Here is a 115,343-nt window from a genome sequence, read left to right on the forward strand (position 1 = left end):
TGGTACCTATCAGTTCGCATGGACCATTTCCAATGGTCTCTGTTCCCCTTCACAGGATGTGGTACAGATTACCGTGTATGCTGCCACGAATAGCGGCAAACTGGTAGCCGATGCATTTGTTTGCGTGGCCGGAAATAATGGCAAACTGTCTGTTTCCGGTTATACAGGAAATATTATCCGTTGGGAATCATCCACAGATAGTGGTAGTACATGGAATACGCTCAATCAAACTACTGCAGATTTTTCTTATACCAATCTGCAGCTAACTACCCAATACAGGGTACTGATACAGAATGGCATTTGTAACAGCACCTATAGCAATACGGTAACTATTCATGTTTACCAGCTTTCAGTTGGTGGAAAATTACTACCCACCCAGCGCACTGTTTGTGTAACAGCCAATACAGGCAGTCTGCAGCTGGGTGGTTTTACAGGAACCATTCAGCAATGGGAATCATCCACAGACAATGGTAATAGCTGGACCCCGCTGAAATATACAGATACCAGTTATACGTATACCAGCCTTACTGGTACTACCTGGTTCAGGGTACTGATCAAAAACGGAGAATGTTCTGCCGCTTATTCTGATACAGCGAAGATTCAGGTTGATACAGCAACCCGTGCAGGTATTCTTTCCGGAACCAATATTGTTTGCAGTGGCAACAGCAGCGGTATGCTTACCCTAGCTGGCAGAACAGGCAATATCATTCATTGGGAATATTCAACCGACAATGGTGTTAACTGGAATCTCATCATTAATAATTCCGATAGTCTGCTTTACCGTGATCTGACAGCTAATACGCTTTTCAGGGTATTGGTGAAAAACGGAGCCTGTGCCACTGAGTACTCAAACAGTATCTTAATCACGGTTGTTCCGCTGGTAACCATCGCTAATGCAGGGCAGGATCAGACACTGTGTTACGCAAACAGTTCTGTTAGGTTACAAGCCAACGAACCCACATCGGGCGCAGGCAAATGGAGCCAGGCAGCAGGACCAACAAAAATCGCATTTGCCAACGCTTCGTCAGCCGCTACCATGGTAACCGGATTACAAATCGGTACATATCGTTTTGTATGGACCATTTCTAACGGCATCTGTAACAATTCTACTGATACGGTTACCATCAAAGTAGACAAAGTACTTTCTGCCTTTTCGCTGGCCAGTATCAATGATTGTGGTAAAACAACTTTCCGCTTCAACAATACCAGTCAATCTGCTTTTGGCATTAAAAGTTATCAATGGTTATCGAGTACCGGAGACACTATACAACAAACAAATGCCACTCTCAGTTTCACTTCCGATGGTGAAAGAAAAATGGCATTGGCCATTGAAAGCAATACCGGTTGTACGCATACAACAGAAGCTATTTACAAAGTAGTGGTATACGAATTTCCAAAAGCCAATATCAATGCTATTGCAGACGCCTGTAAAAGTCAGTTGTTCCAGGTTTCGTCTGATGTAAACTCAAAAGACTCTATCGCCTTTATCCTCTGGAACCTCGGCAATGGTTCCAGACCAAGGGACTCAATTATATCTGTGCAATATATGTCTGATGGAAACTATACGCTGAAATTAACCGTTGCCACCATTAACCGCTGTTTCGATTCCGCTTACAAACAGATCGCCATACACCCGATACCGGTAGTAAAAATAGATGCAAAACCGATAGTATGCAGAGGCGAAGAAGCCAACCTCACTGCTAACGGTGCCGTAAACTATATATGGACCGACCAGGATAATAAACTTATCTGCGATGGTTGCACCACTGCCAAAGTAAGACCGATGCAGAATAGTTCCTATAAAGTAATCGGGTATAACCAGTACGGTTGCAGTCAGATCACTACCACAGATGTTCGTGTAATACAACCACTGAAAATGATTGCCTCTTTAAACGATACCATTTGTGTTGGTCAGTCGCGCCAGCTGTTTGCCAAAGGTGCCGCCAGTTATAGCTGGTATCCTGAAACGGGATTGAGTAATAAAAACGCAGCTTCACCAGTAGCCAAACCACTTGTTACCACTACTTATCAGGTTGTAGGAAAAGATAATTACAGCTGCTTTACCGATAGTGCGCAGGTAAGGATTACCGTGGGTAACCCAACGCGGATCTATGTCGGTAACGATACCACTGTTACAGCAGGTGGTACTTACCAGTTGAATGCGAGACCCGAAGTACAGGATATCCGCAAATGGTATTGGAGTGGTCCGGTAGATTTTTCCTGCAAAACCTGTCCAACCCCGCAGGTAAAAGTTTCCAACGATGCCAGCATTTTCTGCCTTGCCATCAATGCTTATGGCTGTACCAGTACAGATACGCTGAATATTAAAACTTTCTGTCCAAGCACCGATGTATTTATTCCCAATGCTTTTTCACCGGATGGCGATGGAATCAATGATCTATTGATGGTGCAGGGCAAAGGAATCAAAATGATCAAAAGCTTTAGAATCTTTAACCGCTGGGGTGAAATTGTTTTTGAGAAAACCAATTTCCTGCCGGGCGATCCTGCCTATGCGTGGGATGGTAAAATCAGGGGCAAAGCCGCACCACCGGATGTTTTTGTATACGTATGTGAAGTGATCTGTGAAAAAGGGATTCCTTCTATTTTCAAAGGGAATACCGCTGTGTTAAAATAATTAAATGATACCCCCATGAAACGAATTCTACAAACCATTTTTTTTCTGATCATATTACTGAGTACCCGTTCAGGATATGCGCAAGACTATACTTTCTCCCAGTTTTATGAGCAGCCTTTACTCCGCAATCCGGCACTGGCAGGTTTGTTTACGGGTGATCTGCGTGTTTCCATGTCGTATCGCGACCAGTGGGGCAGCGTAACCGTTCCATTCCGCACGGGTTCGTTAAACATAGAACATAAATTGCCTGTAGGTAAGGCGAATGATCTGATCACCATCGCTTCGCAGATGAGTGTGGATGCTGCAGGTGATATCCGTTTGAAAAGAACACAGATCCTGCCCTCTATCAGCTTTCATAAATCTCTTAGCGATGAGACGGATACTTACCTCACAGCGGCTTTCCAGGGCGGCCCCGTATCCAGCCAGTTCGATGCCACACAGCTCAAAATGGGCGACCAATTCCGCGGTGGTTCATTCGATGCTTCTAACCCAACTGCACAGGTAATTACCAACAACAAATATTCTTACTGGGATGTGAATGCCGGTTTATCCTTCAGTAGTACGCTCAAAAACAAAACTAATTTTTATGTAGCGGTAGGTATGTCGCATATCAATACTCCAACGATTACTTCTGTTACCGGTAGTTCTCCTGATTTTCTCCGGCCTAAATTCATTATGAATGCAGGCATTCATGCACCCTCGGGTGAACGGGGTCATATTACTGCTTTCACAGACCTGATGATGCAGAATGGAAACCGCCAGTTACTCAGTGGTATCATGTATGGCATTAATATCGCAGAATACGATAACGGCGATCCGGATATTCTGTATGTGGGTAGTTTTATGAGATGGGGCGATGCACTGATACCGGTGGTAAAAGTCGGATTTAACCATGTGAGTATCGGACTCAGTTACGATATCAATATCTCCAAACTGAAAGTGGTTTCCAACTGGCGCGGCGGACTCGAACTTTCCATTGTTTACCGTGATTTTCTTAAGATCCGTAACTCTACACTGGATAAATTAAGGTGCACCAGGTTCTGATATCCCTCGGGAATGCTTTATATCTGATTATTGAAAATCAGTACCCCCCTGCTAGCAGAGATGTTGCAGCGCCTATCCCTTTTCATCTCCGTCATTTCTTCACTTTGATGAAATAGATCACTGAATTATGTTCCAGGTCGCTGGATACATTGATCTCGGTGCGCTTACGCTCTCCATCCGTAATAATCATCAGTGCAGAATTCGGTGGCGTTAATCCCAGGTTCTCTGCAAAGAAAATCATTTCATTCCTGCGGATATCTGCGCTCAGCTTTACATAGAAAGTGATGGGCTTATTGGTTTGCAGTAACTGTTTATAGATCACCAGTTCTTTATTATAGATAACGGAAACAGAGTCAGCATCAAACACCCCGTTATCATACAATTCCACTTTTACTGAATCAGAGGTAGTCAGTACTTCAAAAGATCTTTTGGGTGTGCGGCTCGTCATCTGTTCTATCAGTGAAGGTTTTTTTACACGTGGTGTAAAATCCAGCAGAGAGGTTATCTTCATTTTCTGCATACTGTCTTTGCCGGCAGCATACCCATCTGTATTTTGTGTTTTCACGACCTGCGCCATAGGCCTGACTACACTATCCCTGGCGCTTTTACGATTCATCAGTTTTTTGGCAGATGCAAGATCAGCAGCTTTTATGTTTCCTGAGGCCGCTTTTGCATTAGCAGTATTCGTAACTGATTTTCGGTAAGCTGATCCGGTAACCGCATCTTTACTCACAGCATGTTTCATATTACCTGGTACAGCATCAGACTGTTTGGCATTTCCCTGAACAGACGGGGTTAGTTTTTGCGTAACAGTTACATTATTATTCTTCACACCAGACTGTTTCTCCGTAGTGTTATCCGTTTTGTTCTCACCGGGTACAACAGCCAACCCTTGATTAATCGGAGCGAGATCAAGTTCTTTGCCCGTAGGTGTCCACCGTGGATTTTTCTCCGTGGTCACAATCAGATCCGAACGTCGGTTAGCCATCTGTGTGAGCGCATCATAACTACTGCCTTCTTTACACGGTACAATCAGGTGTTTCTCTCCAAAAAAATCAATATTGATCCTGGAAGCTGCAATGCCTTTAGCCACGAGATACGCTTTTACAGCAGCCGATCTTTTACGCGAGAGAATTTCGTTAGCACTTCGGGAACCGATACAATCAGTAAAGGAAGCCACGAGCAGATTCAATGCCGGATTCTTTGAAAGCTGTGCTATAACCTGTGCCAGTTGCGGATAATCCACACGGCGGATACGGGCACTCGCAAAACGGTAATTCACATGCAGTCTGTCTACCGTAACCGCACTAATCGAATCCATCAATTGCTTTTGCATATCTTTTACTGCCACTAATGTATCAGGCCGAACAGGTGCCGCTTTTTTCACCAGTTCAGGGGTAGGCACAGTATCCATTTTGGGCAACACTACTGCTGAAAACAGTTCCATACAACAGGCAGAAGCACGATCGGAACTCAGGTAGGCCGTATCTGAAGTATTATTCTTTCTGTAATACAAATCATCTTTCACAGAATTCACCGGTACTCCCAGATTAACGGCTTCCTTCCACTCGTTACTGCTGATCTCACCACTTACTGCATACACATCCATACCGCCCATACCCACTCTCCCGGCCGAACTTAGAAATAGCTGTTGGGCTACTGCATCATAAAAAGGAGAAGCTTCATCTGCTGATGTATTTACGGCATTACCGAGGTTGCGTGCTTCACCATACGGTTTGCCATCCTGCAAAGCCACCACCCAGATATCATATTTACCATACCCGCCCGGCCTATCGGATGCAAACAACAGAAAACGATCATCCCGTGTAAGAAAAGGTTGTTTGCTGCGATACCCTTTTACATTTATGTTAGCTCCCAATGCAACCGGTTCGCTCCACTTATCCGCAAGAGTGGTTCGGGTAGTAATATACAATTGGTATTGGGGTTGAGGAGAAGCCGGATCTTCCTTCCATCCGGTAAAATACAACCTAAGACCATTGGCCGACATAGAAGAAGCCCCCATATTGATCTTACCCGGGATCTCCGTGTACACAGCTGTGGTTCTCATTCTGAGATCAGCGGTATACAATCTCACCGGATATACTTTCTCTTTTTGCTTTCCCTGTAGCTCATGGCGCGAGCTGGTGAACAGAAAAGAACCATCAGCTACTTTCTCCAATCCAAAGTTGGATCCATCCGTTGACGATAGTGCAGTCAATTTTGTAATAAGCGCAGCAGGTTTTTGCTTTTGCTGGCTGATTACAAATTCACAGTTGGCCAATCCCTGTTTTGCTTTTTGCATCATCTCATCGGCTGTTTTGTATTGCTGTAAAAATGATTTGAATGCAGTGCTGGATTTTTCGGGCTGGTTATTGGCCAATAAAGATTCTGCATACCATAACCTAGCCAAAGGATACCGCGTATCCTGTGAGGCAAGGTATTGTTCATATTGTGGAAGCGCATCGCGGTAATGTCCGTATAAGCGATAGGATTCTGCCAGTTTAAACTGCAATTCGCTTTTTAAAGCAGTGCTTAGTTTCCGGGGACCCGTATGACGGGAGGGTTGAAAAGGATATACCAAACCGGAACTAACTGTTACCAGCGGACTATCATATAACACCGCAGCATACCATTTGGCTGCCCCATAGTAATTCTGTTGCTGAAAAGCAGCATCGCCCCTGCGTTTGAGTTTACGGGTACTTTGGGCAGATGCGGAATCAGCCAGCACAGAGGTCAGCATACCTAACAGAAGGCAGAAACCCCATGTCGTATTTTTCATTTTTACAATCTGGGACATATAAACCGGGTATCAGGTATTTTCTTTTGACTGGTGAAACTGATCGATAATTCATAGCCGCCATTGGAAGCAGCCGCTGTTTTCAGTCCCGAAATATTTACATCATAACTGATGCCGATCGTAAGTCCATTGATATGCAGACCCAGGCTGGGAGCAATCGCATCATCTTTCCGGTACATGGCTCCCATAATAAGATCTTTACCATGTTCCAGCTTGAGATTACATACCATACCACCCGCCAGCTCTGTAGTGCTGCCCTGTTTCATAAAAAGTACATGCGGAGTCAGCGCTGCCGTTCGGCTTACCTGAAAACGTATACCCCCATGTATTGTATACCGTATGGGAATCAGGTTTTCATCACCACCCGACAGAAAACGGTTAACAGGTTGTGTAGGATGATACAGGCTTACACCGATAAAAGCATTGCTCTTTTTGGAAGGATCTCCATCAAAATACATCAGTCCTACACTGCCATCCAAAGATGTGGCTGAACGATAGGTAAAGATCTCATTGGAAGGTAATGACGGATCATATCCAATTATCGGGTTGAACTGATTACCGAACTGCAGTTTGCCGGGATCTACTTTCCGATTGATCACACCCAGCTGAAAACCGCCGCTCAGGATTCCGTACTTAGTCAGGTGTACCCGGTAAGAGAACGATAGATAGGCATTGGAATATTGGTATCCTGCATCTGTTGATCGCATGTTTAAAGCCGTTACACCCAATCCGATATTTTCAGGCAAGGAGAAATCAGCCGTAACAGCCTGCGTAGTCATCGGTGCATACAAACCCGGTAACTGCCGGCGGTAATTCACTGCCACACGCGAACTACCATCTATTACCCCACTCAATGCAGGATTTAACCACAAGGGATATGCATAATACTGGGTAAAATGCGGATCTGTCTGTGCCTGCAGCATAGTGACTGAAAGAACAAATGCAGTTAATATGGTCAATAGTTTTCGCATGGTCATTTGCTTGGTGCTATCTTATCACACTGAAAGTTCCTCCTTTGTTAATGCGGCTTCCATCCTGCATGATCGCTTCCAATGAATACGTATATAAACCCGCAGGTAGTTTTTGTCCGTTATGCGTTCCGTCCCATCCTTTCTTCAGATCAGTAGAAAGAAACAACTGTGCCCCCCACTGGCTGTAAACAATCAGTTTCACAGAACTGATCGCTGTTCCATACACCAGCAACACATCATTCACACCATCCCCATTAGGCGTTATGGCATTGGGCACATAAATACCATTGCCAAAAGGATTGCGTGTAGTGGCGGCTATCTGTGCGGTATCGCTTGTCTGGCATACATAGGGACCAGTCGCTTTTACAGCTAAAGACAGATAGCTATTGGGCAGTAAACCCGTCAGTATATGCACCCTTCCCTGTGCACCGCTGGAAGGGGCGGTAAAGCTGAGGCCTTTATCGGTACTCACCTGGTAGGCGGTAGCACCTGGTACCGGATCCCAGCTGAACTGAAGGGTGCCAGTACCCACAGAATCTACGCGTACTAACGGTTTAGAAAACTGTTTTCGAACCACAATTGCGGCCAGTGCTGTTTTGGTTGAGCAGATAGCAGGGTTGCTGGCTCCGCTGATTGTGTAAGAAGTATTCGCTGTGATAGAAGTGGCATAACTATTACCGGTATTGATCACATTTGTATTACCGGTTACCCGCCAGGAATAAGTAATACCAGTCTGCGGATTGGTGATATACAGAGAATCCCTATCGCCCGCACAAACAGAATCTTTCTGTACCGTTACAGTAAAATCAGCCACAGGTAATGCAAAACTCACTTTACTGCTATCCGTTGCTGCACAAACAGCTTTGGTAACAGCCACCCGGTACGTACCTGTTTGGGTAACAGTAATGGTGCGGGTTGTTTCGCCGGTACTCCATTGGTAAGAGGCAAAACCTGCACCAGCATCTAAGCTCGTACTGTTACCGCATACATTTACAGCAGGTTGCAGACTGGTTTGCATATTGGTTACCGTAATCAATATACTGTCTTTACACACCTGGCTGCCGATGGTACGGGTAACACGATACAAAGTGCTTTGTGAAGGTTTCACTGTAATAGCAGCAGTGGTATCGCCTGTTGACCATAGAATTGATCTGCCCCCCGGTGCTGCCGTGGTTGAATCGGGATAGTAGGCCCAGATACCATCATGCCTGGCCCAGATCATTCGTTTGGCAACAGCATCATAGTATGCATAATTAGCCAGTGCTGTTTTGGCCAAAGCAGGCGGCACTTGTCCCTCGCCCTGTATCTCTACAAAACCAGGATCTATGCCTCTCCTGAAATAAAATGTTTTATTGGTGTTCGCCAGGTTCTGATTGGTTGCATAATTACCTGTGGGCTGAAACCCACCAAACAGGTAAAAACGTGATTGGTCTGTATAATAACTCAATGCTCCTTCATATAAAATAGATGCATTGTTTACCGGTAGAATATTTTGAAATTGATAGGTAGTCAGATCCAGTTCCCACAGATCACGCAGCCAGCAGAACATACCACCCGCAGAAGCCCAGGCACTACCCAAGGCACAGGCACCGGAAAGTTCATTGCCGGAATAACTTCCCTGTCCGGAGAACAAATACAGTTTGGTGCCATTGGCACTGGCAGCAAGCAGGTTGCCTCCTTTGGGCGGAGTGGAATCGATGATGGGATTGGATTTTTTCTGTACCCAGCCAAAACCATCGTTCTCAAAGATCCAGCTTTTCATTTCGTTAAAACCGTAGCCACCATATATACCCACCTGTTTTGTTACGGGGTTCCAGAAAGAAGAAGCACCATATGTTTCCCGATCAATAGTGCCGGCCCCGACGGCTACCCAACTGCCTCCGTTTTCCGGTAATGCGTATACAGAATCACGCCCGCCCCGCCAGCACAACAAACGTTTATTGGTATAATCATAGGTAAACTCCGTATAATCCCCCGGCCAGTTATCGGCAGTGATAGCCGTAACGGTATTGTTTTTCAGATCATACCGGGTAACTCTTTTATGAATGATGGAATAGAGGTACTGGTTCGCCTTATCAAAACCAAAAGCTTTTATATTAAACAGGTTGGAGTCAATGGCCGTTCCGGGAATCAATAATTTCCAAACACCGGGCAACAGAGAATCTCTGGGGGGAGGGTCTTTCAAATCAAGTAGTACAGAAACACCGTTGCAAATGGTTGTGTCGTTCTGACGGATAAAAGAAGTGCAGGCAGTAGATTGACCCGATACAGAAAGACTCTGCAGGGTAAGAATAATGGATACGAAAGAAACAAGATATACTCTTTGATTCTTCACAATTGGATTTTAAAGGATATAGGAGCCACCGAACAGTAATGAAGATACTCAAAACTGCTGTATTGAAAAAATGAATCCGTAGAAAATCAGGAATCATTACATCAAAAAATAGTAGGCAATGCATTGGCAGCTGATACCCACTGCCAGTCCGGCGTACACTTCTGCATTGGTATGGTCGCTAACGAGAAAACGGCTGGTGCAAACAATGCCGGTAAGCAGGGCAGCTACACTCATATACAGGCCAAGGGGCAGCCTGTAATACATGGCAAACAGGATAATGGCCGCCAGTGCGCCACCCACTGCCATCCCGTGCAAACTGATCTTGAAATAATTATTCAGGATCAGGCCTGCTACAGTAGCCATGAAAATACCCATGTAAAAAAACTTCAATACAACCGGCTGGTCGGTAAAGTTGCGGCTGAGAAAATACATCCACCAGTAAAAAAACATGGTGATGATATAAGGAACGATCCTCTCTTTCTGCGTACGAAGAAAAATACTATCACTGAATTTTAAACGCCACAATAAAAACACCGCAAAAGCAGGAAAAAAAGCCGTTAACCAGAAAATGCTGAACAAACGTAATTGTAACTGGTATTCCGTAATACCCGCAAATTCATAAGGCACCTGGTAGATCAGAAAGAGAAAAACGTAAGTAGGAATGAATAAGGGATGAAATACATACGAGATCAGTTTCGCCGGAATGGTCAATAGTGGCGAATGTTTTTCAGTGGTAGCCGTAGTCGTTTCTTCCATGATATATTTTCTAGTTGGTACACCTCACAGGTCATTTTCCCGCCAAGGCGCCAGGGCGTGGTTTTATAGTTCCTTGCGCAAACGTGCTACCGGAACGTTTAACTGCTCACGGTATTTGGCAACGGTTCTACGTGCAATATTATAGCCTTTTTCCTGAAGCATATCGGTGAGCAGTTCATCGCTGAGCGGTTTGCGTTTGTCTTCCGCTTCAATCATATCGCTGAGTATCTTCTTTACCTCGCGGGTGCTCACTTCTTCTCCGCTATCGGTACTCAAAGACTCGCTAAAGAAGAATTTCAGCCGGTAGGTGCCAAATTCAGTCTGTACAAATTTACTGTTGGCCACGCGGCTTACGGTAGAGATATCCAGATCGGTCAGCTCAGCAATATCTTTCAGGATCATGGGCCGCATGGTGGTCTCATCACCCGTCAGAAAGAATTCCTGCTGGTGTTTCATAATGGCGCTCATAGTGCCGATCAGGGTATCCTGCCGCTGTTTGATCATATCAATAAACCACTTGGCCGAATCGATCTTCTGTTTGATAAAAAGTACGGCTTCTTTCTGTCTTTTATCTTTTTTACTGCCTTTCTCGTAATCCTTCAGCATATCCCGGTATCCTTCGCTGATGCGCAGATCAGGAGCGTTTTTAGAGTTCAGTGTCAACTCCAGTTTGCCGGCATTATTCAACACAAAAAAATCGGGTATGATATAACTCTCCGCCTTATTGATCTCCCCGATATTACCACCTGGCTTGGGGTTCAGCTTAATGATCTGGTTGATCACATCCTTGATCTGGTCATCCGTCAGGTTCAGGCTCCGCTGGATTTTTTCGTAATGTTTTTTGGTAAACTCATCAAAATATTTACTCAGGATCTGGATGGCCAGTGTTACACTTTTTCCGTCGTTCAGCTTTCTTTTCAGTTGCAGCAACAAACACTCTTTCAGGTCGCGGGCGCAAATTCCTGGCGGATCAAACTGCTGTATCTGCTGTACCAGTTCCTCAATTTCCTTTTCTTCCACCACCAGGCTCTGCCGGAAAGCAAGATCATCCGAAATAGACGATAGTTCCCTGCGCAGATACCCATCATCATCTAAACTACCTACGATCTGCTCTGCAATTTTATACCGGCGTTCATCCAGCTCCAGCATACCCAACTGGTCAAGCAGCAGATCATGAAAACTGGATTCTACCTTGATCGGGATCACTTTCTGATCGTCCATTTCAGGATAGTTATCATCCTTCATTTTATAGTCTGCGATCTCGCCATCATCATCCACCACATATTCGCTGATATCTACATTGTCATACTCTTCCTCGCTGCCGTCCAGGTCTGCATCATCATCAGATGCATTATCAAACTCATCCTGGATATCATCTCCATACTCATCCTCATGCCCTTCTTCATCCAGTTCCAGTGCCGGGTTCTCTTCCAGTTCTTCCTTAATGCGCTCTTCCAGATTGGCAGTAGGTACCTGCAGCAGTTTCATTAACTGAATCTGCTGGGGCGACAATTTCTGCAGCAACTTCTGCTGTAAGGATTGACCTAAAGACATAATAGATTTACAATACGATTTACAAAGCGTGAACTTATTCAATCCGGCTTTGTTTTAATGCCGTAAATTTACATACAAAAGAAACCAACCCAATAGTGAAAGCAATTTGTTTGTTTGTGAATTTATTGCTAATAAGCGCAGCCACAAGTTTTGCGCAAACGGGTACACCTGTATTCAGCAACAAACAAAAGGATATTGACAGCCTGAAAAATATCCCATTACGTTTATTACCGCAGGATTATTACAATAACCATCTTGGCTTTTTTTGCAAGAAAGAATTACAAATAGAGAAACTAACCAGGATCCCCTTCCGGGTCAGGTTGGGAAGTCTGGATTATGTGAATACACTGGAAGGTAAGGGAAAAGAATTCAGGCCATGGCAGAAACCATCTCCTCGAAATTAATCAGCCGTAGCTGTTTGACAGAAACTATTGAATATAACTCTCTCATAATCTGCAACTTATCCACTGCCGGAAAATCAGTTAAGCGGAGCGTATTACTGAAACTGCTTTGCTGGCTAAACGTAATACTTCCATCATTTTCCTGTTTGATCCAGCGTATATCATCCCATACAACAATTGAAACATAGGCACCCGGTAATTGCGGCAACCATTCAATATATACATCGTTGATCTCAACATAATAATTTCTCTGCAATGCCCTGACTCCTGAAACGCCATTCGAAATGAAGAAAAATGCAAAAACGATATGAGAGATACTGGAGAAACTGTTTTCTTCATCAAAAACCAGATACAGCATTAGCACAACAATACCCAGTATCAATTGCAGTCAGGCCCAATACAGCTTTTTCCGCCGCTTATTTGCATCAATCTGTATGGTGTACCGAGCCATAGAGAGAGATGTATTTATGAATTAGCCTGCAATACTTTTCTAATAGCCGCTACCATTTTCTCGCCTTTGTCGCGGATCTGTTCATCCGTCCATACCAGACTAATCGCCGTAGAAATACAACGGCTCATGATAGCGTCACTGGCAGAGAAATCAGTTTCTTTCAATTTCAGCAAAGCAGCTTTTTGTACATCGCTCAACGAACTCAACGTAGTGGCATTTTTCAAGTGATCCCATTTGCTGATATAGTGCCAGTTATTCACGAACCAGTAAAAATTACCGGCCAGTATACCCTGTTCTTTCATTTCGGCCACCACGGCTTTTGTCAGTGCTTCAGTGGGCAGGAACCAGCTTACAAAACTACAGCTGTCATCTCCCCCTTCCGGCACCACACGGAACCTTACTTCCGGGATCTGTTCCAGATAAGCACGGAGTGCTTTGTTATTTTTCTTCTGCAAGCCAAGGAAAGTTCCCAGTTTACGGATCTGCGCCAGACCCACTGCTGCATGTAATTCACTAATGCGGTAATTGTATCCTATAAAAGGATGCAGATCGGCACCACGGTCTACGCCCAGATGGTCATGCCCATGATCGGTGTACCCATCTGATTTACGATATACTTCCTCACTATTCGTCATCACCACGCCACCTTCGGCGCAGGTAATTGTTTTTACAAAATCAAAAGAGAAGGTACCGGCATGTCCGATGGTACCCAATGATTTTCCTTTATACGATCCCCCGATACTCTGGCAGGCATCTTCGAGCAGGATCAAATTGTGTTCATCACAGATCTGTTTCAGTGCATCCAGGTCTGCCATGCTGCCGCACATATGTACGGGCATTACACATTTGGTTTTGGAGGTAATGGCTGCCCGCACAGCACTGGGTTTCAGCGTAAGCGTTTCATCAATATCTACCAGTACCGGTACGGCACCTACACTCAGCACCGCTTCAAAACTGGCCACAAATGTAAAACTGGGCATGATCACTTCATCACCGGCACCAATGCCCAATGCGGCCATAGCCGTAGTTAAAGCCGCCGTTCCGTTAGCGGTAAGCTGGGCATAGCCGCAACCGAATACTTCTGTAATTGCCTGTTCCAGTTCTTTTGCCTTCCAGATTCCCTGGCGTGGGCCATCAAAACCATAGCGCATCAGGATGCCTGTTTCCAGCACATCATTCACTTCTTTTCTTTCTTCGGCACCAAATAATTCAAAACCGGGCATAGTATAACAGTTTGGAGTTTGTAGTTTGGAGTTAGGAGTTATAATTCCCCTGTTATCCGTTTATAGAAGGGCAAAGCTACAATAATCTGCCACAACAAAACCACCGTCAAACTCCAAACCCCCAACCCCAAACTCCAAACTTCTTTACCTTTGCGCCATGCAACCTATCCTGTTTTATTGCTACGATGCCTACTGTGGCTGGTGTTATGGATTTAGTCCGGTGATGAAAAAACTCGCGGAGCAGTACCCCGCTGTACAGATCGAAGTATTATCGGCTGGAATGATCCTTCCTGAAAAACCGGTACCCATTGCTGCTACCGCGGGATATATACAGAAAGCCTACCCTACGGTAGAGGAACTGACCGGTATCCGCTTTGGGGCAGAATACCTATGGCATATCAACAATCCGGACCTCAGCGACTGGTTTCCGCATTCCGAGAAACCGGCCATTGCTTTGTGTATTTTCAAAGAGATCTATCCCGAAAAACAAGTAGCTTTTGCCGCTGATCTGCAGTATGCCCTGCATTTCGAGGGGCGCGATCTTACCGATGATGAGGCTTACCGTCATCTGCTTGAAAAATACAGTATACAACCAGAACTATTTTACAGCCGGTTGCACGCTGAGGAATACAAAGACCAGGCCTACTACGAGTTTCAGTTATGCAAGCAGTTACAGGTTAGCGGTTATCCCTGTGTACTGTTACAGAATTCCGACACCAAATTTACTTTACTAGCCAGGGGGTATACCGATTATGAAACCCTTTCTGCGAGGCTGGATGCGGCTATAGCTGACATGAGCCAGACTGGTTAATACAAGAAAATGTTAACTTACTACAGCGGTACAGTCTGACTGTGCCATAAACTTAGTTTGCACCAAAATCAGACTGCATGAAAAAAATGATTAGTATTTGTTTTGTTCTGGCCTCTCTGCTATCGCAGGCGCAAAACAAAAAAATGGATTTTGAAAAATATGAACCGGTTTCTACACTGGTGGTTCCGGAACACAAAGTTACCCGCGCTAAGTTTCCTTTCATTGATGTACATAATCACCAGTTCAGTATGCCTACGCAGAATATAGCGGGTTTGCTGAAAGACATGGACAAACTGAATATGCGGGTAATGGTGAACCTGAGTGGCAGATCATATAAATCGGTGGGCGGACAGTTTGGCCTGCAGGATCCAGCTTATCTGGCAGATGCCATCAAACATGTAAAGGAAACAACGCCTAACCGTATCATCCAGTTTACCAATGTTTCATTTATTGGGGTGGGCGAACCCGGCTGGACAGCCAATGCGCTCAAGGAACTGGAGCAGGATGTAAAAGCAGGTGCCAATGGATTAAAAGTGTATAAGAACCTTGGTTTTTCTTTTAAAGATAATACCGGCAAATTGCTGCGAATTGATGACCCAAGATTGGACCCGATCTGGGCCAAATGTGGCGAACTAAAAATCCCCGTATTGATCCATACCGCCGATCCGAAATCATTCTGGGATCCGGAAGACGAGAAGAATGAAAGATGGCTGGAGATTGCCACACACCCTGATCGTAAAAGAGGAAATACAGACCCGGCTCCCTGGGGCGATCTGATACAGCAACAACACAATATCATCCGCAAACACCCCAACACTACTTTTATTGCCGCACATTTTGGCTGGTATGCCAACGACCTGGGTAAGCTGGGTAAACTGCTCGATTCTTTTCCCAATATGAATGTAGAGTTTGGCGCCATTATTGCCGAACTGGGCAGACAGCCACGCATGGCCAAACAGTTTTTTGAGAAATACCAGGACAGGATCCTGTTTGGCAAAGACAGTTGGGTACCCGATGAATACGCCACTTATTTTCGTGTACTGGAAACGGAAGATGAGTATTTCCCTTATCACAAAAAATACCACGCTTTCTGGAAAATGTATGGCATGGGTTTAAGTGATGCTGTTTTGAAGAAGGTCTACTATAAAAATGCGCTGCGGCTGATCCCGAATATTGATAGAACACTTTTCCCGGAATAAACAGATCACATGCATCTGCTTTGAAGAAAACGGATGCATGGGGAATAATACGTCTGTTCTTCTCTATTGTGGTATCGAGTGCAAAGCAATGCGGTTACCTTCCGAATCCAGAAAAACGGCCATATAACCATATTCAGGTGTAATCTCTGTTTTGGGAACCAGGATCTTACCGCCGGCGGCTTCAATCCTGTCGAGTACCAACTGCACATCCGGATTGGCATTCAGGTAAATCAGCGTTCCTTCTGTTGCCGAAGGGATATGATAGCCGCCACTATCTATCAAAGCACCACCAACACCCATCATATTCTCAATAGGGAACATGCACATTTTCAGATTCGGCAGATCCATAGGAATCATTGAAAATTCAAAAATAGTTTCATAAAAAGTTCTGGCACGTGAAAGATCAGCCACAGGTATTTCAAACCAACTGATCGCATTCTGGTGTATCATACATACTTGTTTATAAGCAGCCGAACATACCGGCTACCAGGTTATTGTTATCTTTTTTTCTTTTGTAAAGTACCATGCATACGCACTACTTCCATAAGAGCAGCTGTGGCATACCAGGGGTGATATTCCATGGCAAACAATCCTGCTTTTACGGCAGGATCCGTTAAACTCAACGCTTCCGCTTCTGCAACGGTGGTTACATTAAATACATAAATACCTTCTACCCCTGTATTGGCAGTCATGGGTCCGGCCAGTACCAGTTGGCCCGCTTCGGCAAGCCTCCCAATATTTTGCATATGGCCTTTCAGTAACTCGCTTCGCTGGGTTTTGTCTGTAATATCAGCAGGACCTTTGCGCAGAAATGCCATTACGTATTGTTTCATACCATATTCATCAGCGCCGGTTTTTTTGGCGAGTACAGAATCATAGGTTTGTTGAGCCCCCGCAATACCTGCAATACCCATGAATAACAGCAAACAAAAAATAGCTTGTTTTTTCATATATCTTATTTAATGGATCAATCAGTTACCGCCAGACACCAAGAATAGCCCCCATCAGCGCAAGCGAAACAAGGCTATATCCTCCATTGATCAGAATGAAGGCCCAGCTTTTCAACTCAAAAAGGCTATGAATGGCGATGGCGCAGAATGTCCAGATACCCGCTAATACTCCGGCAGTCAGTCCCCAGGCCAGATCGGTTTTGGCATCATTCAGAAACATAGCCAGGTTGGCAGACATCAGCACAGAAAATATAAAGGTGAATCCGAAAATTTTGCCCCTGTTTCCCTGTCTGATCTGTTCTTCGGTTAAATTGCTGGCTTTCATCCAGGCTTTGCCAAACAGGGCGGGAGAATACCAGATGCCTCCCACCACAAAAGCGGAGATACCGGCCACGAGAACGGCCAGCCAGTTAATGGTTTCCATGTTCATAATAAGCAGTTTTAGTGTGTAGAATGGTTTGTAGTCCTAATCTACACATCTAATTGAATATTTTACAATTTTCAGGGATAAACGGAGATCCGGGATAGCCACCCTGGTAAGCAGTAACAGATACTTAGTAAAATCCTAAATATCCGCGTAAGCCAGATTGTCGGGTTTATTTTCTTCATTTTCCCCTTACTTTGCAGCAATTAATCACTTATTATGGAGTACAGCAAATTGATATCAATAACCGGTTTGAACGGTTTATTTGAACTGGTAGGAAGCAAAACCGATGGAGCCATTGTGAAGTCGCTCGAAGACAAGACCACCAAATTTGTCAGCAGCCGTATACACAACTTTTCACACCTCGAAAGTATTGAAGTGTATACCATCCGCGAAAACGTGAACCTGGTAGATGTTTTCCAGGCCATGGGTAACAGCAAAGAGGCCTTGCCATCCGATAAAGATGCGGCTGCCGTAAAAGCCTATTTTCAGAAAGTATATCCAGATATGGATTTTGACAGGGTATACGCCAGCGATATGAAAAAAATGATCAAATGGTTCGCCATCATCAAAGCCAACAATATCGACCCCAAACTGAGCGAAGAACCGGAAGAAGAAACCGAAGAAGCCTAACTCATACTTTCACAGGAAGGCCGTCACAAGAATCTGTGACGGCCTTTTTTATAACCGGTCTTATTCCGGTTTTGATAGAATCATCATAGCCGTATAATTGCTAACTTGTGCCTCCTCAATTTGCTATATGAAAAGAAACTATTTTATCTCCGCCACATTAACGATCTGTCTGCTCGTAACCACACTGGGCATTTATGCGCAGGATTTTTATCAAACATCCCCTGCCGCAGAACGCTGGGTGAAAAAGAAATTCAGGAAGCTGAGTAAGGACCAACGTATTGCACAGCTCATGATCATTCGCGCGCACAGCAATCTCGGGGCCGAACATATAGCACAGGTAACAGAACTGATCAAAAAATACAATGTGGGCGGACTCTGTTTTTTCCAAGGAGGTCCGCTCAGACAAGCCCTGCTCACCAACGAATACCAGCAGATAGCCAAAACACCGTTATTGATCTCGATTGATGGAGAGTGGGGACTGGGCATGCGTTTAGACAGCGTGATCAACTACCCCAGGCAGCTAATGATGGGCGCCACTACCGATAGTAAATTGATTTATTCATTCGGCAAAGCCGTAGGTGAACAGTGTAAACGCCTCGGTATCCAGGTAAATTTTGCACCGGATGTGGATGTGAATAATAATCCGTTGAATCCGGTTATCAACGACAGAAGTTTTGGAGAAGACAAATACAAGGTAGCCAGCTTCGGGGTGGCCTATATGAAAGGCATGCAGGATGTAGGCGTGATGGCATCGGCCAAACATTTTCCTGGTCATGGAGATGTGTCTGTTGATTCGCACAAAGACCTGCCCGTCATCAACAAAACGCGTGAGCAACTGGATAATCTGGAACTATCCCCTTTCCGCGAACTTATCAAAGCCGGTGTTGGAAGTATCATGACGGCGCATTTATCTATCCCATCCATCGATACTACCGCTAATCTGCCCAGTTCCTTATCCAATAAAAATGTGACAGGCCTGTTACGTAATGAACTAGGTTTCCAGGGTATCACTTTTACGGATGCATTGGAAATGCAGGGCGTTGCCAAGTTTTTTCCGATGGGAGAAGCTTCGGTGATGTCGCTGATAGCCGGTAACGATCTTTTATGTTTACCGGGGGATATACCGGGCAGTATTGCCAAAGTAAAAGAAGCCATCAAAGAAGGCAGGTTAAGCTGGGATGACCTGAATGCACGGGTAAAAAAAGTGTTGCTGGCAAAATACAACCTTGGCCTGCACAAGATCATACCCATTGAAACAGAAGGTTTACTGGCCGATCTGAATGAAAAGACCAACCAGATCAGAACCCAGCTCAGTGCCAATGCCTTAACACTGTTACGCAAGCAGAATGAAAGCATTTTCCCGCTGGCCAAAGGAAAAAAAGTGGCGTATGTATGCATGGGTGCTCCTGCAGAAAATATAATCGCTTCAAGGATTCGTGCAGAATACAATGCAGATGTATATCTTTTTGGCAGTAAAAACAGTGTAGGTAAGGAATTGCAGGATGATAAAAATCCGGTAACCATTATCGAGAAAAGTGATAGTGCGGGTGCTACACAACTGATCAATACCATCCGGTCAAAGAATTACGATGTAGTAATTGTAGGTATGCACAATTTCAGCCGCAGACCTGCCAATAATTTCGGTATCAGTAACGCTTCTGTGTATCTGGCCAATGGTTTACAGCAGTTGAATACCCTTACACTTGTTTTCGGCAACCCTTATGCGATTAAAAATGTGGCTAATGCTCCTAATCTAGTGGCCTGTTATGAAGACGATGATCTTACCCAGGAAGCGGCAGTGTTACTGGTTATGGGCAAAATCGAACCTAAGGGAAAACTACCGGTAACGGTTACAGAGGATCTGAAGTTTGGAGACGGGATCATTTACAACAGTTATTTCCCTAAAACCAGCCCCGAGTCGATTGGTCTATCTTCCTCAGCCCTCAGCAAAATTGACCAGATTGCAACAGAAGCCATCGAAAAAGGAGCCGCGCCCGGTTGTGTGGTTTTGGTAGCCAAAAACGGAAAGATCGCTTATAACAAAGCATTTGGTTATACCAATTTTGATAAAAAAGAACCGGTTACAACTGACATGGTTTTTGACCTGGCTTCTGTAACCAAAATCTCTGCTACTACTGTTTCCGTCATGAAATTATACGAAGAAGGAAAAGTAGATCTTAACAAAACACTGGGCGATTATCTACCCTGGGTGAGGGGCAGTGACAAATCGCCTCTAAAACTGGTAGATATACTGTTACACCAGGCGGGACTCAACCCCTTTATTCCTTTTTACAGGGAAGTGATTGATACCGCTACCGGCAAACCTTTACCACAGTATTTTTCTTCGCAAAAAGATATGGAACACCAGTTCAGGGTGGCAGAAGACCTGTATGTGAGAAACGATTGGCAGGATACTTTGTACAAACGTATCCTTCAAAGCAAGCTGACAGCTTCTGACAAATATGTGTATAGCGATAATGACTTTATTTTTCTCGGAAAGATCGTAGAAGCAGTGAGTGGTAAGCCATTGAACGAATATGCACGCGAAACTATTTATGAGCCATTGCAGATGACTACCACCATGTACCGCCCTAGAGAAAGCATGCCTATCAACCAGATCGTTCCTACCGAAGAAGAGAAACATTTTCGTCAGCAACTGATCCGTGGCGATGTACATGATGAAGGCGCTGCCATGTTTGGCGGTGTGGCCGGCCATGCGGGTTTATTCAGCAATGCCTATGATCTGGCCAAACTGTACCAGCTATTACTGAACGGGGGCGAGTTGAACGGAGTTCGTTTATTTAACAAAAGCACCATCGATAAATTCACGGCCTATAACAGCAGCATCAGTCGCAGGGGCCTGGGTTTTGACAAACCTGAAAAAGATAATGAAACCCGGAAAGAGCCCTATCCATCCAAAAGTGTATCGCCGGCAACTTTCGGACATACCGGTTTTACCGGTACCTGTGTATGGGTAGATCCTAAAGAAGAGCTGGTGTATATTTTTCTGTCTAACAGGGTAACACCTACGCGTAACAACAATAAACTCAGTCAGTTAAACGTACGTCCAAACATTCAGGAAGCCATTTATCAGGCAATTGTGAAGTAAAACATAAAGAAAACCGACATATCGGGGGCTTGGATTACCTTAGTGTTTTACAAAACAACCTGCGTTTTATGAAGCAACTATTGTATTTGCCCATTGTGGCGGTTCTGTTTGCGGTAAGTCTGTCATCTTGCAAGAACGATGTGCCCAAAGAAGCGAAATATATCCCTAAAGAAGCCGGGTTTGTACTCGTACTGGATCCAGGACAGATGAAAGATAAGCTGCAGAAAGGGGGCATCAGTATTGATACCTTATTAAGCCGCATCTTTAAAAGCGATTCACTGGATGTAAAAGACAAAGCCAGAATTGAGGAGCTGAAAAATAATGCAGGCATTAACTGGTCTAACAAGATGTTCGTTTTTGGCCTGCAGAAATCCCATGCAGACAATAGTACCTCCAACACATTCAGCCTGATTGCCGGTTTGGAAGATGCGGACAAATTAGCGGCTTATCTGCAAAAACAGGAAGAACTCAAAGGCAAATCCATCACCAAAGAAAAAGACTACAGTCATATCAGCACCAGCGACGGCAGTATGCTGGCCTGGAACGATCAGCAGGTGATTGTTACCATGTATGCGCATACACTGAAACCTGTGTATGATACAATTGCCATGACTTTCAAAAAGCCACCTCCCGCAGATATAGAAGCAGAGCTGAGACAGGAAGTGGCTCATTACTTTACGCAGTCTATCAAAGAATCACTGGCCGACCTGTCTGTTTTTACGGACATGTTCAAAGAAAAAGCAGATGGTTATGTATTTACCAGTGCCAATAGTTCCCTGGCTGCATTAAGTATGATGTCTTTTCAGTTACCCAAACTGGAAGAGTTGATAAAAGACAATTATGCCACAGCTACCTTGGGTTTTGAAGATGGACGGATACTGGCTAAATCTACCAGTTACACCAACCAATTACTCAGCAGTGTATTAAAACAGTATGCAGGGCCAACGGTAAATCTGTCTATGCTGGAGCATTACCCATCACAGAATATCAACGGTATCATGTTAGCAGCATTTAACCCTGAAATTTTCGGTGGTTTGCTGAAGCAGCTGGAAGTGGAAGGGCTCGTCAATAACTTCCTTGAAAAAAGCGGGCTGAGCAGCCGGGACCTGTACAGATCATTAAAGGGAGATATTGCAGTGATTGTATCAGATATGGGTACCACCACTACAGAACCTGAAGCCAAACAGGATGAGCGTAGTATGTTACGCAAAAAACCTATCGGCAAAATGATACTGAGTGCGCCTGTGGGCGATAAAGTCAGTTTTGCAAAAGTGATGGATAAGGCGGTGGAACAGGGAGTACTGGTAAAACAAAACAATGTATACAAAGCAGGTAACCTATTTACATTTATGGGCCTGTATATTCAGGCCGATGATAAAAACCTCGTGATCGCCAGCGACTCTGTCACTTATGCAGCCTATATGTCACAAACCAGTAAAGTAGCTATCAATAAAGAAGCACTCGACCGCTTTAAAGGAAAATCAACCGTGTTTTATTTTGATATTGCGAATACACTTAATGGCTTTAGTAAAGATGCACCAGCAGGTTTTCAACAATCTTTAACTACTGCTAAGAATACGTTTAAAGATGTGCTGGCCACATCAGATAATTTTGATGGCAAGTCTGTAAAAGCCACGCTGGAAGTCCGGATGCAGAATGAAAAACAAAACAGTCTGGTAACTTTAACCAGCCTGATAACAGATATAGCAGTAGACATGAGACTGCAGGCAAAACGTGAAAAGGAATCGGAAGAAAAATTATTTCCGGGCGGAGTACCTGCCATCATACGAACCAATTAATAACTTTGTTATGTTTAAAATAATAGGGTCCTGCCAGGCAGGACTTTATTATTTCGATTCATTATATCAATGAAAATTCAGCTGGACCATATCATTCCTACTCCTTTAAAAGACCGTTTCTCGCAAAACTGTTCTGATATATGGAATACATCTGTACAGTTTACACAGGGAGAATATATCAAAATCAAAGCCCCCAGTGGAACAGGCAAAACCACACTGGTTCATATTTTATACCAGATCCGTCATGATTATGAAGGTAACATAGTGCTGAATGATCGCCCGGCAACAGAGATTACGGGGGATGCGCTGGCCTTACTCAGACAAAAGCAGGTAAGTATCATTTTCCAGGATCTTCGTTTATTTCCCCAGCTTACTGCCAGAGAAAATATTGAGTTGAAGCGGGTGATGCAGCAACCTTTTTATGAATCATCGGTGATTAATGAAATGGCTTCAGAACTGGGCGTTGAAAAAATCCTGGATCAGGAAGCAGGTCTCTGCAGTTATGGCGAACAGCAGCGGATAGCGATCATAAGGTCTCTGATGCAGCCTTTTGAGTGGCTGATTATGGATGAACCCTTTAGTCATCTGGATATTGAGAACACCCAAAAAGCAGCTGCCCTGATTGCAAGAGAGTGCCGGAAACGAGACGCGGGTTTCATCATCACAGATCTGGATGAAGACAATCATTTTGTGTATAGCAGGCAATTACACTTATAAAGAAACACAGATTATATGCATGGATTGAATGTCTTGCTGAAAAAGATCATCCGCTCCGGCACAGGCCGTAGTCGGTATATGATGGCAATGACTGGATTATCTTTTGCCATCATATTAATGCTCACTGCAGTGCAGCTTCAGGCAGATTACCGTGATCTTTTATACAGTAAGAATAACAAGGATAGTGTGGCTAATTTTCTGGTCATTAATAAAACCATTACTGATCAGAATCTGGGGGCAACCGGATTAACAGAAAGTGAGATCAAGGATTTACAGAATCAATCGTATGTGGAATCCGTAGGATTACTTACGCCCAGTCGTTTCAAGGCATCCATACAGAGTGCCAGTGACAGGTTCCCTTTTTATACAGATATTGCTTTTGAAAGTGTTCCTAAGGAATTCATCGACATTACTGCAAAGGATTGGACTTGGAATGAAAATGCAATGTTCATTCCTATTATAGCGCCAAATATGTTTCTGGATTTTTACAATTTCCAGTTTTCTTTTTCGCAGAATTTGCCGCAGTTAACACAGCAGGTGGTAAAGATGATTGTATTTAAGGTGAATGTATATGGACCTAAAGGTATGGTCACATTTAATGGTCGTGTAGTTGGGTTCAGCGACCGGATCTCATCTCTGTTGGTACCAGAAGAGTTTATGAAATGGGGAAATACTGTTTTTGGGAAGACCCAAAACATGAAACCTTCAAGGGTCATTATTAAAACCAGGGATGCGGGTAATCCACAACTGACTGCTTATCTGAAAGAGAAAAATCTTTCCACAGATGCAGACAAAACAAGATTCAGTAAATACCGCCGTGTAGTGGATATAGTGGTAAGTATTTCTGGGATTACCGGTATCATTCTGTTTTCGTTTGCATTATTGGTATTTACCTTATTCATACAGTTAACAGTTGCCTCTTCGCGCGAAGATATCCGTTTATTAATCACGTTAGGAACCTCTCCTTCACAGCTAAGAGGTTTTCTGTTTTTACGTTTTCTACCAGGCACGCTCGTCATTATTTTATTATCCTTTTGTATGGTAGGAATTATTCAATTCCTGTTGTATAAGCAATTAACGGATCAGGGAATTTTCCTCAGCAGGCTACCAGACATCACTACCACTCTGGCAGCATTACTCATTGCTGGGGTGGTTTGGCTGGTAACCGGTTTTTCAATCAGAAAGTATATGAAAGGGTCATTACAATTGAGGGGGGTATAGACAATTGTCTATGAATTGTGTAGTCCGGATATAATACTTGAATACAAGATCCCATTCCCGCAAATAGTTGCAATTCAGATAACCTAAAGGCCCGGTGTAGAATAAAATGGCCGACAGGAAAGGGCAGGAAAAACGATGAAATACGCAAAAAACGAGGAAAACACCGTTTTTTAGGCGTTGAAAACACCGTTTTTTTATCAATCAAATGCTATTAAACGATTGATTATCATTAATTTAATAGATTTTTTTCATGTTTCTTCATAATAAACACCCTGTTAAAATCAGGGATTTCTTAACTTGCAGTTATATATTATCGGTGTGCTGTTTTAGATAGCCCCCCACCTAAATTAAGACTTATGAAAAAGCTTGTATTCCTTTTTGGAACTATTATGCTTGTAACAGTTCTGTTTAGTTCCTGCCAGAAAGAGCAGGCTGCTGCTACAGAAGATACAACAGCCACATCTGATGAAAGAGTTGTGGGTACTGCAGGAAGTGGTCCTTATGCAGGATCTATTAATGCCGGATATGCTGCAAGTTTAGCTGCCAATTATGCCAAAAAATTTGGCAATGACGATCAAACCCTTAGAGTAGAGTTTAAGGCAAAAGATTTAATTGCTTTCATTAATGGTATGCAGGCTAAATATAAGAGTGATATAGTTTATGTGAACTTTGGTGTGTATGGCAGAGGAGCACAACCTGCTAATCCAAAAGATTATGGAAGATTAACCGTATTTTTTACCGGTAACAGAATTCCTGCACCATCCGCTACTCGTCGTAATGATGGGATTGGTGATCCTTTGGATGAATTTTTAAATCATGGTCAGATTTACCCATAAGAAACAGGAATGTCTTTTTCGATCGATTTGTATTTTCAAGTTTTTAGTTTATTAGCGTCGATTGTATATTATTATAAAAAAAGGAATAAATTACTTCTGTATTTTATTCCTTTTTTATTTACTACTGTTTGTATTGAATTCAGTGGATGGTGGTATTTTTCCAGAGGGGTAAGAAACTATGCAATGTATAATGTATTTACAACATTAGAATTTGTCTTTTACGCACTTCTCTTTTATAGTCAGCTAAGAAAAAAGATCTTTAAAAAGATCGTACTATTATTCATACCCCTCTTTATTACACTTGTAATACTAAACATGCTCTTTGTTCAAGGCCTTAACAAAACATTCAACACTTATACATTCCTCTTCGGATCTTTTTTTGTAGTTATCTTTTGTTGTTTTTTCTTTTATGAATCAGTTTTGCCTGATAAAATTGATTTGCAGCTTTCACGACAACCATTTTTTTGGATTTCGAGTGGATTATTAATTTTTTATCTCGGTTCTGTAATCATAAATGCTTTATTTGAGTACTTAAGAAACAATGATTTACAAGTAGAAGGAATCAGGATATATGGAATTATTAATCATAGTTTAAATGTAATTTTATATAGTGCATTTTGTATATCTTTTTTCTTATGCCCCAACAACAAGAAGACATCCTCATTACCATCGTAGTAGCATCTGTTTTCTTTGTGCTCATTGGTAGTTTTTTATTGTTGATTGTATTTGTATTTCTCAGAAGGCAGCGTAAGAATAAACAGGAAAAAGAGGAGATGCGCAACCGTTTTGAACAGACCCTGCTTAAAACACAATTAGAGATCCAAGAACAGGCTTTTACATATATCAGCCAGGAAATACATGACAATATCGGACAGATTTTGAGTCTTGCCAGGCTAAACCTGAATACTTTCGGGGAGCATGTAACAGAAGATAAAATCAATCAGACAGATGATCTTCTTGGCAAAGCCATCAAAGATCTTAGAGATCTCAGCCATAATCTGCAGAACAACCGTATTCACTCTATTGGTATTATTGAATCGATCAGACAATTACTGATTTCAATAGAAAAAACCGGAAGATTTCACACCTCATTTCGCACATCTGATAACTTTCATATTCTGGATGCCAATACAGATATTATTCTCTACAGAATGATACAGGAAATCATTAATAATATCATCAAACACGCATCTGCCAATAGCATTGATATTGAAATCAGTAATAAAAACAATATCACATCCGTACGTATTACGGATAACGGGATCGGCTTTGATACTACCCTGATTAATCAATCAACCAGACCAGGCATCGGCCTCCAGAATATCATTAACCGGGCAAAAATGATCAATACAACGGTAGATGTAAACAGTTCTCCGGGTAATGGAACTACCATAACTTTACATATCAAACCTAAACAATCCAATATATGACATCAGTTGCTTTGGTAGACGACCATGAATTACTGAGAACAGGGTTAATGGCTATCATTAATTCGTTTGAAGGATTTAAAGTAGTGATGGAAGCCAATAACGGAAAACAATTCACCGAAAAAGTAAAATCAAAAACGCCACCTGATATCGTTTTACTGGATATCACCATGCCGGTAATGGATGGTTACGAAACATCCAGTTGGATCAAGGCCAACCTGCCGCAAACCAAAGTACTCGTGTTGAGTATGCTTGAAAATGATACGGCGATTATCAGGATGCTGAAAAATGGCGCCAGAGGGTATATCCTGAAAGATAGTAAACCGAAGATTTTTAAAGACGCCCTTGACAGCGTCAGAGATAGTGGTTACTACATCAACGAACTGGTAAGTAACAAACTCATGCACTATATCAACCATGAAGAAGTATTTGAAGGCGATGCCTATGCTTTGAACAGCCTGAGTGAAAATGAATCCACCTTTCTGAAATGGATCTGCACCGAAAAAACCTATAAAGAGATCGCAGACGAAATGTGCCTGAGCCCAAGAACAATTGACACCTACAGGGATAACCTGTTTAAAAAACTGGATGTGAAAACCAGGGTTGGACTTGCCATTTTTGCCATCAAAAACGGCATTGTCAATATCTAAACTATCCATAGACAACTTTTTGGGTTTACCGGAAAATAATACATATGCTTATTACTATGAAAGCTATGGGCATCTGTAAAACCTTTATCATTGCACTGGTCAGAAAACTAATACTGATTAGTGCATTTTATTTTCTTAACGCTACTTACCTAACAGCACAGCTTCCAATCCCTCCCATCGGAGAATGGAGGGATCACCTGAATAGTCAACAAACTTCACAGGTACTGAAAGGAGATAAAATTTACTGCGCCGCTACTTCTCATGTTTTTTATATCAATGAAAAAAAAGAAACAGGCCGATACAGTAAAGTTTCCGGTCTTACCGAAGTGGGCATTCAACAAATAGGCTGGGACGCCGCTACCGCTCAACTGGTGATCGCCTATACCAACAGCAATCTTGATATTGTTAAAGACGGTTCGGTCAGAAATATCAGCGATATTAAAAGAAGCCGGATTACAGGAAATAAAACCATTTATTCTGTTTACTGCAAAGACGGATTGGCCTATTTGAGCACCGGTCTTGGCATCATTGTTATAGATCTTCAGAAATATGAGATCAAAGACACATGGGTTATAGGAAATAGTGGTGAGCAGGTGGCAGTGAATGCATTTACCAGTGATGGTAAATTTTTTTACGCCGCTACGGAAGAAGGTCTTAAAACTACTGCGGTTACCACTGACAATCCCGCTAACTTCAAAAATTGGCAGACCGTTTCAGTAACCGGATGGGGGAATAGACCCGTACAAAATATCCTTATCGCAGATAATAAAGTCTTTGCAGTAAAAGGAGATTCGCTTTTTATACAGAACGGAGCAAACTGGCAACTTCTCTATACAGGTGCCAACTGGCCCATTATAAGCGTAAACAGTTCTGCCAACAAACTATTGATCGGACAGCGTGCTGCATCTGGCAACGCCCGGGTCATTGTGGTTAATACCAACGGGCAGATTGAAAAAATATTGACACAACCTAATGTGATCTCATTCCCAAAATCTGCTCTTATTGACAATGACGCCATTTGGGTAGCTGATCAATTTGGTGGCTTGTCTGCATTCAATCCTACTGCTGAACGCTTTATACCCAATGGTCCGCCGGGGACTGCTGATGGCGAAATGATTATTCACCAAAACAATTTCTACGCAGCTGCCGGCAGTGTGAACAGTGCCTGGAACTACCAATATAACCGGAACGGCGTGTATTTTTTTGAACAGGACAACTGGAGCTACCAGGGTTATTACAATCAACCCGTACTGGATTCAGTCTTTGACTTTATCAGCCTGGCGATTGATCCTGCTGATGAAACTGTTTGGGCGGGCAGTTATGGTGGTGGACTGGTTAACTTCAGAAAATCAGGTTCTCCCCTCATCTATAAAAGAAATAACAGTACGTTGCAAGCCGCTATTGGTGATCCTGGCAGTTTTCGTGTAAGTGGATTGGCCTTCGACCAGAATCGGAACTTATGGATCAGTAACTATGGCGCTCCGCAAAACCTGCAGGTGAGAAAAACGGATGGCAGCTGGAAAGCTTTCTCTATTCCCTTTACGCATCTTGAAAATGCAGTTGGTCAGATCCTCATCGATGATTATAACCAGTTATGGATCCAGAGTCCGAAAGACAATGGATTGTTTTGTTTCAACTACGGACAAAGCATCGATAATACCACAGATGATCAATGGAAATTTTACCGGCAGGGAAGTGGTAATGGCAACTTACCCGGAAATAATGTATTAAGTATTGCCAAAGATAAGAATGGATTTATCTGGGTGGGAACAGATAAAGGAATTGGAATTATTCAATGCCCCAATGAGACTTTCCGTGGCAATGGCTGTGATGCTATCTTACCTGTTGTGCAACTCGATCGGTTTGCAGGACTTCTCTTCAAGGATGAAATTGTACAATGCATTGCAGTAGATGGTGCCAACCGGAAATGGATCGGCACTAAAAACGGGCTCTGGCTGATTTCTACAGATGGCGATAAAATCATCTATCGTTTCACAGAAGAAAACAGTCCTTTGCTTAACAATGATGTAAAGAAACTCGCTATAGATCCGGCCACCGGTGAGGTATTTATTGCGACCTTATCCGGGATCTGCAGTTTCAGGAGTACCGCAACAGAAGGTGGCACTACCAACAGTAATGTGCTTGTATTCCCCAATCCGGTTCCACCGGGATACAATGGTACTATCGCTATCCGCGGACTGGTAAACAATGCATTGGTTAAGATCATAGAAATGAACGGACGTCTGGTTTATCAGGCCAGGGCACTGGGCGGCCAGGTTATCTGGAATGGACGCAACTACCGCGGAGAAAAAATCACCAGTGGCATTTATCCCGTAATCGTACGCGATGATTCGGGTGAGGAAACAACTGCCACCAAAATTGTTATTACTTCCGGACGCTGATCAGTCTCTGTCTTTATCTGCTTTTTCACCAGCCTTATAAAAGGCAGCTCTCCTCGGCCCGGGGAAAGGCGTTTTATCACCTTTCAATCCATACCACAATACGGTATTGAATTCCAGATCAGGAACAGCATCTTCTTTAGTGAGGTTAAATTCTTCCGAACGTCTTTGCCACTCATTCATCGCTGTGTTTTTCTCCATGAGGTTGATATTGGCAGGTCTTGCCTTAAAAGGAGTTGCATCCAGTGTAGAAGTGAAAGAACGCCACATCGGTTCCGCGGCAGCATCGTACTGGCTCATTGGCGGAATACCCAGGATCAGTTCAATGGTACGTAGCATGGAGGAAGTAGAATACATCGTATGATCTACAAAACCTCTTTTTACAAAACCACCTGCCAGGTATGCAGGACTGCGGTGTGCATCCACATGATCGGCTCCGTTTTGCGCATCATCTTCCAGAATAAATACGGCTGACTCTTTCCAGATCGGACTTTTACTGAGATGTTCAACAAATAAGCCAACTGCCAGATCATTATCTGCAACGTGTGCATAAGGAGTAGGTCGCCCTTTGCGTAGACCTTCCGTATGATCATTACTGAAACGAAGTGAATTAAAACGAGGTACCGCATTGGCTGCCAGCAAAGAATCAAATTCCCGTTTCCACTGGCGAAAACGGATTGTATCCTGTACTGAATTATTATATCCGGTAAAATAGGGACATAAATGCCCTTTCAGTGCCGGAATATTGGGTTTGTAATCATCTGCAAACTCACCATAGGTTCTATAGCTAATACCGGCCTTCTTACAATGATCCCAGATAAAGCCACCTTTGTTATTGGCTACGGCTCGATTACCTTCTGCATCATAACTACCACCACGGCCTCCGTAACTGGTTACCCAGTTCTTCTCTAAAAAATCAGTTGCATAGGCCCCCGTACTCCAGTTATGGCCGTCGGCACTTACTTCTCCGTCTACATAAAAATTATCAAGTAAAACAAATTCTCTTGCAAGAGCATGCTGATTAGGCGTAACATTCTCTCCAAATAAAACAAGAGATGGATCTCCGTTACCTTCTTTCATATCACCCAAAACCTGGTCGTAGGTCCTGTTTTCTTTAATGATATAAAACACATATTTGATCGGGCTCTGTTCGCCCACCTTGCGTGGAATCGGGTTACCGGCTTCTCCCCTGGCCACCAGTTCTTTCACTTTATTGTAGGGGGTATTCCGGTATACTACCTGCGAATAAACAGACAACTGCTTATCAGTAGGTTCCTCCAAAATGGTCATTGTACCTTTGAACAATCCGGCAATATATTGTACATCAATCGGCTTATTCGGATCTCCCTGCTGGTAAACCACAGACTGTCTGCTCACAAAAGGATTGGGACCGTATGGATTTGCCATGGAAGAAAATCCCTTACCATTAGATACAAAGATTTTTTTACCCACCACCTTCACATTGGTTGGATACCAGCCCACCGGAATAAACCCGCGGCTTTTACTCTGTGCGGGAATAGTTACATCAAATACAGCTACACAGTTATTATCTGCATTGGCGATATAGAGTGTTTTTTCGTTTTCGCTAAGTGCCAGTCCATTGGTGGTAGAACCATTGGGTGCATCGGGATACAGTGCTGCATTCAACACTTCCAGTACATTCCGCTTTGCCACATTAATCACCGAAACACTATTATCATTGGAATTGGCGACATATAAGTATTTCCCGTTTTTGGTAAGACAAAGCTCATTGGGATTATCGCCTACTGGTATCTCTGCTGTAACATTCTTTTTACCTGTATCGAACACATACACTTTATCACAACCCCAGCAACTGATATACAACTCTTTCCTGTCGGGAGATAATACACAGGCATACGCTTCTCCACCTAAAGAAAACTGCTGCTGTACTTTTCTGGTGGCAAGATCTATGATATAAAGTGACTTATCATCTTTTGTAACCACATACATCAACTTTGCCGCATCGTCGATAGCGATTCCTGCCGGTGAGATCTTATTAGGCCATTTCTTTCCGAGTATGATGCTGTCTTTTAATACCAGTTTTTTATTGTCCACTGCATATTCCGTAATCCAGTTATCGTTACCGGCGGAAGCATACAAGGTTTTTTCATCGGCGCTGAATTGCAGTCCATACCAGCTTTTGGGTATAATTACATTATCCAGTACCTTTTCTGTTATGGGATCAATCAGCTGTATACTCTGCACGCCCTGTCCATTGTTGGTAACTGCCATCATTTTTTTAGATCTGCTTACCGCGATATTCAGTGGAAGATCGCCCAACGGTAAACTACGACCCACGGGTGTAAGTCCCCAGCCATTGGGCAGTGTGATTTTATTGGTTTCTACCTGTTGTAAGGTTTGAGAAAACCCGGAGATACCCAGAATGAATCCAAGGGAAAGAGTAAGGAGCTTTTTCATATGCAACCTGTTTAAAGGTTGCTAAAGGTACAAATCGGAGAGCTGAAAAGAGAAGTGCTACAGTAATTTAATACAAGCTTTATTGTTTGGTATACTCATAACTGCGGGAGGCTTTGAACTTGGAACCACCTCTTTCGCCGGGAACCACAATATATTGTATCTGGCGCATCAGTTTCCCGGTAGTGGGTGGTGCCGGAGACCCTTCGGTTGGATACACCGGAAAACGCCTTACCAGCATGCCTTCCATCAGGAAAAATTCATCATTGCCTTTATATCCAACCCTCAACTTGGGATCATCGAAGATATCAGGAAAAATAATCGGGGCTACTGATTCATTCTTTTCTGAACTAATACCAATTACATTTCCTCTTGGGATAGAATCATTGCTCAGCAGGTAAATTACCAGGTCAGGATAACCATCCCGGTTCACATCGTCCACTTCCCCCTTCACTACTTTACCCTTGATATCAAATGTAAATTCGCGCATATTCTTATCAAATCCGATAGGTGCTACCGTAGCTGAATTTTTCTCCAGGTTTTTGTTGTTGCTTGACAGTCGATAGCCCACTTTGCCCACTTTCATGGTGGTATCAAAGCGCTTGGCTGTCTGGGCCTGTAAACCTGTTGCTACAAGAGCGAAACAGCTAAAAAACAGGAAGGATTTGCTGCTAAACATAGTCATAACTCAGTTTGATAATCAGCCGGTAAGATACTGAAAAACCAGTTACATGTTTCTTCTGTACTGACCCCCAACTTCGTATAATGCATGGGTGATCTGCCCCAATGAGCAATATTTAACAGATTCCATCAGTTCTTCAAACAGGTTCCCGTTATTTACAGCCACCTGTTTCAATCGCTGCAATGCCGCTTCACTCTTATCGGCATTCCTTTTCTGGAAGGCTTTCAGGTTTTCGATCTGTTGTTCTTTCTCTTCTGTTGTACTTCTGATTACTTCGCCGGGCAATATCGTCGGACTTCCTTTTTTATTGAGGAAAGTATTCACACCTATCAGCGGAAGTTCGCCGGTATGTTTCAGGGTTTCGTAGTGCAGACTTTCTTCCTGGATCTTGTTACGCTGGTACATCCTTTCCATGGCTCCCAACACGCCTCCGCGATCGGTGATGCGGTCAAATTCTGCCAATACCGCTTCTTCCACCAATTCTGTCAATTCTTCCATAGCAAAACTGCCTTGCATGAAATTCTCTGTTACCGCAGAACCCAGCTCGCGGTTAATGATCAACTGAATAGCCATGGCCCTACGCACACTTTCTTCTGTAGGCGTGGTAATAGCTTCATCATAAGCGTTGGTATGAAGACTGTTACAGTTATCATAGATCGCATACAATGCCTGTAAAGTTGTTCTGATATCGTTGAAATCGATCTCCTGTGCATGCAGGCTGCGTCCGCTTGTCTGGATATGGTATTTCAATTTCTGCGAACGGTCGTTCCCTTTGTATTTATACTTCATCGCTTTGGCCCATATCCTTCTTGCCACCCTGCCAATAACGGTGTATTCAGGATCCATTCCGTTACTGAAGAAGAAAGAAAGATTCGGCGCAAAATCATCAATATGCATTCCCCGGCTGAGATAGTACTCAACGTAGGTAAAACCGTTGGACAAAGTAAAAGCCAGCTGCGTGATCGGGTTGGCCCCTGCTTCTGCAATATGGTAACCGCTGATGCTGACACTATAAAAATTGCGGACTTTCTGACTGATGAAATAAGACTGAACATCTCCCATCAGCTTCAAGGCAAATTCGGTTGAGAAGATGCAGGTATTCTGTGCCTGGTCTTCTTTCAGGATATCTGCTTGCACCGTTCCACGTACCTGCGATAAAGCTTCCGCTTTGATCCTTTCATAAACATCTTTCGGCAATACCTCATCACCGCTCACACCCAGCAATCTCAATCCCAATCCATTGTTCCCTTCCGGTAAACGTTCCGGTGATGAAGGATTATAATAGATCGGCTGTGGGGCATGCTTAAATTTTTGCTGCATATAGGCAGTCACCAGCTCCCACTCACCATTGCCTTCGATCCATTTTTCGCACAACTGGTCGATGGCGGCATTCATGAAAAACGCGAGCAGAATAGGCGCAGGACCATTGATGGTCATACTCACAGATGTTTTCGGATCGCAGAGATCAAAACCACTGTATAGTTTCTTGGCATCGTCCAGCGTGGCTACACTAACACCACTGTTGCCTACTTTACCATAAATATCCGGACGTGGGGCAGGATCTTCGCCATAAAGCGTAACACTATCAAAAGCGGTAGACAAACGAATGGCAGGTTGTCCCAGCGATACGTAGTGAAAACGTTTATTGGTTCTTTCCGGACCACCCTCTCCTGCAAACATGCGGGTAGGATCTTCTCCCTGTCTTTTTAATTCGAACACACCCGCTGTATACGGAAATTCGCCGGGCACATTTTCCTGTAACTGCCAGCGAAGGATATCGCCCCAGTCTTTGTATTTGGGCAATACCACTTTCGGAATCCGTGAACCACTTAACGATTGTACGGTAAGTGGCTGTTTGATCACTTTATCCCGCACTTTATATTCAAAAAAATCTGCCTGGTATTTTTTCTCCAGGGCAGGCCATTGATCTATCAGGTTTTTACATTCAGGGTGCAGTTGTTTTTCAAAATGCGCTTTCATTTCAGCCAGCACAGCAGCGCCGGTTCCGGCAATGCTTTGTACAGTCGTATCCTGAGCCATGGTTGTCATCACCCCCTGCACCTGATACAGTTTGGAAGCTATGGTTGCCTGCTCATTTACCCAGCTATCATATCCACGATTGGTCTCGGCTATCTCAGATAAATAACGTACACGTTTAGGCGGGATGATCTGTGATTTGGTGGTAGTGGATTCGCCCTTACTTTCCTGGTTCTGCAGCGAAGGGAAATGCGCGAACGAAACATTGCATTTTCTCTCGATCGTTTCAAACAGTTTTTCGAACAGCTCATTTACACCGGCATCATTGAACTGTGCAGCGATCGTACCTACAATTGGAAGTTCTTCGTCTTTGGCGGTCCACAGATTGTGGTTGCGTTTAAACTGCTTACGCACATCATGCAAGGCATCCAGTGCACCGGCTTTATCAAATTTGTTGATACAGATCACATCTGCATAGTCCAGCATATTGATCTTCTCCAGCTGCGATGCGGCACCATATTCGGGCGTCATCACATATAAACTCACATCACAGTAATCGAGGATAGAAGCATCACTTTGCCCTACACCCGCCGACTCCAGAATAATAAAATCAAATCCCGCCACTTTACAGATATCGATGGCATCCTGCACATGTGCACTCAGTGCGGTATTGTCATCACGGGTTGCCAGACTGCGCATATACGCACGACCATGCGATATGGCATTCATCCGGATCCTGTCGCCCAGCAGCGCACCACCGGTTTTTTTCTTGGAAGGATCTACCGAGATCACCGCAATGGTCTTATCTGTGAAAGAATGCAGGTATCTTCTCACGATCTCATCCGTAACAGAACTTTTGCCCGCACCACCGGTTCCGGTAATACCGAGTACAGGAATTTTTGGCAGATGGGTTGTTGGTTGAGGCATCTTTTTTTCCTCGTTCCCGTTCTCTGCTATAGTGATTCTTCTCGCTACCAGGCGTACATCTTTCACTTCGCCCAATCCCATGGGTTTGGTGTAATCGCCTTTTTCTTCCACGCTGAAATCGCAGTGACGGATCACATCTTCGATCATGCCTTCGAGGCCCATATGGCGACCATCATCCGGACTATAAATACGGGTAATACCATATGCATGCAGTTCCCTGATCTCTTCCGGCAGAATGGTTCCGCCACCACCACCGAATAATTTGATATGTCCGCAACCATTCTGGTCGAGGAGGTCTTTCATGTATTTGAAGAATTCTACATGCCCACCCTGGTAGCTGGTGATAGCGATACCCTGTGCATCTTCTTCGATAGCACATTCTACTATATCAGCCACACTACGATTATGCCCCAGGTGAATGATCTCGGCTCCCTTGGCCTGTAAAATGCGGCGCATGATATTGATGGCTGCATCATGGCCATCAAATAAACTGGCAGCGGTAACAATCCGGATCTTATGGGTAGGGGTATATGACATGTTCCTGTTTTAAACTCAGCGCAAATTTACAGGTTTAGGCGCAAAGGTTAACAGCTGTTAGCTTTTACTTAGGCAGCTGTTTTTGGCCGCAAACTTTTACCTTTCACCCCGAAATCAGTTTTTATGCGTTTTGAAGTAAGTTCCCATAATAATGCGGGGTTTCCCGTCATTACATTAACCGATAAGGAAAGTGATTGCCAGGCTGAGATCTACGCACTGGGTGGATTGCTCAATGCTTTCCGGATTCCCTTGGCAGATGGGAGTATCCGCAATGTAGTAGATGGATTTGCCAACGAACAAGCAGCGATCCAACAACTCACCAATGGTTTCAGAAGTGCCAAACTCAGCCCGTTTGTATGCCGGATGTTTAAGGGTAGTTACCAGTTAGCCGGTCACAATTATACCACCCAAAAATGGTACCTGGGCGAGCATGCGATTCATGGATTATTGTACGATGCCGTTTTTACCGTTACCGATACTTTTGTCAGTACAGAAAAAGCGGCTGTAACGCTGGAGTACCAGTATCCCGGCTCAGATCCCGGTTATCCTTTTCCGTATACCATGCTCATCAACTGGCAACTGACGGCAGGTAATCGTTTAACGGTTACCACTACAGTCTTCCATCACAATACATCCGCTATTCCGATGGCGGATGGCTGGCACCCGTATTTTACACTGGGCACACCCGTAGATGATTACACCCTGCAATTCGACAGCGATACACAGCTGGAATACAATGCAGACCTGCTTCCTACGGGGAAAAAAATAACAGACACCCGTTTCAGAAACGGTTGTTCTTTAGCGGGCGTTCAACTCGATAATTCTTTTGAGTTGGCAACCGACACTGCAGCTGCCAAATGCATATTACAGAACGGGCAACTGCAGTTGACGATCGAGCCGGGTAAAAATTATCCGATCCTGCAGGTGTATATTCCCCCACACCGCAACAGTATTGCCATTGAGAACCTCAGTGGCGCACCGGATAATTTCAACAACGGGATGGGCCTGATTATGCTGGCGCCGAATGAACAGAAAGTGTTCAGGACAAGCTATAGAATATCGAATATCGAGCAGGGAATGTCGAAATAAAAAAAAGGTAAGTACTATTCGGACTAAGAAATCTCCTGTTGTGCCAGGAGATTTCTTATGTATTTTCTATAGATCCACTACTGCGATCATGCTGATCTCTACGTTTACGCCGCGGGGAAGTCCTTTTACAGCCACAGTTTCACGGGCGGGGTAATCGCCGGTGAAATAAGTGCCATATACTTCGTTTACCTGGGCAAACAAAGCCATATCACTCAGGAAAATACTGGTTTTTACTACATGAGCGAAAGTCAGTTTGGCTTCAGACAATACCGCCTGCAGGTTCTTCATTACCTGATGCGCTTCTTCCTGCACAGAACTGGTAACCAGTTCGCCGGTTTCGGGTACAAAAGCTACCTGGCCACTGATAAAAAGCATCCCGTTCGCTTTCACTGCCTGGTTATAAGGACCGATGGGTGCCGGTGCTTTGTCTGTTTTGATGATCTGTTTTGCCATATAATTCGTTTTACCGGCAGCAAATTGCTGTATTTCTATCAACCTGCCAACCTAAATTTGCGGTCTAATCAATGCAGATGCAGATCATCCTCAAAGCCAGTGAAGCACAAAAACAGGTATTTCTTGCCAAAGGGATACCGGAGGGCGTCCAGATAATAACACCGGAAACAGCCCTTTCCGCAGTGCCTGTGCTGGCTTATTTCGACCTGTTATGGGAAGAAGAGGGCCCTGCTTTTGCCCATGTAACAGATGCGCCGGTTTTTGTCAATGCGGTAACCACCACATCGGAGAATCTGCCTGCCAGCCATATCCGGATCAATGCCTGGAACGGCTTTCTGGAGCGGAATTTACTGGAACTGGCTGTCGGCACAGCTCAGCAGCCGATGATTGAAAGGGCAGAACAGGTTTTACAGACCCTCCACTGGCCATACCAGTGGGCGCCAGACGTACCGGGTATGATTGCGGCCAGGGTGATTGCCATGATCATCAATGAAGCTTATTTTGGACTGGGTGATGAGATCAGCACCAGGGCAGAAATAGATATTGCCATGAAACTGGGCACCAACTATCCCTGCGGTCCGTTTGAGTGGGGAGAGAAAATCGGTCTGAAAAATATTTATGCATTGCTCAGCAAACTGGCCGTAACCAGTAACCGGTATGCAATAGCACCGGCTTTACAAAAAGAGATTAACCTTACCTGATTCTACCATGGCACTACTGCTACATATCGATACCGCTACTGAACAGGCCAGTGTTTGCCTGAGCCGGGATGCAAGCATTCTCGGATTGATCAGCAGCAGCGAGCAGAAAAACCATGCAGGTTTTGTGCAACCCGCCATACAGGAACTGATGCAAACCAACGGCTGCAGCCTGACTGAACTGGATGCAGTATCCGTAACGGCCGGCCCCGGCAGTTACACCGGCCTGCGGGTAGGTTTGGCCACTGCCAAAGGCATCTGTTATGCCCTGCAAAAACCACTGATACTGGTAAATACACTGGAAGTAATGGCCCGGGCCATGCTCACAGAACTGGAGGCCGGGGGCTTACCTGCCCCTGATACCTGGCTCTGTCCTATGATCGATGCCCGGAGAATGGAAGTTTTTACCGCCTGGTACGATCTATCACTGACAGAGATCCAGCCTCCACAGGCCCTGATTCTGGAAACAGGCTGTATTGATGAAATGCTGGGTAAAAGGCCTGTATTTTTTGGCGGATCCGGGCATACCAAGCTAAAAACCCTGCTTAATAGCCCCAATGCGTCGTTTTCACACAGTCTGCATACAGCCGCCAACCTGGCGGTTTTGGCACTGAAATACTTTCGGATTGGAAGATTTGCAAATCTTGCCTACAGTGAACCCCTCTACGTAAAGGAATTCTTTAACCCGGTGAAAAAAGTGTAAACAAAGGGCTAAAAGTATAGATGAAATTTATACTATGAATCCCAAAACAAATTGTTTAACTTTATAATGCGATTAAGTTTTATTAACCCCCCAATTATAACTTTCATTGCCATGAGCCAGACCTTGCAAGCCGTTGTTTTGATCAACGGCAAAAACCAGATTAAGGTTGACTTTCTTCACACCAAGAAAGCATCACTGATTCTCAGATCAATCAACCATAAACTGAGACAACAAATCATCAAATTACTGGACGAGCACCAGAAAATGACGGTTACCGAGATCTATGTTAAACTCCGGTTAGAACAATCTGTTGCTTCCCAACACCTTGCTATCCTGCGTCGCGCAGGTATTGTGAGTACTTCCCGTGATGGTAAATTTATTTACTACTCAGTGAATTATACCCGCTTAGCTGAAGTGGTACAGTTTGTTGAAACACTGGTAGGTTGACAGATCAACTGTCATTTCCACCATTTTTTGATTGTTCTGCCCGTTTGGCCCAAAGCTTGCGATAACTTTGCGTAAACCTGATACTATGTTTGTAAAGCAATTATACACCGGCTGCATCAGCGAAGCGGCTTATTATATTGAAAGTGAGGGAGTAGCGGCCATTGTAGATCCTTTGCGCGATATTGAAGAGTACCTTGACCTTGCCAATGAGCGTAAAGCCACCATCAAATATATTTTTGAAACGCATTTTCATGCAGACTTTGTAAGTGGCCACTTAGACCTTGCTGCCGCTACCGGCGCTACCATTGTATACGGTCCGGATACAGAAACCAAACTCCCGGTACATATTGCCAAAGATGGTGAGTCTTTTCAGATCGGAAAAGTTTCTATTGAAGTGTTACACACACCCGGTCATACATTGGAGAGCAGCTGCTTTTTGCTGAAAGATGAGAACGGGAAAGATCATTCCATTTTTACCGGTGATACTTTGTTTGTTGGTGATGTAGGCCGCCCAGACCTGGCGCAGAAAGCCAACGAAATTACCATGGATGATCTGGCTGGTATGATGTACGAAAGTCTGAAACACAAGATCATGCCACTGGCAGATGAGGTAATCGTATATCCTGCACATGGAGCAGGCAGCAGTTGCGGTAAAAACCTCGGTGCAGAAACCTATAGCACCATTGGTGAGCAGAAGCAGACCAACTATGCTTTACAACCGCAGAGCAAAGAAGCATTCATCAAAGTGGTAACCGAAGGACTCACTGCCCCGCCGCAGTATTTTCCTATCAATGCCATGATCAATAAAGAGGGATATGAGAGCCTGGATGCAGTTTTACAAAAAGGTATGCAGCCTTTATCTGTGGCTGCCTTTAAAGCAAAAGCCGCAGACGACCAGGTAATCATTCTTGATACCAGGGTCTCTTCTGTTTTTACAGAAGGATTTGTACCCGGCTCTATCAGTATCGGGCTGGATGGCCGTTTTGCAGAATGGGCAGGCAGCCTCCTGCCTTTTGATAAAACATTACTACTGGTTACAGAAGCCGGCAAAGAAAAAGAAACCATTGTACGATTAGCGCGTGTGGGTTTTGATAAAATGGAAGGATACCTCGATGGCGGTTTCCCGGCCTGGCAGGCTGCCGGTGAAAAAGTGGATATGGTGATCGATGTGGAAGCAGATGAACTGGCGATGGATATTCCTTTTGATCCCAACCTGGTGATCGTAGATGTTCGCAAACCCGCGGAGTATGGCGATGGTCATGTGAAACAGGCACTGAATATGCCCTTGGTAGACCTTATGGATCCCGGAACAATGGCAGACCTCGAAGACACACACAATATCTATGTGCATTGTGCAGGCGGTTACCGCAGCGTGATTGCTGCCTCCTTATTGAAAAGACAGGGCATTCACAACATCCGGAATGTACTGGGGGGCTGGGGTAAGATCAAAGAATTGACAGACAAGATCGAAGTAACCAAAGAGGCAGAAGTACTGAACTAATCATTTCCTTCAATTACATATTTACTGAATTTTTCAGCATCATATTCAAACTTCCATCTTCTATGGCTCCATAAGTAATTATGGGGCCTTTTTTTAACGCTCTCTTCAATAAAGTTTACGAGTGCTTTGGTGATAAAACCTTTGGGAGTCTCTTTTGGTGTAGTGGTAAGCAGGGTCAGATCCACTCTGTAATACCCTCTCTTCACTTTATAAAGATCGGCCATAATTACCGCGGTATTTTGACTGATGGCTCCTTTTTCAGGGCCTTTTACAAACGGCGTCATCCTACCAAAAAATTTTACCCAATAAGCATTGGTAGGATCAACCGGATTCTGATCGGCTACCAGTCCGAGTGCATAGGGTTTTTCGGTATACTGGTGAAACCGGGTTCTGAACTCTGCCGTAGAGATCAGGATAGTGCCATATCTGCCACGGATCTTTGTAATTAACCGGTTGAAGGTTTTATTACTCAATGCAGTGAAAATACCCAACAAGGGATACCGGCTGTTTTTAGCCACACCGAGATTCATAAACTCCCAGTTAAAAAAATGGCCCGAATGGATCTGCACACTTTGTCCGGTAGCATATAAATCGTTTAACACGTCTGCATTAACCACCAGTCGCTTGTCGAATTCTGCTGACGACATAGACACCAGTTTAATCGTTTCAATAAACGTATCAATAAAATTCCGGTAAAACTCTTTCGCAATCCTGACCCGCTCCGCTTCTGTTTTTTCCGGGAAAGCGATGCTGAGGTTTTTCATCACTACAGGTTTGCGGTAGCCGATGACATAGTATACCAGCAGGTATAAGCCATCGCTGATGAGATACATTAACCACCAGGGTATCAATGACAACAGAAAGAAAAAACCATACAGGAGATAATACATGCGCCAGGCTTTGCGTAACAGAATAAAGATACAGAATTGTCTATACCCCCTCTTACCACTCTTATAATATGATATTCTGCAACAGATCGCTTTTCTGCAAGTGGTCTGTATTATAGTGCAGGCCGCGACTTTCTTTTCGGAACTCAGCACCTTTTACGATCAGGTAGCCCACTGTAATGAGGTTCCTTACTTCGCATAACTGCGGAGACACTTTGGTAGAGCGGTACAAAGCTTCTGTTTCTGTAAACAGCAGGTCTAATCGTTTCATCGCTCTTTCCAGTCGCATATCGGTTCTTACAATACCCACATAATCGCTCATCACCTGCTGCAGTTCTTTCTGGCTTTGGGTAATGAGGATCATTTCGCTGGGCTCGGTTGTGCCGGCTGCGTTCCAGTCGGGGATTTTTTCTTCGAGAGCAATCGTGTCCACTTCTTTTTTGCTATCGAGAAAACAGCGGTGCCCAAATACCATCGCTTCCAGTAAACTGTTACTGGCCAAACGGTTGGCGCCATGTAAACCGGTACTGGCACATTCGCCGCAGGCATATAAATGTTTGATGGAAGTTCTGCCCCATTCATCCGTTTTAATACCGCCACAACTATAATGTGCCGCAGGTGCTACCGGTATCATGTGTTTCATCACATCGATCCCGATGCTCAGACATTTTTCATAAATATTAGGGAAATGATGGATGAATTTTTCTTTGTCCATGTGCCGGCAATCGAGGTACACATGTTCCGTACCGGTGCGTTTCATTTCATTGTCTATGGCGCGGGCCACAATATCGCGTGGGGCCAGATCTCTGCGCGCATCATAACGTTCCATAAAAGCTTCGCCGTTTTTGTTACGCAGGATACCGCCATCGCCCCTTACGGCTTCGGTTACCAGAAAAGAAGGGGATACTCCGGGTTCGAACAATGCCGTTGGGTGAAACTGGATAAACTCCATATTTTCAATCTTACCCTTGGCCCGGTATACCATAGCTATACCATCGCCCGTAGCAATACGCGGGTTAGTGGTAGTGCGGTAAGCCTGTCCGCAGCCGCCAGTGGCCAAAACTGTAATGCGTGCCAGGATCTTTTCGATCTGTTGTGTATGCAGGTTCAGCACATACACACCATAACAGGTAATATCCAGCGTTGATTTGGTAACGAGATACCCGAGATGGTGCTGCGTAATAATATCGAGAACAAAACAATGGTTAATAAGTTCTATGTTGGGCAGGGTCTCCATTTCATCCAGCAGGGCACGCTCCATTTCTTTACCAGTAACATCTTTGTGGTGCAGGATGCGGTTCTCGCTATGTCCGCCTTCTTTGCCCAAACTATATTCGCCCTGTTCATCTTTATCAAATTCGGCCCCGTATTCAATAATCTCCTTGATCCTTTCCGGACCTTCTTTTACCACTATCTCTACTACTTTCTCATTACACAAGCCGTCTCCGGCTATGAGTGTATCTTCAATATGTTTGTGGTAACTGTCTCTTTCTTCATCCCATACACCGGCTACACCACCCTGGGCATATTTGGTATTGGTTTCATCGGCCTGGGTTTTGGTAATGATGGTCACTTTCCTCTCGGGAAATTCCTTCGCTGTTTTTAAAGCGTAGGTCAAGCCTGCTATTCCTGAACCGATAACTAAAAAATCTGTTTGCATATGACGATCCCCGGGGGGCGTTTATGTGTAGAAGAATGAATTAAGCGGGCTCCACCCAGGCATCACTTTCTTTCAATAAATTGATCAGCTCATCTACAGCAATCTCACTTTCAATATTTCTTTTCATGATCTCTTTGCCTTTGTACAAAGTGATTTTACCCGGACCACTGCCCACATAACCAAAATCAGCATCGGCCATTTCGCCCGGACCATTTACAATACAACCCATAATGGCTATCTTAACCCCTTTTAGATGATGTGTTACCTTACGGATCTTAGCGGTGGTTTCCTGCAGGTCAAACAAAGTTCTTCCGCAACTCGGGCAACTGATATATTCTGTTTTGGAAATTCTCGTACGGGTTGCCTGCAGAATCGTAAAGGCAGTGGCATTCACAAATTGCTCTACGGAGGTATTGCTTCCATAGTTTCTTCCGCTGGTATCCTGTTTGCCTTGCGAGAGTTGCCGGTAACTTTCCTTCGTCATACCGAGACAGATACCATCACCAAAACCATCCAGAAAAAGAGCACCGCACTCTGTGGAATAATGAATCAGGTGTTCATCCGTTGTTTGCCAGCTGCTATCGGTGATCAGGATCACCGGATTCTGGATCTTCCGGTTCATCAGCTCCATAAACATACGGCGAACCGCGGGCATAGCGTGGGGGTTGGTGCTGCTTACGCAAAGCACTACCGTTTTATCATTCGCCAGTTCATCCAAATAAGTATAATCGTTGATGGGCGTCTCATCGCTGAAACAATCCACCATTACAAAATTCAACTGACTGCTTTTCTGCTCAGAAGCTACAAAACCAGATGCATCAAAAATCGGGAGATATTTTTCTTTATCCGTTACGTTTACCCAGGTAGCAGGATAGGTGATGACACGTAATGTACCCGGCAGCGCAAAATCCAGTACCTGGTGACCGGTGAAAATATAATCAGTAGCTGCATCACTGATATTCCATTTATCAGACACTGCATCATAGGTATACCCAACACTTTGCAGGTGTTGTGGTGTAATGCTTTCAATCTTACTCAGGTCAGCAATCACCACTGGCACCTGTTTGGCACCAATATTGGCCACCGCAAAACTTTCTCTGCGCTGGTAGGTAAAAGGACTGTAAGGGATCTTTTCAATAGCAGGAATGTTTTTGGCTGATGAGGCCCTGTTCGTATAACGCTTTACCAGGTCACGGCAAACGGGAATTTCAAATTCGGGGTCTTCTGTCAAACTCACTCTGACCGTATCGCCAATTCCATCTTCGAGTAAGGTACCAATACCGGCTGCGCTTTTCACGCGGCCATCTTCGCCATCGCCTGCTTCGGTAACACCGAGGTGCAGGGGATAACATTCGCCAAACTCGGCATCCATCTGCTGTATCAGCAAACGGTAAGCCTGCACCATTACCTGTGGGTTGCTGGCTTTCATGCTCAATACAATATTGTGATAGGTTTCGCTGCGTGCAATGCGCAAAAACTCCATCGCACTTTCTACCATGCCCATGGGTGTATCGCCGTAGCGACTCATGATCCTGTCGCTGAGCGAACCATGGTTGGTACCAATGCGCATAGCGGTACCGTATTCTTTACAGATCTTCACCAGTGGGGTAAAGCGATCGCGGATACGGTCTATCTCTTCGAGGTATTCCGCATCGGTATAATCGATCTGTTCAAATTTTTTCTTGTCTACATAGTTACCCGGGTTCACTCTCACTTTCTCCACAATGCGGGCAGCTATTTCAGCGGCATTGGGTGTGAAATGTATATCGGCCACCAGTGGAGTGCTATAACCTCTCCTGCGTAGCTCGTTTTTGATATTAAGCAGGTTCTCTGCTTCATTTTTGCTGGGGGCGGTAATGCGAACCAGTTCAGCACCTGCTTCAATACAACGGATACTCTGTTCAACAGTAGCGAGGGTGTTCAGCGTATCGGTGGTGGTCATGGTCTGTAACCGGATGGGATGACCGTTACCCAATAACAGGTCGCCGATTTTTACCTCCCTGGTAAGCAGGCGCTGGTACGCTGTGAGTGAATTACAATACAATTGCATATAGAGTCAATGTTCTGCAAAACTAACAGTTATGGGGCAGAAAGGTTGTATTAAAAGCCGGAGAATGGGCCGTTTTAACCTATCGGAATCTTATTTCCAGAGCAACAGGATGGGTGGCTTTCTGATTTGTGTCAGTGTCCTATAGTAGGTATCCACATGTTTATCGTTTCCCTTCCAGAAAACCGTATTGCTTCAGGGCGGCTTTCAGAATAGCGAGGCGGGCAGTTTTCATATCTGTATCCTGTGCGCCTTCTACATTCAGCACAAAAAAGTAAGGGTGCCTGTTCTCTTCTATCCAGCCAACGATCCAACCCAGGGCATTCCCGTTTTCGCGGAAGCCCCAGCCTGATTTGTAGCTGAGCTTGTAGTTGGCATTATCTTCCTGGATCATCATCTTTTTCACAATTTCATGGCTGCGTTTCTGAAAAGGCAATTGGTTGAAATAGAGTTTTTTTACCAGCCCCATTTCTTCATCAGGCGTGATCTTCAGTGAATTATCGAGCCAGAAAGTATCCACTTTTGTTTTAATGGTTTTAGAACCGTATTTCAGACTGTCGAGCCAATGCTGCATAGTGTCTTTACCTATGCGGCGGGCTAGTTCCTGGTAATAGGGAACAGCAGACACTTTAAACGCTTCTTCCATGCTAAGATCTTTGTTCCAGGCTGTAGCTGTATCTCCCCCCGGAAAACTGCGTACCACCCCATCCCATTTGAACACTGTTTTTTCATTAGCCACCTTCCCGGTCTCTATACCTATCAGTGAATTCACAATTTTGAAAGTAGAAGCAGGCAGATAAGCCGAATCTTTAAAACGGGATAAATTATAAATGGTAAACTGCCCGGTACCATTATCATACAGACCAAATGTGCCGGTTACTTTCTGTTCTTCAAACAGTTTGGCAATACTGTTGTCTACTTTTACATTATTCGGAGAGCAGGAGAGAAGTAAAAAATAAAAAGTAAAAAGTAAAAAGCCAAGCATCCGTTTCGGTTTCATCATCTGCGTTATCATTTCTTATATTTTTAATTTTGACTTTTGATTTTTTACTTATCACTTATTTCAACACACCTAATTCTTTCCCCACTTTCGTAAACGCCGCTATCGCTTTATCCAGATGCTCCTGTTTATGGGCGGCACTTAACTGTACGCGGATGCGGGCCAGGCCTTTGGCCACCACGGGGAAGAAGAAACCGATCACATACACACCTTCATCCAACAGTTTGGCGGCAAAATTCTGTGCTACCACCGCATCATACAACATGATGGGAACAATGGGGTGATCGCCGGGTTTAATGTCGAAGCCGGCTTCTGTCATTTTGGTACGGAAATATTTTGTGTTGTATTCGAGGCGGTCGCGCAGTTCAGTAGTTTCGGTGAGCATATCAAGTACGGCAATAGATGCCCCTACAATACTGGGAGCAACGGTATTGGAGAACAGGTACGGACGGCTTCGCTGGCGCAGCATTTCAATAATTTCTTTACGGCCAGAAGTAAAACCGCCGCTGGCGCCACCCAATGCTTTACCGAGTGTACCGGTGATGATATCGATCCGTCCCATCACGTTCCGGTATTCGTGTGTGCCCCTGCCGGTTTTACCGAGAAAGCCGGATGAATGACATTCGTCGATCATCACAATGGCATCGTATTTATCTGCGAGGTCACAAATTTTATCTAATTGAGCAATGGTTCCATCCATGCTGAAAGAACCATCGGTAACAATGATACGGCTGCGGCAGGAAGCCGATTCTTTCAGTTTGGCTTCCAGGTCTTCCATATTGTTATGTTCATACCGAAAACGCTGGGCTTTACACAAACGGATACCATCAATGATGGAAGCGTGGTTCAGTGCATCGCTGATAATGGCATCCTGCTCTCCGAACAATGGTTCAAACACCCCACCGTTGGCATCAAAAGCGGCAGCGTATAAAATAGTGTCTTCAGTGCCGAGAAAATCGGCCAGTTTCTTTTCCAGCTCTTTGTGAATATCCTGTGTGCCGCAGATAAAGCGAACACTACTCATTCCATACCCATGGGTATCAATGGCTTTATGGGCTGCTTCAATCACTTTGGGGTGAGATGAGAGGCCGAGGTAATTATTGGCGCAGAAATTCAAGACTTTTTTACCGTTCACGGTGATCTCGGGTCCCTGTTCACTGGTAATGATGCGTTCTTTCTTCATCAGTCCTGCCGCTTCGATCTCTTTCAGTTCTTCCCGGATCCGGGTTACAAATTGTTCATTCATATGGATGGCTTTTCGAAGGGCAAAGGTAGCAGGAAGCGGGTGAATATGGAACAGCTGGGTCAGGAATATTAGCCATCCGTCAGGACCAAAACCAGCTTCTTCCTGCGCCTTTGCGGCTTTGCGGGCAAATTTTCTCGCTAAGGCGCAAAGGCGCAGTTTATGGACTATAGCACAAAACGGTATCCAACCCCCTTGATGGTGATGATCTCGAGTGAGGGATCTTCTTTGAGGTAACCGCGGATCTTGGTGATGTACACATCCAGGTTGCGGCTGTTGAAAAAAGAGTCGTTACCCCAGATATGGTTCAGCAGATCGCGACGGTCGATTACCTGGTCGCGTTTCTGGTAAAGATATTTGAGGAGTTCACTTTCGCGGTAAGAGAGCTTGCGCTCTTCCTTCCCGAAAATCAGTGCCTGTTTATTCAGGTGAAACTGGTATTTACCAATACTGATCGCATCGCCATTGATGGTTACCGCATCTTCTTTCCTGATCCGCAGGGCATTTTCAATCCGCGCAATCAATTCTTCAATACTAAAGGGTTTGCGGATATAATCATTGGCGCCGATCTTAAAACCCTGCACCACATCTTCGGTCTGTGTTTTGGCAGTCAGAAAAATGATAGGCACATCATCATTCAGTTGGCGGATATCTTCTGCCAGTTCAAAACCACTGCGGTTGGGCAGCATCACATCCAGGATACAGATATCGGGCTGCGCTGCTTCGAATGCTTTCATCACATCGGCACCATCACTTTCCATTACCACTTCAAAACCCCTGAGTTCGAGGGTCTCTTTTACGATCTTGCCCAGAAAGAGTTCATCTTCTACATACAATACTTTTACGCTCATGTAACAGGAAGTTTAACGGTGAAGGTACTGCCTTTGCCGGGTTCGCTGTCTACAGTAATGCTGCCACCATGTTGTTTAATCACATGCGCCACATAACTGAGACCAAGCCCATACCCTTTGATATTATGATGATCGCCACTGGGTACGCGGAAAAATTTATCGAATATTTTAGCCTTGTAATCGGGCGCAATACCAATGCCCTTATCTGACACCGACAACAGAATGCTATCTACCTGATGCACCAGACGGATCCTGATATCCGGGTTATCCTTGCTGTATTTGAGTGCATTATCCAGCAGGTTAAAGATCACACTGGTAATATGAAGCCTGTCGGCCAGAATGGTAAAATAACTGCCCTCTACCTGCAGATCAATCCTGGCGTGGTGAGTGCTGAACTGCAGTTTCATGGTGTTCAACACTTCTTCGGTGAGTTGTTGCAGATCAAACACTTCCTTCTTCAGTTCCAGTTCCCTGTTTTCGAAGAGGGAGAGTTTGAGCACTTTATCTACCAGCAAACTCAGCCTTTGCAATTCTGCCGCAGAAATATCGAGGTATTCTTTGGTACGTTCCGGATTCTGTATGCCGCCAAAATTCCGCAAAGCCTCTACCGCAACGGTTACCGTGGCCAGCGGCGTTTTTAACTCGTGGGTGATATTACTGATGAAATCATTCTTCATCTCTGTCAGCTTCCGTTGTATCACCAGGTTTCGGTACAGGAAAATGAAAGTGACCGTAGTAAAAGCCACGAGGAACAAAGAGAACAGGATCTGCAGCGAAATTTTCTTCAACAGAAAAGTAGCTGGGTTTTCGAATCCCGCCTGGTACCAGTAGGGTTGGATAAAACCCACAATGGCCGGGCTGGTAGCCAGTTTGGCAGTGGTCATGGTATCTTTCCGGTGCAGTGAATCCTCTTTTCCTTTGATGATCTGAAAAGAAATCGGAATGCCCGCTTTGGCCAGTTCTTTTTTATAGATCGAATCCAGTTTGCGGATAGGCAAAGTATCGTCGAGCGCTTTACCAGAAGTAATCATGCGAACAAATGATTTCTCTGAAGGTAAATTGTCGCTTTTGATCGTAAGAGTAGTAGCGGCCCTGGCTGATAGCGGATTGGCTCTGATGATCATACCCGGTACACGCGTAGGTGCCGCCGGTGGTTGAGGGGCTTCTGTTTTTTCATGTGGGGTTCGGTAACCACTATCCGTCAGTTTGCTGTTAAAACTAACCACCACTTTCACGCCCGATTGGGACATACGCCTGATCAATCCCGTATCCATCGTAGGTGGCAATTGTACCCGTCCCATCTGCTGTTTGGCCAGCATCTGCGCAATTTCGGGTGGCAAATCGTTTTTATGTAATTCTATCCGCCTGATATTACCCGGACTCATGCTGTCTGGATTCTTATCAAAAAAGAAAGTCTGGGTAATTTTAGCGGCAGAATCTTTTTTGATACCGTTGCCTGTTTTTTTGAGATCAGCATTCTGCTTGCGCAAAGCATTCACCGCATTGTACACAAACAGATTTTCGCCGCTGGTTTGTTTGTAGATGAGGGTATCTGCTTTAAAACGGTCTACCTGCATTTTATACACCACATCCCTGAAAATTCCATTGGTTTCTTTTTTAAGAGCCTGCCACTCTTCTTTGTACAGTCGGCTAAGCCAATAAGACTGGAAGGCCACGATCAGCAGGATCGCAGCTACCAGTAAGATCCGGGAAATACTGAATTTACTTATCGGCACCATTGCATTACAAATATAATCCGGCTTTGCAGGGAGCGGTGCTTTTATTAACCTTAATTAACTTTTGAGCAAGAATGCTTAACGAACCACCGGGTTAGATTTGAGGTCTAAAACAACCTTCATGAAAAAAATAGCATTCGTAGTTACAGGCTTACTCAGCCTCTCTGCCCTGCAGGCGCAGGTAAAACAGGGAACCATTTTTTACGAGCAGAAAGTGAATATGCACAAAACCATCCAGGACGAGCAGATGAAAGCCATGATTCCGGAATTCAGAACAGCGAAGTTCATGTTGTTCTTCAGCGACAGTATCTCCATGTACAAAACCGTTCCCGAAGATGAGGCACCCGATCCGTTTGCAGGGGGTAGTGGACCACGTATCATTATGCGCGCCGGTGGACCGGGTGGCGGTGGCGACCTGTATAAGAACTTCAGTGAAGCAAAGTCTGTACAGGCTTCTGAAGTGGCCGGTAAATATTTCCTGATCACCGATTCTATCCGCCAGCAGCCCTGGAAGCTCGGTACCGAAACCAAAACCATTCTGGGTTATACCTGCCACAAAGCTACCCGTAAAGTAACACAAACAGCAGGGGTTATGCGCCGGATCGTAATGGGCGGCGGTGCGCCCGATACTACTAACCAACCCCGCCAGCAGGCAAGAGAAGTAGAAGTGGTGGCCTGGTATGCAGATGATATTATCAGCCCCGTAGGCCCCGAAAATTATGGCCAGTTACCCGGTGTAATTTTACAACTGGATGTAGATAACGGCACCACCGTTTTTACTGCCACCGAAGTGAAAAAAACCGTTGACCCCAAAGAACTGAAAGAACCCAAAAAAGGAAAAGTAATGACCCGCCCCGAGTTCAGTAAAATGATGGCGGAAATGATGAGCAGTGGTGGCGGGGGATTCAGGATTGGAGGATAAGCAGATCAGTTATTAGCGTTTAAAAAGCCTGTCCGGTGGGATGGGCTTTTTTTATTACATACACTCTTGGGTTAAATAGTACAAATTATTACCCCTCTGCGGGAACTCTGCAAACTCTGCGGCTCTGCGGTGAATTGAGCTTACATTCACCGCAGAGCCGCAGAGATCAGGGAGTTTTCGCAGAGAAATAATAGACTGTAGTAAATGAAATGCAAAGAAGTTTATTTACAATTTCGCCTTCGGGGTATGGTATTCATTGGCCCTTAATTGATGAAGATCTTGCTGTTGATGCGCTCTTGAAAAATGCCTGAGTTTGTATTAGATCAAAATGCCACTCCCACTTATTGCTTCTTTCCTTTCTGAATCATTATTGTTATATCATGCCCACGAGAATTCCCAATACGTAGGGGTTCGCTAAGAGAAGGACAAGAGTGAAAGAGGGGAAAAGAGCATTGTATCTTAAGAAAGATATCTTAACTCAGTACAAAAAAATCCCACTCCTTCCGGAATGGGATCTATGCACATGAGAACGAGAGAAAGGGTTATTGTCCGCCGCCGCCGCCAAAACTCCGCACCACCATTCTGGGGCCCTGTGCGTTGTTACCGGCTTTGTTGAGGCTGAACGTGAAACTTAACAGGAAGTAACGTTGTAATACATTGTAGCGGGTATCTTCTATATAATTCTGGTTGGCATTTCGGCTTACACCCTGGTTCTGGTTCAGGATATCAAAAGCAGTGAGTTTGATCTCTGCACGTTTGTTCTTGAGAAAACTTTTGGCAATAGAAGCATTCCAGAAAGCCACTTTCGTATTAAAGCCATCGGCCCGGCCGGAGTTGATAGTATAATTCATATTATTGTTTAACACTACACCCCAGGGCAGGTAATTGGTCATGTCCAGTCCGTACACCTGTTGCAGGTAATTGCTGTTCAGCTGCGGCTGCAGCGAGTATTTGGCTTTGCTGAAGTTCAGGCGGCTGGTTGCCTGTATATCTACTTTGCCCTCCAGCGTAAAATTATAGTTCAGGTTAGGACCGATGCCGATATTATCGATCCCATTCTCGGCCCCGTTTACAAAACTAACGTTATGGATCAGATTGGTACCCACCCCCATATCAATGCGTGATTTTATTTTCTTCAGCGGAAAACCCATGTTTACCTGTGCAAATGCAGTATAGTTACCATTCGCATTCACCGGCATAGTTACCCGCGAACCATTGTTCTGGATCTGATCTGAGTTAACGATGGCATTGGCTATTTTAGAAACATTGATAAAGGCAAACAGGTTTCTTTGTGTATAGATATTGGTAGAAAAATAATTCAGGTTTACCGATTGCGTATAACTGCGTTTCAGGTTGGGATTACCGGTATAGGTATTCAACGGATCGCTTACATCGGTTACCGGCTGCAACTGGGTTGTACTGGGTTGCGAGGTAGACGTAGAATAGTTCAGCGTAAGCGTACGGGAACTATGAATACGGTACTGCAGATTCAGGTTAGGTAACAGATCTGTAAACTGCTGCCTGATCACATTTCCATTGGTTTTATTGGTGCTGATCAGTGATGCGCCCTGCAAAGAAGTACCAATCGTATAACTTGTTTTTTTCTGGTTAGCGCGGAAACTCAGGCTACCACCTGCATAACTGTACTCACTTTTAAAATCATTACTCTGCGATACATTTAACTGGTCGTATTTACCACTGCCGGCACTATAATCATACGTAGTTCGTTTGCTGTCGCCAATGCTGGTGTTGTAAAAAGCACTGATCTCGAGCAAGGATCTTTTACCGATGGGTTCTGTATACACCAGGTTACCACCTACACTTCGTACAACTGATTCCCGCCTGTTTTTCTGGTTGGTGATGGAGTCTTTCAAACCAATGCCATTGGCATAAAAAGTGTTGCGGGTATAAAGATCACCGCTTTGTTTGCTGTCGTTATACGCCAGACTCACCGTACTCGATAAAGTTCTTCCCTTTTTCTGGAAACGTTTTCGGAACAAAGCATTACCACCAAAGTTGAAAGCATCCGAATGGGTTTTACTATCGGTACTACCATCGTTCAGTTTCACATTTTTATTGTCGGTAGAGATATAGTTACTTACACTGCGGGTATCAGTTTGCTGCGTGGTAAACTGGGGCGTGAATTTAATGGAATGAAAACTATCGATCTTACTGTCGATGGTCATATTTACCCTTTGCTGTTTGCTGTTGCGGATGCCGGTACTATTAGATTCGTAGTTGAAATTATTTCCGGGTAACAGGTTCTGCCGCACGGTGCTGCGGTCGGTACGCAGATCAATATTACTGCCCATACCACTCACGTTAAAATCCGTTTTTTTATTCCAGAGATCATTATAGTTTACACCACCGGCAAAAGTGGTGGCTACACCCTGCTGGTTTTGTCCCATACCGGTTACAGGCAGTCCGGCACCATCATCGCCCCCACCGGTTCTGATGGTAATACCGCCGCCACTGCGCATACCGCGGGATAACTCTCCCGTAAAATTCAATACATCGGTAATAGAGAAACCCTGGCGGTTGGTATTATTACCCATCCCAATCAACGATAACTGCTGGTCGCCATTGAATTTATTGATATTGGTCTGCCCATCGTACCGTTCGTTGGAGCCAGCACCGGCGCTTACTTTTCCGAACAGAGATTTATTTCGGTCTTTTTTCAGTTTTAAGTTGATGGCTTTTTCACTTTGTCCATCATCTACCCCGGTAAACTCGGCCCGATCGCTTTTTTTATCAAAAACCTGCACTTTATCGATTGCATCAGCATCCAGATTACGGGTAGCCATTTTAGGATCGCCGGTAAAAAATTCTTTTCCATTCACCAATACCCGGTTTACCCGCTGGCCATTTACACGGATGGTGCCGTCGTTATCTACGGTAACACCCGGTAATTTTTTCAGGAGTTCTTCTGCAACGGCGTTGGGTTGTGTTTTAAAATTCTCTGTATTAAATTCTACTGTATCGTTATTAATGGTTACCGGTGCACGGCGGGCGGTAACGGTTACATTACCTGCACTCTGTACATCCATCATTTCTACATTGCCGAGGTTCATTTCCTGGCCTTCTTTGCTGATATCGAGATTTTTCCAGACGGGTACATAACCCACATAAGAGGCAGACAGCAGGTATTTACCCTTACCAATACCCGACAAACGGAATTTTCCGGTAGAATCAGCGCGGGTAAAAGTAACCAGGGTAGAATCTTTGGCATTTACCACCGATACAGTAGCATAAGCCAATCCTTTTTTAGATGCCGTATCAAAAACGGTTCCTTTAACAATGGTGGGTGTTTGTTGCGCCTGAGATAGAAAGGGAAGAAAGAAAACAGAAAGCAGGGTAATGATACGGAACATGGTCATGGTAATTTTAGTAGCACAAAACTAACCGGCTATATGCAGAGAAGCGGTTAATGAACTTTGGGGAAAGGTTAATGAAGGTTAAAGGAATGGTTGTTAGAAGATTATTACCTCTGTGTAACTCCCTGGCTCTGAGTCTCTGTGTTGAAAAACACAACTTATCCTCTATCATCTATTAGCAGCTGTCATTTTCAACTCAGAGGCCACTGAGGTACAGAGTTTCACAGAGAGATTTTAAAACAAAAAGGGAAATACCGGAGTGAACCCTTTACGGCTCCGGTATTTCCCTTATGCAGGAATGAAATGATTGTTTAATTCTCTACGCCCAGCAGTTCTACTTCAAACACCAGGGTAGCACCCGGACCGATGTTGGGCGGACCATTATCGCCATAGGCGAGGTCTGCAGGAATGTACAATTTCCATTTACTGCCAACGGTCATCAGTTGCAGCCCTTCCTGCCAGCCGCGGATCACATTGGCGAGGGCAAAAGTGATGGGTTCGCCCCTGTCTACCGAACTGTCGAATTTGGTTCCGTTCAGCAGGGTACCTGTATAATGACATTTTACTTTGCTGGCCAGTGTGGGGCGGGTATTATCTGTACCGGCTTTCAGCACTTCATATTGTAAACCGCTGGGTAAGGTAACTACACCCGCACGTTTGCCGTTTTTTTCCAGAAAAGCCTTGCCTTCTTTAATGGCACCTGCTGCTTTAATGCTCACCGCATTCTCCTGGAAGCGGGTAAAACATTGCTGGATGGCCGCATCATCTAATAAAACCGTTTTATTGGCACGCTGATCAGCCAGCGCTTTTTGAAAAAGGGTCATATTAATATTATCAAAACCCTGTTGTTTCAGACTTTGCCCGATGCGGATACCCAATGCATAACTGGTACTGTCCACATTATTTTTAAAAGGATTGGCAGCCACGGCTGGTTTAACAGCGGGTTTGGCGGTAGTGACCGGCTTTTTTGCCTGAGAAAAGCCGGCGGTAGCCAGCAGGAACAAAGCGAAAACAAAAAACGATTGTTTCATGTGGTTGATTTTGTGAAGGTCAAAGAAACGATATTTTTTACTTGCTACCCCACCAGTTTTTCGATAGCCGTATTCACTTTCTCAAATCCGAATTGCGATAGGGTCTGTTGCATCATGGCATTTACCTGCTCTGTGCAAAGATTACCGATACTGCCTTCATGTACATGGTTTACCTGGGTGGTATAGGTAAAACGGCCTTCTTCGATGGCCATGCCGATCTCTTTATACGCATCACGGAAAGGCACACCCTGTAATACGCGTTTGTTCACTTCTTCTACGCTGAACACATATTTGTACTTATCGTCTGCCAGGATATTTTCTTTAATGGATATATTCGCCAGCATCAGGCTTACCATGGTTAAACAGTCTTTGAGGGTCTGGAAAGCCGGGAACAGGTGTTCTTTCAGTAACTGCAGATCGCGGTGGTAACCGGAGGGCAGGTTACTGGTCATAAGCAGGATCTCGTTTGGTAAGGCTTTTAAACGGTTGCAGTAAGAACGAACCAGCTCAAACACATCCGGATTTTTTTTATGCGGCATGATACTGGAGCCGGTGGTTAAAGAAGCCGGGAAACTGATAAAATCAAAATTCTGGTTCAGGTATAAACAGGCATCCATGCTTAACCTCGACAAAGTATCGGCCAGATTAGCCAATGCCATGGCAGTGATACGTTCTGCTTTACCTCTGCCCATCTGTGCATATACTACATTATAATTCAGGTCAGCAAAACCCAGTAATTCAGTGGTCAGGGTCCGGTTGATGGGGAAAGAAGAACCATAGCCAGCTGCAGAACCCAGCGGGTTTTTGTTAACCACCTGGTAAGCGCTCTGTAAAGTGATCAGATCATCTACCAGGCTTTCTGCATAGGCACCAAACCACAAACCAAAAGAAGAGGGCATGGCCAGTTGCAAATGTGTGTACCCCGGGAATAGATGACCTTTATATTTTTCGCTTTGTGCCTGTAATAACTGGAAAAAGGGTTGTACTTCTTTCACCAGCGTTTCTATTTCGCTGCGCAGAAACAATTTTACATCCACCAGCACCTGGTCGTTGCGGCTGCGGGCCGAGTGGATCTTTTTACCGGTATCGCCCAGTTGTTGGGTAAGCAGGAGCTCTACCTGCGAGTGAACGTCTTCAATACCATCAGCAATGGTGAATTGTGAATGGTGAATTTGCTGGTAGATTTTTTTTAATGCAGCAATGATAGCAGTGGCTTCTTCCTGCGTAAGCAAACCCACACTGGCCAGCATATGGGCATGTGCGATGGACCCCTGTACATCAAAGGGAGCCAGGAGCAGGTCAAACTCCTTGTCTTTGCCTACGGTAAATTTCTCTACCAGTTTGGATGTGTCGGTATTGTCTTTGCTCCACAGTTTCATGAGAGATCGGTTGCCGGTTACCGGTTGCAGGTTACTAGTTGCAGGTTACTAGTTACTCGTTATTGGTAGCCTGTTTTAAAAATGGTTCCAGTTGGTTTTTACCCACTGAACAAACTTATTTATTTTCTTACTCAATACTTCATATCCTGCATGTAATGATTGATATAATTCTTCTTTGTCAAGTGACCCTGTTTCTTTCAGAAACCCGAGATGTACAATCGTCTCATCACACTCTGCCTGTGCAAATACCAGGTATTTTATAAAATCTGCTTTGTATCTTCTCCTACCGTAACCTTCCACAATCATAGATGTGACAGATTTAGAAGATCGCCTGATCTGGCTAGCTTCTTCAAACATTTCGAATTTGGGAAGAAGAAGCGTCATTTTGTGAACCTGTATGGCCAGTTCTTTTGACTCCTTGTAAATATCAAGATCCTGGTAATTTTTCATGATCTGCCTTTTACCTGCAACCAGTAACCGGGAACTAAAGAATCACTTTTTTTAACAGGTTAATATACAATTCTATTCCCTGATAAATCTCATCTACGTATAAATACTCATCTGCAGTATGACTCCTTGCACTGTCTCCCGGACCCATTTTCAAAGTCTGGAAGGGCATCAGTGCCTTATCGCTGGTAGTAGGTGATCCATAATAGGACCGGCCCAATTGTATTCCGGATTGCACCAGCGGATGATCAAGGCTGATGGAAGTGGAGCGCATGCGCAGGCTTCGTGGAACTACTTCGCTTTTCACATTCGCCTGGATGATAGCCAGCACTTCTTCAAAAGTATACAATTCGTTTACTCTTACATCTACCACAAACCGACAGGAAGAAGGCACCACGTTATGCGCTTTATTTTCTGTTTCGATCACGGTAACCGACATCTTCACTTTGCCGAGCAGCGGTGATACTTTTTCAAAGGCAAAATTCCGGAACCACTCAATATCAGCCAATGCTTTGTACAAAGCATTTTCTCCCTCTTCGCGCGCAGCATGACCCGCTTTGCCGGTGGCGGTTACATCCAGTACCAGTAATCCACGTTCCGCAATGGCCATCTGCATCAAAGTAGGTTCACCCACAATACCGCATTCGATTTTTGGCAGGTGTGCTAACAATACCTCAATCCCGTTTTTGCCTGAGATCTCTTCTTCGGCAGTGGCCGCAAATACCAGGTTATATTTCAGATCAGTTGCTTCATAAAAATGCAGAAATACCATCAGCAAAGAAACCAGGCATCCGCCGGCATCATTACTACCAAGGCCGTATAATTTACCATCTGTGATGGCGGGAGCAAAAGGATCCAGGGTATAGGCTTTGTTCGGTTTAACCGTATCGTGGTGAGAATTTAATAAGAGACACGGTTTTGCTTCATCAAAATGTTTATTCACTGCCCACACATTATTGAGGTAACGCCGGGTTTTAACGCCTTTTTGCTGTAAAAAGGTTTCCAGGATAACAGCTGTTTCCGCTTCTTCCTTACTGAAAGAAGGAGTGGCAATCAATTGTTGCAACAGTGCTACTGCCTGGTTTGCTGGTGTATGTTGTTGATCATTCATGGTGAATGGTTGTACCCGCGCTGCCGGCAATCAGCCCGTGTAGTTCTTCTGCCTTTCCGATGATCACTTTGCTCACGCCTTTGGCCAATGCGGCAAAAGCATTATCGAGCTTGGGGATCATCCCGGCAAATATTAATTGTTGTTGTTTCAGTTCGGTATAATATGCAGGATCCATTTGCAGGATCACTGAATTTTCATCATTTACGTCCAGTAACACCCCACTCTTTTCAAAAGAATAAATCAGTGTTACCTTGTACATACTGGCCAATGCTGTAGCCAGTTCCTGTGCAATAGTATCTGCATTGGTATTCAGCAGATCTCCCTGGGCATTGTGGGTGATGGGCGCTGCCACCAGCGTAATGCCCTTGTTCAGTAAAAGTTGAATCAGCTCTGTGTTCACCAGATCTACATCACCTACAAAACCGTAATCTATCGTGGCATGTGTTCGTTTATGTGCCTGCAGCAGGTTGGCATCGGCACCCGTTAACCCCATAGCATTGCAACCATTTGCCTGCAATTGGGCAACAATATTTTTATTGATATAACCAGCATATACCATGGTTACGATCTTCAGCGTTTCCGCGTCGGTAATACGTCTGCCATCTACCATCTGTTGCTGAACACCCATCTGATCGGCCAGTTTGGTTGCCAGTTTACCACCGCCGTGTACCAAAATCTTTTTTCCTTTCACTGCAGCAAAAGACTGCAGGAACGAAGCCAGTTTGGTTTCATCATCAATGATGTTACCACCGATCTTTATGATATAAACTGTTTCCACGTTTTTTATTTAGCTGCGCTTAATATCTCTGATAATACAGCCTGTGCCGCCCAAACACGGTTACCCGCCTGTTTGGTTACCAGGCTGTGGTCGCTGTCCAATACTTCATCGCTTAACTCCACATTTCTTCTTACCGGCAAACAGTGCATTACTTTAGCATTGTTGGTGGCTTTCAGTTTCTCTTCTGTCAGCATCCAGGCCGGATCATTCTCGTACACTTTTCCGTAATCCGTATACGTGCTCCAGTTCTTTACATACACAAAATCCGCATCCTGTAAAGCCGCATCCTGGTCGTGGGTAATAGTAGCTCCTTTGGTAAACTGTTCGGCCAGTTCGTAATCCTGTGGATGGGTGATCACAAAATCTGCCTCACCCCAGGCATTTACCCATTGCGCAAAACTATTGGCCACACATTGCGGAAGGGGCTTGATATGTGGTGCCCAGGTTAGTACCACTTTTGGTTTTCGGGTACCGCCTGCCGGGTTTTGTTTGAGTGATTCGGTAATGGTGATGATATCTGTTAACGACTGCAAAGGATGCAGCGTAGCACTTTCCAGGCTCACTACCGGTACACCAGCATATTTGATGAACTGGTTAATATACATTTCGCTGTAATCATCTTCCCGGTTCTTTAAAGATGGGAAGGTTCTGATACAGAGTATATCAAAATACTGTCCCAGAATAGGCGCCGCATCTTTTACATGTTCTACCGTATTACCGCTCATAATGGCTCCTTCCTCAAACTCGAGTGCCCAGCCTTCTTTGTCTACGTTAAATACCACGGCTTCCATACCCAGGTTCTTAGCAGCGATCTGTGTGCTTAAACGGGTACGCAGACTGGGGTTTAAAAACAACAGACCAATCCTTTTGTCTGCACCCAGCTCTTTATCCAACAGCGGATGCGCTTTGTATGCCAGGGCTTTTTTTACCATGGCATTGATATCGGTAACATCGGTAACAGAAATAAATTGTTTCATATTGTATGCTTAACGCTTAACGCTTAACGCGGAACGCATGGGTAAATTATTCTCTTATTGATTTTATCAGGTTAATCAGTTTTGCTGTTATTTCATTGATCATTTCTGTCACTTGTTCATACTTGTCTTTATCAATGTATCCCAGATCAAAAGCAAGCAGTGTGCAGTAAGCTACTTCATGAATAGATCCTAAAGAGATATCCAGAAAATGTACAAAATCTTTGTCAGTACTCCTGCCGCAACCCTCAACAATATTCAACGGTACAGAATATACAGCCCGTTTTAGCTGACTACTCAGTTCAAACTGCTCCGACTTCGGAAAATCCGGCATAACAGTCTTATACACAAACAAGGCCAGTGCATGTGCTTTCTGCCAAACTTCCTATTTACGATAATCTCTCAAATCGCTTACATGTAACTACTTAAGCGTTCCGCGTTAAGCTTTTTCCTTCAACTCTTCAATCGCTTCACCCAACGAAAACAAAAACTCATCGATCTGTTTCCTCGATAAAGCCAGCGAAGGCAAGAGCCTGATCACATTGGGCTTGGCTTCTCCGGTAAATACTTTGAAATCGAACAGTAGTTTCTTTTTCAGCTCCTTCAGCTCGTCTGGCAGGTCAAAGCCGATCATCAGTCCGCGGCCGCGAACATTTTTCAATCCCTCCACTGCTTTCAGTTTTTCTATCAGGTATTCGCCATTCGCTTTTGCATTTTCGATCAGCTTCTCTTCTTCCATCACTTCCAATACGGCCAGTGCAGCTGCGCAGGCCAGCTGGTTACCACCAAATGTGGTACCCAGCATGCCATGTTTAGGCTGGATACCGGGTGCAATGAGAATACCCGCAACAGGAAACCCATTACCCATTCCCTTGGCCATGGTATAGATATCGGCATTCACACCTGCAAAATCATGTGCGAAGAATTTACCGCTTCTTCCATAACCACATTGCACACTATCGGCAATATATACAGTACCATGTTCATCGCAAAGTGTTCTGATCAGCTGCAGAAAAGAGTCGTTGGCAATATTGATACCACCCACTCCCTGGATCCCTTCAATGATCACAGAAGAAATTTCTTTGCCTTGTTCTGCAAAACAGGCTTTTAAAGCCGCTTCATCATTAAAAGGAAGGAAGATCACATTATCCGTTTCGTTCACCGGGGCCACTATGGCCGGATTATCTGTTGCCGCTACCGCCAGTGAGGTTCTGCCGTGAAATGATTTTTTAAAAGCGAGGATTTTTTTTCTACCATTTACAAAAGATGCCAGCTTCAACGCATTCTCATTGGCTTCTGCGCCACTGTTACACAGGAACAGCTGGTAATCTTCCTTTCCACTTAAACGGCCCAGTTTAGCAGCCAGTTCCTGCTGGATAGGAATCACTACCGAATTAGAATAAAAAGCGATCTTCTCCAGCTGGTCCTCGATACGTTTTACCCAATGCGGGTGTGTATGGCCAATGCTGATTACTGCATGACCTCCATACATGTCTAAATATTGTACCCCTTCCTGGTCCCATACATAAGAACCTTTGGCACTGGTGATGGCGATATTGTTCAGGGGGTAAACGTCGAATAAAGTCATAAGTTATAAGTTATAAGTTGTAAGTAGTAAGCCAGGAACGCACTTTATTGATCAGTGCGATTAATATGGCTTTTACTTCATTAATCAATTAGTTTCAATCTATGTTTTTATCTGCCACACTCCCCGCTATATTTGCAGGAACCGATGTGGCGGATCTTCGCAACTGGTTTGTAAGACTATATATTTCTTCTTTAGGAAAAGTTTTTGTTTCCAGATACGTCAATAACCTAAAAAAATGCGCTTTCTCCCAAACCTTTAAACCTTTATAATTCTGCATACCTGACTATTCACTTAATACTTAATACTTATTACTTACCACTTAAAACCCGGCCGCTTTCAATTTCAATCCGGCCGTCTCCTCCAATCCAAACAACAGATTCATATTCTGTACCGCCTGGCCACTGGCTCCTTTCAATAAATTATCAATAGCCGAGTGTACCACGATCTTGCTGCCTTGTTTTTCAATATGCAGTAAACACTTGTTGGTGTTTACTACTTGTTTCAGATCGATCATTGTTTCGCTTACATGAGTAAACGCGTGGCCCTGGTAAAATTCTTTGTAGAGTTCTTTGATCGCATCCAGGGGTAATCCGCAATCAATCACGGAACTGATATATATGCCGCGGGTAAAATCACCTCTCCAGGGTACAAAATTCACCTGCATACCATCGTTGCCCTGCAACTGCTGCAGGCTCTGGTGGATCTCATTAATATGCTGGTGCTGCAATGATTTGTATGCCTGGATATTATTGGCGCGCCAGCTGAAATGCGATGTACTGCTCAGGCCCTGTCCGGCACCGGTTGATCCCGTAATACCTGTTGTATATACATCACCCAACACACCTGCTTTGGCCAATGGCAGTAACCCTAATTGTATAGCGGTAGCAAAACAGCCAGGATTAGCAATATTGGCTGCTCCTCTGATCTCGGCTTTATTCAACTCCGGTAAACCGTACACGAAAGTTCTGTCACCAATACTGGCTTTCTCTGCCAGCCGGAAATCCTGCGACAGATCGATCACTTTAATGATAGCAGGAATGGAGTTTTCTGTCAGAAATTTTTTCGCATCACCATGACCCACACAGAGGAACAATACATCAATATCATTTTGTAGTGTATCAGTAAACAGGATCTCTGTTTCACCTATAAGGTCAGCATGTACTTTGCTTACCGCATTTCCTGCATTACTGGTACTGTGCACAAAAGATAATGCCACACCGGGATGGTTGATCAGCAACCTGATCATTTCTCCACCGGTATAACCCGCCCCGCCAACGATGCCTGCTTTTACTTGTTTCATGATTTATACATTGATCCTGTCTGCTGCCGTAGAGGGCTGAGACGATAGAATAAATTCAATAGCTGTTGAAGTAGTATTACTGATGCGATGTTTCCTGCCGGCCTGTATATGAATGCCTTCCTGTTCGTTTACAATGATGGTTTCCCCATCTATTTCAAAAGTAGCTGTTCCTTTCAGGATGAAAAAAAACTGTTGTGCAAACTGATGATAATGCAAAGCCTCAGCCGTTCCGGCAGGCATTCTCTCCTGTTTAACAGAAAGTGCTGCGTTATCTACCAGATTCCATCCTTCGCAGGCATTACCCCATTGGTAATGTTGTAACGGCGTTTCTATGGAAACCTTTCCACTCACTTGTTCGATTCTTTGATATTGTGATAGATGCCCGTCTGGTTACCGAAGATCTTGGAGAAACCTCTTACATCATCGCCTGTCCAGCCACTATTCATTTCGCCATATTTGCCAAACTTGCTGCTCATCAGATCATATTTCGATTCAATACCGATCACCTGGAAACGGTAAGGCAGTAACTGTACAAACACATCACCGGTTACATGTGCCTGCGAACTTTCGAGGTACGCTTCAATATCGCGCATCACAGGATCCATGATCTGTCCTTCATGCAGCCAGTTACCGTAGAACTGCGCCAACTGGTCTTTCCACCCAAGCTGCCATTTGGTTAATACATGTTTCTCCAGTGCATGGTGCGCTTTCAGAATCACCATGGGCGCAGCGGCTTCAAAACCTACGCGGCCCTTGATACCGATAATGGTATCACCCACATGAATATCGCGGCCCAATCCGTAAGGACCCGCCAGTGTCTGTAAATATTGTATCGCTTCTGAAGGATGCTGAAAGGTTTTTTCATTCACCGCCGTAAGCTCCCCTTTTTCAAAATGGAGTTTCACTTCCTCCTCACCGGTTCTGGTAACCTGTGTGGGCCAGGCTTCTTCTGGTAAAATGCCTTTTGAGTTCAGTGTTTCTTTACCACCTACGCTGGTGCCCCATAAACCTTTGTTGATGGAGTAAGCCGCTTTCTCAAAATTCATGGTAACACCTTTCCCCTTCAGGTATTCGATCTCGGCTTCGCGGCTCAGTTTCATATCGCGGATGGGTGTGATGATCTCTACCCCCGGGATCATGATATTAAAGATCATATCAAAACGAACCTGGTCGTTACCAGCGCCGGTACTGCCATGCACCACCGCTTTGGCTTTCAGTTTTTGGGCATGTTCTGCAATATGTAAAGCCTGGCTCAGCCTTTCTGCACTTACACTTAAGGGATAAGTATTGTTCTTCAATACATTTCCGTAAATCAGGTATTTGATAATACTGTCGTAATAACTTTTCACAGCATTTACCGTGGTATGGGTTTTTACGCCCAGCGTATACGCATGTTTTTCTATCTGCGCCAATTCCTCTTCACTAAAGCCGCCGGTATTCACAATTACGCTATGTACCTCGTAGCCTTTGTCTTCTGTCAGGTATTTTACACAAAAGGAAGTATCCAATCCGCCACTAAAGCCCAGTACTACCTGGTCACCTTTTTGTAATGCTGTTGCTGTTTCCGTTTTCATTGCTTGCACGTATTTTCTTTGAAATTCTATAAGATTTCCCTTACGGGAGACTGTTACATGTTAAAAAACTGTTGGAACAAAGATTTGGGCTTCAGGGCAGCGCCGCCACCTGTTTCTTTTTTGCGGAACAAACGCAGCAGTTTACTTTGTTTGATCTTCATAAAACGTTCGTACAGTTTTGAGTTCTGCTTAAAATCTTCCGAGGTTTCAACAGGTTCGTAATGATCTTTGGGATCGTATAACATAGCGGTGCACAAACAGTTTTTCCTGTCTTTGCTCATCAGGATATCATAGTTCACACAGCTTTTACATCCGGCCCAGAACTCTTCATCATCCGTAAGCTCACTGTAGGTAACAGGCTCATAACCCAGGTCGCTGTTGATCTTCATCACAGCCAGACCGGTAGTTAAGCCGAATATTTTAGCAGTGGGATATTTCTGGCGAGAGAGGTTAAAGATGGTCTGTTTGATCCTTTTGGCCGTTCCGCTTTTACGAAAGGCAGGCGCTACAATCAGTCCGCTGTTGGCTACAAACTGCTCATGGCCCCACACTTCAATATAACAGAAGCCCACCCAGGTTCCATCGGGCAGCGTGGCTATCACGGCTTTGCCTTCTTCCATCTTTTTGGCAACATATTCCGGACTGCGTTTGGCAATACCGGTTCCGCGGGCCTTCGCAGAAGACTCCATTTCGTCTGTTATGGTTTGTGCGTAATGGGTGTCGCCACCGTTCGCTACACGAACAATAATATTATCTTCCAACTTGTACTGATTAATAGAGTGAAAAGAAAACACCTGGGTGTTTGTAGATCCAATTCCGGGAGAATTTCCACTGATAGGGGCAAGTGCCAGTTGCTCGTCCTATCAGCAACCACGTCGTGGTCGCGGCAGGGAGTTACACGGAAGTGTTGCCGGGGCCATGGGCTCGGCGTTGGTAACTACCGGGGAGCAACTGATATGTAAGAAAGGCTGTTTCACTGATAAGTGTCTAAGAGACCTTTGAAATTTTTTGTAAAAGTATAACAGTTTGCCAAAACAGGCTGAATTTTTTTATAAAAGTTTGGTTAAGACAACTGCTGGTACTACGAAAAAGGCCCTTCAGCATGCTGAACGGCCCATTCTCAAATCAGATCAGTGCTGATTAGCGAAAATGCTATTAACTGTTAGTTACCACCACCTCCTCCTCTGCGATTACCGCCACCCATCATCATCATACCACCACCGGGGAACATGCCCCGCATCTGGTTCTGCTGTCCACGCTGCTGTTGCTGTGCCCCAAATGAGCGCAGGTTATAGGTGAAAGTGAGCATGAAATAACGGGTCAGGTTATTCGAAATACTGTTAACAATCTGGTTGGCAGATGCAGAAGAAGTAACCGATTTATTCTGTTTCAGGATATCGAAACAACTTAAACGCAATTCTCCTGCTTTATTTTTCAGGAACTGTTTGGCAATGGAAGGTGTGATCAGGAATACGGTTGTGTTATAACCTGCCGGACGATTTCCAAAATGCGAGTAATCAAAATCACTGGCCAGAATCCATCCATTGTTCGAATACAAAGTGAAATCCGCCGCCATACCCTGAACGGTATAATTGGTATTCTGGTTAGCCGACAGCGAATTGCGGATTGGGTTATACTCAAAATACGTACTCAGGTTCATGTCGAAATTATTCTTCAGGTTGGTGGTCCATTTAATGGTCTGCCTGAGTGTAGTGCTCTGTGTGGCATTCAGCACATTATTCAGTAAAGAACGGCTTCTGTTATAATTGATATTGGTCTGTAAGTTCAGGTTCGATTTCGGATTTTTGATTGGGAACCCATACATGAAATAACCAGACAGATTGTAGGTACCACCCAGGTTCACATACGTAGAAGTTCTTCCGCCATTCGGATTCTGCGTAATGGAACTCACAATATCATTGGAAATAATGGTTGCATTAACCGTGGCAAAAATGAGTCGCTGGGTAAACGGATCAAAAGAGTTGAACAGGATCCGCATGCTGTTGGTGAACTGTGGTTTCAGATCAGGGTTACCGATCTGGAAATTAATCGAGTCGGATGTTGTTTTCACCGGCTGCAACTGCATAGTGCTTGGCTGACCGGTTCTTCCGTTATAGAATATACGCAGACTTTTGGTTCTGGTGAAATTGTAAGTGAAGTTCAGGTTTGGTGTCAGGTTGGTGAAATTCCTTTTTACCAGTACGTTTTTGGTAGTATTGTTACTGGTCAGATCAATAAACTGCAGACCCGTTCCGATATTCAGGTTATACTTGGTTTGCTGGATGCGGTAACTCAGGCTGGCTGTATTGGAAGTAGCCGTATAATCGTACGAGTTACTGAACAGACTGTCGAACTTGCTGAATTTCTGCGAAGCATTGTCAAAACTATACGTGCGGTTAACCGTATTGCTGTTGTTATAGTTGTAGGAATAACGCAGTTCAATCATCTGGTTCTTACCCACGGGCTCGGTATAAGAAACCGTTGGACTGAAACTGGTAGAACGCGATGAATCTACATAAAACTGGTTGATGGTGTCAGTTCTTACAAAAGGCCTGGTAAAAGAGTTCACAGAATAATTCTTTCCGTCGCCATTGGTATTACTGGCAGAAAAACCGAGATCGAGTGAAATAGTTCTTCCACGCTTGGCAAACCTGTGACGCAACTGCAGGTTGGTTCCATTGATATTATAACCGCTGTTATAACCGGAAGACTGGCTCACAGACTGGTAAATAGGTGCATTGTTTTTTCCCCCGGTAGTAACCGTACTCGAAGTAGAAGTAGGATTACTGCTCTGTATGGTAAAATTAGGACGGAAGATCAGCGAGTTATTGGAATCGATCCTGTCTTCTATATTGAAATTGAATCGGTGGTTCTCATTTCTTGATACCGAAGAAGATACCACGTTGTTATACGTAGATGTATCGGAGCGCAGGATATTCTCGGTATTGCTGTTGGATTCGGCATTTACCCTGGGTGCATTGTAGAAATAGCTTCCGTAAGCATCTATTTTCGGGCTCCACACATCGCGATAGTTTAAACCACCTGCCAATGTAGTAGTAATACCGCTGGAAGTACCACCGCCGCCAAATCCGCCACCACCCATTCCGCCACCGCCGCCAAATCCACCACGACCACCGCCGATATTATTCTGTGTAAAATTCTGCTTGTTTACGTTATTGGCCTGTCCCTGAAAAGTCAGTTGCCTGTCGCCATTGATACGTGTGAAGTTGAAGCTTTCATCATACGTACCATCCGTACCAATACCGGCCACAGCTTTACCGAACATTCCTTTTTTCTTGTCTTTTTTGGTAGTGATATTGATGGTCTTCACGCGGTTACCATCATCAAAACCACTGAACTTGCTCTGGTCGCTCAGATCATCAAATACCTGGATCTTATCGATCACATCGGGAGGAAGGTTGCGGGTGGCCATTTTAGGATCATCGCCGAAAAAGCGTTTACCATCCACCAATACCCGCTGTACGGCTTCACCCTGCGATTTGATAGAACCGTCTTTGCTCACTTCCATCCCGGGAATTTTTTTCAGCAGGTCTTCTGCTACGGCATTGGGTTTGGTTTTAAAAGCAGAAGCGCTGATCTCCATCGTATCTTTTTTCATCCTTACCACCGATTCGGTTACGGTTACATTACCGAGGTCGTTGGCAGCTGTTCGCAGGTAAATCGTACCCAGGTTCACCGAAAAATTGGTTTTGGAGAAACTGATCTTTTTGGTAAAAGGTTCATAGCCCTGGAACTTTACTTCCAGGATCATATCCCCGAAAGGAATATTCTGCAGTGAGAAAGTTCCATCTTCCTTGGCCAATGTAAATACTTCCAGTGTAGAATCACGGGCATCCAGTATGGTAACAGAAGCGTCTTTGAGGGATTGTTTGTTGAGCGAATCAATCAGTTTTCCTTTCACAGAACCGGAGGTTTGGGCCGATACCGTACAAACCAGGAAAAGACAGGCAATAAAAGCAGCAATTTTGCGCATAAAAGTTGGAATATAATTCAGAAAACAAATATCGTTCTCCTTCATCAGTAATCGGGGACAATCAAGATTAACGGAAAACTACTATGATAGTTGGGTATGACCGCATGAAAATCGGTGAAAACTTACATCGGATAGGTAGGGTAAAATCGGGACCAGCATTCATCCGGAATCAGCACAGATTCACCGAAAACACTGTATTTACAGGGTTTGGCAGAATGCCTGTTATTGATGCAGCAGTACACCTCTAAACATAGTTTTAACATACCCGCCCTGCCCAAAGCTTTCCTTTCACATAAAACTTTACTTATTTTTGCGGGCACCGAATTCTCAACACAAAACATCATCCATGAAACAAGTCAGAAACCTGCTTTCCGGCACCACCTGTATCCTGGCTATCTGCCTGTTTATCAGTGCCTGCCAGTCTGAACCAGCCAAAACAGAAGAAAAACCTTCTACCGACAGTGTAGCAGCCATGCAAACAACCGATAGCACCAGCCATGCACTGGAACATCTGCTGGTTGACAATAAAAAAGATCCCAGCTGCGGTATGCCTGTTACTGCCGGTATCAGCGATACCGCTCACTACAAAGAGAAAGTACTGGGTTTTTGCTCCAAAGAATGTAAAGACGCTTTCCTGAAAGATCCTGAAAGCATGATCGCTGCAGCAGAATTGAAGAAATAAACAATCTCTGTTAGTCAACAGATTCATCACAGATACTACAAAGGGCACATAGTGATATGTGCTCTTTTGTTTGCCGGTATGGTAATACACTTAACTGAAGAGATATTCCACATCTTCTTTTGTAAGCGTTTTCACAAATCCTTCATCGTCTGTGATCAGGTCTTTGGCAAGGTTACGTTTACGTTCCTGGAGTTTTAATATTTTATCTTCAACCGTATCTGTACAGATCATGCGGTACGCAAAAATATTCTTGGTTTGCCCTATGCGGTGGGTACGGTCAATGGCCTGCTGCTCTACCGCAGGGTTCCACCAGGGATCCACAATGTACACATAATCGGCAGCGGTTAAATTCAGACCTACACCTCCCGCTTTCAGCGAGATCAGGAATACGCGGCAATTCTCATCATTCTGGAAACGATAGATCGCTTTCTCCCTTTCTGCTACGGTGCTGCTTCCGTCGAAATATTCATAGTCTACCCCCAGCTCCTTCATCTTCTCTTTGATCAGCGCCAGCATACCGAGGAACTGCGAAAAGATCAATGCCTTATGGTTGCTGATATTCTCCGTGATCTCCCTGCCGATCTCTTCCAGCTTTACTGATACATTCGGAAAACGTTCTTCTTCTTTAACAATAGCCGGACTATCACAGATCTGACGCAGTTTCATCAGACCCTGTAAAATGGTGAGCTGCGATTTCTGGATACCCTGGTTCTCTACCACACCCAGGATCTTATCGCGGTAATCATTCCGGTAAGCATCATAGATCTTACGCTGCTCATCGCCCATTTCGCAGAACAAGACCATTTCCTGTTTTTCGGGAAGATCTTTGGCTACCTGCTCTTTGGTACGCCGCAGGATAAAGGGATATAATAATTTCCGCAGATGGTCTTTCTGCTCTTTTTCTCCAAACTTATCAATGGGCACAGAGAACTCCTGTTTAAAAAATTCCACACTGCCCAGCATGCCGGGATTGAGGAAGTTCATCTGCGCAAATATGTCGAAGGTATTATTCTGCAAAGGCGTTCCGCTTAAACACAAACGGTTTTTGGCTTTCAGCAGTCCTGCCGCTTTGGTTACTTTACTACCGGGATTTTTGATGGCCTGACTTTCATCCAGGATCACATAATCAAAACTTACTTCCACAAACTGTTTGATATCGCTGCGCAGGGTACCATAGGTAGTAATGATCACATCGATCGCAGGATCCGCTAAATTTTCTTTGGACCGGCTGCCGCCATGATGTACAGAGAACGTTAAGTTGGGCGTGAACTTTTTGATCTCGTTCTGCCAGTTAAACATCAGCGTGGTAGGACAAACCACCAGCGCCTTCAAGCTGCCGTTCTCTTCTTTCAGGTGATGAATAAAACTGAGCGCCTGTATGGTTTTACCGAGGCCCATATCATCTGCCAGAATGCCGCCCCACTGCACTTCGCGCAGGTAGTTCAGCCATTGAAAACCGCTTTCCTGGTAAGGGCGCAATACTTCGCGCAAGTGTGCCGGTGCCGGTACTTCTTTGATGGAGTGATTGTCTTTCAGACGCTCATATTTCTCTTCCAGCTGAAAAAATAATTCCTGTTCATCGCGTTGCAGATATAGTTCCTCAATCACACTGAAGTGGTACTTGCTCAGCTTCATGCTGCCTGACTTCCCATCGCCCACACGAAACAGCAGCGAATATTTTTTGATCCACTCTTCCGGCAGGATACCCAGGGTACCATCCTGCAACTGCACAAACTGCTGTTTGTTGGTGAGTGCTTTTTTCACTTCGTCTACCGTTACTTTCTGTTCGCCGAACAGGATCTCCACTTTGGCATCAAACCAATCGGTATTACTGCTGATGAAAATTTTGGTAGAGGGTTTGGCCGTATTGAACCGGAAATTCTTCAGTGCCTCAAATCCGAATACGGGAATATTCATTTCCTTCACTGCATCTACAAACAGGAAAAACCAGTTGTTACGCAATACATCCGTTCCTTTTAAGGCCAGTACATTGCCCTCTACCGGACGGATAAAGGCCGAATGCAGGGATTCTATTTTCTGTACAAATTCTTTTTCCGCTTCCAGGTTACGCTGTATTACCAGCAATTTATCGGCAACGGGCAAGATGATTTTTTCTTTGTCTACCGGCCGCACATCGTAACCACGGTAACTGAATACCGGTTGAAAGAGCAGGTATTCGCCTTTTTCTTTCAGCAATACTTTTACTTCGGGCTTGCAATCTTTGATCTCTTCTTTCTGCACATTGGTAAAATGTACATTGTATTCTTTAGATAAAGGAAGAATGAATTGCTGCAACTGCACGGCCCAGTCTTCTGCCGCAATACTGATCTTACCACTGGGCAAAAATTTCTCTACCAGGTTAATGTCTTCCGAACGCTGCCAGGTAAAAAACTGGTTATGGTATTGGAAGAGCAGCGCTGATTCGCTTTCGTTGTCTGAAATATTCAGATCGGCCAGTGGCAGTTTTACCCGGCAATCTACTTCATACGCACCATTGGCATAGTTTACTTCAAATTCCGGGCTGATGAATAACTGCATCAGTTCTGCCTGCTGCAGGTTGGCGGTGGTAAAGGTTTTGCGGGCCGGCAGGTAAAATACAAAATGACTTTCTGCCAGCTCTGTAAATATTTTTTTAAATTTGGGATGCAGAAATTCATTGATGAGGTGGCGCGTTTCTTCGGGCAACTCATCATTGTGTTGTTGGATAATATTTTCCCAGATACCGCTGAAAGGCGAATTGCGGTTCAAATAACGGCTTACTTCGCCGGGCATCAGTTTGCGCAATTGCTGCAAGAGCATTTTATCCTCTTCGCTGAATACTTCGGTGTTGATGAATTTAGCGAGGTCCAGCTTCACGGTTTTGCTGATGTATTTTGTCATCTCCTCATCCGCTTCGCCCTGCACCGCTTCCAGTTGTACATAAGGATATTGCTGTTCGTTGGCCGTAATTACCACACCCAGTTTCAGGATGGTTTTATCGGCCGCTTCTTCTACCAGTATTTCTGCCGGCGATTTTACGGGCTCTTCTTCAGCAGGCCTTGGGCGTGGTTCTGCACCCGGTATCTGAGACACCCTTTTGATCGTAGTATCCAGCACCCGCAGAAAAGGTTTCCCATCGGTATAGGTAAATTCGAATTTGCCTTTCAGGTCATCCGTTAATGAATAACCATAGAGTGCGAGTAATTTATTTTTCTCTTTGTCCCAGTTGCGGATACTGTCAAAATAATTCGGACCGTAATTATGCAGTAACTGCAGCAGCAGAATATTTTTGTGCACGCAGAGCGGATGCTCCGTATCGCTCTGGCAGGTGCAGCTGGTATCAAAATTTCTTTCTTCGTTTTTCTGGATCAGTACTTTAAATAATTCGCCCTCGTATTCCAGCTCGGCCAGTACCCGTTCATCTTTGGCTTCCAGGATATTACTCCGGCCACTGCGCAGGTAATTCTCGGCCGCCTCGAAATTTTCCTGGGCCGATAACATGCGGATCAGCTTCAGCTCCAGCTGTTTCATTTTTACCACGGTGTGACGCTGGTCGTAAATCGTTTCTTTATCGCCGAGTAAATTTTTATCGAGCAGATCCTGCAGGTGAAACAGGGCACCGGCTTTGTGGCGACAGATCTCTGAGAGGTTATACGGACAACTGCAACGCAGTGATAATGTTTTGGGATCTTTGAACTGGTTGATATGCACTTTGTAAAAAGTAGCATAACCATCATCCTTCACACGGAAGATCACCGATGCCATCAGGTCATCATACTCCACCAGTTCCACATTGCCAAGGGCATGGATTTTTTTACCACGGCGGATCACTTCCTCTGTGCCGCTGTTATAAATATGTTTGATCAGGTACGGTAATGCCATGTTCTGTTGGCCATTTAAATTTGAGCACCTGGCGAATGCAGTACCGCGAAAAGATCTCTATCCAGACCCGGTACACCGAACCGCAGATTCTCAAAAGGGCAATTTGCAAAAGTAAAGGAAAGGAACTGGCTTTGCGAAGAGATTTAAAAGAAATCTGGCTGAATAGCCTTGGGTTTAACAGAAAGGGAAGAAAATATGCTGCTTTTGTGAAGGCATAGCCTCCCTCTTCCACTTATACGGACTGAACAACCAGATCGCCATCCTGATAAATAGGGAGCACATTGGCCACATCGCGGCTTACACAATATTCGAGGTCTTTTTCCAGACCATAAGAAGCCAGTCGATGCCAATGCGTGGTTTTACGGATAAGGCTGTTCATATCATGCCGGTGCATGGCATACATATCTGTTGCCATCAGGCTGCTGTCGCAGTGGATGGTGAAATGATCCTGTATTTCCTGTATTACCGCGCCGGCAAACAGTGTGTCTTCGAGGTTAAACTTGTCTTTCCAGCCAGAACAGCCGAGGTACACATTTTTGTTTTGCGTGGCCAGAAAACGGCAAACGGCTGAAAGATTCGGGAAAGACCCCGTTACCACCTGCGAAGCCCCATTGTTCAAAGCCATATGCAGCAGTTTGGTGCCGTTGGTAGTGGTTAATACGAGTGTTTTGCCCTCGATAAAGGAGCGCGGATATTCGGCAGGTGAATTGCCGTACGACAAACCCGGAATTACTTTACCATCCCGCTCACCGGCCGTAATGCCACCGGTGCTTTCGCCGAGTTCAATGCAACGGTCAACAGAATCTACAGGAATCACCCTGGCGGCTCCATTGTACAAAGCGGTGGCAATGGTAGAAGTGGCTCGGAATACGTCAATGATCACCACAATACTGTTACTGATATCGTAGGTATTCAGTAATCTGGGTGAAAGAACTGTGTGCAGGGTAGGTTTTGCGCTCATAAAGCTGCAAAGATAAACGGAATATTGAATATCGAATATCGAACAGGGAATGTCGAATATCGAAGTGGAGGAGTGTAGCAGATCAAAATCAAACGAAATCTCCGCGCCTCTCTGTTTCTCCTAATCTCCGTGTTGAAAAAAAAATCTGACATACTAAATAATCCCGAATAGTAATAGTTTCTCAGCACAGAGATTAGGAGATCAGGAGTTTCACAGAGAATAACTGCCGGTATATCTGGACCTCAGTGACACCTATTTTTCAGTTGGGGGTAAGAAAGCCTCTATGAGATAATTCTTTCGTCATTCGACATTCCCTGTTCGATATTCCATATTCCCTTAGGCTTTCTTCGTCAGTATCAGTAACTCATTCGCCTGCACTTCGGTTACATACCGTTTCACACCTTGTTTGTCAGTGTAATTACGGTTGATGAGTTTGCCTTCAATGGCCACTTCCGTTCCTTTTACGAGGTATTTTTCTGCTATCTCTGCCAGCTTACCCCAGGCCACTACATTGTGCCATTGCGTTTCGGTTACTTTTTCACCTTTGGCATTTTTGTAGTTTTCGTTGGTGGCCACACTGAGGTGGGCCACTTTTTTTCCTTCGCCAAAGGATTTGATATCGGGCACCTGACCCAGGTGCCCGATCAGTTGTACTTTGTTTTTGATCGCGTTCATACCATTTCATTTTGCAGATGAATAAATCACGGGCAGGAAATCTGGCCCTTATCCATACAAATATGAAAACACAGGAACGCATTAGCCGGTTAACAGGCGTTTACTTACGGATGTAAACGTTTGTAAATGCTTGACTACAACGATCTGTTCCTTTCTGAAAGTCAAGGAAGCACTGACAGATAGAAACTTTTTCTGCTGAACATCCGTATGTAATGAGCTATAAACCGCCAACTGGAATTTGGCGTGATTCTTTTGTAGAATGTAACAACAGCGATTATTTTGTCGTAAAAAAACTACATATTTCACTGTTTATTGATGAATATAGGCTGTAGTACAATAGGATTCCTGCTGAATACTTTATACTTGCATTGTGTCACAGATTTATAATCCCTTACAAAAGTGAACAGCGCATTCAGACATGCCGGTATGTTGACTGAAAAAAGCGGCAACCATATCCCACAACAATCTGTTGCCTGGTGGTACACCTGTATTGTATCGGGTGTATTCCGTTTTCCAAAATTGTTTTTTTGGGTGCTGGGGTTAATGATGAGTGTGCAGGGAATGGCGCAGGTAACGACAATAAATATTGATCTCAGTGCAAGTATAGATACTTCTATTACATTAAACAATACGCCTGATAGAAATGGGGTTACCTGTGGTGTAAGTTCTCAAGGAAATACCAACTGTATTGTGTTCAATGTTAAGTTGAATCCTGCTTCAGATCAGATTAGTTTTGATATAATAGGTGCATCCGGATTAGGTTCTGCTGCTTACCAGGTAAACTGCGGTACACCCACTTCCTTAGCTACCCCTATTTGTCTGAACGGCATCACCACAGCAAGCATCTCTTTTTGCAAAAACGGGAATAACCCTTACACCTATAAAATATCCGTATCATCTCTTGTAAAAGGATCGGCCGATCTTACTCTCAGACAGTTCTGTTCCGGTACCATGAGTATTACAGGATTGCAGTCTGCTTCGGTTAATTGGGAATCCATTTTTCCGGGATCTGTTGGTCAGTACAATAATTACCTGAGCTGCGTGTCTGGTTGCAGTTCCACCACAGTTACACCTCAGGCAGGGTCGCCGGCTTATATCGATTACCGGGTATATGGCTCAAGCACTTCCTGCGGAGCCGCTAAAGCAGATACGATCCGTGTGTACACTACTCCCGCCATGGCCGTATCCATCACACCCGGTAACCCTGCCATCTGTTCGGGTGCAAGTACCCCTTTAACGGCATCGGTTACAGGTGGTAATCCGCCATATGTGTATAGTTGGAGCACAGGTTCGTCTGCTACTTCCATTACCGCCAGTACTATTGGTACGTATTCGGTTACGGTATCAGATAATACCACGGGTTGCGCAGCCATTACACAAACAGCCGAAGTAACTACAGCACCTACCCCGGCTGCGCCTACTGCTGCGGGTACTTCCATTTGCGCCGGCAATAGTGCAACGCTTACAGCTACCGCACCAGGTGGCACGTATGAGTGGTATTCAACTGCATCGGGTGGTACACAGCTTGGTACAGGCGCTACTTATACCACCCCCACACTGAACAGTACCACCACTTACTATGTGCAAACCACTTTGAATGGTTGTACAGGACCAAGAACAGCCGTTACAGTAACGGTTAATGCCATTCCTGTTGCACCCACAGCCAGCGGAGGCAGCGTATGTGTAGGTAATACCATCACCCTTACCGCAACAGCTCCCGGGGGAACCTACAGTTGGCACGATGCTGCCAATGGAGGTAGTTCGTTATTTACCGGCGCATCTTTTACCACGCCCGCATTAAACAGTACCACGAGTTATTATGTACAAACCAATGTATCCGGATGTACCAGCGCAAGAACACCCGTAACCGCTACCGTAATACCGAAACAGGATCCGGCATTTGTATATCCTTCCGGCACATTCTGTGTTACAGGTACCAATCCTGCACCTACCCTTTCGGGAGGTAGTACCGGTACATTCAGCTCCTCACCTGCAGGATTGGTGTTTGTAAACACCAGTACCGGCGAAATAAACCTGGCAGCCAGTGCACTGAATACCTATACTATCCAGTTCATTACCAACGGTACCTGTGCTTATACCAGCACGGCAAATATTACCGTTACCAATGCACCCAATGCATCGTTCACGTATAGTGGCAGTCCGTATTGCCCGCAACAATTATCCGCAGTTCCTACATTCCCTACCGGTGCGAGTGCCGGTATTTTCAGTTCCACCACCGGACTCGTTTTTAAAAATACCAGTACTGGCGAGATAGACCTGAAAGCGAGTACACCCGGTACCTACACAGTAACCAATACCATTGTAGCGGCAGGTGGTTGTGCCCAAACAATCGCAACCGGTAGCATTACCATTACGGCTGAACCCACCGTATCGGCTGGGATCGATCAAACAGTTTGTTCGGGCATTGCCGTAAACCTATCCGGCACTATCGGAGGTACCGCTACCAGTGCCAGCTGGTCGGGTGGCAGCGGCAGTTTCAGTAATGCCTCACAGCTAAACACACAATACACACCGGCAGCTAACGAAACCACCGTGAACCTTTATCTCACCACCAATACACCGGGTTCCTGCGCTGCTGCCAAAGACACGGTTGTATTGTATATCGTTCCTACTCCCGCCGCACCCACACTGGCGGGTACTACTATCTGTGCGGGACAGTCTACCACTTTATCTGCCACCGCACCAGGCGGTAGTTATGGCTGGTACAATACAGCAACAGGAGGTGTTGCTTTTGGATTGGGCAACAGTTATAGTACACCTCCACTGAACAATACCCAGACCTATTACGTACAGACCACCATCGCCGGTTGCAGCAGCAGCCGAACACCGGTAACCGTAACCGTAACACCCTTACCGGCAGCACCAACGGTTGCCAACGCATCTATCTGTACCGGCAACACCGCCTCACTCACGGCCACGGCACCCGGCGGAACCTATCAGTGGTACGATGCTGCTTCGGGAGGTAACCTGTTAACATCAAACAATGTTTATGCAACACCTGCCTTATATGCATCCACTTCTTACTATGTACAAACAACGGTTGCAGGATGTACCGGTAACAGGGCAGTTGTAAACGTATCGGTAAACCCGGCTCCGGCTGCGCCAACTGTATTGGGTACCACTATCTGTGCGGGTAACAGCAGCTTTCTTACGGCTACAGCGCCGGGAGGAAACTACGAATGGTACAATGCCGCCGTTGGCGGAACCCAGGTGGCCAACACCAGCAGTTTTACAACGCCGGTATTGAATACCACCACTACCTATTATGTGCAAACAACCGTAGCCGGCTGTACAGGAAACAGAACCGCTGTTACTGTAAACGTAACGCCGCAGCCTGCCGCCCCTTCGCTACAGGCGGCTTCGGTATGTGCGGGCAACAGTGCCTCATTAACCGCAACAGCACCAGGCGGAACCTATCAGTGGTATGATGCGGTTTCGGGTGGTAATCTGCTTACTACGGGCAGCAGTTACCAAACACCTGTACTTAACAGCAGTGCTACCTACTATGTACAAACTACTGTAAATGGCTGTTCGGGTACAAGAGCAGCAGTAACCGCAACGGTGATAGCTATACCAGCCACTCCAACTGCAACCGGGGGTAGTGTATGTACAGGCAACAGCCTTACCTTAAATGCCACTGCACCCGGAGGCACTTATCAATGGTACGACGCTTTATCTGGCGGCACCCTGCTCGCGTCTGCTACAAGCTATACAACGCCCGCTCTTACCAGCAGCACTCACTATTTTGTGCAGACCACGGTATCCGGTTGTACCAGTACCAGAACCCAGGTTACCGCCACTGTTATTCCCATACAGGATCCGGCATTTACCTACCCTTCCGGTACCTTTTGTGTATCGGGCAGTAATCCTGTTCCTGTAATTGCCGGTACCGGCACATTCAGTGCCTCACCTGCCGGACTTGTTTTTGTAAGCACTATCACCGGTGAAATTAATGTTGCAGCCAGTAAAACAGGATCCTATACCATACAATTTGTTACCAACGGCGTTTGCGTTTATACCAGCTCGGCAACGGTGAACATTACCAACGCACCCAATGCTTCGTTCTCTTATAACAGCCCTTATTGTCCGCAGCAATTAACAGCCATGCCGGATTTTCCGGCCCTGGCCAGTGCGGGTGTCTTTAGTGCTGCCAGCGGACTGGTATTTAAAAGCAACAGTACCGGTGAAATAGACCTGAAAAAAAGTACACCGGGTACCTATACCGTTACCAATAATATTGCTGCTTCCGGTGGTTGTATTGCAGCCAGCGCCAGTAATACGGTAACCATCAATCCCGAACCTACTGTTAATGCCGGTGCGGATCAAACGGTTTGTGCGGGTGCCATTATCAGTCTTACGGGTATTATTGGCGGAACGGCAACCGCCGCCGGCTGGTCTGGCGGTAGCGGCAGTTTCAGTACCACTTCGCAGTTAGCAACCCAATACACACCCGGGGCCAATGAAACCACCATTAAACTTTATCTCACCACAGATGATCCTGCGGGTCCCTGTGCAGCAGCAAAAGACAGTGTCAGCGTTTTTATTATTCCCACACCTGCTGCACCAACAGTAAATACTGCAGCCGTTTGTGTAGGTAACACCGCTTTACTAACCGCTACTGCACCTGGAGGTAATTATGAATGGTACGCTGTTGCAACCGGAGGTACGGCTATCAGCAATGCTGCAGTATATACTACACCGGTCTTGTCTGCCACTGCTACTTATTACGTGCAGAGTACGATTAATAGCTGTACAGGACCAAGAGCAGCAGTAACCGTTACTGTATCGCCCAAACCATCGATCAACAGTACCCCTGCCGGAGAAGTCTGTTCTTCGCAGCCGCTAACCTACCAGATCCTGAGTGATCAGCCGGGAAGCGCTTATACCTGGAGCCGCGCCGTTGTTGCGGGAATCAGCAATCCGCAAAGTGGTGTACAAAATAACAGTAGCATTACAGAAGTGCTTACCAATACCACTGCAACAGGCATACAGGTACCCTATCAGATTGTACCCGTAAACAATGGATGCACAGGTAATGCGTTTATCTATACGGTGCTGGTAAAACCAACCCCTGCAACACCTTCCCTTACCAACAGTACACCTGTTTGTGTAGGTACTATTTTATCTTTATTTGCGGGTTCGGTAACTGGTGCTTCCTATCAATGGTCGGGGCCCAATAATTTTTCCTCTACCCTGCAAAATCCGGTGATCAATGATGTGGTACTTGCCTCGGCAGGAAACTACCGGGTTTCCGTTACCGTGAATGGCTGTACCAGTTTGCCCAGCATCAAAACAATTGCTCCCGTTATTGCAGCGCCTGCTGCCAGCAGCAATTCACCGGTATGTGTGGGCAGTACCATACAACTCAGTACAGCAGGCTTAGCGGGCGCTAATTATCAATGGAGCGGCCCATTGGGATTCAGTTCTCTCTCCCAAAATCCATCACTTCCTTCTGCCGCTACCAGCAAAGCGGGCAAATATTTTGTTACTGCTTTTATCGCAGGTTGCGCGGGTCTTACAGACTCTGTCATCATTACTGTCAATACACCTCCCGATCCGCCCACTATCTTAACCAATTCTCCGGTATGTGTACTGGACTCGATCGTACTACAGGCAACCGGCACTGCCAGTACCCGGTTCAAATGGTCTGGTCCCAATAATTTTTCTTCCGATACCTCTTCGCCTGTTATCCGGAAAGCTTCTACACAGAATGACGGTACCTATAATGTAACTGCCAGCACACCTGGCTGTACCACTACGAGTGCCGCAGCAACCACCGTTTTTGTAAACCTGATTCCCAATATTCAGGTGGTATCCAATAACGGGCCTTTATGCGAAGGCAGTACATTGTCCCTTTCTGCCAACAGCCTGGCAGGTTCCAGCTACCAGTGGGGCAGCAGTTCCGGTTTCCGGTCGGGCGATCAGAACCCCAGACTGGCTAATATCACCGCCGCCAATGGAGAAACCTATTTTGTAACCGCTACCAGAAATGGCTGTAAAGGTGATACGGCATTTACCAAAGTAACCGTAGTAAAACCCGCTGTGGCCAGTGCCGGCAGGGATGTTACGGTTTGCGCCAATAATGCTTCCGTTTTTCTCACTGGCAGTATAAGCGGAGAAGATACACAAACCGGCATCTGGACCAGTAACGGCAAAGGATCATTCATTCCTGATGCCAATACTTTAACTGCCCTGTATGCTCCCGCTCCGGAGGATTCTGTGAAGCGTTCGGTATTACTTACGCTTACCACTACCAATAACAAGGTATGTGCAGTAACCAGTTCTTCCATGCAGATTGCGATTAACCCTGCCCCCTTTGTAAATGCCGGTTCAGATGCTGTTGTTTGTGCCAATGATTCTCTGATCAGCCTGCAGGGACTGGTAGGCAATGCCGGAAGCGGGCGTTGGCAGAGTTCTGGTTCCGGATCGTTCAGCAGGGTAGATGCAGACCCCTTGCATTTTCTGTATACCCCCTCTCGGGCAGATATACAGAAAGGACAGATCAGTTTTTACCTGACCTCAACCGATAATGGCAATTGCCTGGCTGTAAGAGATACCATTCAATACCGTATCCGGCCCATCCCGTATGTAAACGCGGGGGCTGATCTTATTTTATTTGAGAGAGAAACCTATACCCTCAATCCGCAGATCACGGGAACTGATCTGAGCTATCTCTGGACACCCGGAGACTACCTCAGCAGTACTACTATCCGGAATCCGGTGCTCACCGCCACCAATAATCAAACCTATCGGATCAAAGTAACGGGAACGGGAGATTGTGTTGTAGAAGACGAGGTTTTTGTAAGGGTGCTGAAAGCGATCACCATCCCTAATATCTTCTCCCCCAATGGCGATGGTATTTATGATCTATGGTATATCCCGCAGTTAGCCAATTATCCCGGCTCTACCGTAGAGGTTTTTACACGCACCGGGCAGAAGATCTTCAGCTCTGTGGGCTACGACCGCCCCTGGGATGGCACATTTAATGGCAAACCGGTTCCGGTAGCCACGTATTATTATATCGTACGTCCCAATTTCAGGAACCTGGTATTCTCCGGCTCGGTAACGGTGATCCGTTGAGAATTGGCTGGTGCAAACACAGATGTATCCGGGTCTGCGTATCTTTGCAGTAACCATGAGCCTATACCCTTTACTTGATACCGTTTTTGAACCCGAACTATTAGAAGAACTGGAAGCCAAAGCCGAGCACCGTTTTGTACCCGCCGGTACCAAACTGGTGTCTATTGGCCAAACTGTCAGACAGATCCCCATCCTCTTGTCCGGATCTATCAAGATCTCCCGGGTAGATGAGGAAGGCAAAGAATTACTGCTTTATTACCTGAACCCGGCCGAAAGCTGTGCCATGACTTTTACCTGCTGCATGCAGCAGTTCCCCAGCGAAATTGAAGCGGTTACGGAAGAAGATTCTGAGATCCTGTTCCTGCCCATCACCGTGATGGACCAGTGGATTGTTAAATACCCTACCTGGAAAAGTTTTGTAATGCGTACCATCCATTTCCGGTTTCATGAACTGTTGCAGACGGTGGACCAGATCGCTTTTCAGCAGCTGGATGAGCGGCTGGTGCGCTATCTCAAAGAAAAAGTAAAGATCACCGGTTCACCGCTGCTGAACTTATCGCATGAGCAGATAGCTACCGAACTGGCCACTTCACGGGTAGTGATTTCTCGTCTGCTCAAAAAACTGGAAAACCAGAAAAAGCTACTCCTCTACCGTAACCAGGTACGCTTACTGGGCGATATGTAACATTTGTCACAGATAGCCCCGGTCACAGCTAGTAATTTTGTATCGTAAAAGAGATACAACTATGAAGATGAATGTGGGCGTTACAGACAGGGTTATCCGTTTATTACTGGCAGCCATTGTATTTACCATCCTGTATTTTACCGATTCGGTTACCGAAGGACTGGCCATCAGTGCCGTTATTCTGGGTCTGGCAATGATCATTACCAGTATGCTGGGATTCTGTCCTTTGTACCTGCCATTCGGTATTAACACCAACCGATTTTTTACTCCTACCAAAAAAGAAACCAAATGACACACGAAATTGAAACCCAATGGATGGGAAAAATGCAGTTCAACGCATTGGTTAACGGCCATACCATCGTTATGGATGCACCGGAAAGAGTGGGTGGTGAAGACCAGGGACCAATTCCCAAACCTTTTATTCTTTCTGCCTTATCGGGCTGCACAGGAATGGATGTAGTAGCCATGCTGCGAAAAGCGGGTAAGGAAGTAACTGATTTTGATATGAAAGTATCGGGAGAGATCAGCAAACAGGCGCCGATCGAGTATACAGCCATTCACCTGGTATACGATTTCAAAGGTCCTGCCGAAAACCGTGATGCTGCTTTACAGGCCGTTACCGATTCGCAGGAAAAATATTGCGGCGTAAGTAATATGCTCAAGAAAATCATGCCTGTTACCTGGGATGTGAACTATAATGGCGTATCCATCTTCTCCAACAAAAAAGAAACCGTAGCTCAACTAAACTAAATTCCGATACATGTTAGACGCTTTAAAAAGCCTGCTGGGCATGGGTCCGGCAACAGATTATGCCGAACTGATGAAAAAAGGCGCACAGATCATTGACGTAAGAACACCTGCTGAATTTAATGGCGGACATATCAAAGGTTCTGTGAATATTCCATTAGATAACCTGCAAAAACAGTTATCGAAAATCAAAAAGAGCCAGCCGGTGATCACCTGTTGTGCATCGGGTATGCGTAGCGGTGCGGCCAAACAGATGCTGCAGGCCAATGGTTATGCAGAAGTATATAACGGCGGTGGGTGGGCTGGCCTGCAAAACAAACTGAATTAATATGAAAAACAGAATACTCACAGGTTGGTCGTTCAGAAGGGCTTTATACCTGGCCATGGGCCTATATGTGGTGGTGCAGGGTATTATTGACCGTGAATGGTTCTGGTTAATACCGGGTATTTATTTTGCATCCATGGGTTTATTTGCGTTTGGCTGCGCCTCCGGCAACTGTTATGGCGGCCAGTGCGCCATCGAAAAAGAACCTACTAAACAATCCTGATATGACAGCATTTTCAGACATATTGAACAAAGAGAAACTGGTACTGGTAGATTTTTTTGCAGAGTGGTGTGGCCCCTGTAAAATGATGGCCCCCATTTTAAAAGACCTGAAAACCAAAGTAGGCAATGATGCCACCATCCTGAAAATGGATGTAGACAAGAACCCGGCCATGGCTTCCCAGTTTCAGATCCAGGGTGTGCCTACGCTGATCCTTTTCAAAAACGGGCAACCCGTTTGGAGACAATCAGGGGTTGTTGCCGCTAACCAGTTGCAGCAGGTGATACAACAAAATCTCTCCTGATACAAAAAATCCGTCTTACAAAAGATTAAGTAGTTTAGTAACCTGAATTGCTTATCTGCGTATATGAGGACCGGATGTATCTTACTATTGCTGTTGCTGCTCATCAATTGTAAGGGGAAGAAGAACGCTTTTACAAGCGTTCCTGATAAACCGGGCAAAGCAATCAATGATACACAATTTCTTGAGCGTGTAATAGCAGACACTCCCTACCCATTCTACCATGCGGTATATATTGATAGTAACCGGAATGCCGATAACTACAATTTCATTACCGACTTTTCTTTTACCACCTCTGAGAACCTGGATTATTATCTGAATGATTTTAAAAAAAGAAAGATCCGGATGACTCCGATCGCGAGTCCGGACTTGCCAAACGAGTGGATACCATTATACTTATACAAGAACAAATATTATGTGTACGAACCTTCAGAAGCCGGGGCCCTATGTCGGCGTATTCTGAATGATTCGCTACTCGTGTTCTGGTTCATGGATGGTCCAATGCCCTATGTAGTAAGAAGTATCACTAAAACAGGGAAACAGAGCTGGCAGGTACAAACCAAGGATTATATCATACAGGAAGAAGGATATGTCAGGCCAGAGATTCTGCATATTTATATGATTGATCCTGTTAAGAAAATAGCCGTATGGGAATACAAAAGCCAGAATGGAAAACAATATAATTACGAACTGGTAGTGGCTAAAGAATCTGCAAAAGAGTTTGACATCATTATCAATTATTGCGCGACTAATAAAATGCTCGAGTTCGAATTTGACCAGCCCGATTTTGCCCGCTTAGTAAAACAATTCCGTTAAAACGCCCTGATAATTGCGTATAAATACGCTTTTCCTTTTTATGCTGGCATACTACATTAGTGGTCACTTTTCTGTAATCCGCAATACCAGCCAGCAATGACCACAACTGTTACCAATTGCCTTAATTGCCAGAAACTACTGCATGGCAGAACCGACAAAAAATTCTGCAACGATTATTGCCGCAACACCCATCACAATACCTTACATAGTGATGGCAACAACTGCATGCGTAATATCAACCACAGCCTGCGGCGAAACCGGCATATCCTCGAAAATCTGTTACCGGCTACCAAACCCCTTACGAGGATCTCACGCGAGTTATTACAGCGAAAAGGTTTCAGCTTTCAGTATTTCACCCATCAGTTACCTAACCGGAAAGGGCACCCTGTTTTTTTCTGCTATGATTATGGATATCGGGTATTGGGGAAGGAGAGGGTGATGGTGGTGCGGGGAACGGAACAGATGAACAGACGAACAGACGAACAGATGAACAGATGAACAGATGAAATAATCGATTTGGCTACTAGGCCTGTCAGATCAAAACATATACTCCTCTGCGCCCCTCTGTTTCTCCCCGCCTCAGTGTTTAAAAAGAGACAGCTGCCATAGGATGTTGGGGTAATGAGTGGTGTTTTTCAACACAGAGGGACAGAGACTGGGGGTTACACAGAGAACTGTAGCTACTTTCTATAGATAAACATGTTCGTCGGTTCCTTGTTCATCTGTTCGTCGGTTCATCCGTTCAATACCTGATCCTCACCCTCACCACCCCCGCATTCACCATATCAATTTTACGGGCGGCGCTGCGGGTGAGGTCGATGATGCGGCCGGCCACAAAGGGGCCGCGGTCGTTGATGCGTACTTTCACTGATTTACCATTGGAGAGATTGGTCACTTTTACCCTGGTACCGAAGGGAAGTTTTTTATGTGCAGCCGTTAGTTTGGATGAGTTATAAATCTCTCCATTGGCTGTTTTACGGCCATTATAACTTTCTGCATAAAAAGTAGCCATACCGGTTTCTGTGCCGCTCACTTCCTCCGAAGAAGCCGGTACCCGTTTGCGGTGGCAGGAACTGGCCAGTAGTAATACAACCGAAAGCAGGATCAGCATTCTTTTCATCATGTTACAAATCTACCCAGCGGGGTTCTCAGTCAAAAGTTATTATTATCAACAAATACAAAACAGTGTTAATAACAGCCAAAAAAAACGCCAGTTGTGCAAACTGGCGGTAATATACTATGTGTAATGATCGATCTCTTAGGCAAAAGGGGCTTTCACCACTTTGGCTTTTACCAGTGTATTCCGGATATCAATAAAGATCTCACTATCAATGGCTGCATGTGCAATGGCTACATAACCCAGCCCGATGGCTTTACCCAGCGAAGGCGCCTGCGTACCGCTGGTTACTTTACCAATGGTATTACCGGCCGCATCTTTGATCAGGTAATCATGACGCGGAATGCCACGGTCGATCATTTCAAAACCTACCAGTTTACGGGTAACGCCTGCGGCTTTCTGTTGCAGCAGAATTTCTTTGGCGGTAAAGTCTTTGGTGAATTTGGTTACCCAGCCCAGGCCCGCTTCCAGCGGCGAAGTGGTATCGTCGATATCATTACCATAGAGGCAATAACCCATTTCAAGACGCAGGGTATCACGCGCACCCAGGCCTATAGGTTTTAATCCCTGTGGAGTGCCTATTTCAAAAATGGCGTCCCAGATCTTGTCGGCCGCACCGTCTTTGTCTTCAAAATAAATTTCTACCCCGCCCGATCCTGTATAACCGGTGGCACTTACCAGCACATTATCTACGCCGGCAAATTTGCCTTTGGTAAATGTGTAATATTTCAGGTTCATGATATCTGCATCCACCAATGGCTGCAGAATTTTAGTGGCATGCGGACCCTGGATAGCGAGCAAACAGGTTTTCTCGCTCACATTATGCATTTCTACCCCCTTGGTATTGTACTTACTGATCCAGTTCCAGTCTTTTTCAATATTGGAAGCATTCACCACAATCATGTACACTTTATTGAATTCGATACAGTACACAATCAGGTCGTCTACAATGCCACCCTGCTCATTCGGTAAGCAGCCATACTGTGCCTGTCCATCAGTGATCTTGGACACATCGTTGGAAGTAACCCGCTGGATCAGGTCCAGCGCATTTTCTCCTTTCAGGATAAATTCTCCCATATGACTCACATCAAACACGCCCGCATTTTTACGAACAGTGGCGTGTTCATCATTGATACCGCTATAACTGATAGGCATATTATACCCTGCAAATTCAGCCATTTTGGCGCCGAGGGCAATGTGTTTCTGGGTAAAAGGAGTAGACTTCATGGCGTACTGTTTATTAAACAGCCGCAAAAATAGGTGAAGCACTCCTGCCTAAAAAATAAAAAGCAGCGGATGGTTCACCACTTTTCTCAACTGTATGGCTGATCAATGATCATAAGTAATCAGTCTTTTAATCTTCCAGCCCGTTTTTGTCTTCTCCCATACATGCATGAACTTGAATGTGCCTTTTTCCAACTTCCCGTTTTCTACATGGCTGAATGTGTGCAGGCCGGATTGTATGGCTCCGAAATCTTTGATGGAATACACTTCCATACTGCCTTTTACCAATTCGCGGGTAAGTATGTATTCGCGGGAAAATAATCCTTTAAAAGCGTCCATGGCCTGTTCATAATTACGTACACCCACATTGTCCTGGTACAATTCCAGGTCGGTCGAAAAATAGGTTCTCAGCGTGGCCAGGTCTCTGGTGTTAAAAGCTTTAAAAAGCAGACTATCCATGATGTACAACTCGCTGTAAAGCTCTCCTTGTCCGGGTTTCTGTTGAGATGCTTGTGCGGCACCTTTGGCGATCAGGGAAAAAAGCAGGCAGCAGATGAGTAGTATGCGGGTTAAGGAGGGAGGCATGGGGAGGGGAGTTTGGAGTCTGGAGTTGGGAGTTGGGCGGGGATTTAATCTACGGTGAGGCGGCGTTTGATGCCTTCGCCGAGTTGTTTGATGCGGAAATAGGAGTCGTAATCATTTTCCGTTTTGTTGAACTGGATCAGGAGTTTGCCTGGACTGATCTTGATATGAAAATGGGTACGGTCTTCGAGGGTCAGGTCTGCGTCTACCCTTCTTTTGCGGAACAGCTCATTTTTGAGCTCTTTGCGCAGGTACTGGTGTACCCTTTCGGCTTTGTAGCCCGCATAACGCGCATACAAACGATAGGTATCATCCGATTCTTTTACACGCACAGATACACCATTGCGGTTACTGAATCCGTATTGCACCGCCTGTAAAAATCCGACGATACATAACACAGATATAATTACCAGGGCAATCACAAACTTTTTCATAGAACAGGTTTATAGATGAATAGTATGTTTTTCTTTGCGATTTTTTAGCGGAATGCCGGTGCCACACAATACGCATGACTGGAACCACAGACCACAAATACTTTTTCTCCCTTTGCTGTCAGCTCTTTTACAGCGGCCACTAATTGTTTATTACGCAGATCGTTCGAAAAAGCCATCAGGGGTGCCAGAAAACCGGGCAGGGTATGTTCATCAGATACTTCCCGCCAGTCCGGACCCGAGGGAAAATATTTTTTCCAATACCTGTCTACATCTGTTACGGTTTTAATACTGTCCTGCAGGTTCACATAAGCAGCGCGTTTGAGATATTCCTCCACAAAATTGTCAGGTGAAGCGGGTTTGCCAAAACGGAGATTACTGAAATAAGGATTCAGGATCTGTTGTAAAGCGATCTGGTCTTTTGTAAATTTTTCCTGTTCCAGCTGTTGGGCCAGCGCCTCTTTGGAAAGATCCCAGTTATAGATCCTGATCCCATCGCGGTGAGCAAGGTGTTTAACCGCTCCGCCCTCGCCCAGCGTTTTTACCGGATCCATCAATCCCGGAAATAAAAATCCCAATCTCCCCTCAACCAGTGCCACCGTGGGTTGTAAACGTTTCCATTCGGCTTCTATCTGTTTGATCTCTGGTTCTTCGGGATTACGGGTATGGGCGGCTCCGAATATGACCAGCCCGGGTTGGGCCACGATCATCGGGTGGGGATGTTCGCCGGTATAACTGCCGAATAAAACAATACTGTCCGAAGGATTATAGGCTTTTTGCGGAAGATAATACGCCGGGGATTTCCAGGATACGAGGTACACAATGGCTACCAGTATTACCAGTAATAAAAGCAGTCTCGGAAAATATTTTTTCATACGCATACATGCATGAGATCCCGGGCAAGCAGTTACTACGATTGCGGTTCCAGGAATGAATAATACTGTTGAATGAATGCCAGTGGGAAAATTGAAAGGGAGAACCCCATCCTGTGAGCAAGACAGGGTTCTTGAATCCCAACTTCAACCGAGTTTATAAAGCCATCTGCATCAATGCCAGCCTCGACAGTTCAGAAGCTGCGGGCAGGTGCTCATCAGATTCTGGTGCTTTGGGAGCATCGGGTGCTTTATTCGCATTAGGTGCTGTAAGCGAAGCCGCTGTTTTCTGGTAACGGTATTTGGTTGTATCAACCGGTTTGTCCAGTTCCTTTTTCAGCTCTTCTGCTTCTTTTTGTTTCTTTTCGTATTCTTTTTTCAGTTCTTCTTTGCTCTTCTTGTATTTCTCTACAGCGTCATCACTGTTCTCATCGTTATTACTGTCGTCTTCTTTTTTGTCTACGCGCTCCAGTCCACCGGGAGTCATCACATATTCCACATCAGAACTCCACCAGTAGTCATTGTTCCAGTCTTCATCAAAATCCCAGTCATTACGTCCGGCATTGATATGGAAAGAACTCAGTCTGCGCGATACAGATCCCTTGATCACGATCCTTTTACCCACCGGAACCTGCAGGTTCACCGTTACACTCTGGTTACGGAAACGCGTACCACGCTGCAGAGAGAACCCCCGATCGAGGTAAATCAGGCTATCCTGCTGGCTCACACCATAACTGATCTCTTTTACATTACGCAGGGCGGCATTTTCGTCCGGACCGTTGCTGTATTTATAAGAACCTATATGAAATAACGAGTCATTACTTTTTACGATACGCAGGCGAACATTGTTCAGGAACAGGCTGTCATCGCTCATGCTCAGGATCCCGTCCATTCTCCACCAGCGGCCATATACTTTCACTTTACTGTCGGGTACATTCACTATCAGTTTACCGGTGCTGGGTTGTACAATGGTATAATCCTGTTTGTCGCGGGCCCTTGCATCAAAATTGCGGGCAATAGAAGCGGCCAGTATACCACCACAAACCAGGCCTATGAACCAGAGACCACCGAAAGTGAATCCCAGGTATTTATTACCTGATTTTACACCCATGATCCTGCGGATGATCCAGGTAACAAATGCTACTACCGGTATACCGAGGAATAAGAGCAGGGTTGACCATGCGAGGAAGTTCTGCCAGAATCCTTCGAGGAAGAAATTCTTTAAAGGGAACACACCTACACCGGCTACCATCAGAGCTAACAAAGCCACGAGTAAAGCAAAAGCGATAATACCGGCGATAAAGAGGAAGAAAGCTTTGAACATGATACCGATGGCGCGGCCGATACGGCTACCGCCTCTTTTCATGGCAGAACCTGCTTCGGCTCCAAACTGCTGGCCTTTCTGGCCTACGGTACTGCCGAATTCCTGGCCAAACTGTTGGGCTTTGTCTTTAAACTCACCACCCCATTTTTCGGCGCGTGATTTAAAACCTTCGAGGTCTTCCTGGATCGTGTTTTTAATGGTATTCAGGTCTACTTTCTCACCACGCATTTCCAGTTTCTCCGAAGCGCTTTTGGCTTCAGGAATCACGGCCCACAATACGGCATACACAATAAAGAGGGTACCACCGAAAGAACCGAAGAGGATGCTGGGGAAAGGATCCACATCAAACCACATGATACCTCTGAAAATAGAGTTGATGATACCGAGTACCAATGGCAAAGCAAAGATCAAACGGGGTATCCATACGGCGATATCAAAATAAGAAGCGATACCACTGGCAACACCGGCCACCACTTTTTCTTCGGGGTTACGGTACAAACGTTTGGTAGATGTGGTATGAATCAGTGATTTGGATGGCAGGATGATCCATAACAAGAGATACAGAAGGATCCCGGTTCCGGCACCAAAGCTGATCACGGCAAATACCAGACGAACAATAGTAGGGTCTACCCGTAAGTAACTCGCCAGACCACCGCATACACCACCCAGGATCTTGTCGTTCTCATCGCGGTATAAACGGCCGCGTGGAGGAGTTTCTGTTTCGGTTGTGTGATAACTGGTTTTGCTGCTGCTGCTTTCTTCGCCGCCCAACTGCGATTTTACTTTGCCTTCTTCGCCTTCGAAGTCTTCAGGACGACCCATGCTTTCGATGATCTGGTTCACATCTGCATCAGTAATGCAGGTGCTGCCTTTTTTCAGGGTCTCACCAAACAATTCAGCAATACGGCCCTCGATATCATTAATGATCTCATCACGTCCCTCCTCATCTGCAAAGAACCTGCGCAAACTTTCTACATACTGCTTCAGCATGTCGTAGGCAGCTTCCTCGATGGGAATTACCCTGCCCTGAAAGTTTATATTAATTACCTTTTTCATGTCAGTTCAATTTTATGGTTGGTTAAGGTTGGGATTGGTTGTTTTCGGATGATGGGTTTTCTACAGGTTGTGTGAGAGCATGAACAGCATCCGCCAGTTCCTGCCAGGTTCTTTCCAGTTCGCCGTAGAATTCGAGGCCCTTATCGGTCATCACGAAATATTTACGGGGCGGTCCGCTATTGCTTTCTACCCAGCGGTAAGTTAGCAAACCTGCATTTTTTAATCGGGTAAGCAATGGATAGAGGGTGCCCTCCAGGATGTGGAGGTTGGCTGCTTTCATCCGCTCTACCAGGTCGGAAGGATATACCTCGCCCTGGCGAATGATGGATAAAATACAAAACTCCAATACGCCCTTTCGCATCTGACTTTGTGTGTTCTGAATGTCCATAACCGGCGTTTTTGTCCTGCCGCTTTCCTTTGAAAATGGCAGGCGTTGTGATTGAATGATAGGTTTTCGTAAGGGTCTGGTTTATGCCAAATGCCTTCTAACGATTCTTGTTCTGCGGCTACGTTCCAGGTTCCAGAGGTCAACCATACCAAAATTTGATTTGGGGTTTACCAGGGCAACATTGGTAGCTACGGTTTCTTTTACTTCTTTCACTAAGTTATTCAACTGGTTTTCGCCAAGTGTCTGAAAGAAGAAGTTGTTTTGCGTTTTCATGATTTCTTTATTTAGAATGTTTTTTATTTTTCAAGGTTGGGGGAGAATCTCTTTGGGGATTCTCCCGGTTCATTCCCTTTGACAACACAAAGATGTGCATTTATTTGGTACTATGCAACACATAGTACCAGTTTTTTTCAGGTAATAGGTAGCGGACAATAACTGGCTTACTATAAAATGTTGATTTACAGTATTTTGCGAAAACTTAGAAAAAAGTGGAAATGGTGAGTGGTTGTATTTCTTGATGAGCGGCGATTATGTCGCAAAGCACAAGATCAAAAAACGTAACTAATTGATTATCAACTATATTTGCAAATGATCATAACCATACATAAATAAATATGTCAAGGACCGAACTCGAATTTGTGAAGAGCTAACTCACTCCTTTCATAATTGTAATCTACAATGCTCCCGTATCGGGGTCAAATCAAGTCAGCTTCAACTTCAGGCAAGTGCCATCTTTCTGTTATGCCATGTATGTTGGTAGTATTAATGATTATCTAAGAAAACTTGTACTTGTAGTTTTACAGAAGTCAATGCTTCTGCCTGCTTTTCCAAGCTACTAATCATAGAACGCAAAATGCTTTTGGATGGTCTGGATTTTACCACTTTCTCCAGTATCGAATCCGATAAGTAAGTTTCATATCCGTCCACAAGAGCTTTAAAGTATGCACGATACGAAACATTTGAAAAAATGAAATCGTCCCAACAATCGTGTTTATTGGAGTATTCTTCAATTATACTTCGTGTTTCAATAGATGATTTTTGAGCAGCTCTAAATTGAGCGACAAGATGTTCAAATTCTTCGTCAGAAGAAAATGTCTTTTTAAATGTAACCCATGCGATGATTACACCTAATATCCCAGCAATCCAAGAAACTGTTTCCATACATAATTAAGTGAGTGATTTACGTTATTCCATCATCTGAGTATAACCAACAAATATCAAATACTGATTTACCTCTGAAGCTAAGTGCCTTCTTGCACACGGGTTTTAGTATACTGTATACAATTCAGTAAACGTTATTGTATACGATTTTAGTACAGAGAGCCCTCCTTTTGTGTCGAACAGTTAGGTGACGTCACTAATATATATCCCGGATAAACCGGCTTTTAAGAAACAGCATTACTGATTTTTTTCACCTTACCAGATCTTTTGTTCAAAACAGTGACTGCCGTATACTGTAGAGCATAAGGCCTGTTAAACGCCTCCTGTTGCATACAGAATTTTTCTGCCAGGATCCGGATCGTTTCTTTTGACAAACCCTTCCTGTATTTTAAAATATCAGAAACCAGTCCCTCGCTAACCTGCAGCAAACGGGCAAGGTCTACCGCTTTCATACCGTGTTCTTTCATCAAAGAGCGGATCAACTGTACCGGATCTGCAAAACGGCTCCGGTTTTGTTGTTCATCATATTTTTCAATCAGCAAAGTCAGTAAAGCTATCTCGTCTTTTATTTCCGGTGTTGGGGTGGGTAGAAACACCAGTTCTTCCAATACCTTACAATAGCTATCGTATTGCGCATCGGAACTGATGACTTTGTATTTCAGTGTTTCCATCTTTGATTGATTTTCTTCTATGCAAAAAACATTGTTTGCGAAGATCTGTCTAATAGATATTGATACTGTACTGCTCTTCTTCTTTACACAATGTATCATACGCAGCATGTGTACCGATCCAGCAAACAAATACATGCACCTGCGTTTCACCAAATGCATATTTCCCGATCAGCCGGTAACGGTTACCGGCTATATCAAATACAACCCTGGCCGTTCCCCTGCCCAGCAGATCAGCCGCAGGAAAAGTATTTTTGATATCACCGGGTTCTTGCCAGTTGGCCAGTTTCAGTTTGGTAATCCACTCCGCAAACGAGACCCTGCTGCCTGGGTATATTGCCATAAACTGTCTGATCGTTTTCTCTTTAATGAGATGCACTTTCATAGACCCATACAAATATATCAAAAGTTCACAAAAAGTGAAGATTTGACTTGTTAAGAAGGATTCAGCTTATTTTCTATGGGTATTTGCAGACAGGAATGATAAGATAAAACTATTTTTAAAAATATTTATCGTATTTGTACGATTAATCAAAAATTCTTCCTTCCTTTGTCCTATCGTACAAAAACGATAAACCAATGGCATCCGCTAAAACAGACACATTTACACAGGAAGAACAGGATCTGGCCACCATCGCCAAAACACTTTCGCACCCGGCCCGTATCGCTATTCTAAAAATCCTGGCCGCGCAGAACGCCTGCATCTGCGGCGAGATCGTAGACATATTACCACTGGCACAATCCACCGTTTCGCAGCATTTGAAAGAATTAAAGAACGCCGGACTCATCAAAGGAACCATCGACGGACCCAAAAGCTGTTACTGCATCAACCGCGAAGCATTTGAAAATCTGCACGGGGTTTTTGATTCTCTCTTTACATCGCTGAAAACGGAGAACACCACCAACTGTTGTTAACAAACGCGCCTCTGCACTCTTACGAATGAGTTCTGTTGAAGTGCAAAGGCGTTATTACAAACCATAAAAAAAATAATATGCAAACCGAACAGGAATTAAAAGCTTTGGTAAAAGAAAAGTACGGCGAGATCGCCGATCAATCGCGTACGCAGAATCTGTCTTCCTGCTGCGGCTCCGGCTGCTGCAGCGATGAAGTGTATAACCTGATGGCAGATGATTATTCGCAACTGCAGGGTTATAACGCCGACGCCGACCTGGGCCTCGGCTGTGGTTTACCTACGCAGTTTGCGCAGATCAAAAAAGGAGATGTGGTGATCGACCTGGGCAGTGGTGCCGGCAACGATTGTTTTGTAGCCCGTGCCGCTACCGGCGAAACAGGGAAAGTGATCGGTATTGATTTCACAGAAAAAATGATCGAGAAAGCGAGAACCAATGCAGAGAAACTTGGTTTTCACAATGTAGAGTTCCGCTTTGGCGATATCGAACATATGCCCGTATCGGCCAATGTAGCCGATGTGGTAGTCAGCAACTGCGTACTCAACCTCGTTCCCAACAAGTTCAATGTATTAAAAGAAGTATACCGCGTATTAAAACCCGGCGGTCATTTCAGCATTTCTGATATTGTACTCGAAGGAGAACTGCCTGCGCAATTAAAAGAAGCCGCCGAAATGTATGCAGGCTGTGTATCGGGTGCTATTCAGAAACAGGTATACCTGGAGCTGATCAACAGCACTGGGTTTACCAATATCACCGTACAGAAAGAAAAAGGGATCAATATCCCGGATGATATTCTCAGTAACTATATCAGCGAGGAAGAGATCGCCGCTTTCCGTAACAGTAATATGGGCATTTACAGCGTAACCGTATATGCCGAAAAACCTGTAGAGAAAGCAGCTTGTTGTGCACCGGGTTGTTGCAGCTAATTCACTCTCTGCGAAAATCTCCCCGTTCTCTTGTTCTCTGCGGTTGGAAAATGTACCAACCGCAGAGAACAAGAGAGGCAGAGATGGCGCAGAGAATTTAATACCATGCTTATGAATATTACAATGCTGCTTCCCTCTCACTGGGAAGCTGTTAAGACCATTTATGAAGAAGGTATTGCCACCGGTAATGCCACTTTTCAAACCACTGCCCCTTCCTGGGAAGAATGGGATGCGGCGCACAGTAAAAAACCCAGACTGGTAGCTATTGAAAACGATACCATATTAGGCTGGGCCGCCATCACACCCGTTAGTGGCCGATGTGTGTATGCCGGTGTGGGCGAAGTAAGTGTGTATGTAAGTGCCACTGCCCGTGGCAAAGGAGTGGGTAAACAATTGCTGCAGGCACTCATCACCGAAAGTGAAAAAGAAAACCTGTGGACATTGCAGGCAGGTGTGTTTCCGGAGAATGAAGCCAGTCTCGCCATTCACAAAGCCTGCGGTTTCCGCATCGTAGGCACCCGTGAAAAGATTGGTAAAATGAACGGTGTTTGGAGAGATACCGTATTATTGGAAAAAAGAAGTACTCATTTATAATTCCATTACATGTCTGCCAATCATTGCGCCCCGGCTCACGAAAGAAAAAAACTCAGTTTCCTCGACCGCTATCTCACCCTCTGGATCTTTCTGGCTATGGCTATCGGGGTAGGTATCGGTTATTTGTTTCCTTCTTCGGCTGGTTTTATCAACCAGTTTTCAAGTAGTACTACCAATATTCCGCTGGCAGTTGGTTTGATCCTGATGATGTACCCGCCCCTGGCCAAAGTGCGTTATGAAAAAATGCACGAAGTATTTACAAATACCAAAGTGCTGGGTGCCTCGCTGTTACTGAACTGGATCATTGGTCCCATTGTGATGTTTCTGCTGGCCATTGTTTTTTTACAGGGCTACCCTGAATACATGATCGGTCTCATCCTCATCGGTCTCGCGCGTTGTATTGCCATGGTAGTGGTATGGAACGAACTGGCAGAAGGTAACCGCGAATATGCTGCAGGATTAGTAGCATTGAACAGTATTTTCCAGGTTTTATTATATAGTGTGTATGCCTGGCTTTTCATTACCGTATTACCGCCGCTATTTGGCATCAAGGGTCTGGAAGTAAATATCACTATCGGTATGATTGCAGAATCAGTAGCTATTTATCTCGGTATTCCATTTGCAGCGGGTGTGATCAGTCGGTACACACTGATCCGGCTAAAGGGCGAAGAATGGTTTCAGCAGAAATTCGTTCCCTTTATCTCACCTATTACACTGATCGCGCTTTTATTTACGATCCTCGTCATGTTCAGCTTAAAAGGAGAACTCATTGTTCGCATACCGATGGATGTTATCAGAATCGCCATCCCGCTGGTGATCTATTTTATCCTGATGTTTCTCTCCAGCTTTTTTGTAGCCAAAGCACTTGGTGCAGATTATGCCAAAAATGCCGCTGTTTCTTTTACCGCAACCGGAAATAATTTTGAACTGGCCATTGCTGTAGCCATTGGCGTATTCGGTATCAATTCAGGGCAGGCTTTTGCCGGTGTCATCGGTCCGCTGGTAGAAGTACCGGCACTCATCGCTTTGGTGAATGTGGCTTTCTGGCTGCAGAAAAAATATTATACACAACCGCTTACTAACGCATAATCAATCATCATTCATGTTACCCAAAAAGAAAGTATTATTTGTTTGTGTAGAAAACAGTAACCGCAGCCAGATGAGCCAGGCTTTTGCCATCATGCATGGTGGCGATACGGTGGAAGCCTATAGTGCCGGCAGCAAACCCAGTGGCATCGTTAATCCAAAAGCCATTGCAGCCATGAAAGAACTGGGGTATGATCTCAGTACTCACGATAGTAAATCATTACAGGAAGTAGAAAAATATGCCCCTTTTGATGCAGTGGTAACCATGGGCTGCGGAGATGCCTGTCCGTGGATGCCCGCCAAACAGTTCATCGACTGGCAGATCCCCGATCCCAAACACATGGAGCCTGCTGCATTTAATGAAGTACGTGATTATATCAGTGAAAAAGTAAAGGAATTGCTGAAAACCTTATGAGGTTTTGTTCCCGTCGTTGTTAGAACCGATCAGTGCCTCGATCAGTGAAGAAACAAAACTTACCACCAGGCTGAACAGTAAAGCAGATACCCAACCATCCACCGTAAAGCCCGGCACCAGGCTGGCGGCCCATTTAATGATCAGGATATTGATGAATAAGAGGAAGAGTCCGAGGGTAATAATGGTAATGGGAATAGTTAGGATGATCAGGATAGGTTTGATAAAACTATTCAGCAAGCCCAGCACTACGGCCACGAGTAAAGCCGTAACTGTACTATCTACCTGCACCCCTTTCAATATATAAGCGGCGAACAGAACAGCCACTGCTGTAGCGATGGTTTTAGCAAAGAACCTTCCCATATGGATTTATTGAGAGGTTAAGTTACCACTTAAATATCGAATATCGAACAGGGAACGCCGAATATCGATCGGAGAGTTAGTTCGGCGTTCGACATTCCCTGTTCGATATTCGATATTCGCAATGCCTACACCACTACCACTTCATAAAACGAATCCGGCTCCAGATAATGCTGGGCAAGGGCCTGGATCTCTTCGGCGGTGATGGTTTGTACGGTTTTGATGCTGTTGTAGAAATATTCTTCGGTTAAACCGTTCAGGATATAATTCTTCCAGCGGGCAATGATCTGGAACGGACCATCGAGGTCTCCGAGCAGGGAGCCGATCATATAATTACGCACCAGATCCAGTTCTTCCGCTTCTACCGGTTCATTCCGCAGAATGGCTATTTCTTTGTACACTTCTTCAATAGTGGCGGCGCATACATCCCGACCTGCTTCGGTGCTGATCATCCAGGCACTGGTGTGGATATGGTTCTGCATATAACTGTGTATGCCGTAGGTATACCCTTTGTCTTCGCGGATATTACTCATCAGTCTGGATCCAAAAAAACCACCGAAGATATTATTCAGCACCTGTGCCTTTGAAAAATCGGGATGGTGCCTGTTAGGGAAGGGCCTCGCAATACGGATCGCTCCCTGTACACCATTCTCATCATTGATGATATTGTATTTTTTAGTCTCAGCCGGATGGGTATCAAAGTTCACTGCTGGCAGATTTCCCGGCTGAAAAGGCAGGTGCCCGAAATTGCTGTTCAACTGTTGCTGAATATCTGTGGGCAGTTTGCCTGCCACGAACATCAGACATTTGCCCCCTGTATAAAATTTACGGTAAAAAGCCTCCAGCTCATCGCGCTGCAGGTTATCGTAATCCAGTGTAGAGGTATATTTTCCGTAAGGATGATGAAACCCATATACATATTCATCGATCAACCGGTTAGCGATGAAGTCGCATTTCTTCAGGTTCACTTCCAATCTTTGTTTCTGGTTCTGCTTATAAATCGATAGCTCTTCTTCGGGGAAAATACATTCCGTCATCAGTTCGGCTACTACCGGCAACAGTTCAGGTAAATGTTTACTGAGGCAATGCAGGGTAATGGTAGCTGTTTCATTATAGCAACTCCTGTTCAGGTAAGCACCATAAAAATCAAAATGCTCATTAATGGCAAAGGCTTTTTTATGCCGGGTTCCGTTCTTGAGCATGAAATTGGTGGTGGCGGCTACAATGTTTTTTTCTTCGTACCAGTTACCCGCATAAAATACCCATTCTATCAGTATTACTTCCTGTGCCCCCGCATCGATCGTATACACAGGCACACCGTTGTCCAGGGTAAAATGTTCGTAGGGTGGCAACTGCAATTGCATATTAACCGCATCAATGATCTCCGGCGCACTTGTTCTATTGGTCATGCTCTTTACTTAGTGTGATAAAATAAGGTATTGCTGTTATCGTTCCGGAATACTTCTTTACAGTATTGCTGCACATCTGCCGCTGTAATTTCCTGGTAACGCGCCAGTTCGGTATTCATCAGTTCTGCATCGCCCAGCAGCTCATACATGGCCAGGCTGTTAGCACGACTCATCACGCCCATATCTTCAAAAGCAATTACGCTCTCAGTTTTGTTTTTCACTTTCTGCAGTTCGGTATCACTGATAGTTACTGCCTGTATTTTCTCAATCTCTTCTTCAACAGCTTTGGCAGCTGTTCCCATGGCAACCCCTTTCACCAGTTTGCCTTCTACGGCCAGCAAACCTTTGTCAATACTGCCAAAATGATAACAATCGATACTGGAGAACAGCTGTTTCTCTTTTACCAGTGCCTGGTATAAACGCGATGATCCGCCGCCGCCCAGCACTTCTGTGGCAAGGTCCATTACATAATAACCTTTATCCAGCCGCGCATCCATATGCCAGGTTTTGATAAAAGCATCCAATGGCACATCGGCATATACTTCTGCCACACGGGCGGCTGTTTGCCGGGGTTCCTGCGGCAGTGAGCGGTTGTATTTTTCTCCCATCGGAATATCGCCAAACCATTTCTGTGCCAGCTGTTTGATCTTTTCCAGTTCTACATGTCCTGCCACCACCAAAATCGCATTTACCGGCCGGTAATGTTTGAAGAAAAAATTCTTTACATCGTCGATATGTGCATTTTCTACATGACTCAGTTCCTTCCCGATCGTCATCCAGCGATAGGGATGCGTGGTATAAGCCAGCTCCCGCATTTTATGCCACACATCGCCATAAGGTTTATTGATATAATGTTCCTTGAACTCTTCGCACACCACTTTTTTCTGTACATCCAGGCTTTTTTGTCCGAAGGCAAGACTCAACATCCGGTCACTCTCCAGCCAGAAAGCGGTTTCTATGTTTTCTGCCGGTAACTGGCAATAATAATTGGTGAGGTCGTTGGTAGTATAGGCATTGTTCTCACCACCTGCCCGCTGCAGGGGCTCGTCATAATCCGGAATATGGATGCTGCCGCCGAACATCAGGTGTTCAAACAGGTGAGCGAAGCCGGTTTGGGCAGGGTTCTCATCTCTGGCACCCACATCATACATCATATTCACCACCGCCATCGGGGTAGAATGGTCCTCATGAACCAGCACCCGCAGGCCATTATCCAATACAAAACGGTCATATCTTATCATACACACGGTTAAAGAGGGTGCAAAATAGGGGAAAATGAACAGATGAACAGATGAGCAAGGAACCGACGAACAGATGAACGGAGGAGTAGGTTTATTACATTACCTCTGTTCGTCTGTTCATCTGTTCATCTGTTCGATATTCCCCTACCGCCTGATATCTTTGATATCGATCGTGAGCACCAGCGGTTTCTGGTCGCGGAAGATGACTACGCGCATTTTGCCGATGCTGTTCTGGAAAAGATTTTTGTAGGTCTGGATGTTCTTGGAAGCATTGGTTTCTACAGAAAAGATCACATCACCCGGCAGAAAACCGGCTTTGTCTCCGGGCGAGCCCGGCATGATATCAATTACACGGATCTCCCCATCCACCAGGTAAATACCGAGACCGGTATAGGAATAATCGAAGCTTTCGTTGTAATGCGTATTGGGTTTGATATGGATACTCTGCTCCGGATAGTTCAGGATCACATTAAAACGGCGCAGGATATCATTACCGATCAGGCCTCCCAGTAAAGGGTAAGAAGTAACATTGTATTCATCTTCAAAAATATGTATCGGCACCCGTTTGAACTTGTAAGGGCCCAGCTTCACCTCCTTTACCACCGAAACAGACATCTGCCGTTTGCCCCCAAGTCCTTCTGCCTGCGTAGGATAAAACTTGCGGTTCTTTCTGAATACCACACTGTCATCCACAAAATCTTTGGAAAGCAGGATGCTGAGTCCGGCGCCGGTATCAAAGATAAAACGGCTGGCAATGAGCCTGTCGTCCTGGATTACGGCAGACTGCAACGGAAGCGTAGAAAAATTGGGTTTCAGCATATAACCGCCGCGGGGATATTTGAATGAACCCGGCGAATACACTTCGATAAACATGTTATCATAATCCAGTCTTACGATATACCTGCGCAGAAAGCTGTAGCCGATAATACCATCGATACGGACCCCGTATACACTGGTCAGCAATTCATAGTCATTGATATGAAAATCGAGTTTTTCTACTTCCAGTGTTCCCAGTTTCAGGGTATGCCCCATAGTAAAATCCACATTTTTGATACCTGCGATGCCCCGGATGGTCTTTTCTGTTTTTACGGTGGAAAGTTTCAGAAAATCTACCGTAGAAGAATCCAGGGAAATGCCGCCGCTGCCGGTATCAAAAACAAAATTGAGTGTATCAGGATAATTGTCGAGAACGGCCCGAACAATCACAATGCCTCCGCTTAACTGGGTAAAGGAGAATCTGGTTAATAGCCTGGCCTCCGGAGAAACAAATTCCTCCTGCGTTTTGCCGCTGATACAGAGGCAAAACATGGCAAATGCAATTAAGACCGGTTTCATGCAGGTTGAAAATAGGATGATTTCTGATGCAAACGATCATTATCTGTATGAGGTTGCCCGGATAGAAGATAAACGGCCTAAATGAAGGACAGCAAATAATTGGTTTTCGATGCAAGGTCAATCAACCATATCGCAGTACCTTTGTTCTTCTTTTAAAGTGTTGAATATGCAATTAGCCGATCTGTACCAGAAAGCCCTGAAATTTGAGTTCCTCAGTATCGAAGAAGGAATGTTCTTATTTGAACATGCCCCCCTCACAGAACTGATGTATGTAGCCGATGAAATGCGGAAGATACAGGTGCCTTATAACAAAGTAACCTGGCAGATAGACCGGAACGTGAACACCACCAATGTTTGCATTGCCAATTGTAAGTTCTGTAATTTTTACCGGATCCCCGGCCATGCGGATGCCTATATCACCGATATGGACACTTACCGCAAAAAGATCACCGAAACCCTGAAATACGGCGGCGACCAATTGCTGTTGCAGGGCGGGCACCACCCGGAACTGGGACTTGATTTTTACACCAACACTTTCCGCGCCATCAAGCAGGAATTCCCTACCATTAAACTGCATGCACTGGGGCCACCCGAAGTAGCGCATATCAGTAAACTGGAAAAAATGAGTCACCACGATACCCTGAAAGCCTTACAGGAAGCGGGTCTGGACTCATTGCCGGGTGCGGGTGCCGAGATCCTGGTTGACAGGGTGAGACGCCTTATTTCCAAAGGGAAATGCGGGGCAGACGAGTGGCTGGCGGTGATGCACGAAGCACACAAACTCAATATCACCACCAGTGCCACCATGATGTTTGGCCATGTGGAAACCCTGGAAGAACGTTTTATACATTTAGTCAGGATCCGGGAAGTGCAGAGCAGGAAACCGGAGAATGCCAAGGGTTTCCTTGCTTTCATCCCATGGACCTTCCAGGATGTAGACACTTTGCTGGCGCGCATCAGGGGCGTACATAACCTGACCACACCGGATGAGTATATCCGGATGATCGCCATCAGCCGCATTATGCTGCCGAATATCAAGAATATCCAGGCCAGCTGGCTTACCGTGGGTAAACAAACCGCCCAGATCTGCCTGCATGCCGGTGCCAATGATTTTGGCAGTATCATGATCGAGGAAAATGTGGTAAGCGCCGCCGGTGCCCCCCACCGTTTTACCTACAAAACCATGCAGGAAGCCATCCGCGAAGCCGGTTTTGAACCCCAGTTACGTGGCCAGCAATACGAATTCAGGGAGATCCCGGCCGCGATACAGGAGCAGGTGATCGATTATTAGAGGTTGGATTTAACGTTTTGTTGAACCCACAGGTGATGGATTACAGTATTTTCGTATACCAATAACCCCACTTGTATGAGGTCAAAATCAATCCTGCTGCTGGTATTAATTGCCGTATCTGTTACGTTTGTGACCTTTTTACTGCTGGAGAGCCAGTCTGCAACCGTAACCTGCGAAAAAAGCCCGGCCGGTATAAACCCGGATACAGGCGTTCTGGCAAGCCCGGAAAACCACCTGATCGTATCCATCAACTAAATCATACCGATCCTGCGCCAATAACGCAGGATTTTTTTTCTTTGCAGTGTAACATAATACCGGCTGATGCGTATAATATCTGAAACAAGGCAAACAACCAAAGCTATTCCCTGCTGTTTATGACCGAGAAAGCGTACAATGAATGTGTGAACCAATATGCGGATAACGTGTACCGGTTCATTGTGAAGAATCTTCGCCATGAAGAGGATGCACGTGATATTGTACAGACCGCTTTTGAAAAATTATGGCGCAACAGGGAATCGGTGGAGCCCGAGAAATCTAAATCTTACCTGTTTACCGTTGCCTATAACCAGATGATCGACCATATCCGTAAAAATAAACGGATCCAGCTGAAAGAGGATTTTGCGGAAGATGCAAGGGTACAGCAGGCCACCAATACCAACCTAAAAAAAGTATTGATGGAAGCACTGAACCAGCTGAACGAAACACAAAGAAGCCTGGTGATGCTGAAAGATTATGAGGGCTATAGTTACGAAGAAATAGGCGAGATCATGGGACTGAACGAAAGCCAGGTAAAAGTTTACCTGCACCGGGCCCGGTTAACGCTGCGGAATTATTTGGTAAGCGCCGAAAATGTGAGATAAGCCATCAGAGAAACCATACCTGTGAAGAATCAACGAAATCATATATCAGAGAAATCATACAACTAATCAAAATAATCTGTGCTCAATATTAACCAACATAATTACGAGGAATTTTTCCTGCTGTATGTAGACGGGGAACTGTCTGCCACAGACAAACAGGCCGTAGACCGGTTTGTGCAGGAAAATCCACACTTCGCCGTTGAGCTGGAGATGTTGCAGCAAGCACAGTTACCCATAGAAGCATGGAATTTTGATGATAAGACACTGCTTTACCGGAATGGCTCAGCAGAGATCAACACCAGCAACCACGAAGAGCAGTTTCTGTTATATGTAGATGATGAACTGGATGCAGACGGTAAAGAGCAGGTGGAAAGATTTGTATTACAGCACCCCGCCTTGCAGGAATCCTTTACCCGGCTGAAACAGACCCGCCTGGTACCGGAGCAGATCCTTTTCCCCCACAAAACATCGCTGTACCGGGAAGATAAAAAAGAAAGGCCCGTTATTTATATGCGCTGGCAGCGGATGGCTGTGGCGGCGGTACTGACAGGTGTGGCGGTTTTGCTCTGGACCGTTATTCCGCAGCAACCCAATACCGAACCGGTGCTGGCGCAACAAATAAATACACCGGCAGCCAATGGTAACCAGGCAACCAACATAACAGCACCCGGTACCACCCCCGTTACCGGTGATGATAAGGGAACAGCAGTTACTGCCGGTAATACCCAATCGGGCAACACAGCAGGCCCAACGCAGCAGAAAACAGCGGTTGTTAATCCGGCAACCGATCTGCTCGCAGCCAATACTGAACCGGTGAGAACGGTTGATATACCAAGAAGCGATGCAGATGTGATCACCACCGTTTCCGGCAATGGATTTGAAACAGTGGCATCCAATACCAACCGGGTTTCGGGCGATAATGCGGTGCTGGATAATGTGAACATGGTAAAACCCGCCAATGAACAGTTGAACAATATAACCGAGAACACAGACAACAATATACACCCGGCCGTATATCGGGAACTGGATACCGAATCGGCTGATCAGAAAAAAACCTTGCTCCTCGGTTCGCTGGAGATCAATAAAGACAAACTCCGCGGCTTCTTCAGAAAAGCGGGCAGCATTTTCCGCAGTAAAGCTAAAACCGAAGAAGAGAGCAGTTCTTCTTCCATCAGTACAAGACCATCAAAATAAACAGAAAAGAAAAAGATATGAAACGAATCGTTATGGCAGCAGCCTGCCTGCTGGTTACAGGAATCAGCTGGGCGCAGACAGATAGTTCCGCGAAAAATACAGACACCGTAAAAGTGGGTAACTTCATCATCATTAAAAAGAAGAATGCCGGTAACGTTTCTTCTGACGATGATAACAGAAAGCGGCGCGGCTCCATAGAATACAGCATTGAACGCCGCACCCGCAGAAGAAGTAATATCAGCACCAACTGGTGGATCATGGACCTGGGTTTTGCCAATATGCGCGACCAGACAGATTATACCGCTGCAGCAACAGGTGGCTATTTCAAAACTTTCCGCCCAGCGGATGGTGCAGTGAACCAGAACAGTTACAAACTCATCAACGGCAAATCCAGCAACGTGAACATCTGGTTTTTTATGCAGAAAGTAAACCTGATCAAACATGTGGTGAACCTGAAGTATGGCCTGGGGCTGGAAATGTATAATTACCGCTATGATACCAGATTAAGTTACCGCAAAGAACCCGCTCCCTTTGTGTTCAACGACTCTATCAGTTTTACCAAGAACAAGTTGTATGTAGAGTATCTCACCATCCCGGTTATGCTGAACATCAATACCACTCCCGATAGCAGAAGAGGTTTCAGCATCAGTGCCGGTGTTAGTGCGGGTTATTTAACCAATAGCCGCAACAAACAGATCAGCGGCGAGCGTGGCAAACAGAAATACAAAGGTGATTTCAATTTTGAACAATGGCGTGTGGCCCTGATAGGTGAGATGGGGTTAGGTCCGGTACGCGTTTATGGCAGCTATAGCCTGAACCGGTTACAGAAAGATGTTACCCGCGTAGAACAATATCCTTACACAGTTGGTATCCGCTTCAGCAACTGGTAAGATCCAACTTAGTTTTTTTCTCATGTTACACAGCGCGCCCCCTTTTCAGGGGGTGCTTTTTGTGAAGCCAGCGCACCTGTCTGCAGTACGCAGAATCAGTGGTTAGCGTTTTCTTAAATCGCTGCATAGCTTCTCCGGCATTAACTTAATTTTTGGTGAATTAACCAAAACACAACAGGCAGATACGATAGGTTGCTGTTCATAAAACCCAACCCATGAACCTACCTGTCTGCCTCTCAGTATTAGGTGTTATCAGCCTCACCCAAACCTCTTTTAAAAAAATTCCGCCAGATAAACGGTTTGCCACTCCTGGCACTTATTATGTGCGGGTAGAAAAACGTAAATACGTTTTGCATTTGTTTGATTCCAGCGGAGAAAGAATTGTCAGCTATCCCGTTGTATTCGGCAACAAAGACCTTGGTGATAAGATGATGCAGGGCGATCGCAAAACACCCGAAGGCACCTTTCATATCACTGCCAAACGCCGGCACCCCAAATGGAACGCTTTTCTTTTGATCGATTACCCCAATGCAGACAGCTACCAGAAATTCAACGAGCGTAAAGCCAGGGGTTTACTACCCGCCAACGCACAGATCGGCGGCGGTATAGGCATTCACGGCACCTGGCCACGCGAAGATTTTGCCATTGATCAATACCAGAACTGGACCGAAGGTTGCATCAGTACCAAGAACATGTATATCCAGGAAATTTTTAGTTTATTACCGGTGGGAACGAGGGTGGAAATAACACCGTAGGAATGTCGAATATTGAACAAGGAATATCGAATGTCGATCGGATAATACTTCGACATTCGATATTCCTTGTTCGATATTCAATTGTTCCCTAGATTTTCTCCGCACCAAAGTAACTATGCAGCACAGCCGGCAACTGGATACCTGTTGCTGTCTGGTTATTTTCGAGCAGGCAGGCCACAATTCTGGGCAGGGCCAGAGAACTTCCGTTTAGTGAATGGGTGAGCTGCATTTTACCATCGGCATCTTTGTAACGGCATTTCATGCGATTGGTCTGGTAGCTTTCAAAATTGCTGACACTGCTTACTTCCAGCCAGCGTTCCTGGGCGGCACTGAATACTTCAAAGTCGTAGGTTATAGCGCTGGTGAAGCCCATATCGCCGCCACACAAACGCAGGATGCGGTAAGGCAGCTGTAAAGATTGCAGCAGTTTTTCTACATGGTTCACCATTTCATCCAGCACAGTATAACTGGTGGCCGGCTCAACAATCTGGATGATCTCCACTTTCTCAAACTGGTGAACACGGTTCAAGCCACGCACATCTTTTCCAAAACTACCCGCTTCTCTTCTGAAGCAGGGGGAATAAGCCGTCATCTTAACGGGCAGCTCATCCAGTTTCAGAATGGTATCGCGGTAAATATTGGTAACAGGTACTTCCGCCGTAGGGATCAGGTAAAAATTATCGGCCGTAGCATGGTACATCTGTCCTTCTTTATCCGGTAATTGTCCGGTGGCAAATGCACTGGCTTCGTTTACCATAAACGGTGGCAGGTATTCGGTGTAACCGGCTGCTGTGTTAAAGTCGAGGAAATACTGTACCAGGGCGCGTTGTAATTTGGCTCCTTTGCCTTTGTACAACGGGAAACCGCTACCGGTAATTTTGGCGCCGGTTTCAAAATCTACCAGGTCGTATTGCTTAATCAGGTCCCAATGCGGCACGGAGCCTTCGGGTAACACGGGTTTTTGTCCACCCTCTCTCACTACCACATTTTCTTCCGGCGATTTACCCTCAGGTACCTGTTCAGAAGGCAGGTTGGGTAATAATACAATTGTATCCAGCAGTTCTTTTTCAACAGTGGCCATTTGTTCTTTCAGGGGTTCCAGTGTGGCTTTCCAGCTGGCTACATCGGCTTTCAGGGCTTCGGCTCCTTCTTTATTGCCCTGCCCCATCAATTTTCCGATCTCTTTAGATGCGCTGTTCACTTTGGCCTGAGTGCCATCAAAATCGGCCTGCAGTTTTTTTCTTGTATCGTCCAGGGCAATGATCGTATCTACCAGTTCCGGCTGTTTAAAATGTTTCACAGCCAGTCTTTTTTTAACCTCAGCTGTATTGTTGCGCAATACACTCACTTGTAACATAAAGGGTCCAATTTGCCGCAAAGATAACTTTTGCCGGTTGATGATGGCATGCTTCCACGGTTTACCTTTGCAATAATTATGTTTATTTCAGACGATTTACAGCAAAGATGGTGGAACCTGGAAGCCAAACTGGTGGAGCGATTTGGTAAAAAACCCGACCTGGAAGCGGTTTTATTCCTGATCGGTATGCAGGAAACAGGTTTTCTGCAGGAAAAGATCTCCAAAGAACAGAAACAGGACCTGATGCACGTGGCCGTATGCCGGGTGCTCAGTCAGAGTGGTTATTATATACTGGAAGGCAATGATGAAGAAGGCTGGCCCCATTACAAACAGGTAAAAGAATTACCCGTAATGGTTTTACCCGAGCAGGAGAACTTTATCAAAGACCACGTGTTGCTGTATTTTGAGCAGCAGGGGTTTTAGGAGTTAATAGTTAAAAGTCGATAGTTAATAGTGGGAATCAGGTAAAGTGTATGTACTTCAACCCCCTTTTTTCACTTTTAACTATTAACTTTTCACTCCCCAACCTCCATTATTTAATTTCTCTCAACCGTTTTTTATCTAAATATTTGCAATACTAAAACTTACGTTATGAATTTCCCAGCAGATGTTCGCTACACCAAAGACCATGAATGGATTCGCCTGGATGGCAATGTTGCCACTATTGGTATCACTGATTTTGCCCAGCATGAGTTGGGAGATATTGTGTATGTAGACATCAATACCATTGGCCAGACCCTGCCAGCCGAAGGTCTTTTTGGTACCGTAGAAGCGGTAAAAACCGTTAGCGACCTGTTTCTGCCGGTTGAAGGAACCGTTATAGAAAGCAATCCTTTGCTGGAAAAACAGCCGGAACTGGTTAATACAGATCCGTATGGCGATGGCTGGATGATCAAGCTGACTGTCAGCGATCCGGCTTCTGTATCTGCCTTGATGGATAGTGCCGCTTATGCAGCTTTGGTTGGATAAAACCAGGGAGTCCTTTCTTTCGTATATCCCATATCAACCTTAGTAAACCTGCTTTTGGAAGTAGTTAAAAAATACACCGAACCGGAATTGGTACAGCTGCTCCGGCAACGGAGTCAATATGCCTTTGGGTACCTGTATGATAATTATTCAGGCGCTCTGCTTTCCATCATTCTGAATATTGTGAATGAGGAAGAACTGGCCAATGATGTATTGCAGGAGGTTTTTGTAAAGATCTGGAAGCAGATCGATAGCTACGACAGCAGCAAAGGACGCCTGTTTACCTGGATGCTTAATATTGCCCGCAACGCTTCTATAGATACGGTGCGTAGCAAAAGCTTCCAGAACAGCCGGCAAAACCGGGAACTAACAGAAGACGTATATACAACCGGGGGAGTTACCGAAACCCGGACAGACCAGATCGGGTTAAGAAAAATGGTGCACAGCCTGAAGGAAGAATACAGGGTATTGGTGGAACTATCTTATTTCCAGGGTTTTACCCAGGATGAGATTGCCAAAATGCTGGAGATCCCCTTAGGCACAGTAAAAACGCGGTTACGGGCCGCTTTAACACAATTAAGAGAAATTATTAAACCATAAAGTGGATATCAAGGCTTACATAGAAAGTGGCGTGATTGAAAGCTATGTCTTAGGCATGGCCGATGCACAGGAAGCTGCCGAACTGGAACAGCTGAGCCGTCAGCATCCTGAAATCAGGAAGGCGATAGACGAGTTCGAAGCTGCGCTCGAACAGCAGGCCCTGGCCACTGCCGTTGTGCCCGCCTCCCGTGTAAAAGAGCAGCTTTTAGCTGAACTTGATTTTGAGAAAAAGAGTAAAAAAGGGGTGGTGATAGGCTGGAGCCGTTATATGGCGGCCGCCTCTGTGATACTGCTGGTAGTGAGTGCTTCACTCAATGTATATTTCTACAAACAGTTTAGTTCTGCCAATACTGCTTACCAGGCATTACTGGTAGAAAAAACCAGCCTGCTCTCGGATAACCAGCAAACCCAGACCAAACTGCTTGACCTCTACAGCAATATGCAGATGATGAGCGATCCTTCCATGATCAAAGTATCCATGCCCGGTGTAGCCGGAAAGGAGAACAGCCTGGCTACTGTTTTCTGGGACAGCAAATCAAGAGATGTTTACCTTCTGCCCAATAAATTACCTGAAGCCGCCGCCGGCAAACAATACCAGTTATGGGCCATTGTAGATGGCAAACCGGTAGACGCCGGCGTAATAGATGCCTGTGCCGGATTGTGTAAGATGAAAAATATCCCTGCCGCTTCCATGTTTGCCATTACCCTCGAGAACAAAGGTGGTAGTGCCAGTCCTACCCTTGATCAGATGTATGTAGCGGGAAAAGTAGGATAAGAAAACTATTCGATCTTAATGTGAAGCTGCAGTGCGTATGATTTCAAATGAAATCTTCGTACTGCGGCTTCTTCTTTTGTAACTATCGCTGATTAACATTGTATATGTAAAAAAATGGCTTACTTGCCTCCCTAAATATCAGCCTTACTTGAAAATCATCCGTTTCCTTCCTACCATTAGTTGGTTCATACTCAGTATTATTTTGTTAACCTTACCGGGTTCTGCTGTTCCCAGTTATCCCTGGCTGGCTACTATTCACGCAGACAAATGGGTACATATCGGGCTTTTTGGCATGCTTTGCTTTTTAAGTATGCTGCCATTACGTGTAAGCAGCTATAACAATGAACAAAGAAAGAAATGGTTTCTATTCATTACGCTTGGCGGGATTCTCTATGGTATTTTGATGGAATTTGTGCAGGATAACTGGATCATTAACCGCTCTTTTGAATACAGTGATATTCTGGCCGATACAGCGGGCTGCGTACTTGCCTATTATATCAGCCTCCGGAAATTGCTGGTGAAGGGGTAGAAAAAAATTGGTCCCGATAGAAATCGGGACCGCAACCAAAACTAACTGCTTATGAGAAAAATGTAAACTTGTTTCTGTTTTCTATTCTTATTAACGCAAATCCTGTGCCGCCGGTTTTTTTTCTTCTGTTAAACTCTGTTAAACCTTTTCAACCGACCATTTCCTACTTAGATACAGGATTTTTATCGTCTGTTGCCTGAAGCAAAGTTCTATGTAATAGATACAATAAAATGTCAATGGTTTAACAATGAAATGTTAAAGCACTAATGGCAGGAGATACCATCCTGCGAATGATTATGCAGGTAAGGACTTATATAGGGAATATTCAGATTCAGTCCTCTGAGGATCAATAAAATACCCATTGTAAACAAAACATAAGGAACTGCTTTCTTCATGGTATTGCGAGCTGCCATACCAATCATGCTGCCAAAAAAAGACAGTGCAAACATGGCAGGTAATGTGCCAAAACCGAAAGCGGCCATAAAGAGAACGCCCCCTTCTACCGTACCCGCTGCCAAAGCACCGGTGATAGCAAAATACACCATGCCACAGGGCAATAAACCATTGGCGGCTCCTAATACAAACATGCCATACAATTTACGTTGCTGCATATAACGGGCTATAAATCGCTGTAAAGCTTGTGTAAACTTTTCGGCCCAACGTACACGGAATAATTTCTTAGGTAACAAAGATCCCAGTAATGTAAAAAGAATCAAGGCTCCGAGAAAAACAGAAAAACCCTGCTGCATACCTCCCAGGTAAATCTGGCGACCTACAAAACCAAACAGCAGGCCCAGTATAGAATAGGTAAATATCCGGCCCAAATTATAGAGAAAAATACCGAGTGCCTTTTGCGACTTTGGCAGGTAATGAACCGGTAGTGAAAACGCAATAGGTCCACACATACCCACGCAGTGAAAACTACTCACAGCGCCCAGAACAAAACCTGTTATCAGTAATTGCCCGTACATCTGGTTAGTTCACATTTACAATCTGTTCTGTATAATATTTCTGGTCGCCGGCCTGCCAGTTCAGTTTTAATTCATAGGTAGTTTTTCTGGTCAGTTGGTTTTTCAGAATCAACTGTTTACCGCTGGTATCAACTACCAAAGCAATTTTCCGGTCGCGCACCGCATCTGTTTTACAGTAAAACCAGGCTTCGCCTTCTACTTTTACACCCTTCATTTCATCTGGTAACCCGATGGTAAGGGCTTCTGCATCCTGCGTAACAGCTACTTTACCAATCAGCGCAGCATTGTTTCTGCCATCTATTCTGTCCTGGTAACGCAATTCATCTTTATAATAGTCTTTGCTGACCAGCTCAAACTTTGTATTAACCGCCTTATATACCAATGTGGCCATCAATATTGCAAACAGAATAAAAACAACCACCAGTTTATTGCCCCAGTTCATGTATTTGGTTTTAAATGGATTAATTGGCCGGACCCAGAAAATTGGTCTTCAGCGAAGCTACTTTCTTATCAGCGATATACAGTCCCAGTTTCAATTCTGTTTTCCGGTTATTCACGCGGGAATTGGGCAGCACCACAAAAAAAGATCCGGAACCCTGGCCTTCTTTTTCTACAGAAATATAGGGTTTACCAATGATCTCTACTTTGCCGTTACCATCTTCCAGCCTTACATCTACCTGTGCCGGCTCAACGGTTTTGTTCACCATTTTGATATTGTAGAGATTGGAAATACTATCGGCACCCCGCTCCTGGTACAGAATTCCGGGTGTCCGCATAATAGTGGCATCAATATCTACACGGGTTAACAGCAATACAGTAAGAATACACAATACAAAAGCACACAAACCGGTATAGAACTTCATACGGGTAGTATAATGCAGCGGTTCGCCATTGGCGATGGAATTTTCTGAAGCGTAGCGAATCAGTCCGCGTGGCCTGTCCAATTTATCCATGATGCTGTTACAGGCATCTATACAGGCGGTACAGCCTACACACTCCATTTGCACACCGTTCCGGATATCGATACCCGTTGGACATACTTTCACACAGAGATGGCAATCGATACAATCACCCAGGTGCTCATCGTGTGTTTTTTTGGCATTGCCCCTCGGTTCGCCACGTTTATAATCGTAGGCTACGATCATAGAGTTCTTATCGAGCAACACGCTCTGTAAACGACCATAGGGACAAACCACGGTACAGGCCTGCTCTCTGAAAAAGGCATATACCGCATAAAACACGCCGCTGAAAACAAGGATCGAAGAAAAACCTACAATATGCTGGCTAACCGGTTCCGTAATAATCTTCTCCAGTTCTTTTACACCAATGATGTAGGCCAGAAAAAAGTTGGCAATCACAAATGATAACAAATAGAATACTACATGTTTCAATGCCACTTTGGTGATCTTAGCGGATGTCCACGGTGCGTTTTGCAGCATTTTTTGCGCAGGGGCATCACCCAGTATCAGGAACTCCACTTTACGGAACATCATTTCCATAAAATTGGTCTGTGGGCAGGCCCATCCGCAGAACAAACGACCGAATGCAGCGGTGAACAGTATGATGAAGAATACGAATGTGATCATCGTGATCCCGAAGATGAAAAAGTCCTGTGGCCAGAAAATTTTTCCGAACAGGATAAATTTTGCCTCGGGGATATTGAACATAAAAAGAGGCCGCCCATTGATCTGTACAAAGGGCAGCCCGAAGAATACAATAAAATACAGGGCACTTAACCAGCTTCGGATATTGTAGAATTTTCCTTTGGGTTTATGTGCGTATATCCATTTCCGCTTACCACTTTCGTCTACGGTAGCAATTCTGTCGCGGAAATTTTCCGTTAACGGTTCGTTGGTATGTTTGATCTCACTCATCTTATCTGTTAACCGCTGTTATTTTTTGTCAACGGTTGCTTTCGCAGAATCAGCTGCCGCCGGGGCAGGTGCTGCTGCATTCTCTTCATACACGGTACCCTGTGCTTCTTTCGGCTTGGCC

General features: G+C 45.0%; 105 protein-coding genes and 1 pseudogene (1 of these 106 only partly in view). 47 read left to right on the forward strand and 59 right to left on the reverse strand.

Going from position 1 to position 115,343, the window contains the following annotated elements:
- Positions 1 to 2,635 (forward strand): DUF8696 domain-containing protein (locus AC1RNB_RS03985; protein WP_493080901.1); only part of this gene is annotated, 2,635 nt, incomplete at its 5' end.
- Positions 2,636 to 2,650: 15 nt separating this feature from the next.
- Positions 2,651 to 3,679, forward strand: coding sequence for a PorP/SprF family type IX secretion system membrane protein (locus tag AC1RNB_RS03990; protein WP_493080902.1), 1,029 nt, complete (start codon positions 2,651 to 2,653; stop codon positions 3,677 to 3,679).
- A gap of 91 nt (positions 3,680 to 3,770) precedes the next feature.
- Here AC1RNB_RS03990 and AC1RNB_RS03995 read toward each other — a convergent pair whose 3' ends face one another.
- From AC1RNB_RS03995 to rpoN, 5 genes are all read right to left on the reverse strand, one after another.
- The gene (locus AC1RNB_RS03995) at positions 3,771 to 6,476 is read right to left on the reverse strand and encodes an OmpA family protein (protein ID WP_493080904.1); all 2,706 of its coding nucleotides are present in this window, start codon (positions 6,474 to 6,476) and stop codon (positions 3,771 to 3,773) included.
- Positions 6,461 to 7,447 (reverse strand): PorP/SprF family type IX secretion system membrane protein, encoded by a 987-nt coding sequence (locus AC1RNB_RS04000; RefSeq protein ID WP_493080906.1) that lies wholly within the window; start codon positions 7,445 to 7,447, stop codon positions 6,461 to 6,463. The genes AC1RNB_RS03995 and AC1RNB_RS04000 overlap by 16 nt, the downstream gene beginning before the upstream one ends.
- A 16-nt stretch (positions 7,448 to 7,463) precedes the next feature.
- Complete coding sequence (locus AC1RNB_RS04005) at positions 7,464 to 9,782, reverse strand: T9SS type B sorting domain-containing protein (protein WP_493080907.1); 2,319 nt, start codon at positions 9,780 to 9,782, stop codon at positions 7,464 to 7,466.
- A gap of 96 nt (positions 9,783 to 9,878) precedes the next feature.
- Positions 9,879 to 10,538 (reverse strand): hypothetical protein, encoded by a 660-nt coding sequence (locus AC1RNB_RS04010; protein ID WP_493080908.1) that lies wholly within the window; start codon positions 10,536 to 10,538, stop codon positions 9,879 to 9,881.
- Positions 10,539 to 10,601: 63 nt separating this feature from the next.
- Positions 10,602 to 12,092 carry an RNA polymerase factor sigma-54 gene (gene rpoN, locus AC1RNB_RS04015; RefSeq protein WP_493080910.1) on the reverse strand — a complete coding sequence of 497 codons (1,491 nt, stop codon included), beginning with the start codon at positions 12,090 to 12,092 and terminating at the stop codon, positions 10,602 to 10,604.
- 116 nt (positions 12,093 to 12,208) lie between these two features.
- On the opposite strand from rpoN, the gene AC1RNB_RS04020 reads away from it, so the two are divergent.
- On the forward strand, positions 12,209 to 12,496 hold the full coding sequence (locus AC1RNB_RS04020) for a hypothetical protein (protein WP_493080911.1): 288 nt from the start codon (positions 12,209 to 12,211) through the stop codon (positions 12,494 to 12,496).
- On the opposite strand, the gene AC1RNB_RS04025 is transcribed toward AC1RNB_RS04020, so the two are convergent.
- Both AC1RNB_RS04025 and AC1RNB_RS04030 read right to left on the reverse strand, forming a co-directional pair.
- The gene (locus AC1RNB_RS04025; RefSeq protein ID WP_493080913.1) at positions 12,462 to 12,851 is read right to left on the reverse strand and encodes a hypothetical protein; all 390 of its coding nucleotides are present in this window, start codon (positions 12,849 to 12,851) and stop codon (positions 12,462 to 12,464) included. The genes AC1RNB_RS04020 and AC1RNB_RS04025 overlap by 35 nt on opposite strands.
- 107 nt (positions 12,852 to 12,958) lie before the next feature.
- On the reverse strand, positions 12,959 to 14,167 hold the full coding sequence (locus AC1RNB_RS04030) for a DegT/DnrJ/EryC1/StrS family aminotransferase (RefSeq protein WP_493080915.1): 1,209 nt from the start codon (positions 14,165 to 14,167) through the stop codon (positions 12,959 to 12,961).
- Positions 14,168 to 14,324: 157 nt separating this feature from the next.
- Here AC1RNB_RS04030 and AC1RNB_RS04035 point away from each other — a divergent pair, with 157 nt between their 5' ends.
- Both AC1RNB_RS04035 and AC1RNB_RS04040 read left to right on the forward strand, forming a co-directional pair.
- Positions 14,325 to 14,978, forward strand: a complete 654-nt coding sequence (locus tag AC1RNB_RS04035) for a DsbA family protein (RefSeq protein WP_493080917.1) — start codon at positions 14,325 to 14,327, stop codon at positions 14,976 to 14,978.
- Between the two features lie 77 nt (positions 14,979 to 15,055).
- A complete protein-coding gene (locus tag AC1RNB_RS04040; protein ID WP_493080919.1) occupies positions 15,056 to 16,177 on the forward strand; it encodes an amidohydrolase family protein in 1,122 nt (373 codons plus the stop codon).
- A 63-nt stretch (positions 16,178 to 16,240) separates the two neighbouring features.
- Here AC1RNB_RS04040 and AC1RNB_RS04045 read toward each other — a convergent pair whose 3' ends face one another.
- From AC1RNB_RS04045 to AC1RNB_RS04055, 3 genes are read right to left on the reverse strand one after another with little or no spacing between them, the layout of a single operon-like run.
- Entirely contained in the window at positions 16,241 to 16,627 is a 387-nt protein-coding gene (locus AC1RNB_RS04045) for a VOC family protein (protein WP_493080921.1), read from the reverse strand.
- A gap of 47 nt (positions 16,628 to 16,674) precedes the next feature.
- Complete coding sequence (locus tag AC1RNB_RS04050; RefSeq protein ID WP_493080923.1) at positions 16,675 to 17,127, reverse strand: YciI family protein; 453 nt, start codon at positions 17,125 to 17,127, stop codon at positions 16,675 to 16,677.
- A 25-nt stretch (positions 17,128 to 17,152) separates the two neighbouring features.
- Positions 17,153 to 17,557, reverse strand: coding sequence for a DUF1761 domain-containing protein (locus tag AC1RNB_RS04055; protein ID WP_493080925.1), 405 nt, complete (start codon positions 17,555 to 17,557; stop codon positions 17,153 to 17,155).
- A 213-nt stretch (positions 17,558 to 17,770) separates the two neighbouring features.
- Here AC1RNB_RS04055 and AC1RNB_RS04060 point away from each other — a divergent pair, with 213 nt between their 5' ends.
- The 9 genes from AC1RNB_RS04060 to porZ all read left to right on the forward strand — a co-directional run bounded on the left by AC1RNB_RS04060 (position 17,771) and on the right by porZ (position 30,345).
- Positions 17,771 to 18,184, forward strand: coding sequence for a DUF5606 family protein (locus tag AC1RNB_RS04060; RefSeq protein WP_493080927.1), 414 nt, complete (start codon positions 17,771 to 17,773; stop codon positions 18,182 to 18,184).
- Between the two features lie 127 nt (positions 18,185 to 18,311).
- A complete protein-coding gene (locus tag AC1RNB_RS04065; protein WP_493080928.1) occupies positions 18,312 to 21,293 on the forward strand; it encodes a serine hydrolase domain-containing protein in 2,982 nt (993 codons plus the stop codon).
- A gap of 68 nt (positions 21,294 to 21,361) precedes the next feature.
- Positions 21,362 to 23,092, forward strand: coding sequence for a hypothetical protein (locus tag AC1RNB_RS04070; protein WP_493080930.1), 1,731 nt, complete (start codon positions 21,362 to 21,364; stop codon positions 23,090 to 23,092).
- Between the two features lie 69 nt (positions 23,093 to 23,161).
- Positions 23,162 to 23,809, forward strand: coding sequence for an ATP-binding cassette domain-containing protein (locus tag AC1RNB_RS04075; RefSeq protein WP_493080931.1), 648 nt, complete (start codon positions 23,162 to 23,164; stop codon positions 23,807 to 23,809).
- Between the two features lie 15 nt (positions 23,810 to 23,824).
- Complete coding sequence (locus tag AC1RNB_RS04080; RefSeq protein WP_493080933.1) at positions 23,825 to 25,030, forward strand: ABC transporter permease family protein; 1,206 nt, start codon at positions 23,825 to 23,827, stop codon at positions 25,028 to 25,030.
- A gap of 356 nt (positions 25,031 to 25,386) precedes the next feature.
- Entirely contained in the window at positions 25,387 to 25,866 is a 480-nt protein-coding gene (locus AC1RNB_RS04085) for a hypothetical protein (protein ID WP_493080935.1), read from the forward strand.
- Between the two features lie 635 nt (positions 25,867 to 26,501).
- A complete protein-coding gene (locus AC1RNB_RS04090) occupies positions 26,502 to 27,296 on the forward strand; it encodes a sensor histidine kinase (RefSeq protein ID WP_493080936.1) in 795 nt (264 codons plus the stop codon).
- Entirely contained in the window at positions 27,293 to 27,943 is a 651-nt protein-coding gene (locus AC1RNB_RS04095) for a response regulator transcription factor (protein ID WP_493080938.1), read from the forward strand. Before AC1RNB_RS04090 ends, AC1RNB_RS04095 begins: the two co-directional genes overlap by 4 nt.
- 44 nt (positions 27,944 to 27,987) lie before the next feature.
- Positions 27,988 to 30,345 (forward strand): type IX secretion system anionic LPS delivery protein PorZ, encoded by a 2,358-nt coding sequence (gene porZ / locus AC1RNB_RS04100; RefSeq protein ID WP_493080940.1) that lies wholly within the window; start codon positions 27,988 to 27,990, stop codon positions 30,343 to 30,345.
- On the opposite strand, the gene AC1RNB_RS04105 is transcribed toward porZ, so the two are convergent.
- From AC1RNB_RS04105 to AC1RNB_RS04115, 3 genes are all read right to left on the reverse strand, one after another.
- Positions 30,346 to 32,781, reverse strand: coding sequence for a bifunctional YncE family protein/alkaline phosphatase family protein (locus AC1RNB_RS04105; protein WP_493080942.1), 2,436 nt, complete (start codon positions 32,779 to 32,781; stop codon positions 30,346 to 30,348).
- A 79-nt stretch (positions 32,782 to 32,860) separates the two neighbouring features.
- On the reverse strand, positions 32,861 to 33,457 hold the full coding sequence (locus AC1RNB_RS04110; protein WP_493080944.1) for a hypothetical protein: 597 nt from the start codon (positions 33,455 to 33,457) through the stop codon (positions 32,861 to 32,863).
- 48 nt (positions 33,458 to 33,505) lie between these two features.
- On the reverse strand, positions 33,506 to 36,901 hold the full coding sequence (locus AC1RNB_RS04115; protein WP_493080946.1) for a methylmalonyl-CoA mutase family protein: 3,396 nt from the start codon (positions 36,899 to 36,901) through the stop codon (positions 33,506 to 33,508).
- A gap of 123 nt (positions 36,902 to 37,024) precedes the next feature.
- Between AC1RNB_RS04115 and AC1RNB_RS04120 the strand changes: the two genes are divergently transcribed.
- The gene (locus AC1RNB_RS04120; protein ID WP_493080948.1) at positions 37,025 to 37,990 is read left to right on the forward strand and encodes an aldose 1-epimerase; all 966 of its coding nucleotides are present in this window, start codon (positions 37,025 to 37,027) and stop codon (positions 37,988 to 37,990) included.
- Between the two features lie 66 nt (positions 37,991 to 38,056).
- On the opposite strand, the gene AC1RNB_RS04125 is transcribed toward AC1RNB_RS04120, so the two are convergent.
- Entirely contained in the window at positions 38,057 to 38,443 is a 387-nt protein-coding gene (locus AC1RNB_RS04125) for a RidA family protein (RefSeq protein ID WP_493080950.1), read from the reverse strand.
- A gap of 77 nt (positions 38,444 to 38,520) precedes the next feature.
- Here AC1RNB_RS04125 and AC1RNB_RS04130 point away from each other — a divergent pair, with 77 nt between their 5' ends.
- From AC1RNB_RS04130 to AC1RNB_RS04145, 4 genes are all read left to right on the forward strand, one after another.
- Positions 38,521 to 39,144, forward strand: a complete 624-nt coding sequence (locus AC1RNB_RS04130; RefSeq protein ID WP_493080951.1) for a 3-hydroxyacyl-CoA dehydrogenase family protein — start codon at positions 38,521 to 38,523, stop codon at positions 39,142 to 39,144.
- A gap of 7 nt (positions 39,145 to 39,151) precedes the next feature.
- A complete protein-coding gene (gene tsaB, locus AC1RNB_RS04135; protein ID WP_493080953.1) occupies positions 39,152 to 39,844 on the forward strand; it encodes a tRNA (adenosine(37)-N6)-threonylcarbamoyltransferase complex dimerization subunit type 1 TsaB in 693 nt (230 codons plus the stop codon).
- Positions 39,845 to 39,955: 111 nt separating this feature from the next.
- Positions 39,956 to 40,291, forward strand: coding sequence for an ArsR/SmtB family transcription factor (locus tag AC1RNB_RS04140; protein ID WP_490833731.1), 336 nt, complete (start codon positions 39,956 to 39,958; stop codon positions 40,289 to 40,291).
- An 85-nt stretch (positions 40,292 to 40,376) separates the two neighbouring features.
- Positions 40,377 to 41,792, forward strand: coding sequence for an MBL fold metallo-hydrolase (locus AC1RNB_RS04145; RefSeq protein ID WP_493080954.1), 1,416 nt, complete (start codon positions 40,377 to 40,379; stop codon positions 41,790 to 41,792).
- Here AC1RNB_RS04145 and AC1RNB_RS04150 read toward each other — a convergent pair.
- From AC1RNB_RS04150 to AC1RNB_RS04180, 7 genes are all read right to left on the reverse strand, one after another.
- Positions 41,789 to 42,682 (reverse strand): lysophospholipid acyltransferase family protein, encoded by an 894-nt coding sequence (locus AC1RNB_RS04150; protein ID WP_493080955.1) that lies wholly within the window; start codon positions 42,680 to 42,682, stop codon positions 41,789 to 41,791. The two genes, AC1RNB_RS04145 and AC1RNB_RS04150, sit on opposite strands and share 4 nt — an antisense overlap.
- 61 nt (positions 42,683 to 42,743) lie before the next feature.
- Positions 42,744 to 44,339, reverse strand: a complete 1,596-nt coding sequence (gene nadB, locus AC1RNB_RS04155) for an L-aspartate oxidase (RefSeq protein ID WP_493080957.1) — start codon at positions 44,337 to 44,339, stop codon at positions 42,744 to 42,746.
- Between the two features lie 40 nt (positions 44,340 to 44,379).
- Positions 44,380 to 46,389 (reverse strand): (E)-4-hydroxy-3-methylbut-2-enyl-diphosphate synthase, encoded by a 2,010-nt coding sequence (ispG, locus tag AC1RNB_RS04160; RefSeq protein ID WP_493080959.1) that lies wholly within the window; start codon positions 46,387 to 46,389, stop codon positions 44,380 to 44,382.
- Between the two features lie 160 nt (positions 46,390 to 46,549).
- Positions 46,550 to 47,389 carry a class D beta-lactamase gene (blaOXA, locus tag AC1RNB_RS04165; RefSeq protein ID WP_493080960.1) on the reverse strand — a complete coding sequence of 280 codons (840 nt, stop codon included), beginning with the start codon at positions 47,387 to 47,389 and terminating at the stop codon, positions 46,550 to 46,552.
- A 55-nt stretch (positions 47,390 to 47,444) separates the two neighbouring features.
- Positions 47,445 to 48,632 carry a glycine C-acetyltransferase gene (kbl, locus tag AC1RNB_RS04170; RefSeq protein ID WP_493080962.1) on the reverse strand — a complete coding sequence of 396 codons (1,188 nt, stop codon included), beginning with the start codon at positions 48,630 to 48,632 and terminating at the stop codon, positions 47,445 to 47,447.
- Positions 48,633 to 48,796: 164 nt separating this feature from the next.
- A complete protein-coding gene (locus tag AC1RNB_RS04175; protein ID WP_493080964.1) occupies positions 48,797 to 49,480 on the reverse strand; it encodes a response regulator transcription factor in 684 nt (227 codons plus the stop codon).
- Positions 49,477 to 51,219, reverse strand: coding sequence for a sensor histidine kinase (locus AC1RNB_RS04180; protein ID WP_493080965.1), 1,743 nt, complete (start codon positions 51,217 to 51,219; stop codon positions 49,477 to 49,479). Before AC1RNB_RS04180 ends, AC1RNB_RS04175 begins: the two co-directional genes overlap by 4 nt.
- A 118-nt stretch (positions 51,220 to 51,337) precedes the next feature.
- Here AC1RNB_RS04180 and AC1RNB_RS04185 point away from each other — a divergent pair, with 118 nt between their 5' ends.
- On the forward strand, positions 51,338 to 52,138 hold the full coding sequence (locus AC1RNB_RS04185) for a GLPGLI family protein (RefSeq protein WP_493080967.1): 801 nt from the start codon (positions 51,338 to 51,340) through the stop codon (positions 52,136 to 52,138).
- 209 nt (positions 52,139 to 52,347) lie between these two features.
- Positions 52,348 to 52,449: a DUF2442 domain-containing protein gene (locus tag AC1RNB_RS04190; RefSeq protein ID WP_493080969.1), complete on the forward strand. Its 102-nt coding sequence runs from the start codon at positions 52,348 to 52,350 to the stop codon at positions 52,447 to 52,449.
- Between the two features lie 231 nt (positions 52,450 to 52,680).
- Here the strand turns inward: AC1RNB_RS04190 and AC1RNB_RS04195 are convergent, their stop codons facing one another.
- From AC1RNB_RS04195 to AC1RNB_RS04265, 15 genes and pseudogenes are all read right to left on the reverse strand, one after another.
- Entirely contained in the window at positions 52,681 to 55,509 is a 2,829-nt protein-coding gene (locus AC1RNB_RS04195; RefSeq protein ID WP_493080971.1) for an outer membrane beta-barrel protein, read from the reverse strand.
- A gap of 314 nt (positions 55,510 to 55,823) precedes the next feature.
- Positions 55,824 to 56,543 carry a BamJ family beta-barrel-assembly machinery protein gene (bamJ, locus tag AC1RNB_RS04200; protein ID WP_493080973.1) on the reverse strand — a complete coding sequence of 240 codons (720 nt, stop codon included), beginning with the start codon at positions 56,541 to 56,543 and terminating at the stop codon, positions 55,824 to 55,826.
- A 44-nt stretch (positions 56,544 to 56,587) separates the two neighbouring features.
- Positions 56,588 to 57,922: an argininosuccinate lyase gene (gene argH, locus AC1RNB_RS04205; RefSeq protein ID WP_493080975.1), complete on the reverse strand. Its 1,335-nt coding sequence runs from the start codon at positions 57,920 to 57,922 to the stop codon at positions 56,588 to 56,590.
- A gap of 75 nt (positions 57,923 to 57,997) precedes the next feature.
- The gene (locus AC1RNB_RS04210) at positions 57,998 to 58,372 is read right to left on the reverse strand and encodes a four helix bundle protein (RefSeq protein ID WP_493080976.1); all 375 of its coding nucleotides are present in this window, start codon (positions 58,370 to 58,372) and stop codon (positions 57,998 to 58,000) included.
- A gap of 34 nt (positions 58,373 to 58,406) precedes the next feature.
- Positions 58,407 to 59,480: a M20 family metallo-hydrolase gene (locus AC1RNB_RS04215; RefSeq protein ID WP_493080978.1), complete on the reverse strand. Its 1,074-nt coding sequence runs from the start codon at positions 59,478 to 59,480 to the stop codon at positions 58,407 to 58,409.
- Positions 59,473 to 60,258 carry an acetylglutamate kinase gene (gene argB, locus AC1RNB_RS04220; protein WP_493080980.1) on the reverse strand — a complete coding sequence of 262 codons (786 nt, stop codon included), beginning with the start codon at positions 60,256 to 60,258 and terminating at the stop codon, positions 59,473 to 59,475. The genes AC1RNB_RS04215 and argB overlap by 8 nt, the downstream gene beginning before the upstream one ends.
- 5 nt (positions 60,259 to 60,263) lie before the next feature.
- A complete protein-coding gene (locus AC1RNB_RS04225; protein WP_493080981.1) occupies positions 60,264 to 61,235 on the reverse strand; it encodes an N-acetylornithine carbamoyltransferase in 972 nt (323 codons plus the stop codon).
- A 46-nt stretch (positions 61,236 to 61,281) separates the two neighbouring features.
- A pseudogene (locus AC1RNB_RS04230) lies at positions 61,282 to 61,605 on the reverse strand (four helix bundle protein); the annotation flags it as partial.
- A gap of 66 nt (positions 61,606 to 61,671) precedes the next feature.
- Complete coding sequence (locus AC1RNB_RS04235; RefSeq protein ID WP_493080983.1) at positions 61,672 to 62,820, reverse strand: aspartate aminotransferase family protein; 1,149 nt, start codon at positions 62,818 to 62,820, stop codon at positions 61,672 to 61,674.
- A gap of 94 nt (positions 62,821 to 62,914) precedes the next feature.
- The gene (locus AC1RNB_RS04240; RefSeq protein ID WP_493080985.1) at positions 62,915 to 63,097 is read right to left on the reverse strand and encodes a four helix bundle protein; all 183 of its coding nucleotides are present in this window, start codon (positions 63,095 to 63,097) and stop codon (positions 62,915 to 62,917) included.
- Between the two features lie 42 nt (positions 63,098 to 63,139).
- A complete protein-coding gene (gene argC, locus AC1RNB_RS04245; RefSeq protein ID WP_493080986.1) occupies positions 63,140 to 64,120 on the reverse strand; it encodes an N-acetyl-gamma-glutamyl-phosphate reductase in 981 nt (326 codons plus the stop codon).
- Between the two features lie 3 nt (positions 64,121 to 64,123).
- Entirely contained in the window at positions 64,124 to 64,471 is a 348-nt protein-coding gene (locus tag AC1RNB_RS04250; RefSeq protein WP_493080987.1) for a cupin domain-containing protein, read from the reverse strand.
- Positions 64,468 to 65,694 carry an argininosuccinate synthase gene (locus AC1RNB_RS04255; protein ID WP_493080988.1) on the reverse strand — a complete coding sequence of 409 codons (1,227 nt, stop codon included), beginning with the start codon at positions 65,692 to 65,694 and terminating at the stop codon, positions 64,468 to 64,470. Before AC1RNB_RS04255 ends, AC1RNB_RS04250 begins: the two co-directional genes overlap by 4 nt.
- A 53-nt stretch (positions 65,695 to 65,747) precedes the next feature.
- The gene (locus tag AC1RNB_RS04260; protein WP_493080990.1) at positions 65,748 to 66,455 is read right to left on the reverse strand and encodes a GNAT family N-acetyltransferase; all 708 of its coding nucleotides are present in this window, start codon (positions 66,453 to 66,455) and stop codon (positions 65,748 to 65,750) included.
- Between the two features lie 401 nt (positions 66,456 to 66,856).
- Complete coding sequence (locus tag AC1RNB_RS04265; RefSeq protein WP_493080992.1) at positions 66,857 to 69,688, reverse strand: TonB-dependent receptor domain-containing protein; 2,832 nt, start codon at positions 69,686 to 69,688, stop codon at positions 66,857 to 66,859.
- A gap of 346 nt (positions 69,689 to 70,034) precedes the next feature.
- On the opposite strand from AC1RNB_RS04265, the gene AC1RNB_RS04270 reads away from it, so the two are divergent.
- Positions 70,035 to 70,370, forward strand: coding sequence for a YHS domain-containing protein (locus AC1RNB_RS04270; protein WP_493080994.1), 336 nt, complete (start codon positions 70,035 to 70,037; stop codon positions 70,368 to 70,370).
- Positions 70,371 to 70,460: 90 nt separating this feature from the next.
- Here AC1RNB_RS04270 and AC1RNB_RS04275 read toward each other — a convergent pair whose 3' ends face one another.
- The 3 genes from AC1RNB_RS04275 to AC1RNB_RS04285 form a co-directional block, all read right to left on the reverse strand.
- Positions 70,461 to 74,231: an SNF2-related protein gene (locus AC1RNB_RS04275; protein WP_493080996.1), complete on the reverse strand. Its 3,771-nt coding sequence runs from the start codon at positions 74,229 to 74,231 to the stop codon at positions 70,461 to 70,463.
- Between the two features lie 232 nt (positions 74,232 to 74,463).
- Complete coding sequence (locus tag AC1RNB_RS04280; RefSeq protein WP_493080998.1) at positions 74,464 to 75,192, reverse strand: 2-phosphosulfolactate phosphatase; 729 nt, start codon at positions 75,190 to 75,192, stop codon at positions 74,464 to 74,466.
- Positions 75,193 to 75,528: 336 nt separating this feature from the next.
- Positions 75,529 to 75,867, reverse strand: coding sequence for a single-stranded DNA-binding protein (locus AC1RNB_RS04285; RefSeq protein ID WP_493080999.1), 339 nt, complete (start codon positions 75,865 to 75,867; stop codon positions 75,529 to 75,531).
- 426 nt (positions 75,868 to 76,293) lie between these two features.
- Here AC1RNB_RS04285 and AC1RNB_RS04290 point away from each other — a divergent pair, with 426 nt between their 5' ends.
- The 9 genes from AC1RNB_RS04290 (at position 76,294) to AC1RNB_RS04330 (ending at position 86,560) form a co-directional block, all read left to right on the forward strand.
- Entirely contained in the window at positions 76,294 to 82,968 is a 6,675-nt protein-coding gene (locus tag AC1RNB_RS04290; protein WP_493081001.1) for an Ig-like domain-containing protein, read from the forward strand.
- Positions 82,969 to 83,023: 55 nt separating this feature from the next.
- Positions 83,024 to 83,653: a Crp/Fnr family transcriptional regulator gene (locus tag AC1RNB_RS04295; RefSeq protein WP_493081002.1), complete on the forward strand. Its 630-nt coding sequence runs from the start codon at positions 83,024 to 83,026 to the stop codon at positions 83,651 to 83,653.
- A gap of 61 nt (positions 83,654 to 83,714) precedes the next feature.
- The gene (locus tag AC1RNB_RS04300; RefSeq protein ID WP_493081004.1) at positions 83,715 to 83,945 is read left to right on the forward strand and encodes a YgaP family membrane protein; all 231 of its coding nucleotides are present in this window, start codon (positions 83,715 to 83,717) and stop codon (positions 83,943 to 83,945) included.
- Positions 83,942 to 84,403, forward strand: a complete 462-nt coding sequence (locus AC1RNB_RS04305; RefSeq protein WP_493081006.1) for an OsmC family protein — start codon at positions 83,942 to 83,944, stop codon at positions 84,401 to 84,403. The genes AC1RNB_RS04300 and AC1RNB_RS04305 overlap by 4 nt, the downstream gene beginning before the upstream one ends.
- Before the next feature lie 10 nt (positions 84,404 to 84,413).
- Positions 84,414 to 84,728, forward strand: coding sequence for a rhodanese-like domain-containing protein (locus tag AC1RNB_RS04310; RefSeq protein ID WP_493081007.1), 315 nt, complete (start codon positions 84,414 to 84,416; stop codon positions 84,726 to 84,728).
- A gap of 1 nt (position 84,729) precedes the next feature.
- Positions 84,730 to 84,948 (forward strand): hypothetical protein, encoded by a 219-nt coding sequence (locus AC1RNB_RS04315; protein ID WP_493081009.1) that lies wholly within the window; start codon positions 84,730 to 84,732, stop codon positions 84,946 to 84,948.
- 1 nt (position 84,949) lies between these two features.
- The gene (gene trxA / locus AC1RNB_RS04320; RefSeq protein ID WP_493081010.1) at positions 84,950 to 85,249 is read left to right on the forward strand and encodes a thioredoxin; all 300 of its coding nucleotides are present in this window, start codon (positions 84,950 to 84,952) and stop codon (positions 85,247 to 85,249) included.
- Positions 85,250 to 85,312: 63 nt separating this feature from the next.
- The gene (locus tag AC1RNB_RS04325; RefSeq protein ID WP_493081012.1) at positions 85,313 to 86,062 is read left to right on the forward strand and encodes a hypothetical protein; all 750 of its coding nucleotides are present in this window, start codon (positions 85,313 to 85,315) and stop codon (positions 86,060 to 86,062) included.
- Positions 86,063 to 86,158: 96 nt separating this feature from the next.
- Positions 86,159 to 86,560 carry a hypothetical protein gene (locus AC1RNB_RS04330; RefSeq protein WP_493081014.1) on the forward strand — a complete coding sequence of 134 codons (402 nt, stop codon included), beginning with the start codon at positions 86,159 to 86,161 and terminating at the stop codon, positions 86,558 to 86,560.
- A gap of 244 nt (positions 86,561 to 86,804) precedes the next feature.
- On the opposite strand, the gene AC1RNB_RS04335 is transcribed toward AC1RNB_RS04330, so the two are convergent.
- From AC1RNB_RS04335 to AC1RNB_RS04385, 11 genes are all read right to left on the reverse strand, one after another.
- Positions 86,805 to 87,185 (reverse strand): septal ring lytic transglycosylase RlpA family protein, encoded by a 381-nt coding sequence (locus AC1RNB_RS04335; RefSeq protein ID WP_493081015.1) that lies wholly within the window; start codon positions 87,183 to 87,185, stop codon positions 86,805 to 86,807.
- 135 nt (positions 87,186 to 87,320) lie between these two features.
- Entirely contained in the window at positions 87,321 to 88,406 is a 1,086-nt protein-coding gene (gcvT, locus tag AC1RNB_RS04340) for a glycine cleavage system aminomethyltransferase GcvT (RefSeq protein WP_493081017.1), read from the reverse strand.
- A gap of 102 nt (positions 88,407 to 88,508) precedes the next feature.
- Positions 88,509 to 88,988, reverse strand: coding sequence for a nuclear transport factor 2 family protein (locus AC1RNB_RS04345; RefSeq protein WP_493081019.1), 480 nt, complete (start codon positions 88,986 to 88,988; stop codon positions 88,509 to 88,511).
- A gap of 44 nt (positions 88,989 to 89,032) precedes the next feature.
- Entirely contained in the window at positions 89,033 to 89,419 is a 387-nt protein-coding gene (locus AC1RNB_RS04350) for a hypothetical protein (protein WP_493081020.1), read from the reverse strand.
- Positions 89,420 to 89,463: 44 nt separating this feature from the next.
- The gene (locus AC1RNB_RS04355; protein WP_493081022.1) at positions 89,464 to 90,291 is read right to left on the reverse strand and encodes a hypothetical protein; all 828 of its coding nucleotides are present in this window, start codon (positions 90,289 to 90,291) and stop codon (positions 89,464 to 89,466) included.
- Positions 90,292 to 90,445: 154 nt separating this feature from the next.
- Positions 90,446 to 92,668 (reverse strand): PspC domain-containing protein, encoded by a 2,223-nt coding sequence (locus tag AC1RNB_RS04360; RefSeq protein ID WP_493081024.1) that lies wholly within the window; start codon positions 92,666 to 92,668, stop codon positions 90,446 to 90,448.
- A gap of 22 nt (positions 92,669 to 92,690) precedes the next feature.
- Positions 92,691 to 93,056: a PadR family transcriptional regulator gene (locus tag AC1RNB_RS04365; protein ID WP_493081025.1), complete on the reverse strand. Its 366-nt coding sequence runs from the start codon at positions 93,054 to 93,056 to the stop codon at positions 92,691 to 92,693.
- 81 nt (positions 93,057 to 93,137) lie between these two features.
- Positions 93,138 to 93,329: a hypothetical protein gene (locus AC1RNB_RS04370; RefSeq protein WP_493081027.1), complete on the reverse strand. Its 192-nt coding sequence runs from the start codon at positions 93,327 to 93,329 to the stop codon at positions 93,138 to 93,140.
- Between the two features lie 489 nt (positions 93,330 to 93,818).
- Complete coding sequence (locus AC1RNB_RS04375; protein ID WP_493081029.1) at positions 93,819 to 94,217, reverse strand: hypothetical protein; 399 nt, start codon at positions 94,215 to 94,217, stop codon at positions 93,819 to 93,821.
- Between the two features lie 224 nt (positions 94,218 to 94,441).
- A complete protein-coding gene (locus tag AC1RNB_RS04380) occupies positions 94,442 to 94,888 on the reverse strand; it encodes a helix-turn-helix domain-containing protein (protein ID WP_493081031.1) in 447 nt (148 codons plus the stop codon).
- A gap of 49 nt (positions 94,889 to 94,937) precedes the next feature.
- The gene (locus tag AC1RNB_RS04385; protein ID WP_493081033.1) at positions 94,938 to 95,228 is read right to left on the reverse strand and encodes a type II toxin-antitoxin system HigB family toxin; all 291 of its coding nucleotides are present in this window, start codon (positions 95,226 to 95,228) and stop codon (positions 94,938 to 94,940) included.
- A 236-nt stretch (positions 95,229 to 95,464) separates the two neighbouring features.
- Here AC1RNB_RS04385 and AC1RNB_RS04390 point away from each other — a divergent pair, with 236 nt between their 5' ends.
- From AC1RNB_RS04390 to AC1RNB_RS04410, 5 genes are all read left to right on the forward strand, one after another.
- Positions 95,465 to 95,800 (forward strand): ArsR/SmtB family transcription factor, encoded by a 336-nt coding sequence (locus AC1RNB_RS04390; RefSeq protein ID WP_493081035.1) that lies wholly within the window; start codon positions 95,465 to 95,467, stop codon positions 95,798 to 95,800.
- 77 nt (positions 95,801 to 95,877) lie between these two features.
- On the forward strand, positions 95,878 to 96,723 hold the full coding sequence (locus tag AC1RNB_RS04395; protein WP_493081037.1) for an arsenite methyltransferase: 846 nt from the start codon (positions 95,878 to 95,880) through the stop codon (positions 96,721 to 96,723).
- 111 nt (positions 96,724 to 96,834) lie between these two features.
- Positions 96,835 to 97,317: a GNAT family N-acetyltransferase gene (locus AC1RNB_RS04400; RefSeq protein WP_493081039.1), complete on the forward strand. Its 483-nt coding sequence runs from the start codon at positions 96,835 to 96,837 to the stop codon at positions 97,315 to 97,317.
- Between the two features lie 9 nt (positions 97,318 to 97,326).
- A complete protein-coding gene (gene arsB / locus AC1RNB_RS04405; protein WP_493081041.1) occupies positions 97,327 to 98,406 on the forward strand; it encodes an ACR3 family arsenite efflux transporter in 1,080 nt (359 codons plus the stop codon).
- A gap of 13 nt (positions 98,407 to 98,419) precedes the next feature.
- Entirely contained in the window at positions 98,420 to 98,818 is a 399-nt protein-coding gene (locus AC1RNB_RS04410; protein WP_493081043.1) for an arsenate reductase ArsC, read from the forward strand.
- Here AC1RNB_RS04410 and AC1RNB_RS04415 read toward each other — a convergent pair.
- The 4 genes from AC1RNB_RS04415 to AC1RNB_RS04430 form a co-directional block, all read right to left on the reverse strand.
- On the reverse strand, positions 98,813 to 99,178 hold the full coding sequence (locus tag AC1RNB_RS04415; protein ID WP_493081045.1) for a phage holin family protein: 366 nt from the start codon (positions 99,176 to 99,178) through the stop codon (positions 98,813 to 98,815). The two genes, AC1RNB_RS04410 and AC1RNB_RS04415, sit on opposite strands and share 6 nt — an antisense overlap.
- 125 nt (positions 99,179 to 99,303) lie before the next feature.
- Positions 99,304 to 100,584, reverse strand: coding sequence for a M16 family metallopeptidase (locus tag AC1RNB_RS04420; RefSeq protein ID WP_493081046.1), 1,281 nt, complete (start codon positions 100,582 to 100,584; stop codon positions 99,304 to 99,306).
- A 5-nt stretch (positions 100,585 to 100,589) separates the two neighbouring features.
- The gene (locus AC1RNB_RS04425; protein ID WP_493081048.1) at positions 100,590 to 101,825 is read right to left on the reverse strand and encodes a M16 family metallopeptidase; all 1,236 of its coding nucleotides are present in this window, start codon (positions 101,823 to 101,825) and stop codon (positions 100,590 to 100,592) included.
- A 144-nt stretch (positions 101,826 to 101,969) separates the two neighbouring features.
- Positions 101,970 to 103,160 carry an aspartyl protease family protein gene (locus AC1RNB_RS04430; protein WP_493081050.1) on the reverse strand — a complete coding sequence of 397 codons (1,191 nt, stop codon included), beginning with the start codon at positions 103,158 to 103,160 and terminating at the stop codon, positions 101,970 to 101,972.
- A 109-nt stretch (positions 103,161 to 103,269) separates the two neighbouring features.
- On the opposite strand from AC1RNB_RS04430, the gene mqnC reads away from it, so the two are divergent.
- From mqnC to AC1RNB_RS04460, 6 genes are all read left to right on the forward strand, one after another.
- Positions 103,270 to 104,451, forward strand: a complete 1,182-nt coding sequence (gene mqnC, locus AC1RNB_RS04435) for a cyclic dehypoxanthinyl futalosine synthase (protein WP_493081051.1) — start codon at positions 103,270 to 103,272, stop codon at positions 104,449 to 104,451.
- Between the two features lie 75 nt (positions 104,452 to 104,526).
- Positions 104,527 to 104,706: a hypothetical protein gene (locus tag AC1RNB_RS04440; protein ID WP_493081053.1), complete on the forward strand. Its 180-nt coding sequence runs from the start codon at positions 104,527 to 104,529 to the stop codon at positions 104,704 to 104,706.
- A gap of 119 nt (positions 104,707 to 104,825) precedes the next feature.
- On the forward strand, positions 104,826 to 105,311 hold the full coding sequence (locus AC1RNB_RS04445) for an RNA polymerase sigma factor (RefSeq protein ID WP_493081055.1): 486 nt from the start codon (positions 104,826 to 104,828) through the stop codon (positions 105,309 to 105,311).
- Positions 105,312 to 105,389: 78 nt separating this feature from the next.
- Positions 105,390 to 106,505 carry an anti-sigma factor family protein gene (locus tag AC1RNB_RS04450; RefSeq protein ID WP_493081056.1) on the forward strand — a complete coding sequence of 372 codons (1,116 nt, stop codon included), beginning with the start codon at positions 105,390 to 105,392 and terminating at the stop codon, positions 106,503 to 106,505.
- Positions 106,506 to 106,522: 17 nt separating this feature from the next.
- On the forward strand, positions 106,523 to 107,395 hold the full coding sequence (locus AC1RNB_RS04455; RefSeq protein ID WP_493081058.1) for an outer membrane beta-barrel protein: 873 nt from the start codon (positions 106,523 to 106,525) through the stop codon (positions 107,393 to 107,395).
- Between the two features lie 215 nt (positions 107,396 to 107,610).
- On the forward strand, positions 107,611 to 108,150 hold the full coding sequence (locus AC1RNB_RS04460; protein ID WP_493081059.1) for a L,D-transpeptidase family protein: 540 nt from the start codon (positions 107,611 to 107,613) through the stop codon (positions 108,148 to 108,150).
- A gap of 88 nt (positions 108,151 to 108,238) precedes the next feature.
- Here AC1RNB_RS04460 and serS read toward each other — a convergent pair whose 3' ends face one another.
- On the reverse strand, positions 108,239 to 109,507 hold the full coding sequence (gene serS / locus AC1RNB_RS04465; protein WP_493081061.1) for a serine--tRNA ligase: 1,269 nt from the start codon (positions 109,505 to 109,507) through the stop codon (positions 108,239 to 108,241).
- Positions 109,508 to 109,585: 78 nt separating this feature from the next.
- Between serS and AC1RNB_RS04470 the strand changes: the two genes are divergently transcribed.
- From AC1RNB_RS04470 to AC1RNB_RS04490, 5 genes are all read left to right on the forward strand, one after another.
- The gene (locus AC1RNB_RS04470) at positions 109,586 to 109,930 is read left to right on the forward strand and encodes a hypothetical protein (protein ID WP_493081062.1); all 345 of its coding nucleotides are present in this window, start codon (positions 109,586 to 109,588) and stop codon (positions 109,928 to 109,930) included.
- Between the two features lie 168 nt (positions 109,931 to 110,098).
- Positions 110,099 to 110,476 carry a glycine cleavage system protein GcvH gene (gene gcvH, locus AC1RNB_RS04475; RefSeq protein ID WP_493081063.1) on the forward strand — a complete coding sequence of 126 codons (378 nt, stop codon included), beginning with the start codon at positions 110,099 to 110,101 and terminating at the stop codon, positions 110,474 to 110,476.
- 54 nt (positions 110,477 to 110,530) lie between these two features.
- A complete protein-coding gene (locus tag AC1RNB_RS04480) occupies positions 110,531 to 111,073 on the forward strand; it encodes an RNA polymerase sigma factor (RefSeq protein ID WP_493081065.1) in 543 nt (180 codons plus the stop codon).
- Position 111,074: 1 nt separating this feature from the next.
- The gene (locus tag AC1RNB_RS04485; RefSeq protein ID WP_493081067.1) at positions 111,075 to 111,848 is read left to right on the forward strand and encodes an anti-sigma factor; all 774 of its coding nucleotides are present in this window, start codon (positions 111,075 to 111,077) and stop codon (positions 111,846 to 111,848) included.
- A gap of 148 nt (positions 111,849 to 111,996) precedes the next feature.
- On the forward strand, positions 111,997 to 112,377 hold the full coding sequence (locus tag AC1RNB_RS04490) for a VanZ family protein (protein WP_493081070.1): 381 nt from the start codon (positions 111,997 to 111,999) through the stop codon (positions 112,375 to 112,377).
- Between the two features lie 263 nt (positions 112,378 to 112,640).
- On the opposite strand, the gene AC1RNB_RS04495 is transcribed toward AC1RNB_RS04490, so the two are convergent.
- The 4 genes in view from AC1RNB_RS04495 to AC1RNB_RS04510 are tightly spaced (at most 19 nt apart) and all read right to left on the reverse strand, a layout consistent with a single transcriptional unit that may run on beyond the window.
- Entirely contained in the window at positions 112,641 to 113,348 is a 708-nt protein-coding gene (locus tag AC1RNB_RS04495; RefSeq protein ID WP_493081072.1) for a sulfite exporter TauE/SafE family protein, read from the reverse strand.
- 4 nt (positions 113,349 to 113,352) lie between these two features.
- Entirely contained in the window at positions 113,353 to 113,790 is a 438-nt protein-coding gene (locus tag AC1RNB_RS04500; RefSeq protein ID WP_493081074.1) for a FixH family protein, read from the reverse strand.
- A gap of 19 nt (positions 113,791 to 113,809) precedes the next feature.
- Positions 113,810 to 115,222, reverse strand: coding sequence for a cytochrome c oxidase accessory protein CcoG (ccoG, locus tag AC1RNB_RS04505; protein ID WP_493081076.1), 1,413 nt, complete (start codon positions 115,220 to 115,222; stop codon positions 113,810 to 113,812).
- Between the two features lie 18 nt (positions 115,223 to 115,240).
- Positions 115,241 to 115,343 carry the end of a cbb3-type cytochrome c oxidase N-terminal domain-containing protein gene (locus AC1RNB_RS04510; protein ID WP_493081078.1) on the reverse strand. Its footprint extends 1,082 nt past the window's final position, so the window shows 103 of its 1,185 coding nt (coding positions 1,083–1,185); its start codon lies beyond the right edge, outside the window; it ends in the stop codon at positions 115,241 to 115,243.

It is taken from the genome of Sediminibacterium sp. GW821-FHT12F12, from assembly GCF_058806635.1.

Coding starts and splice junctions, on each gene's coding strand:
- AC1RNB_RS04365 (WP_493081025.1), bottom strand. CDS start 93,056: ATGGACATTCAGAACACACAAAGTCAGATGCGAAAGGGCGTATTGGAG.
- AC1RNB_RS04440 (WP_493081053.1), top strand. CDS start 104,527: ATGAGGTCAAAATCAATCCTGCTGCTGGTATTAATTGCCGTATCTGTT.
- AC1RNB_RS04120 (WP_493080948.1), top strand. CDS start 37,025: ATGCGTTTTGAAGTAAGTTCCCATAATAATGCGGGGTTTCCCGTCATT.
- AC1RNB_RS04370 (WP_493081027.1), bottom strand. CDS start 93,329: ATGAAAACGCAAAACAACTTCTTCTTTCAGACACTTGGCGAAAACCAG.
- AC1RNB_RS04495 (WP_493081072.1), bottom strand. CDS start 113,348: ATGTACGGGCAATTACTGATAACAGGTTTTGTTCTGGGCGCTGTGAGT.
- rpoN (WP_493080910.1), bottom strand. CDS start 12,092: ATGTCTTTAGGTCAATCCTTACAGCAGAAGTTGCTGCAGAAATTGTCG.
- AC1RNB_RS04130 (WP_493080951.1), top strand. CDS start 38,521: ATGCAGATCATCCTCAAAGCCAGTGAAGCACAAAAACAGGTATTTCTT.
- AC1RNB_RS04145 (WP_493080954.1), top strand. CDS start 40,377: ATGTTTGTAAAGCAATTATACACCGGCTGCATCAGCGAAGCGGCTTAT.
- AC1RNB_RS04235 (WP_493080983.1), bottom strand. CDS start 62,820: ATGACTTTATTCGACGTTTACCCCCTGAACAATATCGCCATCACCAGT.
- AC1RNB_RS04425 (WP_493081048.1), bottom strand. CDS start 101,825: ATGATAAGATATGACCGTTTTGTATTGGATAATGGCCTGCGGGTGCTG.
- AC1RNB_RS04285 (WP_493080999.1), bottom strand. CDS start 75,867: ATGAACGCGATCAAAAACAAAGTACAACTGATCGGGCACCTGGGTCAG.
- AC1RNB_RS04315 (WP_493081009.1), top strand. CDS start 84,730: ATGAAAAACAGAATACTCACAGGTTGGTCGTTCAGAAGGGCTTTATAC.
- AC1RNB_RS04065 (WP_493080928.1), top strand. CDS start 18,312: ATGAAAAGAAACTATTTTATCTCCGCCACATTAACGATCTGTCTGCTC.
- AC1RNB_RS04325 (WP_493081012.1), top strand. CDS start 85,313: ATGAGGACCGGATGTATCTTACTATTGCTGTTGCTGCTCATCAATTGT.
- AC1RNB_RS04385 (WP_493081033.1), bottom strand. CDS start 95,228: ATGGCAATATACCCAGGCAGCAGGGTCTCGTTTGCGGAGTGGATTACC.
- AC1RNB_RS04280 (WP_493080998.1), bottom strand. CDS start 75,192: ATGAGCGCAAAACCTACCCTGCACACAGTTCTTTCACCCAGATTACTG.
- kbl (WP_493080962.1), bottom strand. CDS start 48,632: ATGAATGAACAATTTGTAACCCGGATCCGGGAAGAACTGAAAGAGATC.
- AC1RNB_RS04310 (WP_493081007.1), top strand. CDS start 84,414: ATGTTAGACGCTTTAAAAAGCCTGCTGGGCATGGGTCCGGCAACAGAT.
- AC1RNB_RS04335 (WP_493081015.1), bottom strand. CDS start 87,185: ATGATGAAAAGAATGCTGATCCTGCTTTCGGTTGTATTACTACTGGCC.
- AC1RNB_RS04415 (WP_493081045.1), bottom strand. CDS start 99,178: ATGGGAAGGTTCTTTGCTAAAACCATCGCTACAGCAGTGGCTGTTCTG.
- AC1RNB_RS04050 (WP_493080923.1), bottom strand. CDS start 17,127: ATGAAAAAACAAGCTATTTTTTGTTTGCTGTTATTCATGGGTATTGCA.
- AC1RNB_RS04470 (WP_493081062.1), top strand. CDS start 109,586: ATGTTTATTTCAGACGATTTACAGCAAAGATGGTGGAACCTGGAAGCC.
- AC1RNB_RS04360 (WP_493081024.1), bottom strand. CDS start 92,668: ATGAAAAAGGTAATTAATATAAACTTTCAGGGCAGGGTAATTCCCATC.
- AC1RNB_RS04185 (WP_493080967.1), top strand. CDS start 51,338: ATGAAAAAAATAGCATTCGTAGTTACAGGCTTACTCAGCCTCTCTGCC.
- AC1RNB_RS04210 (WP_493080976.1), bottom strand. CDS start 58,372: ATGAAAAATTACCAGGATCTTGATATTTACAAGGAGTCAAAAGAACTG.
- AC1RNB_RS04060 (WP_493080927.1), top strand. CDS start 17,771: ATGGAGTACAGCAAATTGATATCAATAACCGGTTTGAACGGTTTATTT.
- AC1RNB_RS04045 (WP_493080921.1), bottom strand. CDS start 16,627: ATGATACACCAGAATGCGATCAGTTGGTTTGAAATACCTGTGGCTGAT.
- AC1RNB_RS04240 (WP_493080985.1), bottom strand. CDS start 63,097: ATGCAGAATTATAAAGGTTTAAAGGTTTGGGAGAAAGCGCATTTTTTT.
- AC1RNB_RS04055 (WP_493080925.1), bottom strand. CDS start 17,557: ATGAACATGGAAACCATTAACTGGCTGGCCGTTCTCGTGGCCGGTATC.
- AC1RNB_RS04290 (WP_493081001.1), top strand. CDS start 76,294: ATGTTGACTGAAAAAAGCGGCAACCATATCCCACAACAATCTGTTGCC.
- ccoG (WP_493081076.1), bottom strand. CDS start 115,222: ATGAGTGAGATCAAACATACCAACGAACCGTTAACGGAAAATTTCCGC.
- serS (WP_493081061.1), bottom strand. CDS start 109,507: ATGTTACAAGTGAGTGTATTGCGCAACAATACAGCTGAGGTTAAAAAA.
- AC1RNB_RS04150 (WP_493080955.1), bottom strand. CDS start 42,682: ATGTATTATCTCCTGTATGGTTTTTTCTTTCTGTTGTCATTGATACCC.
- AC1RNB_RS04175 (WP_493080964.1), bottom strand. CDS start 49,480: ATGAGCGTAAAAGTATTGTATGTAGAAGATGAACTCTTTCTGGGCAAG.
- tsaB (WP_493080953.1), top strand. CDS start 39,152: ATGGCACTACTGCTACATATCGATACCGCTACTGAACAGGCCAGTGTT.
- AC1RNB_RS04195 (WP_493080971.1), bottom strand. CDS start 55,509: ATGTTCCGTATCATTACCCTGCTTTCTGTTTTCTTTCTTCCCTTTCTA.
- AC1RNB_RS04265 (WP_493080992.1), bottom strand. CDS start 69,688: ATGCGCAAAATTGCTGCTTTTATTGCCTGTCTTTTCCTGGTTTGTACG.
- AC1RNB_RS04455 (WP_493081058.1), top strand. CDS start 106,523: ATGAAACGAATCGTTATGGCAGCAGCCTGCCTGCTGGTTACAGGAATC.
- AC1RNB_RS04420 (WP_493081046.1), bottom strand. CDS start 100,584: ATGACCAATAGAACAAGTGCGCCGGAGATCATTGATGCGGTTAATATG.
- AC1RNB_RS04375 (WP_493081029.1), bottom strand. CDS start 94,217: ATGGAAACAGTTTCTTGGATTGCTGGGATATTAGGTGTAATCATCGCA.
- AC1RNB_RS04330 (WP_493081014.1), top strand. CDS start 86,159: ATGACCACAACTGTTACCAATTGCCTTAATTGCCAGAAACTACTGCAT.
- AC1RNB_RS04380 (WP_493081031.1), bottom strand. CDS start 94,888: ATGGAAACACTGAAATACAAAGTCATCAGTTCCGATGCGCAATACGAT.
- AC1RNB_RS04410 (WP_493081043.1), top strand. CDS start 98,420: ATGTTACCCAAAAAGAAAGTATTATTTGTTTGTGTAGAAAACAGTAAC.
- AC1RNB_RS04225 (WP_493080981.1), bottom strand. CDS start 61,235: ATGAAACAATTTATTTCTGTTACCGATGTTACCGATATCAATGCCATG.
- AC1RNB_RS04270 (WP_493080994.1), top strand. CDS start 70,035: ATGAAACAAGTCAGAAACCTGCTTTCCGGCACCACCTGTATCCTGGCT.
- AC1RNB_RS04110 (WP_493080944.1), bottom strand. CDS start 33,457: ATGTTTAGCAGCAAATCCTTCCTGTTTTTTAGCTGTTTCGCTCTTGTA.
- trxA (WP_493081010.1), top strand. CDS start 84,950: ATGACAGCATTTTCAGACATATTGAACAAAGAGAAACTGGTACTGGTA.
- AC1RNB_RS04010 (WP_493080908.1), bottom strand. CDS start 10,538: ATGGAAGAAACGACTACGGCTACCACTGAAAAACATTCGCCACTATTG.
- AC1RNB_RS04030 (WP_493080915.1), bottom strand. CDS start 14,167: ATGCCCGGTTTTGAATTATTTGGTGCCGAAGAAAGAAAAGAAGTGAAT.
- AC1RNB_RS04345 (WP_493081019.1), bottom strand. CDS start 88,988: ATGCCTCCCTCCTTAACCCGCATACTACTCATCTGCTGCCTGCTTTTT.
- AC1RNB_RS04025 (WP_493080913.1), bottom strand. CDS start 12,851: ATGCTGTATCTGGTTTTTGATGAAGAAAACAGTTTCTCCAGTATCTCT.
- AC1RNB_RS04460 (WP_493081059.1), top strand. CDS start 107,611: ATGAACCTACCTGTCTGCCTCTCAGTATTAGGTGTTATCAGCCTCACC.
- gcvT (WP_493081017.1), bottom strand. CDS start 88,406: ATGAAGTCTACTCCTTTTACCCAGAAACACATTGCCCTCGGCGCCAAA.
- AC1RNB_RS03990 (WP_493080902.1), top strand. CDS start 2,651: ATGAAACGAATTCTACAAACCATTTTTTTTCTGATCATATTACTGAGT.
- porZ (WP_493080940.1), top strand. CDS start 27,988: ATGCTTATTACTATGAAAGCTATGGGCATCTGTAAAACCTTTATCATT.
- AC1RNB_RS04075 (WP_493080931.1), top strand. CDS start 23,162: ATGAAAATTCAGCTGGACCATATCATTCCTACTCCTTTAAAAGACCGT.
- AC1RNB_RS04295 (WP_493081002.1), top strand. CDS start 83,024: ATGAGCCTATACCCTTTACTTGATACCGTTTTTGAACCCGAACTATTA.
- argC (WP_493080986.1), bottom strand. CDS start 64,120: ATGAAACAAGTAAAAGCAGGCATCGTTGGCGGGGCGGGTTATACCGGT.
- AC1RNB_RS04180 (WP_493080965.1), bottom strand. CDS start 51,219: ATGGTGCCGATAAGTAAATTCAGTATTTCCCGGATCTTACTGGTAGCT.
- AC1RNB_RS04040 (WP_493080919.1), top strand. CDS start 15,056: ATGAAAAAAATGATTAGTATTTGTTTTGTTCTGGCCTCTCTGCTATCG.
- AC1RNB_RS04255 (WP_493080988.1), bottom strand. CDS start 65,694: ATGAAAACGGAAACAGCAACAGCATTACAAAAAGGTGACCAGGTAGTA.
- AC1RNB_RS04355 (WP_493081022.1), bottom strand. CDS start 90,291: ATGAAAAAATATTTTCCGAGACTGCTTTTATTACTGGTAATACTGGTA.
- AC1RNB_RS04190 (WP_493080969.1), top strand. CDS start 52,348: ATGCAAAGAAGTTTATTTACAATTTCGCCTTCGGGGTATGGTATTCAT.
- AC1RNB_RS04105 (WP_493080942.1), bottom strand. CDS start 32,781: ATGAAAAAGCTCCTTACTCTTTCCCTTGGATTCATTCTGGGTATCTCC.
- arsB (WP_493081041.1), top strand. CDS start 97,327: ATGTCTGCCAATCATTGCGCCCCGGCTCACGAAAGAAAAAAACTCAGT.
- AC1RNB_RS04140 (WP_490833731.1), top strand. CDS start 39,956: ATGAGCCAGACCTTGCAAGCCGTTGTTTTGATCAACGGCAAAAACCAG.
- blaOXA (WP_493080960.1), bottom strand. CDS start 47,389: ATGATGAAACCGAAACGGATGCTTGGCTTTTTACTTTTTACTTTTTAT.
- AC1RNB_RS04400 (WP_493081039.1), top strand. CDS start 96,835: ATGAATATTACAATGCTGCTTCCCTCTCACTGGGAAGCTGTTAAGACC.
- AC1RNB_RS04035 (WP_493080917.1), top strand. CDS start 14,325: ATGCAACCTATCCTGTTTTATTGCTACGATGCCTACTGTGGCTGGTGT.
- nadB (WP_493080957.1), bottom strand. CDS start 44,339: ATGCAAACAGATTTTTTAGTTATCGGTTCAGGAATAGCAGGCTTGACC.
- AC1RNB_RS04090 (WP_493080936.1), top strand. CDS start 26,502: ATGCCCCAACAACAAGAAGACATCCTCATTACCATCGTAGTAGCATCT.
- AC1RNB_RS04080 (WP_493080933.1), top strand. CDS start 23,825: ATGCATGGATTGAATGTCTTGCTGAAAAAGATCATCCGCTCCGGCACA.
- AC1RNB_RS04275 (WP_493080996.1), bottom strand. CDS start 74,231: ATGGCATTACCGTACCTGATCAAACATATTTATAACAGCGGCACAGAG.
- AC1RNB_RS03995 (WP_493080904.1), bottom strand. CDS start 6,476: ATGTCCCAGATTGTAAAAATGAAAAATACGACATGGGGTTTCTGCCTT.
- AC1RNB_RS04350 (WP_493081020.1), bottom strand. CDS start 89,419: ATGAAAAAGTTTGTGATTGCCCTGGTAATTATATCTGTGTTATGTATC.
- AC1RNB_RS04395 (WP_493081037.1), top strand. CDS start 95,878: ATGCAAACCGAACAGGAATTAAAAGCTTTGGTAAAAGAAAAGTACGGC.
- AC1RNB_RS04390 (WP_493081035.1), top strand. CDS start 95,465: ATGGCATCCGCTAAAACAGACACATTTACACAGGAAGAACAGGATCTG.
- AC1RNB_RS04430 (WP_493081050.1), bottom strand. CDS start 103,160: ATGAAACCGGTCTTAATTGCATTTGCCATGTTTTGCCTCTGTATCAGC.
- AC1RNB_RS04070 (WP_493080930.1), top strand. CDS start 21,362: ATGAAGCAACTATTGTATTTGCCCATTGTGGCGGTTCTGTTTGCGGTA.
- AC1RNB_RS04305 (WP_493081006.1), top strand. CDS start 83,942: ATGACACACGAAATTGAAACCCAATGGATGGGAAAAATGCAGTTCAAC.
- AC1RNB_RS04300 (WP_493081004.1), top strand. CDS start 83,715: ATGAAGATGAATGTGGGCGTTACAGACAGGGTTATCCGTTTATTACTG.
- AC1RNB_RS04095 (WP_493080938.1), top strand. CDS start 27,293: ATGACATCAGTTGCTTTGGTAGACGACCATGAATTACTGAGAACAGGG.
- mqnC (WP_493081051.1), top strand. CDS start 103,270: ATGCAAGGTCAATCAACCATATCGCAGTACCTTTGTTCTTCTTTTAAA.
- AC1RNB_RS04115 (WP_493080946.1), bottom strand. CDS start 36,901: ATGTCATATACCCCTACCCATAAGATCCGGATTGTTACCGCTGCCAGT.
- AC1RNB_RS04445 (WP_493081055.1), top strand. CDS start 104,826: ATGACCGAGAAAGCGTACAATGAATGTGTGAACCAATATGCGGATAAC.
- gcvH (WP_493081063.1), top strand. CDS start 110,099: ATGAATTTCCCAGCAGATGTTCGCTACACCAAAGACCATGAATGGATT.
- argH (WP_493080975.1), bottom strand. CDS start 57,922: ATGAAACTGTGGAGCAAAGACAATACCGACACATCCAAACTGGTAGAG.
- ispG (WP_493080959.1), bottom strand. CDS start 46,389: ATGCAATTGTATTGTAATTCACTCACAGCGTACCAGCGCCTGCTTACC.
- bamJ (WP_493080973.1), bottom strand. CDS start 56,543: ATGAAACAATCGTTTTTTGTTTTCGCTTTGTTCCTGCTGGCTACCGCC.
- AC1RNB_RS04500 (WP_493081074.1), bottom strand. CDS start 113,790: ATGAACTGGGGCAATAAACTGGTGGTTGTTTTTATTCTGTTTGCAATA.
- AC1RNB_RS04215 (WP_493080978.1), bottom strand. CDS start 59,480: ATGAATGATCAACAACATACACCAGCAAACCAGGCAGTAGCACTGTTG.
- AC1RNB_RS04000 (WP_493080906.1), bottom strand. CDS start 7,447: ATGCGAAAACTATTGACCATATTAACTGCATTTGTTCTTTCAGTCACT.
- AC1RNB_RS04085 (WP_493080935.1), top strand. CDS start 25,387: ATGAAAAAGCTTGTATTCCTTTTTGGAACTATTATGCTTGTAACAGTT.
- AC1RNB_RS04125 (WP_493080950.1), bottom strand. CDS start 38,443: ATGGCAAAACAGATCATCAAAACAGACAAAGCACCGGCACCCATCGGT.